Origin of the sequence: Micromonospora sp. NBC_00389, assembly GCF_036059255.1 — a bacterium.
Lineage (GTDB): Bacteria > Actinomycetota > Actinomycetes > Mycobacteriales > Micromonosporaceae > Micromonospora.
On record NZ_CP107947.1, the window covers coordinates 4,616,721 to 4,732,063 of the forward strand.

The 115,343-nt window shown below is 69.9% G+C and carries 95 protein-coding genes, 8 pseudogenes and 1 riboswitch (2 of these 104 cut by a window edge); of the genes and pseudogenes, 44 read left to right on the top strand and 59 right to left on the bottom strand.

Annotated features, from left to right (window positions below):
* The 5 genes from OG470_RS22045 to OG470_RS22065 form a co-directional block, all read right to left on the bottom strand.
* Positions 1–197, bottom strand: the start of a protein-coding gene (locus OG470_RS22045; protein ID WP_328415019.1) for a hypothetical protein. It extends 436 nt beyond the left edge of the window; 197 of the gene's 633 nt are visible here — the first part of the coding sequence; its start codon is at positions 195–197; the stop codon falls past the left edge of the window.
* A riboswitch (SAM riboswitch) is annotated at positions 195–315 on the bottom strand. It overlaps the preceding gene by 3 nt.
* Positions 316–410: 95 nt before the next feature.
* The gene (locus OG470_RS22050) at positions 411–713 is read right to left on the bottom strand and encodes a hypothetical protein (protein ID WP_328415021.1); all 303 of its coding nucleotides are present in this window, start codon (positions 711–713) and stop codon (positions 411–413) included.
* 84 nt (positions 714–797) lie between these two features.
* Positions 798–1,487, bottom strand: a complete 690-nt coding sequence (locus OG470_RS22055; protein ID WP_328426540.1) for an IS6 family transposase — start codon at positions 1,485–1,487, stop codon at positions 798–800.
* A 93-nt stretch (positions 1,488–1,580) separates the two neighbouring features.
* On the bottom strand, positions 1,581–3,515 hold the full coding sequence (locus tag OG470_RS22060) for a hypothetical protein (RefSeq protein WP_328415023.1): 1,935 nt from the start codon (positions 3,513–3,515) through the stop codon (positions 1,581–1,583).
* 101 nt (positions 3,516–3,616) lie between these two features.
* Positions 3,617–5,548 (bottom strand): hypothetical protein, encoded by a 1,932-nt coding sequence (locus tag OG470_RS22065; RefSeq protein WP_328415025.1) that lies wholly within the window; start codon positions 5,546–5,548, stop codon positions 3,617–3,619.
* 339 nt (positions 5,549–5,887) lie between these two features.
* Here OG470_RS22065 and OG470_RS22070 point away from each other — a divergent pair, with 339 nt between their 5' ends.
* On the top strand, positions 5,888–7,939 hold the full coding sequence (locus OG470_RS22070) for a hypothetical protein (protein ID WP_328415026.1): 2,052 nt from the start codon (positions 5,888–5,890) through the stop codon (positions 7,937–7,939).
* Positions 7,940–8,038: 99 nt separating this feature from the next.
* Here the strand turns inward: OG470_RS22070 and OG470_RS22075 are convergent, their stop codons facing one another.
* Complete coding sequence (locus OG470_RS22075; RefSeq protein WP_328415028.1) at positions 8,039–9,991, bottom strand: hypothetical protein; 1,953 nt, start codon at positions 9,989–9,991, stop codon at positions 8,039–8,041.
* 180 nt (positions 9,992–10,171) lie between these two features.
* On the opposite strand from OG470_RS22075, the gene OG470_RS22080 reads away from it, so the two are divergent.
* Entirely contained in the window at positions 10,172–12,439 is a 2,268-nt protein-coding gene (locus OG470_RS22080; RefSeq protein ID WP_328415029.1) for an outer membrane protein assembly factor BamB family protein, read from the top strand.
* Between the two features lie 132 nt (positions 12,440–12,571).
* Here the strand turns inward: OG470_RS22080 and OG470_RS22085 are convergent, their stop codons facing one another.
* Both OG470_RS22085 and OG470_RS22090 read right to left on the bottom strand, forming a co-directional pair.
* The gene (locus OG470_RS22085) at positions 12,572–14,542 is read right to left on the bottom strand and encodes a hypothetical protein (protein WP_328415031.1); all 1,971 of its coding nucleotides are present in this window, start codon (positions 14,540–14,542) and stop codon (positions 12,572–12,574) included.
* A 39-nt stretch (positions 14,543–14,581) separates the two neighbouring features.
* Positions 14,582–15,895 (bottom strand): Gfo/Idh/MocA family protein, encoded by a 1,314-nt coding sequence (locus OG470_RS22090; RefSeq protein WP_328415033.1) that lies wholly within the window; start codon positions 15,893–15,895, stop codon positions 14,582–14,584.
* 149 nt (positions 15,896–16,044) lie between these two features.
* On the opposite strand from OG470_RS22090, the gene OG470_RS22095 reads away from it, so the two are divergent.
* The 7 genes from OG470_RS22095 (at position 16,045) to OG470_RS22125 (ending at position 23,385) form a co-directional block, all read left to right on the top strand.
* On the top strand, positions 16,045–17,286 hold the full coding sequence (locus OG470_RS22095; protein ID WP_328415035.1) for an ABC transporter substrate-binding protein: 1,242 nt from the start codon (positions 16,045–16,047) through the stop codon (positions 17,284–17,286).
* Positions 17,287–17,348: 62 nt separating this feature from the next.
* On the top strand, positions 17,349–18,278 hold the full coding sequence (locus OG470_RS22100; RefSeq protein ID WP_328415037.1) for a carbohydrate ABC transporter permease: 930 nt from the start codon (positions 17,349–17,351) through the stop codon (positions 18,276–18,278).
* Positions 18,275–19,174, top strand: coding sequence for a carbohydrate ABC transporter permease (locus OG470_RS22105; RefSeq protein ID WP_328415039.1), 900 nt, complete (start codon positions 18,275–18,277; stop codon positions 19,172–19,174). Before OG470_RS22100 ends, OG470_RS22105 begins: the two co-directional genes overlap by 4 nt.
* A complete protein-coding gene (locus OG470_RS22110; RefSeq protein ID WP_328415041.1) occupies positions 19,171–20,175 on the top strand; it encodes a hydroxyacid dehydrogenase in 1,005 nt (334 codons plus the stop codon). The genes OG470_RS22105 and OG470_RS22110 overlap by 4 nt, the downstream gene beginning before the upstream one ends.
* A gap of 55 nt (positions 20,176–20,230) precedes the next feature.
* Complete coding sequence (locus OG470_RS22115; RefSeq protein WP_328415043.1) at positions 20,231–21,112, top strand: Gfo/Idh/MocA family protein; 882 nt, start codon at positions 20,231–20,233, stop codon at positions 21,110–21,112.
* A gap of 192 nt (positions 21,113–21,304) precedes the next feature.
* Positions 21,305–22,321, top strand: coding sequence for an NAD-dependent epimerase/dehydratase family protein (locus OG470_RS22120; RefSeq protein WP_328415045.1), 1,017 nt, complete (start codon positions 21,305–21,307; stop codon positions 22,319–22,321).
* Positions 22,322–22,329: 8 nt separating this feature from the next.
* Entirely contained in the window at positions 22,330–23,385 is a 1,056-nt protein-coding gene (locus tag OG470_RS22125; RefSeq protein WP_328415047.1) for a dihydrodipicolinate synthase family protein, read from the top strand.
* A 52-nt stretch (positions 23,386–23,437) separates the two neighbouring features.
* Here the strand turns inward: OG470_RS22125 and OG470_RS22130 are convergent, their stop codons facing one another.
* Entirely contained in the window at positions 23,438–24,658 is a 1,221-nt protein-coding gene (locus OG470_RS22130; RefSeq protein WP_328415048.1) for a hypothetical protein, read from the bottom strand.
* Between the two features lie 81 nt (positions 24,659–24,739).
* Here OG470_RS22130 and OG470_RS22135 point away from each other — a divergent pair, with 81 nt between their 5' ends.
* The 4 genes from OG470_RS22135 to OG470_RS22150 are packed head-to-tail and all read left to right on the top strand — an operon-like array spanning position 24,740 to position 28,300.
* On the top strand, positions 24,740–25,915 hold the full coding sequence (locus tag OG470_RS22135) for a DegT/DnrJ/EryC1/StrS family aminotransferase (RefSeq protein ID WP_208869757.1): 1,176 nt from the start codon (positions 24,740–24,742) through the stop codon (positions 25,913–25,915).
* Entirely contained in the window at positions 25,912–26,808 is an 897-nt protein-coding gene (locus OG470_RS22140) for a dihydrodipicolinate synthase family protein (RefSeq protein ID WP_328415052.1), read from the top strand. Before OG470_RS22135 ends, OG470_RS22140 begins: the two co-directional genes overlap by 4 nt.
* The gene (locus tag OG470_RS22145; protein ID WP_328415054.1) at positions 26,805–27,545 is read left to right on the top strand and encodes an amidohydrolase family protein; all 741 of its coding nucleotides are present in this window, start codon (positions 26,805–26,807) and stop codon (positions 27,543–27,545) included. Before OG470_RS22140 ends, OG470_RS22145 begins: the two co-directional genes overlap by 4 nt.
* Complete coding sequence (locus OG470_RS22150; RefSeq protein ID WP_328415056.1) at positions 27,542–28,300, top strand: amidohydrolase family protein; 759 nt, start codon at positions 27,542–27,544, stop codon at positions 28,298–28,300. Before OG470_RS22145 ends, OG470_RS22150 begins: the two co-directional genes overlap by 4 nt.
* 36 nt (positions 28,301–28,336) lie before the next feature.
* On the opposite strand, the gene OG470_RS22155 is transcribed toward OG470_RS22150, so the two are convergent.
* Positions 28,337–31,456, bottom strand: a complete 3,120-nt coding sequence (locus tag OG470_RS22155) for a TIM-barrel domain-containing protein (RefSeq protein WP_328415057.1) — start codon at positions 31,454–31,456, stop codon at positions 28,337–28,339.
* Here OG470_RS22155 and OG470_RS22160 point away from each other — a divergent pair.
* Positions 31,416–31,739 carry a hypothetical protein gene (locus OG470_RS22160; RefSeq protein WP_328415059.1) on the top strand — a complete coding sequence of 108 codons (324 nt, stop codon included), beginning with the start codon at positions 31,416–31,418 and terminating at the stop codon, positions 31,737–31,739. The two genes, OG470_RS22155 and OG470_RS22160, sit on opposite strands and share 41 nt — an antisense overlap.
* On the opposite strand, the gene OG470_RS22165 is transcribed toward OG470_RS22160, so the two are convergent.
* Positions 31,740–32,264, bottom strand: a complete 525-nt coding sequence (locus tag OG470_RS22165) for a hypothetical protein (protein ID WP_328415061.1) — start codon at positions 32,262–32,264, stop codon at positions 31,740–31,742.
* Between the two features lie 53 nt (positions 32,265–32,317).
* Here OG470_RS22165 and OG470_RS22170 point away from each other — a divergent pair, with 53 nt between their 5' ends.
* The 4 genes from OG470_RS22170 to OG470_RS22185 all read left to right on the top strand — a co-directional run bounded on the left by OG470_RS22170 (position 32,318) and on the right by OG470_RS22185 (position 36,281).
* Complete coding sequence (locus tag OG470_RS22170) at positions 32,318–32,443, top strand: hypothetical protein (RefSeq protein ID WP_328415063.1); 126 nt, start codon at positions 32,318–32,320, stop codon at positions 32,441–32,443.
* Between the two features lie 185 nt (positions 32,444–32,628).
* Entirely contained in the window at positions 32,629–34,749 is a 2,121-nt protein-coding gene (locus OG470_RS22175; RefSeq protein ID WP_328426542.1) for a hypothetical protein, read from the top strand.
* A gap of 93 nt (positions 34,750–34,842) precedes the next feature.
* Positions 34,843–35,607, top strand: coding sequence for an IS110 family transposase (locus OG470_RS22180; protein ID WP_328415065.1), 765 nt, complete (start codon positions 34,843–34,845; stop codon positions 35,605–35,607).
* An 80-nt stretch (positions 35,608–35,687) separates the two neighbouring features.
* Positions 35,688–36,281 (top strand): flavoprotein, encoded by a 594-nt coding sequence (locus OG470_RS22185; RefSeq protein ID WP_328415068.1) that lies wholly within the window; start codon positions 35,688–35,690, stop codon positions 36,279–36,281.
* Between the two features lie 7 nt (positions 36,282–36,288).
* Here the strand turns inward: OG470_RS22185 and OG470_RS37330 are convergent, their stop codons facing one another.
* Both OG470_RS37330 and OG470_RS22195 read right to left on the bottom strand, forming a co-directional pair.
* Positions 36,289–37,122, bottom strand: coding sequence for a hypothetical protein (locus OG470_RS37330; protein ID WP_442931205.1), 834 nt, complete (start codon positions 37,120–37,122; stop codon positions 36,289–36,291).
* A 1,197-nt stretch (positions 37,123–38,319) separates the two neighbouring features.
* A complete protein-coding gene (locus OG470_RS22195) occupies positions 38,320–38,904 on the bottom strand; it encodes a hypothetical protein (RefSeq protein WP_328415070.1) in 585 nt (194 codons plus the stop codon).
* A gap of 396 nt (positions 38,905–39,300) precedes the next feature.
* On the opposite strand from OG470_RS22195, the gene OG470_RS22200 reads away from it, so the two are divergent.
* Positions 39,301–39,630: an ATP-dependent DNA ligase gene (locus OG470_RS22200; RefSeq protein WP_328415072.1), complete on the top strand. Its 330-nt coding sequence runs from the start codon at positions 39,301–39,303 to the stop codon at positions 39,628–39,630.
* A gap of 102 nt (positions 39,631–39,732) precedes the next feature.
* On the opposite strand, the gene OG470_RS22205 is transcribed toward OG470_RS22200, so the two are convergent.
* A complete protein-coding gene (locus OG470_RS22205) occupies positions 39,733–39,921 on the bottom strand; it encodes a hypothetical protein (protein ID WP_328415073.1) in 189 nt (62 codons plus the stop codon).
* Between the two features lie 76 nt (positions 39,922–39,997).
* On the opposite strand from OG470_RS22205, the gene OG470_RS22210 reads away from it, so the two are divergent.
* A complete protein-coding gene (locus tag OG470_RS22210) occupies positions 39,998–40,534 on the top strand; it encodes a hypothetical protein (RefSeq protein ID WP_328415075.1) in 537 nt (178 codons plus the stop codon).
* A 328-nt stretch (positions 40,535–40,862) separates the two neighbouring features.
* Positions 40,863–41,583, top strand: a pseudogene (locus tag OG470_RS22215) (IS6 family transposase).
* A 62-nt stretch (positions 41,584–41,645) separates the two neighbouring features.
* Here the strand turns inward: OG470_RS22215 and OG470_RS22220 are convergent.
* From OG470_RS22220 to OG470_RS22235, 4 genes are all read right to left on the bottom strand, one after another.
* A complete protein-coding gene (locus OG470_RS22220) occupies positions 41,646–42,254 on the bottom strand; it encodes a class I SAM-dependent methyltransferase (RefSeq protein WP_328415077.1) in 609 nt (202 codons plus the stop codon).
* 53 nt (positions 42,255–42,307) lie between these two features.
* Positions 42,308–42,940: a TetR/AcrR family transcriptional regulator gene (locus tag OG470_RS22225; RefSeq protein ID WP_328415079.1), complete on the bottom strand. Its 633-nt coding sequence runs from the start codon at positions 42,938–42,940 to the stop codon at positions 42,308–42,310.
* Between the two features lie 482 nt (positions 42,941–43,422).
* On the bottom strand, positions 43,423–45,033 hold the full coding sequence (locus OG470_RS22230) for a M28 family peptidase (protein ID WP_328415081.1): 1,611 nt from the start codon (positions 45,031–45,033) through the stop codon (positions 43,423–43,425).
* Between the two features lie 304 nt (positions 45,034–45,337).
* Positions 45,338–45,841: a hypothetical protein gene (locus tag OG470_RS22235; protein WP_328415083.1), complete on the bottom strand. Its 504-nt coding sequence runs from the start codon at positions 45,839–45,841 to the stop codon at positions 45,338–45,340.
* Between the two features lie 638 nt (positions 45,842–46,479).
* On the opposite strand from OG470_RS22235, the gene OG470_RS22240 reads away from it, so the two are divergent.
* Positions 46,480–47,052: a hypothetical protein gene (locus tag OG470_RS22240; RefSeq protein WP_328415085.1), complete on the top strand. Its 573-nt coding sequence runs from the start codon at positions 46,480–46,482 to the stop codon at positions 47,050–47,052.
* A 297-nt stretch (positions 47,053–47,349) separates the two neighbouring features.
* On the opposite strand, the gene OG470_RS22245 is transcribed toward OG470_RS22240, so the two are convergent.
* On the bottom strand, positions 47,350–47,766 hold the full coding sequence (locus OG470_RS22245) for an FAD-dependent monooxygenase (RefSeq protein ID WP_328415086.1): 417 nt from the start codon (positions 47,764–47,766) through the stop codon (positions 47,350–47,352).
* Between the two features lie 176 nt (positions 47,767–47,942).
* On the opposite strand from OG470_RS22245, the pseudogene OG470_RS22250 reads away from it, so the two are divergent.
* The 3 genes and pseudogenes from OG470_RS22250 to OG470_RS22260 all read left to right on the top strand — a co-directional run.
* Positions 47,943–48,536: pseudogene (locus tag OG470_RS22250) on the top strand (proton-conducting transporter transmembrane domain-containing protein); the annotation flags it as partial.
* 353 nt (positions 48,537–48,889) lie between these two features.
* Entirely contained in the window at positions 48,890–49,780 is an 891-nt protein-coding gene (locus OG470_RS22255; protein WP_328415087.1) for a peptidase M23, read from the top strand.
* Positions 49,781–49,902: 122 nt separating this feature from the next.
* Positions 49,903–50,406, top strand: a pseudogene (locus tag OG470_RS22260) (IS6 family transposase); the annotation flags it as partial.
* 70 nt (positions 50,407–50,476) lie between these two features.
* On the opposite strand, the gene OG470_RS22265 reads toward OG470_RS22260, so the two are convergent.
* From OG470_RS22265 to OG470_RS22310, 11 genes and pseudogenes are all read right to left on the bottom strand, one after another.
* The gene (locus tag OG470_RS22265) at positions 50,477–50,884 is read right to left on the bottom strand and encodes a DUF2267 domain-containing protein (protein ID WP_328415089.1); all 408 of its coding nucleotides are present in this window, start codon (positions 50,882–50,884) and stop codon (positions 50,477–50,479) included.
* 69 nt (positions 50,885–50,953) lie between these two features.
* A complete protein-coding gene (locus tag OG470_RS22270) occupies positions 50,954–52,825 on the bottom strand; it encodes a transketolase (protein WP_328426546.1) in 1,872 nt (623 codons plus the stop codon).
* A 326-nt stretch (positions 52,826–53,151) separates the two neighbouring features.
* Positions 53,152–53,850 (bottom strand): hypothetical protein, encoded by a 699-nt coding sequence (locus OG470_RS22275; RefSeq protein ID WP_328415090.1) that lies wholly within the window; start codon positions 53,848–53,850, stop codon positions 53,152–53,154.
* 299 nt (positions 53,851–54,149) lie between these two features.
* Positions 54,150–54,371 (bottom strand): annotated as a pseudogene (locus tag OG470_RS37335) (IS1096 element passenger TnpR family protein); the annotation flags it as partial.
* Entirely contained in the window at positions 54,334–54,651 is a 318-nt protein-coding gene (locus tag OG470_RS22280) for a hypothetical protein (protein ID WP_328415092.1), read from the bottom strand. The gene OG470_RS22280 and the pseudogene OG470_RS37335, both read right to left, overlap by 38 nt.
* A gap of 129 nt (positions 54,652–54,780) precedes the next feature.
* Positions 54,781–56,664, bottom strand: a complete 1,884-nt coding sequence (locus OG470_RS22285; protein WP_328415093.1) for a hypothetical protein — start codon at positions 56,662–56,664, stop codon at positions 54,781–54,783.
* Positions 56,665–56,701: 37 nt separating this feature from the next.
* Positions 56,702–61,636 carry a hypothetical protein gene (locus OG470_RS22290; RefSeq protein ID WP_328415096.1) on the bottom strand — a complete coding sequence of 1,645 codons (4,935 nt, stop codon included), beginning with the start codon at positions 61,634–61,636 and terminating at the stop codon, positions 56,702–56,704.
* Entirely contained in the window at positions 61,633–64,800 is a 3,168-nt protein-coding gene (locus OG470_RS22295; protein WP_328415097.1) for a hypothetical protein, read from the bottom strand. Before OG470_RS22295 ends, OG470_RS22290 begins: the two co-directional genes overlap by 4 nt.
* A complete protein-coding gene (locus tag OG470_RS22300; RefSeq protein WP_328415099.1) occupies positions 64,797–68,240 on the bottom strand; it encodes a DUF6603 domain-containing protein in 3,444 nt (1,147 codons plus the stop codon). Before OG470_RS22300 ends, OG470_RS22295 begins: the two co-directional genes overlap by 4 nt.
* A complete protein-coding gene (locus tag OG470_RS22305) occupies positions 68,237–70,702 on the bottom strand; it encodes a hypothetical protein (protein WP_328415101.1) in 2,466 nt (821 codons plus the stop codon). Before OG470_RS22305 ends, OG470_RS22300 begins: the two co-directional genes overlap by 4 nt.
* A 108-nt stretch (positions 70,703–70,810) precedes the next feature.
* Positions 70,811–71,026 carry a hypothetical protein gene (locus OG470_RS22310; RefSeq protein WP_328415102.1) on the bottom strand — a complete coding sequence of 72 codons (216 nt, stop codon included), beginning with the start codon at positions 71,024–71,026 and terminating at the stop codon, positions 70,811–70,813.
* On the opposite strand from OG470_RS22310, the gene OG470_RS37340 reads away from it, so the two are divergent.
* Both OG470_RS37340 and OG470_RS22315 read left to right on the top strand, forming a co-directional pair.
* On the top strand, positions 70,959–71,717 hold the full coding sequence (locus OG470_RS37340) for a hypothetical protein (protein ID WP_442931206.1): 759 nt from the start codon (positions 70,959–70,961) through the stop codon (positions 71,715–71,717). The two genes, OG470_RS22310 and OG470_RS37340, sit on opposite strands and share 68 nt — an antisense overlap.
* Positions 71,611–73,701 (top strand): MMPL family transporter, encoded by a 2,091-nt coding sequence (locus tag OG470_RS22315; RefSeq protein WP_442930941.1) that lies wholly within the window; start codon positions 71,611–71,613, stop codon positions 73,699–73,701. The genes OG470_RS37340 and OG470_RS22315 overlap by 107 nt, the downstream gene beginning before the upstream one ends.
* A 432-nt stretch (positions 73,702–74,133) precedes the next feature.
* Here OG470_RS22315 and OG470_RS22320 read toward each other — a convergent pair whose 3' ends face one another.
* Entirely contained in the window at positions 74,134–74,853 is a 720-nt protein-coding gene (locus tag OG470_RS22320; protein ID WP_328415104.1) for an IS6 family transposase, read from the bottom strand.
* 160 nt (positions 74,854–75,013) lie between these two features.
* Positions 75,014–76,417, bottom strand: coding sequence for an alkaline phosphatase PhoX (locus OG470_RS22325; RefSeq protein WP_328415106.1), 1,404 nt, complete (start codon positions 76,415–76,417; stop codon positions 75,014–75,016).
* Positions 76,418–77,335: 918 nt separating this feature from the next.
* Here OG470_RS22325 and OG470_RS22330 point away from each other — a divergent pair.
* Positions 77,336–78,484, top strand: coding sequence for an IS3 family transposase (locus OG470_RS22330; protein ID WP_328415108.1), 1,149 nt, complete (start codon positions 77,336–77,338; stop codon positions 78,482–78,484).
* On the opposite strand, the gene OG470_RS22335 is transcribed toward OG470_RS22330, so the two are convergent.
* Together OG470_RS22335 and OG470_RS22340 are read right to left on the bottom strand one after the other, a co-directional pair.
* Positions 78,468–79,580: a S8 family peptidase gene (locus tag OG470_RS22335; RefSeq protein WP_328415110.1), complete on the bottom strand. Its 1,113-nt coding sequence runs from the start codon at positions 79,578–79,580 to the stop codon at positions 78,468–78,470. The genes OG470_RS22330 and OG470_RS22335 overlap by 17 nt on opposite strands.
* A gap of 160 nt (positions 79,581–79,740) precedes the next feature.
* Positions 79,741–80,484 carry an MBL fold metallo-hydrolase gene (locus OG470_RS22340; RefSeq protein ID WP_328415112.1) on the bottom strand — a complete coding sequence of 248 codons (744 nt, stop codon included), beginning with the start codon at positions 80,482–80,484 and terminating at the stop codon, positions 79,741–79,743.
* A gap of 380 nt (positions 80,485–80,864) precedes the next feature.
* On the opposite strand from OG470_RS22340, the gene OG470_RS22345 reads away from it, so the two are divergent.
* Positions 80,865–81,005, top strand: a complete 141-nt coding sequence (locus OG470_RS22345) for a hypothetical protein (RefSeq protein WP_328415114.1) — start codon at positions 80,865–80,867, stop codon at positions 81,003–81,005.
* Between the two features lie 632 nt (positions 81,006–81,637).
* On the opposite strand, the gene OG470_RS22350 is transcribed toward OG470_RS22345, so the two are convergent.
* The 3 genes and pseudogenes from OG470_RS22350 to OG470_RS22360 form a co-directional block, all read right to left on the bottom strand.
* The gene (locus OG470_RS22350; RefSeq protein WP_328415116.1) at positions 81,638–82,066 is read right to left on the bottom strand and encodes a hypothetical protein; all 429 of its coding nucleotides are present in this window, start codon (positions 82,064–82,066) and stop codon (positions 81,638–81,640) included.
* Positions 82,024–82,185, bottom strand: a pseudogene (locus OG470_RS22355) (nucleotidyl transferase AbiEii/AbiGii toxin family protein); the annotation flags it as partial. The gene OG470_RS22350 and the pseudogene OG470_RS22355, both read right to left, overlap by 43 nt.
* Positions 82,186–82,591: 406 nt before the next feature.
* Entirely contained in the window at positions 82,592–82,753 is a 162-nt protein-coding gene (locus OG470_RS22360) for a hypothetical protein (protein ID WP_328415118.1), read from the bottom strand.
* 760 nt (positions 82,754–83,513) lie between these two features.
* Between OG470_RS22360 and OG470_RS22365 the strand changes: the two are divergent.
* From OG470_RS22365 to OG470_RS22380, 4 genes and pseudogenes are all read left to right on the top strand, one after another.
* Positions 83,514–83,803 (top strand): annotated as a pseudogene (locus OG470_RS22365) (hypothetical protein); the annotation flags it as partial.
* A gap of 184 nt (positions 83,804–83,987) precedes the next feature.
* Positions 83,988–84,173, top strand: a complete 186-nt coding sequence (locus OG470_RS22370) for a hypothetical protein (protein ID WP_328415120.1) — start codon at positions 83,988–83,990, stop codon at positions 84,171–84,173.
* Positions 84,174–84,191: 18 nt separating this feature from the next.
* Entirely contained in the window at positions 84,192–84,341 is a 150-nt protein-coding gene (locus OG470_RS22375; protein ID WP_328415122.1) for a hypothetical protein, read from the top strand.
* Between the two features lie 259 nt (positions 84,342–84,600).
* Positions 84,601–85,269 carry a hypothetical protein gene (locus OG470_RS22380; RefSeq protein ID WP_328415123.1) on the top strand — a complete coding sequence of 223 codons (669 nt, stop codon included), beginning with the start codon at positions 84,601–84,603 and terminating at the stop codon, positions 85,267–85,269.
* A gap of 82 nt (positions 85,270–85,351) precedes the next feature.
* On the opposite strand, the gene OG470_RS22385 is transcribed toward OG470_RS22380, so the two are convergent.
* On the bottom strand, positions 85,352–85,531 hold the full coding sequence (locus OG470_RS22385) for a hypothetical protein (protein WP_328415124.1): 180 nt from the start codon (positions 85,529–85,531) through the stop codon (positions 85,352–85,354).
* On the opposite strand from OG470_RS22385, the gene OG470_RS22390 reads away from it, so the two are divergent.
* Complete coding sequence (locus tag OG470_RS22390) at positions 85,530–86,441, top strand: hypothetical protein (RefSeq protein WP_328415126.1); 912 nt, start codon at positions 85,530–85,532, stop codon at positions 86,439–86,441. The two genes, OG470_RS22385 and OG470_RS22390, sit on opposite strands and share 2 nt — an antisense overlap.
* Before the next feature lie 141 nt (positions 86,442–86,582).
* On the opposite strand, the gene OG470_RS22395 is transcribed toward OG470_RS22390, so the two are convergent.
* From OG470_RS22395 to OG470_RS22490, 20 genes and pseudogenes are all read right to left on the bottom strand, one after another.
* Positions 86,583–87,458 carry an HpcH/HpaI aldolase/citrate lyase family protein gene (locus OG470_RS22395; RefSeq protein WP_328415127.1) on the bottom strand — a complete coding sequence of 292 codons (876 nt, stop codon included), beginning with the start codon at positions 87,456–87,458 and terminating at the stop codon, positions 86,583–86,585.
* Between the two features lie 5 nt (positions 87,459–87,463).
* Complete coding sequence (locus OG470_RS22400; RefSeq protein WP_328415129.1) at positions 87,464–88,924, bottom strand: dihydroorotase; 1,461 nt, start codon at positions 88,922–88,924, stop codon at positions 87,464–87,466.
* On the bottom strand, positions 88,921–90,354 hold the full coding sequence (locus OG470_RS22405; RefSeq protein WP_328415131.1) for an MmgE/PrpD family protein: 1,434 nt from the start codon (positions 90,352–90,354) through the stop codon (positions 88,921–88,923). The genes OG470_RS22400 and OG470_RS22405 overlap by 4 nt, the downstream gene beginning before the upstream one ends.
* Positions 90,347–91,189: a cyclase family protein gene (locus OG470_RS22410; protein WP_328415133.1), complete on the bottom strand. Its 843-nt coding sequence runs from the start codon at positions 91,187–91,189 to the stop codon at positions 90,347–90,349. The genes OG470_RS22405 and OG470_RS22410 overlap by 8 nt, the downstream gene beginning before the upstream one ends.
* A gap of 94 nt (positions 91,190–91,283) precedes the next feature.
* Positions 91,284–92,489, bottom strand: coding sequence for a CaiB/BaiF CoA transferase family protein (locus tag OG470_RS22415; protein WP_328415135.1), 1,206 nt, complete (start codon positions 92,487–92,489; stop codon positions 91,284–91,286).
* A gap of 81 nt (positions 92,490–92,570) precedes the next feature.
* On the bottom strand, positions 92,571–93,431 hold the full coding sequence (locus OG470_RS22420; RefSeq protein ID WP_328415137.1) for an IclR family transcriptional regulator: 861 nt from the start codon (positions 93,429–93,431) through the stop codon (positions 92,571–92,573).
* Positions 93,432–93,477: 46 nt separating this feature from the next.
* Positions 93,478–94,461, bottom strand: coding sequence for an EamA family transporter (locus OG470_RS22425; protein ID WP_328415139.1), 984 nt, complete (start codon positions 94,459–94,461; stop codon positions 93,478–93,480).
* Positions 94,448–94,909 (bottom strand): Ohr family peroxiredoxin, encoded by a 462-nt coding sequence (locus OG470_RS22430; RefSeq protein WP_328415141.1) that lies wholly within the window; start codon positions 94,907–94,909, stop codon positions 94,448–94,450. Before OG470_RS22430 ends, OG470_RS22425 begins: the two co-directional genes overlap by 14 nt.
* Before the next feature lie 22 nt (positions 94,910–94,931).
* Positions 94,932–95,744, bottom strand: coding sequence for an alpha/beta fold hydrolase (locus tag OG470_RS22435; protein ID WP_328415143.1), 813 nt, complete (start codon positions 95,742–95,744; stop codon positions 94,932–94,934).
* Complete coding sequence (locus OG470_RS22440; RefSeq protein WP_328415144.1) at positions 95,741–97,123, bottom strand: M20/M25/M40 family metallo-hydrolase; 1,383 nt, start codon at positions 97,121–97,123, stop codon at positions 95,741–95,743. Before OG470_RS22440 ends, OG470_RS22435 begins: the two co-directional genes overlap by 4 nt.
* Before the next feature lie 28 nt (positions 97,124–97,151).
* The gene (locus tag OG470_RS22445; RefSeq protein WP_328415146.1) at positions 97,152–97,910 is read right to left on the bottom strand and encodes an SDR family NAD(P)-dependent oxidoreductase; all 759 of its coding nucleotides are present in this window, start codon (positions 97,908–97,910) and stop codon (positions 97,152–97,154) included.
* Positions 97,907–98,770, bottom strand: coding sequence for an ABC transporter permease (locus tag OG470_RS22450; RefSeq protein WP_328415148.1), 864 nt, complete (start codon positions 98,768–98,770; stop codon positions 97,907–97,909). Before OG470_RS22450 ends, OG470_RS22445 begins: the two co-directional genes overlap by 4 nt.
* Positions 98,771–98,781: 11 nt before the next feature.
* Positions 98,782–99,606 (bottom strand): ABC transporter ATP-binding protein, encoded by an 825-nt coding sequence (locus tag OG470_RS22455; protein ID WP_328415150.1) that lies wholly within the window; start codon positions 99,604–99,606, stop codon positions 98,782–98,784.
* Between the two features lie 27 nt (positions 99,607–99,633).
* Positions 99,634–100,740: an ABC transporter substrate-binding protein gene (locus OG470_RS22460; RefSeq protein ID WP_328415152.1), complete on the bottom strand. Its 1,107-nt coding sequence runs from the start codon at positions 100,738–100,740 to the stop codon at positions 99,634–99,636.
* Positions 100,741–100,767: 27 nt separating this feature from the next.
* Complete coding sequence (locus OG470_RS22465; protein WP_328415154.1) at positions 100,768–101,160, bottom strand: hypothetical protein; 393 nt, start codon at positions 101,158–101,160, stop codon at positions 100,768–100,770.
* Positions 101,160–101,471, bottom strand: a complete 312-nt coding sequence (locus OG470_RS22470) for a hypothetical protein (RefSeq protein WP_328415156.1) — start codon at positions 101,469–101,471, stop codon at positions 101,160–101,162. The genes OG470_RS22465 and OG470_RS22470 overlap by 1 nt, the downstream gene beginning before the upstream one ends.
* Positions 101,471–102,544 (bottom strand): class I SAM-dependent methyltransferase, encoded by a 1,074-nt coding sequence (locus tag OG470_RS22475; protein ID WP_328415158.1) that lies wholly within the window; start codon positions 102,542–102,544, stop codon positions 101,471–101,473. The genes OG470_RS22470 and OG470_RS22475 overlap by 1 nt, the downstream gene beginning before the upstream one ends.
* Before the next feature lie 56 nt (positions 102,545–102,600).
* Complete coding sequence (locus tag OG470_RS22480) at positions 102,601–104,619, bottom strand: oxidoreductase (protein WP_328415160.1); 2,019 nt, start codon at positions 104,617–104,619, stop codon at positions 102,601–102,603.
* 314 nt (positions 104,620–104,933) lie between these two features.
* Positions 104,934–106,227: pseudogene (gene qcrB / locus OG470_RS22485) on the bottom strand (cytochrome bc1 complex cytochrome b subunit); the annotation flags it as partial.
* A 247-nt stretch (positions 106,228–106,474) separates the two neighbouring features.
* The gene (locus OG470_RS22490) at positions 106,475–106,729 is read right to left on the bottom strand and encodes a hypothetical protein (protein WP_328415162.1); all 255 of its coding nucleotides are present in this window, start codon (positions 106,727–106,729) and stop codon (positions 106,475–106,477) included.
* Positions 106,730–107,042: 313 nt separating this feature from the next.
* Between OG470_RS22490 and OG470_RS22495 the strand changes: the two genes are divergently transcribed.
* From OG470_RS22495 to OG470_RS22520, 6 genes and pseudogenes are all read left to right on the top strand, one after another.
* Complete coding sequence (locus OG470_RS22495) at positions 107,043–107,525, top strand: hypothetical protein (RefSeq protein ID WP_328415164.1); 483 nt, start codon at positions 107,043–107,045, stop codon at positions 107,523–107,525.
* Positions 107,526–107,783: 258 nt separating this feature from the next.
* Complete coding sequence (locus OG470_RS22500; protein ID WP_328415166.1) at positions 107,784–108,572, top strand: DinB family protein; 789 nt, start codon at positions 107,784–107,786, stop codon at positions 108,570–108,572.
* Between the two features lie 146 nt (positions 108,573–108,718).
* Positions 108,719–109,102, top strand: coding sequence for a DUF2750 domain-containing protein (locus tag OG470_RS22505; protein ID WP_328415168.1), 384 nt, complete (start codon positions 108,719–108,721; stop codon positions 109,100–109,102).
* Positions 109,103–109,250: 148 nt separating this feature from the next.
* Positions 109,251–109,558, top strand: a pseudogene (locus OG470_RS22510) (ATP-binding domain-containing protein); the annotation flags it as partial.
* 94 nt (positions 109,559–109,652) lie between these two features.
* The gene (locus tag OG470_RS22515; RefSeq protein WP_328415170.1) at positions 109,653–109,850 is read left to right on the top strand and encodes a hypothetical protein; all 198 of its coding nucleotides are present in this window, start codon (positions 109,653–109,655) and stop codon (positions 109,848–109,850) included.
* A gap of 381 nt (positions 109,851–110,231) precedes the next feature.
* Positions 110,232–110,801 (top strand): DUF1349 domain-containing protein, encoded by a 570-nt coding sequence (locus OG470_RS22520; RefSeq protein ID WP_328414838.1) that lies wholly within the window; start codon positions 110,232–110,234, stop codon positions 110,799–110,801.
* A 223-nt stretch (positions 110,802–111,024) separates the two neighbouring features.
* Here the strand turns inward: OG470_RS22520 and OG470_RS22525 are convergent, their stop codons facing one another.
* Positions 111,025–111,309, bottom strand: a complete 285-nt coding sequence (locus OG470_RS22525; RefSeq protein WP_328415172.1) for a hypothetical protein — start codon at positions 111,307–111,309, stop codon at positions 111,025–111,027.
* 176 nt (positions 111,310–111,485) lie between these two features.
* Between OG470_RS22525 and OG470_RS22530 the strand changes: the two genes are divergently transcribed.
* The 4 genes from OG470_RS22530 to OG470_RS22545 all read left to right on the top strand — a co-directional run.
* The gene (locus OG470_RS22530) at positions 111,486–111,938 is read left to right on the top strand and encodes an adenylyltransferase/cytidyltransferase family protein (protein ID WP_328415174.1); all 453 of its coding nucleotides are present in this window, start codon (positions 111,486–111,488) and stop codon (positions 111,936–111,938) included.
* A 108-nt stretch (positions 111,939–112,046) separates the two neighbouring features.
* The gene (locus tag OG470_RS22535) at positions 112,047–112,622 is read left to right on the top strand and encodes an Imm21 family immunity protein (RefSeq protein ID WP_328415176.1); all 576 of its coding nucleotides are present in this window, start codon (positions 112,047–112,049) and stop codon (positions 112,620–112,622) included.
* A 136-nt stretch (positions 112,623–112,758) separates the two neighbouring features.
* A complete protein-coding gene (locus tag OG470_RS22540; protein ID WP_328415178.1) occupies positions 112,759–113,160 on the top strand; it encodes a hypothetical protein in 402 nt (133 codons plus the stop codon).
* A 1,229-nt stretch (positions 113,161–114,389) separates the two neighbouring features.
* On the top strand, positions 114,390–115,343 hold the 5' portion of the coding sequence (locus OG470_RS22545) for an AfsR/SARP family transcriptional regulator (protein WP_328415180.1). Its footprint extends 792 nt past the window's final position; 954 of the gene's 1,746 nt are visible here — the first part of the coding sequence; its start codon is at positions 114,390–114,392; its stop codon lies off the right edge, out of view.

The following is a 115,343-nucleotide window of genomic DNA, read 5'->3' on the forward strand; positions in this document are numbered from 1 at the left end:
ACACACAGGTCGAGGTCACCGGGGATGTCCTGGCCCTGCCACTGCTGCTCCCACTCCGGCGTACGGGGCTGGCAGCGGCACCGCTGCTCGCGCGGGGCACCGTCGCGGAGGTGCCCGCAGGTCAGGCAGACCGCGAAAGCGGCCAGGTCCAGCTCCTCGAATGGCACGGTGAACTCGCTCTCCGGTGCCCGAGGCACCCGCTCTTGCCGTACCGCAACTTGCGGTCGGCCTGGTCTTCCCCCGGAGGCACCGTGCGCGGGTGGCGCGGTTGCCGGGTCAGCAAGCCGGGAGGCTTGACGCTGACCACTCTTGACGCCCAGGAAGCATAGAGATCACCGATGTCGAGAGCAACCCCGGGCAACACGCGGGAAAGACCTGCGCCGACGGCGACGGCGGTGGCGGTGGCGGAACTATCCGTCGGCGGCGAGTCGGAGCCGGGCAAGCAGATCGGCGACTTCCCGGGTCAGTTCATGTTCCGGGCCATAGACGACGCAGAGGTCGTCGTGCAGCGGTTGCAGCTCGTCCGCGGCCTCGGCGGCCTTGTCTTCGGAGACCAGCAGTATGCCGATGTTGAAACGTAGGTCGAGAGCCGTGGGGGAGACGTCGCCGGAGGCGGCGCGTACGTGCGTCAGTACCTGCCGGAACTGGCGCAGGGCTGTGGTGGCCTGGCCGAGTTCAGCCCGGCAATGGGCTGCCTGCCGGAGGCATTCCAATGCGTCCTCGCTGGTGGGGCCGGCGGTGGGCGCCGTTGCGTTATCGGATCGGCGGAAGTGTTGAATCGGGTGTCGGGTCCGCGGTCAGATCGCTTGGGCGAGTTCGGTGAACGCCGCGGCGACCCGCAGAGGGGGCGGGGCGTCGACGGCGAGTTCGTAGTGGCCGCGGCGGAGGTTCTGCATGAAGGCGTGGCCGGCGATGATCACCTGTGTTGTCTCGTCCGTTCGTAGCCCGCGCATCGGTCTCAACCGGTGTTTGAGCTGGCCGTGATCAGCCTCGATCGGATTGTTCGCGTACTGCTCGACGTGGTGCCATGCGGACGGGATCAGCTCATCCAGCACGCCGGGGTAGACCGCGGCGGCGTCGGTGACCACCTCCGCGGGTGTCACCTTCAACGTCGACAGCGCCCGGCGGAAGAACCGCCGAGCCGCGCCGGCGTCGCGGCGGGCCGAGACCAGCACGTCGATGACCTGCCCGTACTGGTCGACCGCCCGGTACACGTACCGCCACACCCCGTTGACCTTGACGTACGTCTCATCAACGTGCCACCTGTCGCCTGGTGAGTGCCGGCAGAAGCGGGCGGCATCGGCCAGCAGCGGGGTGAACCGCTGCACCCAGCGGTAGACGGTGACGTGGTCGACCTCCACGCCACGTTCGACCAGCAGCTCCTCCACATCGCGATAGGAGAGGTTGAACCGCAGATACCAGCGCACCGCGACGACGATCACCTCCGGCGGGAACCGGAACCCGGCGAACGCCGACCTCGGTGGCAGCCACGGGTCAGGCTGGCTCGATGACCTCACTGCTCAAGTCTGCCTCGATCTTGCCTACGCTCAACGCAACGGAGCCACACCCTCCGCGGCCCGTCAGGAGGGCAGTTCGATTAGGGCGAGGTTCCGATCTACCGCCGCCCATGCCTTGCGAGCCCCGAGGACAGGCTCGATCCGAGGAACCGTGTACCAGTTGGTGCCGATGCCGGTGTGCAGCCGCACCGCCGACCCCAGCCCGGGGCCAAGCTCGTAGATGTTGTCGCCGAAGTTCGCCCCGGCGTAGATGCGGCCGCGGTGGGCGACGATCTCCCCGTAGCCGCTGAGCTTGCCGGACCGCAGAACGGTGCGGGTGGCGAGGTCGTACGCGAGCCAGTTGCCGCTCGTACGCTTGTAGAGCGCGTAGAGCACCCCGTTGAGCACCTCGACGTGTTGCATGCTGGGCTGGTTGGGCAGCGGCGCGAACCGGTCGACCACCTCGCGCCGGCTGATGTCGAACACCGCCACCTGGGCGGTCGGCTCGGTGGGCGGGATACCGTTGCCGCCCCAGGTGTCCCCGGCGATGTAGGCCAAATCCCCGTCCAACGCGATGGCGTTCAGCGCCTGGTTCGGCAGGATGTCGAGGCGTACCTCCATCTTCCCGGTCGCTGGGTCCAGGAGCGTGAGGGCGCCCTGCAGGCTGCCGTAACGCGGGGCCGACGCGATCAGGACGAGGCCCGACGGCTTGTGGTGCACTACGTCCCAGGGCCGCTGCTGATTGTTGTCGATCCTGCCGAAGCTGCGCACCCGACCGGTCCGTGGGTCCAGGTCGATGACCTCCCCGCTCGGGTACAGGGCACTGATCATCCGGTTCCGCCACGCGGCGATGTCCTTGGCCTCGCCGGCGACGGGATACCGGCGGCTGATGCCGCGAGCGGGTTCGTGCACGGTGATTGCGAAGTGCCCGCCCACATACACCGAGCCGTCGGGCGCCGCGCACATCGACTGGAGAAGTTCGGGTCCGGCGGCCCGCGCGTCGTTGGTCAGATCGTCCTGCTCCACCGTGTCCCGACCGGGCGCGAGGATGGACACCCGACCGCTGCCGTTGGCGGCGAAGACGGTGCCGTCGGGGAGCAGCGCCACGCCGCGTCCCTCGTCGCCTTCCGGGCCCTGGGCGATCCTGGCCAACCGGTCGCCTTCCCGGCGGAGAATCGATCCGGTCAGCCGTCCGAGGGCGAGCAGCCCACCGTCGTCCGTGACGGTCAGCGAGTCGACAAGGTACTCCTCGTCGGCGCGCACCTCGACGTAGCCGGAGCCGTCGCGGGCGATGTCGTGGACCCCGAAGGAGGATGCGGCGTAGACCCGGTCGCCACCCGCGGCCAGTGCGCCTAGACCCGAATCGAGCGGAGTGCCGACGGGCATGATGTCGACCTTCGCCCCGGTGCTGCGGTCGATCCGGACGATGTGGGCGGGGATCGTGCCCGCGTAGACGTAGGTCTCGTCCGCGGCGAGCAGGCGGGCGTACTGGGATCCGGGGAAGGCGCGCCCGAGGTTGGTCAGCGTTCCGGTCTCCGGCTGCAGGGACCACACTTCACCACGGGGATAGGTGCCGAAGTAGACGACGCCGTCCGGCGCGGTGGTGGCGGCGAACACGATCGTGCCCGACGGGCCGATGGTGCCGAGTCGCCGGGCGACCCTGGTCGCCGGGTCGTACTCGATGATGTCGCCGAACGAGTACGTGCCGATGTAGACCTTGCCGCCGGAGACGGTGCAGGCCCACCCGCCGTCGCCCCGCTCGAGCGAGACCACGTCGGTCACGGTGCGGGACACGATGTCGTATGTGACCACCTTCGGCGGCGTCTGCCCCCGGGTGACGAAGTACCCGGTGGTGCCGTCCACGGCCATGCCGACGATGGCCGCGCTCAGCGACGCCGGGCCGAACTGCCCCGGCTGACGTAGTCCGTCGGCTGCGGCCGGCAGTTCGCCGAGCACGCTGCCGCCCAGCGCGGACAGTGCCGTTAGTTGGATCACGTTACGTCGGTTGAGATGCGTCATGCGCCTGCTCCTCTTCCATGAGAGATGTCTCGAAGTCGGGCCCTATCCGCGGCCCGTGGGAGTCCGGCTGGCACTGGCGGGTTGCGGGCGGTCACCCGTTGTCAGTGGCCGGCGATCGTGATGCGGACCAGGTTGCGTTCCTTGAGGCCGAACAGGGCGCGCCGGGACGGGTCCAGGGCGAGTTTGGGTTCGGCGCCGAACCACTCTCCGGCCAGTCCGTCGACGATGGTGGTGACCGTGAACGTCACCAGGTCGATCTTGTGGACGGCGTTGCCGTCGGTGGTGTAGGCGACCCGGCGGACGACGTGCAGGTCCGCACCGCGCGCGCCGACCTTCGTGGTTCGGGTGACCTGGCGTCGCAGCAGGTCGTACTCGAAGAGCACCCCGCTGTCGGTGATGCCGTAGACGGCGAGTGCGGTGTGCGCGAGGCCGGGGATGACCTTCGCCCCGGGCACCGGTTCGACCTGCCAGCACAACCGGCGGCTGCGCAGGTCGAAGGCGGCGAGCCGGGCGGTGGTGGTGACCGGCGGCAGGCCGAGCCCTTCCTGGATGTTCGTGCCGAGGTAGGCGACGCCGGCGCGGCAGGTTACGGCGTAGAGGCTCTGCCGCTCGACGACGGGCCGGTAGGTGTCGAACCGGCCGGTCCGCGGGGCGTAGAGCGCCAGCGTCCCGTTGAGGTGTCCCGGCTCCGGCTGCGTGGTCATGGCGATCAGCCCGGTCGCGTCGTCGTACGCCAGGTCCCGCGGGCGGTCCTGCTGGTTGCCGGTCCTGGCCAGCAGGGTGGCCTCGGGCTCGCCCGCGCGGTGGCGGTAGAGCAGGGCCTGGGTGTACACGCCGAGGTACGTGGCGTCGCGGACGGTCAGCGCCGTCTTGGGTTCGCCTGGTATGCCCACGCGGGTACGCGTGCCGGTGGCGAGGTCGTGGATGTCCGCGCCGCCCTTACCGCCGACGTAGACGCGCCTCCCGTCGCTGTGTACCGACATGGGCTCCTCGGGCGCGGCCCGGAAGCCGCGCTGCACGAGGTTGACGTAGCGCAGCGAACGGTCGGCGGGGTCGAAGACGACGATCGCGCCGTCCTGCACGCCGTAGACGAGGCCGTCGCGGATGAGGAGCCGGTGGGTGGCGGCTTCGGGCTGGGCCACGCCCAGGGTCTCGACGGCCCCGCCGTCGATCGCGCAGCGGTAGAGCATCCCCGACGGCCGTCCGGCGTAGTAGACGTAGCCGTCGTGGATGAGCACCGAGGTCACGTACTTCTCGCCAGTGGCCAGTACCCGGTGATCGGCCGGGTCGGCCTTGTTGAGCACGAGCACCTCGCCGTTGGAGGAGATGCCGCCGGCCAGGTGGGTGTCGGACAGCGTCAGGCTCGCCACGAAGTCCCGGCCCGCGAGCACGGCGGGAAGGATGTCGCGCTTGGCTCCGGTCGCCCGGTCGATCGCGATCAGGTGGGCGTGCGCGCCGACGCCCGCGTAGACGGTGGTCTCGTCCGCGGCGATGCTGCGCACGTACGCCTCACCGTCGACCGTCACGCCCAGGTCGCGGCTCTCTCCCGTCGCCGGGTCGTACTCGACGACCCGGCCGGGCTCGGAGATCGCGAGGTAGACCTTGCCGTCCGGTGCGGAGGCGAGGTTCCAGATGAAGTGGTACGGGTAGGCGCCCACCCTGTCGAGGACACCCGTCACAGTGTCGAGCCGGTAGAGGTCGGAGCGGCTGTGGGTGCCGACGTAGACGTCGGTGCCCACCCGGCACATCGCCCACACGCCGATTCCGCTGGGAATGTCGGTGTGGGAGGTGACGGCGTCGGCGGTGAGGTTGTAGCCGCCCACGAGGTTGGGCGAGAGGCCGCGGGTGCCGGCGTAGAGCACCGAACCGACGAACTCGCCGTTCCCCAGCGGGGTGGTGACGCTGGCCGGGCCGAGATCGGCGACGGTGCCCTCGGGTTCGGCGGCAGCCTGGGCGTGGGCAGGGGCTGACGGGAGGAGTGCCGCTCCGCCGGTGAGCGCGGCGGCCTGCAGGAGATGACGACGGGCGACCATGGGCACTGCCTTTCGGCCGGGACCGGAATTGCGGAGAGTCTAGTACGGCTGCCTGCCGCCGGGACATGGTCGCAGGGGAATTCGTTGATGAATTGAGGGTGACACCTACCGGGACCACAGCCGCCGGCAGGTGACCGCGAGGCGTTGACGCCGACGAAGAACGCGGCCTAGGGTCATTGCGGCCCCGCCCGATATGAGTCGCGAGGGGTCGCACCAGCAACAGCTCACCGACGCCCGGGATGGATCGCTTATCCCGGCCCTCATCGAGATTCCGGTATCTGACCGTCACGGCTCGGCCGCCGGCTCCCCGGTGGCCGCTGGAAGAGAGGCAGGCGTCCCATGACGAACCGCCGTACCTTGCTCCGCTCCGCCGTCGCCCTCACCGCGGTGCCGGCCCTGCCCGTCGCCTGGACCGCGGGCCCCGCAACCGCCGGCGTCACGACCGGGGAGTCCGCCGCCGGGGTGACCGTGGACCCCTTCGGCATCCCCCTGCGCGACGTACTGCTGATCGGTGGCACCGTCGCCCCCGGCCCGACCGGGACGCCGGTGCTCTGGTCCGCGGTGTCCGGGGAGCCCGCCCGGCTGGTCGCGATCGACCCGGCGACCGGGCGGACCGTCTCCGCCCAGGACCTCACCGGCGCCCCCGGCTCGTACGCGGTGGCCGCCGCACCCGACGGCACCGTCTACGTCGGCGCGTACAACACCGGCGACCTGTATCGCCGCCAGCCCGGCCCGGACAGCCCGATCGAGAACCTCGGCCGTCCACTGCCGTCCGAGACGTACATCTGGCGGATCGCCGTGGACGACGCGGGCATCGTCTATGGCGGCACCTTCCCCGGCGCGCGGGTCTTCGCCCACGACCCGACCACCGGGACGACCCGCGACTACGGCCAGGTGCTGCCCGGCGCCCAGTACGTCCGCAGCCTCGCGGTCACCGCCGACACGATCTACGCCGGCACCCAGCCGGACGCCCACCTGTTCGAGATTGACAAGCTGACCGGCGAGCGGCGCGAACTCCCGCTGCCCGACGGCCTCGGCGACGGCACCGGCCAGACGGTGTACGACCTCAACGCCCACGACGGCCGCGTGTACGCGCGGTTCGGCTCGGCCACCACCGGCCGGCTCGGCGTGTACGACATCGCCCGGCGGCGGTGGACCGACCTGATCGACGACGTCGCCGGCCTGGACGTCTCCGCACCCGGGCCCGGCGGCCTGGTCTACCTGACCCGCGCCGGGCGGCTCATCGGCTACCACCCCGGCAAGCGGACGTTCACCGACACCCCGCTGGTCTTCCCGGGCCGGGTGGTCAACAACCGGGGCATCGGCTGGGTGAACCTCCGCGACCGGGACTGGCCGGGTCGCACGCTGGTCGGGCTGCTCTGGCGCGGCGACATGTTCCGCTGGAACCCGCTCACCGGGCGGGCCGATGTGGTGCCGACCGACGTGCCCGGCGCGCCGATCCCCATCGCGGCGCTGCACGTCGGCCCGACCGGCACAGTCTGGGTCGGTGGCTACCTCAACGGCGGCCTGGCCCGGGTGGACCCGGACACGGGCGTGTCGACCTTCCAGCGGTTCGCCCAGGTGGAGAGCGTGCTGGAGACCGGCGACCGGATCTGGCTCGGGGCGTACCCGGACTCCCGGCTGTACCGGTACGACCCGGCCGCGCCGTGGCACAGCCCCGAGTACTCGCCCGGCCTGCCCGGCAGCGCCGACAACCCGGCGAAGCTGCTCGACCTGAAGGCCGCCGACCAGGTGCGGGTACGGGCGCTGACCGACGCCGGCGACAAGGTCGCGTACGGCACCATGCCCAACACCACCCTCGGTGGCGTGCTGGCCATCGTGGACAAGGCCAGCGCTGCATCGCGCGTGCACCGGCCGGTGGTCACCGACCAGTCGATCGTCAGCCTCATCCACGTCAACGGCCTGCTCGTAGGCGGCACCTCCATCTCCGGTGGGTACAGCGTGCCCCCGCCGACCCAGAACGAGGCGATGCTGTTCGGCTGGGACGTCGCCGGCGACGCCAAGACGTTCGAGTTCGTGCCGGTACCGGGCGCGACGGCGATCCCCGCGCTGGCGGTGGACCGCACCGGGCTGCTCTGGGGCCTGGCCGGCGGCCAGCTCTTCGCCGTCGACCTGGCCACCCGCTCGGTCGTCCAGCGCCTCCAGCTCCCCCCGGGTGTCGCCGACAGCCGCGGCAAGCTCGGCTACGACGCCCCGCGTCACCTGCTGTACGCGCTGGTCCGCAGCGAGCAGGTGGTGCAGGTTGACCTGGCCACCGGCGCCACGCGGCAGCTGCTGGAGCAGCCGGCGGAGTTCCTCGCCGTGCATCCGGACGGCCGGCTCTTCCTCGGCGCCGGCGAGCACCTGTACCGGGTCACCGTGACCGGCTGACCGCCGCCCGTTCGGCCGCGCACAGCGCAGAGACGGAGACGGGCCGGCGATCCCCCCTCGGGGTCGCCGGCCCGCGTCCTGCGCACCGGAATGCGGGGTCTACAGCTGGATGCGGACCAGGTTGCGACCGCGCAGGGCGTACAGCGCCGAGCCGTCCGGGGTGGCGGTGAGCAGCGCCCCGCCCCCGTACCACTCGGCGTTCAGGCCGGTGACGAACGGGGTGACCGTCATCGTCGCCGGGTCCAGCGTCCAGACGTCCCTCCCGTTGGTGCCGTAGATCGCCGGGCCGACCTGCACCAGAGTGTTCTGCCCGGACGCGACAGTGGTGGTGGCCACCACCTGGCGGGTCCGCTGGTCGACGGCGAAGAGCACGCCGGTCTCGGTGAGGCCGAGGATCCGGTCGCCGGTGGCGACCAGTTCGACGATCTGCTTCGCGCCGGGTACCGGGCTGATCTCCCAGGTCTTCGTCCGGGTGGCCAGGTCGAAGCCGGCGAGCCGGGCCTCGGTGGCCCGGGGCGTGGTGCCCAGTCCACCGTTGATGCTGCTGCCGAGGAACGCGGTGCCGTGCTTGACCGCCACCGAACGGATCGACTGGTCCGGGATAACGTCGCGGTGCACGTCCAGCGCGCCGGACCGGGGGTCGTAGAACGAGACCGCGCCGCCGTGGCGGCCGTACTCCGGTTCGGTGCCGACGACGAGCAGCTTGTCGGCGGGGGACCAGGTCGCGTCGAGCGGCCGAGTCTGCTCGTGGCCGATCGTTGTCACCCGGCGCGGGTCGCCGTCGGGTGCCATCCGGAACAGGTACGCCAGCGTGTAGACCGACATCCAGATCTCACCGGCGACCGGGGTCATCGCCTTGGCCTCGCCGGGCAGGAACCGGCGGGTGGAGGTGCCGGCGACCAGGTCGTGCACCTGCACACCGGCCTTGCCGGAGACGTACACCCGGGGGCCGTCGGTGGCGATCGCCATGGCCAGTTCCGGTGCCGGCGGCATGCCGGCCTCGGTGAGGTCGACGCCGGTCAACTCGCCGGTGGTCAGGTCGTAGGTGACGACGGTGTTGGTGACCACGCCGCGCAGCTGGTCGTCCGTGACGAATAGTCGGCCGAAGGAGGCGCCGTCGTAGGGCACGGCCAGGGTGCTGAGCTGCCGGGTGTCCCGGTCGTACCGGCGCAGCGTGCCCGAGGGCCGGGTGCCCACGTAGACGTCGTTGCGGCCGGGGTCTATGGCGATCGCGGTGATGTAGCTGTCCGGCGTCTGCACGACCTCGTAGCGCGACGGGTCCGCGGTGTCGATCAGCAGCATGGTGCCGGTGGGGGAGAGGGCGGCGGCGAGGAGACCGTCCTCCAGGGCGAGGGTGCCGACGAAGGTACGGTCGGCGAACTCCGGTGGCAGGATCTCCCGCTTCGCGCCGGTGGCCCGGTCGATGGCGATCAGGTGGGCGTGCGCGCCGACGCCGGCGTAGATGGTGGTCGCGTCGACGGCGATGCTGCGCACGTACTGCTCGCCGGGGACGGCGACGCCGTAGTCGCGGGTGGCGCCGGTGGCCGGGTCGTAGGAGAAGACCCGGCCGTTGGGATAGGTGCCGCCGTAGAGGACGCCGTCGGGCGCGGTGGCCAGGGCCCAGATGAATTGGTCGGGGGAGACGTCGGCGACCTTGGTGACCGCGGTGCCGGTGGTGTCCACCCGGTACAGGTCCCCCGGGTCATAGGTGCCGACGTACAGGTCGGTGCCGACCGCCGCGGTGGCCCAGGCGCCACCGCCGGTGGGCAGTTCGTAGCGCCGGTTCACCCGCTGCTCGGCCAGGTCGTAGCCGCCCACCACGATCGGCGTCACACCACCGGTGGCCGTGTAGATCGTGCCGTCGATCAGCTCGGCGCCGTTGACGGAGGTGACCTCGGACGCGGGTCCGAGGTCGGTGACGGTGCCGGGCGGTGCTCCGGCGTGGACGGTTGCCGCCGCGGCCAGCGGCTCGGCGTGGGCGGTTGCCGCCGGGACCGCCAGCGCGGCGGCGGCGAGGGCAAGGGCCGCGGTCAGCGCGATACGTCGCAACACGACCTCCAGGGATTCAGGGTTTCGGTCAGGGCTGTAACTGCTACAGCGCACCATGCCCGGCGCATCGTGTCGAGGCTCCACCCGCAAGTTCGCCACCGATAGCATGCATCGACCAGCGGCTCTGGAATTCCGGACGCCACCGTAATAGGGTGCCGGCATCGTCGAACGTGGAGGTCGCCCGTGTCGTCGTTCCGCCGTACCCTCGTGCCCGTCGCCGTCCTGGCGCTCGTCGCCGCCCTGTTCCCGGCCGCCGCTGCCGCCTCGGCGGTTCCGGCCGGCGCGACGCCCGGCACCGTCACCGACTTCGGTGTCCAGCAGACCGCCCTCACCGTCTTCGAGGCCCACTACGGCACCGGCGCCGAGAACCGGCCGGTCGTCTACGGGGTCCAGATGGGATCACCGGGGGTGCTCAGCGTGACCGACCCGGTGACCCGCGAGCTGCTGGACACCGCCTACCTGCCCGACTCCTCCGGCGCCTGGGGGATCACCCAGACGGCCGACGGCACCGTGTACGCCGGCAGCTACCCAAACGCCCATCTCTATTCGTACGACCCGCAGACCCGGACCACCGTGGACCTCGGCGCCCCGGTCGCCGGGCAGACCGTCCTCTACGGCCTGCGGCCCGGCGCGGACGGCCGGGTTTACGGCGGCACCTACCCCGGCGCGCACGTCTTCTCCTACGCCCCGGGCGAGGGCTTCCGCGATCACGGCCGGATGTACGCCGGCGAGCAGTACGTCGTCGATGTCGCGGTGGACCCCTCGCGCGACGTGCTCTGGGCGGCGGTCGGCACCGCCGGCCACCTGGTCCGCCTCGACCTGGGCACCGGGGAGAAGCGCGACATCTGGCCGGAGGCGCTGCGCGGCGACGCGAACTACCCGTACGACATCAACCTGGTCGGCGGGAAGCTCTTCGTCAAACGCAACAAGCTCCAGGGGCTGGTGCTCGACCCGGACACCGGCGCGGTCCTGGCCGACGGGTTCACCATGGGCTCGCGCGGTACCTCGCCGCTCGCCCCCGACGGCCGGTCGGTCTACTTCACCTCCGGCACCGAACTCTGGCGCTACGACCTGCCGACCGACACCGTCGGGCCGGTGCGCGACGCCGCCGGCGCGCCGGTGCGCAGCGACGGCGCCGGCATCGGGTTCGGCTTCCTCGACGGCCGGCTGTACGCCGTGATCGGCAACTACGGCGGGCAGGCGCTGCGCTACGACCCGGCCACCGGGGCTAGCGAGCGGTACCGGCTGCCGTTCCCGCCGCAGGCCCTGGACATCAACACCATCACCGCCGGCCCGGACGGCCGGATCTGGACCAACCTCTACATCAACGGGAACCTCGCCGTCCTCGACCCGGCCACGGGCACGGCGATCAACGTCGGCCGGCTCGGGCAGGCGGACGGCTTCGGCTGGCACGAGGGCAGGATGTACCAGGGCGTGTACCCGTACGGCGGGGTGCTGGTCTACGACCCGGCCCGGCCGTACCAGCTCGGCACCAACCCGCGCGAGCTGTTCCGCCTCCAGCCCGACGGGCAGAACCGGCCGCTCGCCTTTGCCTCGTCGGGAAGCCGGATCTACGTCGGCAGCACCCCCGACTACGGCCTGTGGGGCGGCGCGCTGACGGTCTACGACACGGCGACCGGCGCGCGTACCACCCGCCGGAACATCGTCGCCGACCAGGGCGTGATCAGCCTTGCCGTGGTCGGCGACCAGCTGTGGGCGGGCACCACGATCAGTGGCGGCGGGGGCACCGTGCCGCGCGCCGCCGAGGCGGAGGTGTTCACGGCCGACCTGGCGACCGGCGAGAAGACCGCCGAGTACACCCCGGTGCCCGGCGCCGACTCGATCACCTCGCTGGTCGCCGGCCCGGATGGGATGATCTGGGGCCTCGCCGACGGCGAGGTGTTCGTCCTCGACCCGGCGACCGGCGCGGTGACGCACCGCCTCGACGTGCCGGGCCGCTCCTCCGGGGTGGCCGACGAACTCGTCGTCAGCGCCGCCGACGAGCACGTCTACGCCGCGCTCGACGGGTACCTGCACAGGATCGATCCACTGTCGAAGGCCGTGCGGACCATCCGGGACACGCAGACCTACCGGGTGACCCAGGACGGCGAGGGCAACCTCTGGTTCCGCAACGGGGTCAAGGCGGCCAACGGGGCGGTCCAGTACGGCTCGCACCTGTTGCGGTATGTGCCGGAGCCGGACGACTGCCCCCGCTCCGACCTGCGGGCCCAGGTGCACGCGGGCGGCGGGTCCGGCGTGCCGAACCGGTACGCCGAGCGTGGGTGCACGGTCAACGACCTGATCCGCGACGAGGCGCACTGGACTAGCCACGGCGCGTTCGTCGCACACGTCGCCTCAGTCACCGGCGATTTGGTCGAGGCCGGCCTGCTCAGCGGCGGCGAGAAGGACGCGATCGTGGCGGCGGGCGCGCGGTCCGGCATCGGCCGGTAGCCGCCGCGCCGGCGGCTTCTCGCCCTGAGCGGGTCATCCCCGGCGTGTCGAGCCACCGCCGGGTGGCGGCGATCAGACGGACCAGCCCCGCTCTCCTCTCGGGGGGAGAGCGGGGCTGGTCGGCGTCGGGGCTCAGCGCGTGAGCTGGTAGAGCTGGCCCCCTCGGGCGTAGTACATCGTGCCGGTGGTGTCCATGGTCCAGACGTCGTCGATCCCCGTCGCCAGCCTCTTGACAGCGAGGGTGGCCGGGTCCACGCACGCCACGGTGGTGCGGAAGTTGCCGCACAGGTCGCCGTTCGGCGCGAAGGCCAGATTTTCGCTGCGCCACACGTGGTCGACGTTCCAGTCGAACGGCTCCACCTCGACGGTCCTGAGCACCTTCCTGTCCACCGGGTCGAACTCGAACAGCGTCCCGGCGGTGGCGCCCCACACGTGACCGTCCGCGCCGACGATCAACCGGGTGATCGCCTTCGCGCCGGGAACGGGTACGCCCTCCCAGACCTTCGTCGAGGTCGCCGGATCCCACAGGAAGAGCTTCGCCTCGGTCTGCGTCGGTACCGCGCCGAGCCCACCCCAGACGCCGGAGCCGCCCAGCACCAACTCTCCGACCGTGGCCAGGGCGGTGACGCTCTGGTCGGGTACGACGTCGCGGTGCACCTGCTGCGCGCCGGTGTCCGGGTCGGCGATCGCGAGCGCGCCACCGAGCTGTCCGTACTCCGGGATCGTCCCGAACGCGATTCGGTCACCGAGGCCGGTGATGGCGAAGGGGCGGTCCTGGTGGGCCGAGCTGAGCGACCCGAACTGGCGCGGGTTGCTGCCCCGGACGACGGGCCTGGCCGGGTCGAGCTCGAACAGGTTCGCGCCCGGGTAGACGCCGGCGTAGATCAGGCCGCGGTACGAGTGCAGCCCTTCGGCCTGGCCCAGTGCGGTGGGATTCTCGGTGAAGGTGCCGGTGGCGGGGTCGTACGAGGTGATCCCGCCACTGGGGTAGGCGCTTGACCAGATCTTGCCGTCGGGGCCGGCTACCACGGTCTGCAACTGGGCGGGCAGGCCCTGCACGCCGGAGGAGACGACCTTGTGCGCCCCGGTCTGCGGGTTGAAGTAGGAGAGCATCCCGCCCAGGCTGATCGTCACCAGCGTCCGGCCGGGCCAACCGTCGGCGTCGAGGTGGGTCCAGCCGAAGCCGCGAGCGGTGCCGAATCCGGTGAAGCCGGTCGGGGTGACGGTGCGGTTGTTCCGGTTGTAGGCCATGAGGCGGCCACCGGTCGATCCGAAGTAGACGTTCTTCTTGGCGTCCGGCGGCGAGACGTTCAACCCGGGGCTGGTGCCCAGGTCGGCGACCCACTCGCCGGTCCTGAGATCGTGGACCAGCAGCCGATTGCTGTTGGTCAGCCGCGCGAAGAGGGTCTGCTGGTGGACGTCGAGGTCGTAGACGAACTGCTCGGCCCGGTACTGCTCCGGCAGCGGGATCTCGCGGCGGTCGCCGGATTCGACGTCCACCTCCACGATCCGGGCGACGGTGCCCAGGCCCGCGTAGACCTTTCCGTTCGCCACGCCGAGGCTGCGCACGTACTGTTCGCCGGGCCAGACCTGGCCGTAGTCGCGTACCGTCCCGCTGCGGTGGTCGACCGAGTAGATCTTTCCGTTGGGGAAGGTGCCGACGAACACGCGCCGGCCGTCGTTCGCCAGGCGCCACGTGGCGGTCTCGCCCGGTGCGGGCGAGCCCAGGTCCTCCACTTGGTCGGCCCCGGGCCGGTAGCGGAAGAGCTTGCTGTCGGCACCGATGTAGGCGGTGCCGTCGGGCATGACCGTGCCGCCCCAGGATCCTCCGGCGCCGGGTAACGGCATTGTCCGGATCACCTCCGCCGTGCGGGTGTCCACCACGCTCAGCTCGCCGGTGGTGCCGCGGGCGACGGCGTACGCGTAGTCGCCGGCGGCGGTCGACCCGAACGTCGCGCCGTAGATCGCGACGTTGTGGTGAGGGGTTCCCACCAGCACTTCTGTCACCGGTGCAGCGCGCGCGGGGACGCCGACGGCGGTGGCGGCGAGCAGGGTCACGAGGGCGGCGAGCGGCGCGGCGCGCCGTGGTCGATCGAGGGCCATGAACCATCCCTTCGTCCATTTTGGCCCTCACCGTAATCATCAAGGCATCGAAGAATCAACATCGGCCCGGGGCGCCGCCGGGCTCGGTCGGCCCCTGTCGGGCGCGGCGAGCGCGACGGGGATGCCGCCCGCGAGCCGGCTGCGTTCCGCCGCGAACGCCATCCGGTGACTGTCCAGGGACTCCCGTGGCCCCGACCGCACCGCGGACCGATCACCGGTCGCCACGGCCTCGACGAAGGCCGCCATCAACCGCATGTCCCCGCCGCCGTGGCCGGTTCCGGCGTCCGCCCCGCCGCCCCGCGTGTCGGTGGTGACGGTGGCGCCGGTAACGAAGTCGGTGACGGTGACCTGCTCGCCGTCGCCCTCCAGGTAGCCGTGCGTGCCCATGATGCGGGTGCGCCGGTGACCGCCGGGGGTGAAGGCGCTCATGGTCAGGGTGGCGGTCGCCCCGCCGGCGAAGGAGATCGTCACGCTCTGGTGGTCGGCGACGTCGTTGCCGCCGGTGAAGACACACCGCCCGTACGGGCCATTCCGCAGCGCCTCGGTCACCCCGGCAGGGGTCAGGTCGCGGGTCAGCACCGACAGGGGCCACACCCGACGGTCGGGATCGGCGAGACAGTCGTGGTAGAAGCGGGCGGCCGAGTACGGGCAGCGCGGCTCGACGCGACAGTCGAGGCAGCTGTCGGCGGCACCGACCGGCCGGTTGCCGGGGTGGAAATGGTGCAGCCCGCCGACGCTGCTGACCCGTACCGGGGTGTCGTCCACGACGTGGCGGAGCCAGTCGAGGTCGTGGCAGCACTTGGTGAGCAGGCTGCTGGACGAGGTGTCGGCGCGGCGCCAATTGCCGCGCACGTAGGAGTGGGCGAAGTGCCACCAGCCGACCGGCTCCAGGTGTTCCACGCCGACGATGCGGCCGAGCGTGCCCGCCTCGACGTACCGCTTCACCGCCTCGGTGTAGCGGGTGTAGCGCAGGACGTGGCAGACGGCGAGCAGGACGCCGGCGCGTTCCGCCGCCGCGGTGACCGCCTCGCACTCGGCCTCGGTCGGTGCGATGGGCTTCTCCAGCAGGACGTGGTAGCCGAGTGCGGCGAAGCGGGCGGCCGGTTCGGCGTGCTCGCGGTCGGGGGTGGCCAGCACGACCGCGTCGGCCAGCCGTGGCCGGGCGGCCAGGGCCTGCCACGAGTCGAACCGGGCGGACGGCGGCACCCGGTGTGCGTCGGCGAGCGTGGTGCGGTGCGCGTCCCGGGGTTCCGCGACGGCGACGACCCGCGCCTCGTCGGGGGAACGCAGCGTGTAGCCGGCGTAGGTGGTACCGCGGTCGCCCGCGCCGACGATGGCCAGGGAGACGGTCATCGGGTTCCTTCACTATTACGGGGTTGGATCGATCCGGCGCGACGCTCGTACGAACAGTAACGGTGTGACCTCGATACTCTTCGGCTCTAGTATCGGCCTGGACCGTAAGTTAATGTACGGCGAACCTGACTCCCCCGGAAGGATGCGAGATGAGTGTTCGCAAGAGCCTGTCGGCCGTCGCGGTGGCGCTCGTCGCCGCACTCGCGGCCACGGGTTGTGGCGGTTCCGGCTCCGGTGACTCCGGCAAGACCACCGTGACGATGTGGATATATCCGGTGATCGTCGACGAGGCGAAGCACCGCGCGCACTGGGACGAGACCGTCAAGGCGTTCCAGTCCGCCAACCCGAACATCGAGGTCAAGACCGAGATCTTCCCCTGGGCCAACCGGGACCAGGCGCTGGCCACCGCCATCGCCGGCAACAAGGGGCCCGACGTCGTCTACCTGATCCCCGACCAGCTGCCCAAGTACGCCCGCAACATCGAGCCGGTCGACAAGTACCTCGAGGACGCGGCCAAGAGCGACTACCACGAGAACGTGACGAAGTCGGTGAGCATCGACGGCAAGATGATGGGCGCGCCGATCCTCACCAGCGCCGCCACCCCGATCTGCAACAAGAAGGTCTTCGCCGCCGTCGGCGAGACGACCTACCCCACCAGCTGGAACGACCTGCTCACCCTGGCGCCGAAGTTCAAGGCCAAGGGCTACGACATCGCGGCGTACCCCGGTGACTCCAAGCAGACCCTGAACCAGACCTTCTACCCGCTGATGTGGTCGGCCGGCGGTGACGTGTTCAGCCCGGACGGCACGTCGGTCGCCTTCAACAGCGACGCCGCAAAGAAGGCGCTGACCTTCGTGAAGCAACTCGTCGACGGCGGCTACGTCGACAAGAGCCTGATCACCAACGTCCCGTCGATCGAGCAGACCCGCATCGGCCAGAACAAGGTCGGCTGCGTCTGGCACGTGCCGGTGGCGGAGGTCGAAAAGCTGTGGGGCAAGGAGAACATCCAGGCCGTCCCGCACTTCACCGACGTCAAGCAGATCGGCTACGGCACCGTTGGCTCCCTGTCGATGCTGAAGGGCGCCAAGAACAAGGAGGCGGCCGGCAAGTGGATCGCCTTCGCGACCAACGCCGAGAACACCAAGAAGTACGACCTGGCCTCCAACTTCTTCTCCCCGCGGAAGTCCACCGGCACGCTCTACGCCGGTGACCCTGTCCTCAGTGTGCAGGAGCAGCAGGTAGCCACCAGCACCGTCGGCCCGCTGCACGAGAAGGCCCGGGACGTCCAGGGCGTCCTCTTCCCGGAGATCCAGGCCGCCCTGCTCGGCAAGAAGTCGGTGGAGCAGGCGCTCGACGACGCCGCGAAGGCCGCCGCTCCGCTGCTTCGCTGATCCTGGCGCGGCTCGCGGTGGGCGTACCCTGCCCACCGCGAGCCGCCGAGAAAGGTTGTCAGATGGTTGCACTACCGGAGAGCCAGGTCCGGCGGCCACGCCGGCCGGGGAGCGAGGTTCGGCGCCTCCGCCGGCCGTCGGCCCGTGAGGCCGGCACGGCCCTGCTGTTCGTCCTGCCGTTCCTGCTGCTCTTCGCCATCTTCCGGTTCGGGCCGGCGATCGCCGGGGTGATCCTCGGCTTCACCGACTACACCATCGGCGGTGACACGAGCTGGGCCGGCCTGGAGAACTTCCGCCGACTCGTCGACGACCCGACCTTCTGGTCGGCGCTGCGCGTCACGGTCGTCTTCACCGCGCTGTCCGTACCCCTGTCGATGCTGGCCTCCCTCGGCATGGCACTGCTGACCCGCCGCGCCTTTCGCGGCGCGAAGCTCTTCCGGTCCATCTTCTTCCTGCCCGTGGTGACCAGCCTGGTCCTCGCCGGGGTGGTCTTCACCTGGGTCTTCGCCGACGGTGGGCCGTGGTCGCGGGCGATGGGCGCGCTGGGCCTGCCGGCCGGCTCCTGGCTCGCCGACAGCGCGCTGGTGGTGCCGGCCCTGGTGCTGGTATCGGTCTGGTCCCGCTTCGGCTACGGCATGCTCATCCTGCTCGCCCGGCTCCAGGACATCCCGGCGGAGCTGGAGGAGGCGGCGCTGACCGACGGCGCCTCGGCCTGGCAGCGCTTCCGGTACGTCACGCTGCCACAGCTGCGGCCCGCGCTGTTCTTCGTCGCCATCATCGAGACCACCGTGTCGTTCCAGGTCTTCGACATGATCTACGTGATGACCGGCGGCGGGCCGGTCCGCTCCAGCTACAGCCTCGTCTACCTGCTCTACGACCAGGGGTTCAAGTACTTCGACCTGGGCTACGCCAGCGCGGTCGGGGTCGCCCTGTTCGTGATGACGATCGTCGTGGCGCTGATACAGCGGCTGACCCTGGGGAGGGAAGAATGACCGACACCATCACGCCCCCGGCCACCGCCGCGCCGGCCACCGAACGGCCCCGGCGCGCCCGGCGTCCCTACCTCGCGGACCGGGCCGGCCGGGGCTGGGTGATCGGGCGTACCGCGCTGCTGCTGGCTGGTGCCGTGCTCACCCTCTTCCCCTTCTACGCGATGGTCGTGTTGTCGCTCAAGCCGACCGGGCCGGTCACCTTCCCGGACAGTCTGCTGCCCTGGCCGTTCTCCACCGAGGCGTACGACCAGGTCATCGGTGCCAAGAGCGTGCTGCGCTGGATGGGGAACACGCTCGTCTACTCGGTGGTGTCGGTCGTCGGCGTGCTGCTGTTCGCCTCGATGGCCGGCTACGCCTTCGCCAAGAAGCGATTCCCGGGCAAGGAGACGATGTTCTGGTCGTTCCTGGCGATGCTGATGGTGCCGTACCACGTCACAATGATCCCGACCTTCATCATCATCTCCGAGCTGAACGGCGTGGACACCTACTGGGGCATGATCGTGCCGACGCTGGCCAACGCCCAGGCGGTCTTCCTCATGCGCCAGTTCATCGCGTCGCTGCCCGACTCGCTGTTCGAGGCGGCCCGTTTGGACGGCTGCTCCGAGTGGCGGGTGTACGTCTCGATCGTGCTGCCGCTGATCAAGCCGATCCTGGCCACGCTGGGCGTCTTCGTCTTCCTCTGGCACTGGAACGACTTCCTGTGGCCGCTCATCGTCGGGCAGAGCCTCGACATGCGGACCCTCACCACCGGCATCGCCTCGCTGCAACAGGAGAACGTGCCGTTGAACATGCTGCTCGCCGGATCGGTGGTGGCGTTCGTGCCCATCTTCATGGCCTACCTGATTGGCCAGCGGTACTTCCAGGAGGGCGTCTCCACCACGGGCATCAAGGGGTGAGCGTCATCGCCGTGGCGGCGACGCCGTACGTCCGCGAGCTGTTCCTCGACCCCGACACCTGGGCCGCGCTGCAGCGCCTCGGCGAGGTGCGGCTGCCCGCCGACCGCGCCGACGTGGGCGACGAGGCCGTGCTCGCGGGACTGCTCGCCGACGCCGACGTCGTCGTCACCGGCTGGGGAACCGCACCGCTGACGGCCGCGGCGCTCGCCGCCGCGCCACGGCTGCGGCTGCTCGCGCACACCGGGGCCAGCGTGAAACCGTTCGTCACCCCGGAGAGCTTCGCCCGCGGGGTACGCGTCACCCAGGCCGGCGACGCGATGGCGTACGCAGTGGGGGAGCAGGCCCTCGCGTTGACCCTCGCGCTGCTGCACCGGCTGCACCGGTTCGACCACGCGCTGCGCACCGGCGCCGACTGGGCGAGCGCGAAGGGCGCCCCGCCCCGCCGGGAGCTGCGCGGCGCGACGGTCGGGGTGGTCGGCGCGTCCCGGACCGGCCGGGCGTACCTCGGCCTGGTGCGGGCGCTCGGAGCGCGGATGCTCGTGGCCGACCCCTACCTGTCCGGCGCGGAGGCCGTGACGCTGGGCGTCGAGCGGGTCGGCCTCGACGAGCTGCTCGCCCGCAGCCTGGTGGTCTCCCTGCATGCTCCGGTGCTGCCGGAGACCGCCGGGATGATCGGGAAACGCGAGCTCGCCCTGCTGCCGGACGGGGCGCTGCTGGTCAACACCGCCCGCTCGGCGCTGGTGGACGAGGCCGCGCTGCTGGCCGCGCTGCGCACCGGCCGGATCGACGCCGCGCTGGACGTCTTCGACGCCGAGCCGCTGCCGGTCGACCATCCGCTCCGCGGGCTGCCGAACGTGCTGCTGACGCCGCACGAGGCGGCCGGGACGGTGGAGTCGCGGCGGCGGGCCGGCGCGATCGTGGTGGCCGAGATCGACCGGTTCCTCCGCGGGCGGCCGCTGGCCCACGAGGTGCGGCCGGAGCAGCTCGACCGGACGGGCTGACCCGGGCTGACCTGCGCTGGCGCAGCCGGAGACCGGAGAAGTAGCCTCTGCGCTCATGCGCATCGCTCTGGCCGGACTCGCCACCAGTCACCCCTACACCGACGCCCGCGCGCTGCGTGACCACGCGGAGCTGGTGGTGTGGGAGCCCGATCCGCAGCGGCTGGCCCGGTTCCGAGCCGAGCAGCCGGACGTCGCCGTGGCGCCGGACCTGGCCGCGCTGCTGGCGACCGGCCCGGACGGTGTGGTGCTCACCGTCCCGACCCCCGACGTGCCGGACGCGCTGGCCCGGGTGCTGGCCCGCGAGCTGCCCTGCTTCGTCAACAAGCCGGCCGCCGCGACCCTCGGGCAGCTCGACCGGTTGGAACGCGTCGTGCAGCGAGCGCCCGAGCTCGTGTTCACCTCCTCGGTGCTGCGCTTCGCGCCGGACTTCGTGGCGTTCGACCTGCCGCGCGACGAGGTGCTGTCGGTCCGGGCCACGGTGCGGCACGATGTCGGCCTCTGGGCCACCGGCTACAACCCGTGGCAGGACGACCCGGCGGTGGGTGGCGGCACGCTGGTGATGATGGGACTGCACGGCGTGGAGCTGCTGGTCGCGCTGCTCGGGCCGGCGGTACGGCTGGTCGGGGCCGCGGGCACCGTACGCCGGCACCGGGGACTGCGCTCCGAGGACACCGGGCTGCTGGCGCTGCAGTGGGAGGACGGGGTGCCCGGCGCGGTCGAGGTGCTCGGGGTCAGCGAGGGCGAGGCGTACGAGGTGACCGTCCACACCGGCGGTGGGGAGCAGCGGGTGGTGCTGCGCGGCGGCCCGGACCAGCTCGGCTACCGGGCCACCATCGACGCGTTCCTGGGCATGGTCCGGGGTGGGCCGAGCCCGGTGCCGTGGGCGCAGACCCGGGCCGTGCTGGGCCTTCTCGCCGCGGCGCGCGCCACGGCCTGACACCGCGCAGCCCGTCCGGCCGCCCCGGCATGACACCGCGCAGCCGGCCGCTTGCCCCTGAGGTGCGAACCGGACGGCCGGTTCGCCGTGCCCGTCGAGCCCGCGCCGGTCGACCCACCTCCCCGGACACCTTGACGCTCCCGTGGCCGGAAGTTACGGTCATGACCGTTACTTCGGAAGGGGTGTGGTGGCATGCGTACCGTGGCGGACCTGGAGGAGCGGCTCTCCCGCCCGCGGGACGTCCTGGTGGACGACCTGCGCAAGCTCGACGGCGACATCCTGGTCCTCGGCGCGGGCGGCAAGCTGGGGCCCAGCCTGGTGCGGCTGGCGCTGCGGGGGGTCGCGGCGGCGGGCACCGGCGCGCGGGTCGTCGCCGTGTCACGCTTCTCCGAGGCCGGCTTGGCCGACGCGCTGCGCGATGAGGGCGCCGAGGTGGTCGAGGCGGACGTCGCCGACGACGCCATGCTGGCCGCGCTGCCCGACGCGGCGAACGTCGTCTTCCTGGTCGGTGCCAAGTTCGGCACCTCCGGCCGGGAGCACGCCACCTGGGCCACCAACACCTACCTGCCGGGCCGGGTCGCGCAGCGCTTCGCCGGGTCGCGCCTGGTGGCGCTGAGCACCGGCAACGTCTACCCGCTCGTGCCGGTGACCGCCGGCGGCTGCGTCGAGCAGACCCCGGTCCAGCCGGTCGGCGAGTACGCGATGTCCTGCCTGGGCCGCGAGCGCATCCTCACCAACTTCGCGCTGCGCGACGACACCCCGCTGGCCCTGATCCGCCTCAACTACGCCGTCGAGATGCGCTACGGCGTGCTCGTGGACATCGCCCGCGCCGTGCACGCCGGCCAGGCGGTGGACCTCACCATGGGACACGCCAACGTCGTCTGGCAGGGCTACGCCAACGAGGTCGTCCTGCGCTCCCTGCACCACACAGCCACACCGCCGTTCGTGCTGAACCTGACCGGGCCGGAGCTGGTCTCGGTCCGCCAGGTAGCCGCCGCGGTCGCCGCGCGGCTGGGCCGCGAGCCGATCCTCACCGGCACCGAGGCGCCGACCGCGCTGCTGTCCAACGCCCAGCTTTGCCACGGCCTGTTCGGCTACCCCGACGTACCCCTCGCCGAGCTGATCGAGCTGACGGCGGACTGGGTCGCCGACGGCCAGCCCCTGCTCGACAAGCCGACCGGCTTCCAGCGCCGCGACGGCAAGTTCTAGGAGAGACCGTGTTGACCGCATCGAGCACCCGACAGGCCGCCGCGCTGGCCCGGTTCCGGCACGGGTGCGTCATCCCCGCCCATCCGCTCGCCCTGGACGCCGACCGCAAGCTCGACGAGCGCCGGCAGCGGGCGTTGACCCGCTACTACCTCGCCTCCGGCGCTGGCGGCATCGCCGTCGGCGTGCACACCACCCAGTTCGCCATCCACGACCCGGAGGTGGGCCTGCTCGCCCCGGTGCTGGAACTGGCCGCCGAGACCGCGGCCGGCTCGGACGCGATCCTGGTCGCCGGGGCCTGCGGGGACACCGCGCAGGCCGTCGCCGAGGCGGAGCTGGCGGCCTCGCTCGGCTACCACATGGTGCTGCTGTCGCCGTACGGGCCGCTGGACGAGGACGCTCTCGTCGAACGGGCCCGGGCGGTCGGCGAGGTGCTGCCGGTGATCGGCTTCTACCTGCAGCCGGCCGTCGGCGGCCGGGTGCTGTCCCGGCACTTCTGGGCCCGGCTGGCCGCCCTCGATTCGGTGGTCGGGATCAAGGTGGCGCCGTTCGACCGCTACCGCACGCTCGACGTGCTGCACGGCGTCTGCGCGGCCGGCCGCAACGGCGACCTCGCCCTCTACACCGGCAACGACGACCACATCCTGGCCGACCTGGTGGCGCCGCACCGGGTCGTCGTCGACAGGCGGGCGGTGGAGGTCGAGTTCGTCGGCGGCCTGCTCGGCCAGTGGGCGGTCTGGGCGCGCACCGCGGTGACCCTGCTGGACGAGGCCCGGCGGGCCCGGGCCGGTGACGACACCGCGCTGCGCCGGCTGCTCACCCTGGACGGTCACCTGACCGACGCCAACGCGGCCATCTTCGACGCCGCCAACGGCTACCACGGCTGCATTCCCGGCATCCACGAGGTGCTGCGCCGGCAGGGCCTGCTGGCCGGCCGGTGGTGCCTGGACCCGGACGAGGAGCTCTCGCCGGGACAGCTCGCCGAACTCGACCGGGTGCACCGGGCCTACCAGCACCTGCGCGACGACGACTTCGTCGCCGAGCACCTGGACGAGTGGCTGTCCTGACGCGTGCCGAGAGGATCCGGTCCACGTCGACGGGGGCGTGGACCGGATCGTCTCAGAGGGTCAGCCGGTAGAGCGTCAGCGGGCGGCCGCTGGTGCCGGAGGCGAGGTTGCCGGTCCGCTCGGCCAGGCCGGCCAGCTCCAGCCGGTGCAGCATCCGCCGGGCGGTGCGTTGCTGCACGCGCAGCTGGTCGGCCACCTCCCGGCTGGTCAGCGGCTCGTCGCCGACCGTCGTGCGCACCTCCCGCAGCCGCAGCAGGGTGGGCACCGACAGGCCGACCCGCTGGGCGATGACGGCCAGGTTCACCTCCGACGGCGGCGGGGCCGGCGTGGTCGACTCGAGCACGATGTCGGTCTCGCCGCGCAGCGACAGCACCGCCGTGGTCGGGCCGACCCGGCGCGCCCGGCTCAGCGCCCGCCGCGCCAGGTTCTCCGCCTCCGCGGCGCTGCGTCCCAGGCCGAAGCCGATCTGCACGGTCTCGTGCCGGTCGGCGAGGCGGCGCAGCATCGGCAGCGCGGTGAACCCGCCGGTCGCGTCGTGCAGCGGGCCACGGGTGGTGACTATGAGGTACGTGTCCGGGGCGAACCGCGCGAGCGTGCCCCCGAGCCCGGCGACCTCCTTGAGCAGCCCGTCGTCGCCGTCGGAGAGGTTGGCCAGGCCGAGCGCGATCTGGGCGTCCTCCTGGGCCTGGCTGCCCACCTGCAGCAGCAGCTGGCGCAGCGCCGTGCGGACCGAGTGGTTCGACGGGGCTAGGCGGAACGCCGGCATCTCGTGGCGCAGCACCTCGTACACCGAGCTGATGCAGGTGACCGCGACGTCCGCGCCGGCCTTGCGCTGCCGCTGGTGGAATGCCACCACGTCCTCCGAGCTGAGGCCGCTGCGGTACGGCAGCGACCGGACCCGGTCCATCGGCAGGACCGCCTCGCCGAAGGTGGTCGCGACGTCGGCGCCGGTGACGGTGTCGATCGACATCCGGGTGACGTCGTGCCCGGCGCGCAACAACCGCACGGCGGCCTGGAGCAGCGTCGCTCCGGTGTAGTCGACGAAGACCGCCGGACGGTTGAGCGAGTTCGCCTCCCGGGCGAGGGTGTAGGGCACCACGCCGGTGAACAGCCACGCGTCCACCTGGCCGGCGTGCGCCTCGACGATCGCCGGGGCCTGCGACTCGTGGTCGTAGTGCAGCCGGCGGGCGGTGACGCCGGGCTGCTCCTCGCAGGTCGCGGCCACGTCGTCGACTAGGTCGTGCGGACCGATGACCCCGATCTCGATGGTCACCGCTGCCTCCTGTCGGGGGTTGCATTGTTCGCAGCACAAGATTACGGTCAGGCCCGGTATTACTGTAGCCCGGGAGGGTACGTGTCGTCGTTTCCCAGCATGGCCGACGCCAGCGGCCGGACGATCGGCGCGGAGGAGTTGGCCGCGGTCAGCCGGGTGCTCGAGTCGGGCATGCTCAGCTCGGTCTGGGGCACGGAGGTCCGCGCCCTGGAACGCGAGATGGCCGACCGCCATGGAGTGTCGCACGCCGTCGCCGCCAGTTCGGGAACCGCGGCCCTGCACCTGGCCGTCGCCGCCGTCGCGCCGGATCCGGGCGACGAGATCATCACCTCTCCGATCAGCGATTTCGGCACGGTCGCGCCCATTCTCGCGCAGAACGCGGTGCCGGTGTTCGCCGACGTCGATCCGTATACCGGCAACCTGGATCCGGCGGCGGTCGCCGCTGCGATCGGGCCGCGCACGCGGGCGATCCTCGCGGTGCACCTGTTCGGCGCCGCCGCCGACCTGCGCGCGGTCGCCGACGCCGCCGGCGTGCCGCTGATCGAGGACTGCGCCCAGGCGTGGCTCACCCGCTACCCGGACGGCACCCTCGCCGGCACGGCCGGCGCGATCGGGTGCTTCAGCCTCCAGCAGTGGAAGCACATCACCTGTGGCGACGGCGGTCTGGCCGTCACCGACGACTCGGTGCTGGCCCGCCGGATGCGGCTCTTCGCCGACAAGGGCTGGCCGCGCGACGAGTCCCGCCGGCACGTCGGCCTCGGCCTGAACTACCGGATGACCGAACTCGCCGGAGCCGTCGCCCGGGCCCAGTTGGCGAAACTGCCGGGGGTGCTCGCCGACCGGCGACGCACCGCCCGGCGGCTGGTCGACGCGCTGGCCGACCTGCCCGGCGTGCACCTGCCGGCGGACGTGGACGCGCACGCCTGGTGGCTGTTCCCGATCGTGCTTGACCCGCCGCTGACCAACCACGGGGTGGCCGGGAAACTAGCCGCCGCCGGGATCCCCGCCCGCGCCGGCTACCTGGAACAGCCGCTGCACTGCGCCCCGGCGCTGACCGAGGCCCCCGTCTACGGCGACTCCCGCTTCCCGCTGACCGTGCCACCGGCGGACCGGTTGCCGGCCTACGGACCCGGGTCGTTCCCGATCGCCGAGCGGATGATCGAGCGGACCCTACTGGTGGTCGACTGGAACGAGCGGTACACCGACGCCCACGTCGACGAGATCGCCCGGGCCGTCCGCGCCGCGGTGACCTCGTGATCGCTCCGATCACCGCCGCGCTGCGCGACCGGCTGCGCTGGCGGCTGATCGCCGCGACCGCCACCCCGGTGGACGCGACCGGCGCCGTCGACCCGGACGTGCTCGGCCGCTATCTGCGAGGGCTGGTCACCGACGGGGCGGACGCCCTGGCGGTGCTTGCGCACACCGGACGCGGCCCGTACCACGACGAGTCCACCCGCGCTCTGGTCATCCGCCGCGCCGTCGACACTGGGGCGCCGGTGATCGTCGGCGTCGGCGGCCGGCCGGGGGAGCGGACCGACGAGGTGGTTGCGCAGGCGGCGCGGGCGGCCGCCCTCGGTGCGGCCGGCCTGCTGGTCTTCCCGGTGGACGACGATCCCGTTGCCCACCACGACGCGCTCTGGCACGCCGCCGGCCTGCCGATGCTCGCCTTCGACCTCTACCTGCGGCCGTACGCCGAGCCCACGCTGGCCGAGCTGCTGCGACACCCCGGTGTCGCCGGGGTGAAGGTGGCCCGCCTGCACGACGCCCTCGCCTGCCAGGCAGCCCTGGCCGCCGCGCACCGCGCCGACCGGCTGGCGGTCACCGGCGAGGACCGGATGTTCGGCCCGTCGCTCATGTGGGGCGCCGAGGCGGCCCTGGTCGGCCTGGCCGCCGCCGCGGTCCCGGTCACCGCCCGGGTGCTGCGGGCCTACGCCGACAAGCGCTACGACGAGTTCGTCACCGCCTCCGCCGACCTCGACCGGCAGGCCGAGGTCACTTTCACCGAACCGATGGAAGGGTACGTGCAGCGCATGCTCTGGATTGCCGCCGAGGAAGGGCGGATCCCGGTGGGCCACGCGGGCGACCCGCACGCACCGGCGCTTCCCGACGGCGACCGGGACCGGGTGCTGCGGGTGGCAGGGCGCTGGTGACCGGCAACCCATTCGTGGCCGGCGACCTGCCGCCGGTCACCCTCGACATCGACGTGCTCGTCGGCCGGTACGCCGACCGGGCCGGCCCCACCGGCGAGCCCGCGGCGGTCGCCGAGACGCTGGCCGCCAACGGCGTCGAGCGGGCAGCCGTCGCGAGCCTCCGCGCCGCCCTGTTCGACGTTGCCAGCGGCAACGACGAGGTGGCCGCCCTCGCCGGCCCCGGCGTGCTGCCGGTCGGCGGGCTGGACCTGCGCGACCCGCTCGGCGCCGAACGGGAGGTCGTCCGGCTCGCCGAGTGCGGCTTCCGGGCCGTTCGGCTGTTCCCCGACGAGCAGCGCGTCGAGGCGGACTACCCGTCCGTACGGCACGTCGCCCGCCGGGCCGCCGAGGCGGGCCTGGTCGTGCTCACCGGCGGGGACGTCCGCCGGTTCTGGCGGCCGCTGCGCGGCGCGACCGTGGTCTTCCTCGACACGCACTTCTACCACCTGGGCGACTTCGTGGTGGTGGCCCGCGACGAGCCGGGCTTCCACACCTCCACCCGGCTGCTCAACTCGCCGGACGCGCTGGAGACCGTCGCCGGGCACCTCGGCGTCGAGCGCCTGCTCTACGGCTCCCGCACCCCGTTCTACGAGCCCGTCGTGCCGCGGCTGCGGCTGGCCCGGACCGGGATCGGCCCGTCCGCGGTCGCGGCGGTGACCGGGGGGAACGCCCGCCGGATCCTGGGGCTGGCCCGATGATCATCGACGTGCACGCCCACTGGGGGCCGTGGTTCTTCAGCATGGAGGTCGGCGCGGTCGCGACCAACCTCGCGGTGATGGACCGGTACGGCATCGACTTGGCCGTGGTCTCCGCCACCGAGGCGGTGATCTACGACGTGGCCGCCGGCAACCGGGCGATGGCCCGCGTGCTGGAGGGCAACGACCGGCTGCTCGGCTACCTGACGATCAACCCGCGCCGGCTGGACGACGCCGAACGGGACCTGCGCGACCTGCTGCCCACCGGCCGGTTCGTCGGCGTGAAGATCCACACCGACTACACCGGCTCGCCGGCGAACTCCGCGCCGACCCGGGCGGCCCTGGAACTGGCCGCCGCGCACGGCCTGCCCGCCCTCGTGCACACCTGGGACACAACGCCGCTCGACCTGGCCCAGGCGGTGGCGGACATCCCCGGGGTGCGGGCCATCGCCGGGCACATGGGCGCGAACGGGTGGCGGCACGCTATCGAGGCGGCCAACGGGGTGGATCGGCTCTGGCTGGAGCCCTGCTTCTCGCACACGGAGGCGGGTCGCTTCGCCGCGGTGGCGGCGGCCGTGAACCCGCGGCGGTTGCTCTTCGGCACCGACGCCACGCTGATCGACCCGGCCGCCGCGTACGGGGCGGTGCTCGCCGCCGACCTGCCGCCCGAACTGGCCGAACGCGTCGCCTGGCGAAACGCCGCCGAACTGTTCCGGCTCGACCTGTCCGCCCACACGGTCTCCCGAGCCAGCGGATGAGGCAGCGGGCCGCCGCCCGGCAGCGCCCGCGAGGCGTCACCGAGCGGCGGCCCCGCAACGATCGGCAGCAGCGTCTACCGGTTCATCGAGGCCGCGCTGCGGGACGGGGCGTCCGCCGCCGTCGCCGAGTGGCTGCGGAGCGGCGAGCTGCCCGGCTTCGGGCGGGAAGCGGGCGAGGTCCATGCCGAGCATCCCCCAGGTCGACCTGCCGTCCGGGGTGAAGTTGAAGGCCGGGTTGTTGTACCAGCCGCGCGACACATTGTCGTACAGCGTGGTCACCTCGCGATCCGGGACGGCCGGCAGCTCGGAGATGTCCATGCACATGCCGCTACTGGCGTTCTTGACGGTGTAGCTGCCGTCATCGAGCCGGGCCAGCAACCACTTCTGGCTGGCGCTGCTCGACGGAGCGGCGGTGAGTAGCTGCGCGCCGCTGGTCCCAGGCGCCTCCACGGCGAGCTGGGAACCGACGTTGGTCAGCGCGTACTGGCCGTCGGCGATCGGCGGTGGCACGATCTCCTCGGTCCCGACCGCCACCGCGAAGACGTGCACCGCCGCGTTGGCGGGCAGGGTGACCGCGACCACCTCCTTGGCCGAATCGACGCGCAGTGTCGCGGTGTAGAGCCGGTACGCCGTGGTCGGGTAGGCCGGTCCCGTCGGGGTGTTCTTCCCGTTGGTCGTCACCGCGATCTTGGCTCCGTAGGTGTCCGTCGCCAGACAGCACCAGTTCGGAAAGCCGAGCGTGCCGGTCGCCGTCGAGCCGTCGGAGTAGTGCACGGTGGCACTGCCCCCTGCGGAGCCGCTGGTGCCGGTACCGAGGAAGGCCAGCGCGTTGCCGCTGCCGGAGACGCGGATGGTCTCGCCGCCGGCGGCTACGTTGTCACGGGTGCCGGGCTGGGAGGACGGCCAGGTGAACTCGAACCCGTTCGCGGACACCTGCGCTCCTGGTACCACGCCCTTCTCCGCGAGGCGCTCGGCCAGGAAGCTGGAGCCGCCACCGTCGATGTCGCCCGGGGCCGGGTCGGTCGAGGCAGTCACCGCGACGTTGTTGAATGCCGCGCTCAGACTGCCGTAGGCGAGTGTCGTCTCGGTCCGGTCGGTGATGGTGTACGAGGTGTTGCGAGGCCGGTAGACCGCGTTCGCGGAGAGCTCGCGGGCGCCGGGTTCGACGTTCGCCGGTGGCGTTACCGTGAACTTGGCGGTGAACGTCTCTCCGTCCTTAGGGTGTCCTCCCTTGGAGGTGCCGACCGGGGTCACCTTCCACCCTGCCGGCGCGGTCAGGGCCAGGGAGGTTACCCGCACCGGCTTACCGGTGTTGTTCGTGAACGCGGCCGTCACCGTGGCCGGCTCGTTGGCCGCCGCGACCTGCGGTGCGACCACGTCGAGCGAGACGTTGCGGTCTTCTGGGTGCGAGCCGCCGATGGCTCCGGCACCGGTGATGCGCACTGTAGCGGCGGTTCCGGTGGACAAGGAATCGGTAGCGATGTGGAGGATGCCGGTGGCGGTGTCGAAGAAGTAGCCAGAGCCGGCCGCGTCCAGGGCGGCGACGGAAACCTGACGTGCCAGCTTGCGTTTGTCGACCGTGACGTTGCCCGGGGCAGCGTCGGTGTGGACAGTTAGCCGGTAGTCGCGGGCGCTCGGCATGCCCTCATACGAGCCGGTGAGCGACCCGATGCGGACCTCTACCGGGCCGCGTCCCCGGTCCGGGGCGGTGACGTCGAATCGCTGGGTGGCGGCAGCGCCGGTGCGGTATGCCTGGGACCGTCCGTCGTCTTCGTAGTTCAGGAAGGTGGACGTGCCCTGGGGGTAGATGTCCAGGTCCAACTGCCCGGCCTTTTTGCCCTGCGTCCAGTCGAGCGTACCGGTGGGGAACATGGGCACGATTGCGCCGGCTCGTACGAACAGGGGAAGTGTGTCCAGTGGCGCCTTGTACCCGTTCAGGGTCTGCTTGCCGCTGTAGAGGCGCCCGCTCCAGTAGTCGATCCAGTTGCCTTCGGGCAGGTAGATGCCGTCGCGCACGGAGGTGTCCGAGTAGATCGGGGCGACGAGGAGGTCGTCTCCGGCGAGGAATTGGTACTTGACCTTGTCGCCCCAGGTGTTGGGGTCGTCCGGGTAGTTCAGATAGAGGGGGCGGGTCGCCCCGAGCCCGGTCCGGTTGGCGTTGGCCGTGTGCGTGTAGAAGTACGGGAGCAGACGCTCGTGCAGCTGGAGGTATTTGCGGTTGATGTCGGTGTACGGCTGCCCGTACCGCCACGGCTGCTTGTCGCTGGCCGCCCAACCGCTCATGGGGTAGGTGCCGGGCAGAAGCATCTTCCACTGCAGGTCCCGCACGTACGTCTCCGCGCTGCCGCCGAAGATGCCGTCGACGTCGCCGGTCGCCGCATGCTGTCCGGACAGGGTTGCGCCGGCATAGGTGGGAATCTGCCAGCGGATGTAGTCCCAGGAGCCGGACTGGTCCCCGCTCCAGGTGACAGCGCACCGCTGCGTGCCGGCCCAGCCTTCGATGGTCAGGACGGTGGCGCGGTCATTGCTGTTCTGCTCGATGCCGTCGCGCGACTTCTCGCAGGCATCAAGCGCGAAGCGGTACCCCGGCCCGACCCAGGCCACGTCGGTCTTGCGGACCCTGACCCCGCTTTGAACCTCGTATGCATGGTTGGTCAGATCCGACTCGGTCCACAGGCCCAGCTCGGACCCGTGGCCCGCGAGCATTCCGCCGGTCTCGGGAAGGTCCTCGTAGCCGCAGCCGTAGCCGTCGTTGACCAGCATCCACCCCAGAGGCATTTCGTGGTCGGTGTAGCCCTGTGCGATCGCGGTAGCGTCACGGAGCGTTTCGCGCTCTCCGCGATTGGCGTTGTGCAGGTAGCAGTCCGCGTCGCCAAATTCCAGGGCGTACATCGGCAGCATCGCCGGGCGGCCGGTCAGCTCGGTGTAGCCGTCGATGACCTCACGGGCATCTCCAACGAAGTAGTAGGCGTCGAACCGCTGCTCCTCGTGGGTGGTGCGCACCGGGATGGCGAAGGTGTAGTCACCAGACGCGAAAGTGTTCCGTAGCACCCCGTAACCGTTGCTGGACAGGTAGAACGGTGCGGCATTCGGGTTGCCGCCCTCGTTCCAGTCGATGATCGTCCAGGCGGCGCAGCAAACCTCCGCGGTCCTCATTTGCGCGGACGCCGACCTCGGCGGCGTCCGCATCACCGCCCGCATCCACGACAAACTGCCGCCGGACACCACCATCCACGTCGTGGACGTCGGCACCGTGCCGCACGACGAAGGCCGGCCCTTCAACACCCACAGCCGCAGCCACCTGCAGCAGCTCGCACAACGCACGGATCAGGTCGGCGCCTTCGCGCAACGCTGCCTGCACCGGGGCTACGCGATCGAGCAGGAAGCCACTGCACGGGCCGCCCTTCAGGCTGTCTTGAATAACCACCCACCTGCGTAACTATTCGACCAGATATGCCTCCGCGTCGGCCGCGGAGTGGAGATGGCGAACTCCACCGGAGCAGGTGCCGAAGGTGTCCTTGAAGGAACCGATGCGCGGAATCCACCGCCGCCACCCGTACGAGCGGAGGGTGCGGCTGCGCCGGTTGTCGTCGCGCTGCACCCACTTGCGGACTCGCCGCGGCACCAGTTCCATGAGCGCGGGGCCGAGGATCGACATCAGGGGGAAGAACCACCAGGCGTCATCCGGGGCGCCCACCCGGGTGCCGTGCCGGTAGTTGGCGAAGGCGCTGGTCCCGGCGATTACCCAGACGAACAGGCCAAACGCGCCGGCAGGCTCGCCTCGGACGGCGCAGTAGACCATCAGCAGGACGCACACCGCGGCGGCGGCGTCGAGGGCGATGAAGACCACCGTGGCCCAGAAGCGGTCCAGGCCGAGGCCGGTGGGCGAAGCCGCCCAGTCAATGAGGTCCTGGGCGGACAGCGCGACCGGCGCGGCGACGACCACGACCATCAGCACGGCCACCACGAACAGGCCGACGCGCGCCCCGTTGCTCAGCTGCGTCGGGGGAGCGGTCCTTGCGGCGGGCGTGGCCGGTGATCGGTGGCGTCGTCGGCCTGTGCCTGCTGCTCGCGCTCGCGGTGAGCGTCGCGCCGACCTGGCGGCTGCTGCGCCGCCGGGCGGTCACCGAACCCGCCGGATGACTCATCTTCGTGACGCAGCTGTGACCTGAGGAGCCTGCGCAGTCACCGTCCGAAGTGGTCTGCTGAGCCCATATTCCCTGGCCAGGCGCGGTTTTGAGGCAGCGTCGCAGGGCTCAAAAGTGTTACATCGACGACTGGGCGGCCCGATCCGCCCAGCCTCACCCGCAGGAGGCAGCCGCGTGCGAATGAAACGAGCGAGCCGGATCGCGGCCGCGGTGGTGGGCGTGACCGCGCTCGCCTTCACGGTCTCGGCCCCCGCACAGGCGGACGACCACTTGAACCTTCCCGGAGAGCCGACCATCGCATTGCCGATCAACGACAGCGCGGCGGGTGGGACGTACAACCAGGACTTCACCCGGGTGTACGCCAACACCACCCCCGACGGCACCCCGGTCTACATCTACGTCCCGGAGGGCACCCCGCTGGACGGCTCCGCGCCGGCCGGGGTGGCCAGCCTGGACCCGCAGTTCGACCACAACCCGGCCGACGGGTTCACCCCCTGCGCCACCGCCACGGCGGCCCAGTTCGCCCTCACCCAGGGGCAGATCGACTACGTCGGCGACAAGCTCGCCGGCCAGATCGTCGCCGTGGACGAGGAGCACTTCGGCCTGATGGACGCGGCCGACCCTGACGAGCCGGCCAGCGACTCGCTGGTGATGGTCCTCTACAACATCCAGGACGAGGCGTACTACGACTGCGCGCAGACGTCCTACACGGCGGGCTACTTCGCCCCGGACTTCATCGACAGCAACGGGATGAACGTCATCGTGGTCGACGCCCTCGACTGGGCCAACCGGGTCGGGCCGAACGACGCGCCGTGGCGCGACGCCGACCCGGCCAACGACCGGCCCGAGCTGTACGAGGGCACCGTCGCCCACGAACTGGAGCACCTGCTGCACAACTACAGCGACCCGGGCGAGCTCTCCTGGGTCGACGAGGGGCTGGCCGACTTCGCCATCTTCCTCAACGGGCTCGACGCCGGCGGCTCGCACCTGACCAACCACCAGGTCTTCTACGAGGAGACCTCGCTGACCCGGTGGGGCGGCACGCTGGCCAACTACGGCGCCGCGTTCACCTACTTCCAGTACCTCTGGGAGCAGGCCGGCGGCAACGGCGACGGCACCTACACCCCGGACAAGCAGTACGACGCCGCCGGCGGTGACCTGCTCATCAAGACCATCTTCGAAGAGCAGGCCGACGGCATGGCCGGCGTGCAGAACGCCATCAACACCTTAAACGCGGCGACGGGTGCCAACCTGCGCAGCGCCGAGGCGCTGTTCCGGGACTGGTCGGTGGCGGTCTACCTGGACGACGAGGACTCGCCGGTCTACGACATCAAGGCATTCAACTTCGGCGACCCGGCCGACACGTCGTGGACCATCGACATCGCCGACGGTTCCTTCTGGGCGGGCCGGGGCAGCTACCAGGGAGCCACCCCGGAGGCGAAGTGGGCCCGGCTGAAGAACCGGCCAGACACCACCGCCGTGCCGTTCGGCATGTCGGTCGAGCGGTTCCGCAACCCGGGCCCGACCGTCGCGCTCGCCTTCGACGGCGAGGATGAGACGACCATCGCCCCGCACACCGGCACCACCCACTGGTACGCCGGCTACGAGAGCCAGTCCGACAACATCCTCGACGTCGACACCGCCGGCCCGGTTACCTCGCTGGACTTCTGGAGCTGGAACTTCATCGAGGAGGGCTGGGACTACGGCTTCGTCGAGGCCCTGGTCGGCGGCGAGTGGGTCACCGCGCCGCTGCGGAATGACGCGGGGCAGGTCGTCACCACCGACGACAACCCGCACGGCAACAACACCGAGGGCAACGGCCTCACCGGCACCTCCGGCGGCGCGTACTTCGTGGACGACCCGGTCTACGTGCACCTCACCGCCGCCGTGCCGGCGGGCGCCACCGACGTCCGGTTCCGCTACTCCACCGACGCCGCCTACCTGGACACCGGCTGGTTCGTCGACGACGTGCGGGTCAACGGCGCCGACGCCGCCCTCTCCTCGGCGACCGGTGACTGGTTCACCACCACCGGCACGCAGGACAACAACTGGACCGTCCAGGTGGTCGCGCACTGTGACCTCACGCCCGGCACCACCACGGCGGGGGAGACCACCGACGGCGCGGGCAACTGGGTCTACCGATCCACCGGGGACCAGTTCACCGCCAGCAACCTGAAGACCAGGTGCGCCAACGGCAACCAGGACGACTTCGCCGTCCTGGTCTCCAACCTGCCGACCGGCGACCTGACCTTCCTCGACGCGGACTACACGTTCCGGGTCAGCAACACCGGAAACAAGTAGTCGCCACGGCGGCCGACGGCGGGCCCGTACCGGATCACCGGTGCGGGCCCGCCCGCCGTATCCGCTCCCGCCACCGGCCGGTCGCGACGGCCCGTGGCGGTTGGCCTCGGCGCCGCGGCCGGTTCCCGGCGCGTACACCACCAGCCGAGGGGTGGCTCGCCCACCTGCTTGCCGGCCAGCAGTGGGTCAGCATGGTTGCCCGGGTCGCTGTGCTCCGGCTGGGATGCGCGACCCTGCCCTCCTCCCACTGATGCCACCGGCCGGCAGTTGACGGTCAGACGCGTGGCGGTCAACGCCGGCACCTACAAGACGTTGATGGGGTGGGCCGCCCGCTGGCCGCAGCGGCGGTCTGCCGTGGAAGGCGTCGCCGGTCTTGGCCGCGGCATCGCCCAGCTGCTCGTCGGTGGCGGCGAAGACGTCGTCGACGTGCCGGCCACGCTCGCCGCTCGCGCCCGGCTGCTGGACATCGGCGGTGCCCGCAATAGCGGTCCCGCCGACGCCGCCAGCGTCGCGCACGCCGCGATGCGCCACAAGCGGTTGCGCGCGGTGGTCGCCGAGGACCACACCACACACCTGCGGCTCCTGGCCGAACGCCGTGACGACCTGGCCGGTGAACGCATTCGCGTCCTCAACCGCCTGCACGCCCTGGTCCGCGACCTGATTCCCGGCGGCGCGCCGCCGAATCCTCCACTTAAGGACGCCCGGCCGACCGCTCGGTCAGCTCCTCGGATGGAGCGGCGCCACATCCATCCAGCCAGTTCACTGGATAACGGCTCGCGTTCGCAGCCGGCTCGATACTCTCGGCTTCGGGATCCACACGGACATCCGGAGCCACTCGATCGGCGAGATCGCCGGTGACGCGGGCGATCGACGTCCCGGCGCGCAGCCGGCTCTCGCCACGACTGGCGCCGGGGACCTCTCAGGCCGATAGGAGCGCCATGCCCGGGAAGTTACGATCGCCTGTCCTGCACCTCGTCGTTTGCCACGCCGAGCCCGCTGTCGAGCTCGGACCGTTCATCACGGCCTGCCAGGAGTTGAGGTGGGAGGTCCACCTCATCGCCACCCCGGACGCGGTCGACTCGATCGACCGGGACGGGCTCGCCGATCTCACCCACCATCCGGTACGCGAGGACGACCAGCCGGAGACGCTCCATCCCCTGCCGCCGGCCGACGCCTTCGCCGTCGTGCCGGCCAGCTTCGACCTGGTGAACAAGTGGGCGTACGGCCTCAACGACAACCTGGGCCTGCGGCTGCTCAACGAGGCGATCGCCGTCGGCCTGCCGGTCGTCGCCGTGCCGGCCACGGATCCGGCGCTCGCCCGGCACCCCGCCTTCATGGAGAGCCTGGAGCGGCTGCGGCACTGGGGCGTGACGGTGACCCGGCCCGCCGAGCCCTCCGAGGTCGCCGACCCGGTTCCGTGGCACGCCGCCGTACAGGTGATCTCCGCCTGGACGCGGTTCGCCCGGGTCCCCGGACAGCCCACCGGAGAGCGACAGCGCACCGCCGACAACTTGGCGCGGCAGTCCGGCTAGCGCCTCATCATGCAGCCTTGAACGGGTAGTCCGGGTGGCGGATCTTGGAGTTGATGGCGAATCCGGATTTCGGTTGGGCGCGGTAGTTGCGCCAACGGATGTACGCGCCGATGGCGGTGTCCTGCTCGGCGTGGGTGCGGTGGTCGGTGCCGTTGAGCGCGAAGTATCGGACGGCGGCGAACTCGGCTTCGATCCAGTTCAGCCAGGACGCGTAGGTCGTTAGGAACACCAGGTCGACCTGGTTGGCTGCGCACCAGGTGCGGACCTCGGGGAAGAAGTCGCACGCCAGCGTCGTTGCGGCCTGTGTGCGCAGGCATTGACGCCAGGTGGTGCGGTCCTGACGGACCGGCGCTGCGGGGATGCCCGCACGGGCAAGGATCCGGCGGATCGTGGAGGCGCCGAGGCGGTGGCCGAGGCCGCGCAATTCGCCTCGGATTCTTTGGTAGCCCCAGCCTGGATTGTCCCTGGCAAGGTGCTCCACCAGTGCTACGACCGTCGGGTCGGTCGGCGGTCGACCGGCCCGTTGCGGGTAGGTCCAGTGGCGGGCCACAAGCCGGCGATGCCAGGCCAGAACCGTGGCCGGAGTGACGAGCCGGTGCGCCCGCAACACCCGGGGCAGGTGCCGGATCAAGGCCGCGAGGACAGCTCGATCCGCCCAGTTCAGTCGTGGCTTCGGATGCTGCCGTCGCAGGACCGCTTTCTCGTGGCGCAGGACAAGGATCTCCACCTCCTTGGCCGACGGTGTCCGGGTGAACAGGATCAGCCAACCCGCGACCCGGCAGACTACGAGATACAGCAGACGAAACCCACGATCACGATCATCGCCCACGACGCCGGGCATCGCGTTCACCCAGTTCAGCGACCTTGGCCGAGTTTTGGTACCCCACACCCAGGTCTGCGACGATGACGGACTATTGAAACCCCACAGGCCGCGTCGATCCATCGAGCGAATGTTGTCGGAGAGCGACCTACTTCCGGGGAAGACCACCCCCCCCGTTAGCCGATCAATGGCGCTGTATGGAATGCCTTGGCCCCGGTCATGCCCATCCTCGGCGCCGCCGGTCACCGGCCTCGACCCCGAGCCCGGCGATGATCGACGAGTCGAGAATTTGTGCGCCATTCGCTGGCGACTATCGCTGGACGACGGTCTGGCCGCACACTATTCGTATGGCTACCGCTACAGCTGGGTCCGTACGGTAACGGGGGCTGCCGTGCTCACCGCCCTGGTCCTGGTTATCGCCTTCGGCAACCCGGCCTACAGCGACTGGGCGAAGGACCGTACGCGCTAGCTTCGACGAGTTCGCCGAGTGCCGACCGACGTTCACGCACAGCGTCCTCTGAGTTCATGGCTGACATGACAGACATCTGTCCTGCTAGGAGAGGGCCGACCAGACTGAGGTCGGAAAAAGATGGCGGCCGACCGTGCCTTCGCAGCGTCCGGTCCCGAAGCCGCTAGTCGCCCGATGTCGCAAGTCCGCCAACGGGTAGAAAGCGTCAAATTGCCCTATGAAGATGCGTCGGCCCTGAAAAAACGGCTCAGCGCTTCGCGTTCCGCGCCACCCAGAACACGATGAGCGCCGCGATGACGACGATCAGAAAGACGCATGCTATCCCCCCGATGATGCCCATATCGCGAAATTACCGTGTTGTGCACAGCGGGGGACTCGGTTTCGAGGATGGGGTCCGACTTCGAGGCGACACCCGCCCGCGCTCGTCCAGCCTCGGCCGCCACCGTTGAGGTCAACGACTGATGTCAAGTCGCCGCCGCTGTCGGGCTCCCTGCGCGCTGAGGGTGACCCCCGTCGGGGGAGCCGGGCACTCCTTGTCCACCCTTGGCAGCCGGTGTCGCGCTGTGCCTCTGCGCAGGTGCCCCTAATCATTTCGTGGCTTGCGGTGTCGGCTTCGATCGACCCGTCTGCTGCCTTCTCGCTGCCTCGCTGCGGGCGGATGCCTCGCTTACAAGCGCTGTCCGTCCGGAGACGTGCGGCTGCGTCGGTCACCTCGGATCATCGGCCGGGAGCGGTCGCGTTGTCTGTTCTCATCTCGGCACGTTGCCGTCAATTGCCGCTGCTTCGTCACGCCTCCACAACCGGTACCCCACGATCACATTGCCGACGCCGAGCAGTGCCAGGACGCCAACCGTCAGCCAGAACCCGACGGCCGGTACGGCGGACATGGCCTCGTCGAAGGGTGGCGGATCAAAGCGACGCAGTACGCCCCGCAGGCCGAGCGCAAGCGCCACCGCCGCGACGAACGCCGCTACCGCCGACACCACCAGGCGGGAACTGACACTGGCCAGGATCCGGGCAAGCACGCCGGCCGCGACACCCAGCGCGGCGACCATGAAGAGCGGTTGCCCCGGCAGGTAAATGGGCTCTTCGGGACCGATCTGCGGCGCCTCGTTCGGCACCTCCTGCATGACGTACTGACCAAGATTGCCATCCCAGAGCAGCGTCTCCAGGTGAACCTGACCCCCGCCACCGACGGTCAATCCCCAACCAGTCCAGGTCACCGCCACACGCCACTCCTCGGCCTCACCCTTCAGCTCCGCGAACGGCAGGGCGAACAGGAGAGCGGCAGCAGCGAACGCCAGCGGACTCAAATTCGTTCGGATCCAGTCCATGGCCACCTCCTCGACTGATCGACAACGGCAGGATGGGGCACGCGCATCACCCCCCGATCGCGCTCAGATCTCGGTTGCCTTCGCACCCGTTCTCGCGCTCGGTTCGGCCGGACCGGTACCCGATGATCTTTAGATAACAATCCTGGCCCCTTGCGCCCGAACCGGGTGCGGACCGACCAGCGCACCTCCGACCCCTCGCGCCAGTTCACAAGTCGCGCGCCGGCAAGAAACCGACCCCGTACCTCCCGGACATCACCCGGGCGATCCGCCAGACCCTCCCGCAGGGGGTTATCCCCGACGGGAAGCTAACCGTGTGGGAGCGGGGGCGGACCAGCTTCGCCCGGCTGCAGCGCCGGATCACCGCCGGATCACCGCCGGCCCGGAGCCTGCTGATGTATGGCGCGGGAACACCCGGCGCAGTACATCCTATGGAATCTGCTCGCCGACGTTGGCGGCCAGGTCGTGGTCAACGCGCCGCTGTTCGAGCGACGGGCCCGGCTCGCGGAGCTGTTCGAGGATGCGCCCGCGCAGCTGACCCTCAGACCGCAGACCACCGACATGGACGAGGTCGGGGAGTGGCTGACCACCTACACCGCGGCCGGGATCGGGGGTGTGGTCGTTAAGCGGCTGGACGGCCGGTACGAGCCCGGCCGGCCCGGCTGGCGGAAGTTCCGGGTGCGCGCGGGCGACCGAGGCGATCATCGGCGGCCATCGGTTGCTGGATAGGGCTGCCAATAGGACACCTTTTATCCCGATCCTGTAGACCGAGTTGTGGGCCCCAAGCTCGATCTTGCAGAAAGTCTTGCGACAAGTGATCTTGACGATCCCTTAACGCAACAGCGCCCCGGTCAGCACGGCGTCGGCCGACTGGAGGCGGATCTGGCTGACCTCGGCGACCGCCAGCCGGAGCTGGTATCCGTAAGTTCCGGTGCGGTTGGTGACCTGGCAGGTGCCGATCGGGTGCATGGCGCCGGCACGGTCGACGGCGAAGGCTGCGTAGGGGCCGTCGGCGGGCACCCGCGCCTTCCTCCGGGAGTCGCTGCGCTACGACCACGGCGATCTGAGGTGGTTCGCCCGCTGGCCGGGCGCACTCATGACCGGCCGGTTCGCCCGGCACGAGGGCCACTTCGACCCGGGACAACGGGTCGCGAACCTGCTGATGGTCGGGCTGTTCGTGGCCCTGATCGGCAGCGGCATCGGGTTGGTCCTGGTCACCGGTGGCCCCTGGTTCGTCTGGCTGCAGCGGGTGCACCGCTGGGCCACGTACCTCATCACACCGGTCCTCATCGGACACATCGTCATCGCTGCCGGCCTCCCGCCCGGCTACCGCGGCGTGGCCCGAGCCATGCACCTCGGTGGCCGCCTGCCGCTACAGGTCGCCCAGCGGCTCTGGCCGGGCTGGCTCGATCGGCAACGCGAGCCCACCATGACAGCTGAGCCGCCGTGCCCGTTCACGACCTCGGTCGCCTCGCTGCTCATCGGCGCCCTCGGCCCGCTCGAACGGCACGAATTCGAAACCCACCTGCGGCAGTGCCCGATGTGCCTGGAGGAACTCATCCTCCTCGCGCCGCTGCCCGGCTTGCTGCACCGAGCAACGCCGCCTGAGTTGTGCCCCCGATGGGAGCCCTGATCGACGGGATGGCAACGAGCGTCAGGGTCGGGCTCGCGGTGGGTGTCCGCGTCGGCAGCTCGGCCGGCTGCTGCGCCAGTTTCGCACCGAGGCCGGCATGACCCTGGGCGCCGCCGCCGAGGCCCTCTAATACAGCCGGCAGAGGATCTGGCGCATCGAGCGCGCCTCACGCAACCAGCGACCGGCCCCGTGGAGCGGAGTGACCTACCGCTCCACCGCGCACACCAGCCTGCTGCCCTGGCAGATGCGCGAGCGCCGCTTCAAGCTGGTCGGGCTCGGACGGGTCTGTTGCGTTGCCCGTGTCGAGGGATCGAGGCAGGCTTGACGGGTGCAGCGGTCGAGTCGTCATCGTCCCTGGTCGCCTCCGAAGTCGGCGTTCACCGGGTTCCGGTTCCCCGCAAAGGTGATCGTCGTCGCGGTCCGCTGGTACCTGCGGTACAACCACTCCTACGGGGACGTGGAGGAACTCCTGGCTGAGCGCGGTGTCGAGGTCGACCACGTCACCGTGTTCCGGTGGGTGCAACGGTTCACCCCGCTGTTGGCCGACGCCGCCCGGTTCGCTCGCCACTCCCCGGGTGATCGGTGGTTCGTCAACGAGACGTATGTGAAGGTCAACGGGGTGTGGCGGTACGTCTACCGGGCGGTCGACCAACACGGGCAGGTCATCGACGTGCTCGTCTCGGCCCGCCGTGATGCCGCCGCGGCCCGGCGGTTCTTTCCAGAAGGCCCTGCGGGTGCTGAAGGTGACACCTACCGAGGTGGTCACCGACGCCGCGCCGGTCTACCCCGCCGTCTTCGACGACCTGATCCCCTCGGCCTGGCACCATGTCGAGCAGCACGCGAACAATCCGATCGAGGCCGATCACAGTCAGCTCAAGCACCGGTTACGACCGATGCGCGGGCTCCAAACCGACCAGTCCGCACGACTGATCATCGCCGGCCACGCACTCATCCAGTACCTCTGCCGTGGACACTACGAACTCGGGCTCGACAGTCAGCCCAAGCTCCGAGTCGCTTCGGCGTTCAGTGAATTGGCCCGAGCTATCTGACGCGAACCCGACCCGGGCGTAACGCGCCTCCCCATCAGATAGTGCAACGGCGCCCGGGTGGCTCATGCGTCTGTCTCGCGTGCGGCCGGTTTGCGGGCGAGGATGCGCTCGACGGTGCCGGCCTTGAGCCGTTCGGTCTCGGCGATTTGGAATCCGGCGATTTGGACCAGGGGCAGTTGACGGCGGGTGAAGTGCTCCCCGGCCGCACGGATCGTCATGCGTTCGAGCAGCCACTGAGCTGCCCGGATCGGCTGCCAGCTGCTGGCGATGTGGTCCACCAGCAGCAGCGTGCCGCCTGGTACCAGGACCCGGTACATCTCGGCGATCGCGGCAGCGGGGTCGGGGATGGTGCACAGCGACAGCGCACACACCACCGTGTCGAACGACGCGTCGTCGAAGGGCAGGTGCTCGGCGTCGCCTTCACGTAGCTCGACCGGACGGTCGAGATCGGCGGCGCGCTCTCGGGCGAGGGCCAGCATCGCCGGGCTCAGCTCGATGCCGGTGAGGGACGTGTCGGACGGGTAATGGGGCAGGTTGCGGCCGGTGCCGATCGCGACCTCGAGGACGCGGCCGTGAGCACGTCGGCCAAGCCACTCGCGTCCACCGGCGAACCAGAACTTCTCGAAAAGGGCGATCTGCTTGTCATAGCCGGGTGCCGTCTTGTCCCACACCCGCTTCTGCCGGGCGGTCGGGGTTTCGCCCGTCTGGGGTGCTGCCGAACTGGTCATGAGATTCCTTCCATTCGTGCGGGGTGGGGGAGGGAACAGTCGACGTCGGAGGCGACAGCCGCGCCGATGACACCCACGACCGCCTGGCGTACCCGGGCGGCCGCCTTTGCCGGTTCGGGTTGTCCCGCGTCGAGCCAGGCGATGATCGCCTCGATCGCCACCACCGGCGCCAGCTGTGCCGCCCACCGGGCGAGAGCTCGGTCCGGGACGACCGCGGCGATCTGCAGGTACGCGGCGGCGGCGATGTCGGCACGGAACTTCTCGATGCGTTCCTTGAACTCCGGCTCTCGTAGCGCGTGCTGGAACAGCAGCCGGAACCCCGCTGGCGACTCGATCGCGGCTGCGAGCAGGCCGTCGACGCTGGCATCGGTGAACCCGCCGACAGGCTCTTCGACGTTGGCATCCAAGCGCGCGCACATCCGGTCCAGGACCGCCTGATACAGGTCGGTCTTGGAGTCGAAGTGCCGGTAAAGGATCACGCGTGTGATCCCCGCTTCGGCGGCGATGTCATCCAGGCCCGTCGCCGCGAAACCGCTATGGGCGAACGCCTCCGTCGCGGCGGCCAGGATCTGGTCGCGACGCTGCGCGCGGGGCAGGCGCTGTACCGGCTGCGGCTTCTCGTCAACCACGATGGACCTCCGGAGCGACTTGTCGACTTCAGAATGTACCTAAGTCTATGTCGACTTTCAAGTACACAACATGGAGGCGTCGATGAACGACCCGATCATCATCTACGGGCTGCTCGGCCCGAACGGCGCGGGCAAACCACCCTGATCCGCATCCTGGCCACGCTGCTTCTCCCGGTGCGACGTCGGACTCGGTCTGGGCTGGTCGGACGAGGATTAGCAAATGTCGGTGAAAGCGGGCATCGACGGGCCAGCAGGCGGGACTTCCTCGCCGTATTTCCGCACCCTCCGCCACGACTACGTCGCGGAGCATCGCGAGTTCTACCAGGTCCCACCGACGCGGATGGAGCCGAAGCCCGTGCAGCGACCCCACCCGCCATCCTTCTCAGCGGCCACCCTCCCGACGCGCCAAAGGGCAGAGCGGCTACGGCCGGGACAGCGACGAGCCCGGGCCAACGCAAACTGGCCCGGGCTCGTCGTTGCTGTTAGCGGAGGGCGTTGCCGTGGGCGTCCTTGCTCTTGCCCGCGCCGTGCGACTTGCCCGGGGAGCGGGGCATCTCGTTCACGGCCGAGGTGTCGTACGCGAATGTGATCACCGCGGTGGCGGCGGCGTCGGCGTTGACGTCGATCGCGAACGTGTTGACGTTGCCGTAGAGGTCGTACATCCCGTCGAGTTGGGCGTAGAGGGCGGCGTTGCCGCCGTCTGTGACCGGATCGAGGCTGTCGCACGGCTCGTGGTAGCAGGGGTCGTACTGGACACCTTGTACCCCGCCGTACTTGGCCACGTCCTCGGCGGTCTTGAGCCCTTCGGCGCCGGTGAACAGTCCACCGGCCGGGATGCCGACGGCGATGAACGGACCGTAGTCAGAGCGGCCGGTGAAGTCGGCCGCGTTGGTGGGCAGCCCGCGGCTGGCGAAGAACGCCTCGAACACGTCCTCCACCTGGGCGGAGCCGGCCGGGCCGGGACCGGAGCCGGACTGCGCCGAATCGTCACCGTCGTAGACGCCGAACACGTAGTTCGGCGAGCCGACCATGTCGAAGTTGAGGTAGAGCGCGAGGTCCGCGATCTGCTCCTCGCTGAGGCTGTTGACGTAGAACGTCGACCCGACCAGGTTGGACTCCTCGGCGCCCCACCACGCGAACCGGACCTGGTTGTTGGGCTTGACCTTCGCCATCTGCAGCGCGACCTCGAGGAGCGCGGCACTGCCGCTGCCGTTGTCGTTGATGCCCGCGGTGTCCGGCTCGGAGTCCAGGTGCGCGCCGGCCATCACCACGTTGTCGCCGCGCCCGTGCCTGGTCTCGGCGATGATGTTCTCCGTCGAACGAACCTCGGAGGTCGTGTCGGCGGTGATCCGCACGGTGAGGCCCGGCGTGGTGGCGAACTGCTCGCCGAGGACGTAGGAGACCGACACCGCGGGAATGCCCACCGGCTCGCCGAGCGTGCCGCCGAACAATGCGTAGCGGTCGGCGTTGACGACCGGGTCGCCGTTGCCCTGGTTCATGACGATCGCGCCGATCGCGCCAGCGGCCTCGGCGTTGGCCACCTTCTGCCCGAACGGGCAGGTGCCGCGCTGCACGAGCGCTATCTTGCCGACCACGGGCGCCGGGAAGTCCCCCGCCTCGCATCCCGACGTGGACGCACGCGGCGGGGTGAGGGCGAGGTCAACCGGCACGACAAGACCGGCGACGTCACCGGCACCGGAGAAGTCCATCAGGTCATAGTCGGTGCCGTCCACGAAATTGGTCGCCGGCGGCGGAGCCGACCGGCTGAAGGTCGACCCGAACTCCTCGAAGAAGTTGAAATCGAACGGCTGGCGGGTCACGTCGTAGCCGGCGCCTTCCAGCAGCCCGGCCACGTAGTCGGCGCTCGCGTCGTACCCCGGCAGGCCGGAGCCGCGGTTGCCGCCGTTGGCATCGGCGATCGACTGGAACGCGTCGAGGTGGCGGAGCACCCCCTGCAGGGTCACCGCCTTCGTGAGCTTCTTCGCCGAATTGTTGTTGGGATCGGCTTGAGCCGGGTTGGCCAACGTCAACGATCCCACCAGGGTCGCCGCCGCCGTTGCGGCCAGCGCCCGTCTGACTCTGCGAGACACCACGGTGTGTCACTCTCCTCACCGCTGCGGCGCCCAGCCCACGCGCCCCCGTGCTGGACGGACCTCGACCATCACATAGACGGCAGATGATCGCGACGGTCGTTCAGCCGTAGACTCACGTCAAACGGAAGTCGGCGCAGCCCAAGGCGGACACGACGAGCCACCAATCGGGCGTGAAACGCAATCGACAGATCAAACGTCGAACGATCGGCTGCAGCAGTCGGTCGACGAGTTGAACCGGTCCTTGCACTCAGCGGCGCCCGGTGCTGCGGCCGCACCTGGCCGACGACCGGCGGGCAGCAGGCGGTCAGCCTTCACGGTAGGCGGGCAGCCCGAGCGCGGTGCGAACTCTGCCGGCCTCCCTGGCTCCGCTGTGCGCCGCTGCTGCGCGGATCTCCCGCATCAGCGCGTCGGCGTCCGCCGCCTCGCCGGCTCGCCGCCAATGCCGTAACGCGACGTCGTTCTCTTTGAGGAGTGCGCCCATCGGCGCCCGGACCTCTGCCGGCCAGACCGTCTCGCGCAGCTCAACCGCGTGAGCCGCGTTCGTCCGGGCCACGTCGGCGGCCAGCGTACGGACCGTTCGCCACGGCTTCCCGGCGTTGACCGCGTCCTCCAGCTCTTCCAACACAGTGTTATACGGCGCCACGATCGCCAGGTAGCGGCTCTTCGCCTCAGCAGGCGTCAGCGCGGCCGGGGTGGCCGGCGCGGCGCTCTGCCAAACCGGCGCTGGAGCTTGCGGGTCGACCTGTTCGCCTCCACCGCACCCGGCGAGCAGCACGATCAGGGTCAGGACGGCCGTCCAGCGACGCACGGAAACTTCCCATCTGTCGAGTTCCGAGACACCGGGAGTCTAGGGGCGCACCTGCCTGGGCGACTACCCAGCGGCGGCGGCGCCGCCGGTGGGAAGTTGAACGCGGATCCGTTCACCGGCAACCGGTACGCCTTCGGCGTCGGTAGCCCGATCAGCAACGTCGAGGTGGATGGCCACTTCTTCAACATCACGGAGGCCGGGGTAGGTGCCTCGCCGGTGGGGGCCTCAGCCAGCGTTGCGAGGAGGTCGAGGGTTTCGGTGGGATTGAGGATGGCGACCTGGCCGACCGGCGGGATCCCGATCTGCATCCGGCGGAGATCGCCGCGCGAACCGGCCGATCCGAACGCACCGTACGTCGACACTGGCCGCCGCCCACAGACATCGCCATGCCGCCCGTCAACGGCCCGCACGCTCGCCACATCGCTGACCCTGGGCCGCTGACGCCCCGGTCTGGCAACCTATCGGCCCTTCCAACGCGAAAAAGATCGACTTTGACGTCTCGCGGCCACTCCGGCCACATTTCCGTTTAGTTCTGACCACCCATACGGCCGCTAGTTCTTGCTCCAGCGTCGTTCTAGATTGCTGTCCACATGCCTGCCTCAAGAGGTGGTTAGGCATCGACATCCAGAGGAATTTTAGTGGCGCAGTCTTCCCCGCCCGTACCGCCGTCGCTCAACCAGCCGCCGTCCGATGACCAACCCGCCGAGGCGCCGGCTGCGACTGCGCCCACCGCCGCACGACCAATCCGTGAATGGACCGTGCTGGGAGCAGGTATCGCGGCCGTCATCGGCTCATTCATGCCATGGGGCAAAGTGAGCGCACCGATTCTTGGCACGGTCACCGTGTCGGGTGTAGACGGATCGGACGGTTGGATCACGGCAGGTCTCGGGCTGGTGCTGGTCGTCTACGCCGGCATGAGCTTGCGCGGCCAGCGCACCCACATTGCCGTGCCCGTCCTTGCTGTCCTTGCTGCCCTCGGGCTGCTGGGTGTCGGCGCATGGAAGATCGCTGACCTGCAGGCGGCTGAGGCGGAAATGCGAGCGAAAATGTCCGGGGAGGACGACGTCCTGGGCATTGGAAAGGCGATGAGCGCAGCTGTGCAGGTGAGCGTCGGCTCCGGGCTCTGGTTGCTGACGTTCGCTGGGTTGGCGGGCTCCATCACCATGGTTGTCATCATCGTCAGCCGCTATCGCGGCCGCGACAGCAGCTGATGTCGCTCGCGCCGAAAGCGAGTTCGGCAGCACTGCCTTGTCAGCTCGCCTGACCGAAACGGCCCGGGCCGGAGCATTTGCTTCGACCCGGCCTGTTTGCTGTGGGAGTTGTCGCGGCTGCCGGATCAGCGCGGTGCGTTTGGTGAGGAATTCGCTGGTGCGGTCGCCTTGGGCCCGCGAGGACAAGAAGGCTACGTCGCCCACCGTCTCTTCGTCCGCCCAGCCCCAGGCGGTCAGGTAGGCCGCAGTCGAGGGGTCTTCCCGTTGCCTGCGTCGCACAGCCCCACCTGAGGCGTCCTACTGGTCGGGGCCGTAGAGGCCGAAATGCAGCGCTGGGTCAGCCGGATCCCAGGTGTTCGTGAACTGCGACCGTGCACCCATCTCGGCAACTCGACTGAGAAGGTTGTTGCCCAACGCCAGCCGGGCCGGCTCCCAGGCGGCCAGCGCGCGCGGAATGTCGGGCTCAGCAGAGAGCGCATCTGCGAGCGCCCAGGCGTCGGCGGCCGCCTTGGCGGTGCCGGCCGCTGCGTGGGGTCGCGCGGCGAACGCAGCGTCGCCGATTAAGGCCACGCGTCCGAAGGCCATCTTGCGTACCGCGATGTCGAGAACGATCTGGATGTACGGCTGCGCGCTCCGGGTCACCAGCTCGGCTGCCGCGGGTGGCAGCAGTTCCAAGGCGTCGGAACGCATCCGGTCGACGTACCGCTGCTGCACCGAGCACCGCCCGCATCAGGGCCGCCAGCAACGGCCACCCAACCTGGACGCGCTGCCGGCACCGGTCGCCGACCTCGCTGCGGCGCGGGTCCGCCGCATCAAGATCGCCAACGGGTTGATCAGTGAATACTCCCAGGCGGCGTAGCCGAAACCCAGTTTCTGAGCGCTACACCCCGGGCAACCTCGCCGCCTACTGGCAGTCCGACCCCCGCCGGCTGCTCGGCTGGTCGACCGTCAGCCAGGTGGGCTTCGTCCTCGTCCCCGTCGTGGCCGTCGACCGCAGTGATCTCGCGCTGCCCTCACTGCTGCTGTACCTCGTCGGCTACACGGTGACCAACATCGCCGCGTTCGCGGTCAGCGTGGCCCTGCCGCAGCATCGCGACCTCACCGACTACCGCGGCCTGGCCGCCCGGCGCGGCGGCCTCGCCGCGGCACTGCTGGTGGCGCTGCTCGGTCTCGTCGGCACCCCGCCCACCGCGGTGTTCGTCGGCAAGCTCACCACCGCGACCGCCGCCTGGGACGGCGGGTACGCCTGGCTTGCCGTCGTGGTGTTCGTCAACATCGTGATCAGTCACTTCTACTACCTGCGCTGGATCGTCCCGGCCTACCGCGACCCCGCGCCAGCGTCATCCGGCAGCGATCACTCCGCTCCGCCGCCCGAGCAACCAATGAGGCAGTGGTCGGCGAGGCTAGCGGCGACAGCTGCCGCGCTCAGCCTCGTGGTGGGTGTCACCGCAGGCCTGCTCTGGAATGTGGCGGCGGGCATCTGAGCATCGAACGTCGGTCCGGTGAACAGCAGGGGAACCGGGGATGATCATAAACCAGGAAGCCATGATCAGATACAGGCGAATCCCCTGATCTGGCGCTGGTCCGTCGCAACTGGTGGAGTCCGGCATCGCCCGAACGGACGAGTTAGTGGATCACCTGGCGAGGGACGTCCGCGCGCGCCGTTCGTACCCTGCGCTGTCGGGTGACAGCGGGAGGGGCGGTACGCCCGGATGGCGAGGATCCCTACCGGCGCCGCCGGACTGGGGTGGAGGATCCCGTTGCGCAGGGGTGAAGTGTGAGCACCGCCACCTGATCACCCTGGGTGACCATGGTTTCTCCTGCCTAGCCTCGGCGGATGCGTAACGACGGCAATCCCGACCACCCGCGCGGCCTCGGCGGCCCGGCTGGCCGTTCGGACGATACCCCCTCCATCGAGCAGCCAGTCGGCACGTCCCAACCCCGACTCTCCACCGGTTGGCTGCGTACCCGCCTCGGCGGCCTCGGTAACCCCTTCGCCGCCCGACCCGGCCGGACCCGCATGGCGGTGGCCACCGGCGCCGTGTGCTGCCTCGGTCTCGTGGGCGTCACCTTCATCGGCGCCGACCCCGCCGGCGAGTCACTCACCCCCGACCAGCGCGCCGAGATTGCCCAGCGGGCCGAGGCCGACGCGGCCTCCCGCGGGCAGGCCCGCCAGCCCGCCGCCCCGGTCACCGAAACCCCCACCCCGGAGAGCTCCCCGTCGACGACAACGCCCGCGCCCAAGCCCAAGGCGACGTCGAAACCAAAGCCCAAGCCCAAGCCCAAGCGGATCGTCCCGGTCGCCGGGCTGGACCAGGCGCAGATGGACAACGCCAAGGCGATCGTGCGTACCGGCCGGGACATGGGTGTGCCGCGCCGGGGGCTGGTGATCGCGGTGGCCACCGCGATGCAGGAGAGCAACCTCTACAACTACGCCAGTGGCGTGCTGCCGGAATCGCAGGACTACCCGCACCAGGCGATCGGCTGGGACCACGACTCAGTCGGGCTCTTCCAGCAGCGGCCCAGCACCGGCTGGGGGAGCGTGCGGGACCTGATGAAGCCGGAGTTCGCGACCCGTCAGTTCCTCACCGCCCTGGAGGCGATCCCCGGCTGGCAGGACCTCCCGCTGACCGCCGCGGCCCAGGCGGTGCAGGTGTCGGCGTTCGGTTGGCTGTACGCCCAGCACGAGTGGCGGGCCACCGAGGTCGTGAACGCCATCCTCGCCTGACCGCGGGCAACTGGCGCCGCGTTTCCTCTGCTGCCGCTCGAGCGCGGCGTCGGCCTGCTGTATGTGGCCGGTCGGTAGGGCTTCGTCGTGTTTCTCCCCCTTGCCTGGCTGACTCACAGTTTGCCGACGCCGCCCGCTTCTGCCGGCACTCACCTGGCGACAGGTGGTTCGTTGATGAGACGTATGTCAAGGAACGGTGTGTGGCGGTACGTGTCCGGGCGGTCGGCCAGGACGGGCAGGTCATCGATGTGCTGGTTTCGGCCCGCCGGGACGCCGGCGCGGCTCGGCTGTTCTTCCGCCGGGCGCTGTCGACGTTGAAGGTGACACCCGGCGAGGTCGTCACCGACGCCGCGCCGGTCTACCCCGGCGTGCTCGACGAGCTGATCCCATCCGCGTGGCACCACGTCGAGCAGTACGCGAACAAACCGATCGAGGCTGATCACAGCCAGCTCAAACAGCGGTGGAGACCGATGCGCGGGCTACGAACGGACAAGACAGCACAGGTAATCATCGCCGGCCACGCGTTCATGCAGAACCTCCGACGCGGCCACTACGGACTCGCCGTCGACGCCCCGCCCGCTACGCGGGTCGCCGCCGCGTTCACCGAACTCACCCAAGCGATCTGATGTGAACCGCGGGGCCCGGACCCGGGTTCAACACGTCCGCCGATCCGATAATGCAACGGCGCCGCCGGGCCTACGTGCCAATCCGCCGGGGTTCGAGCCGGGTGGCCGCCGGCCCCGTCAGCTGCCAGAACTCCTTCGGCAACTGGGCGATGGAGTCCTCGTACTCCTTCGCGCTGACCGCGTCCCGCAGCGTGTCCAGCACGGCGCGCACCCCGTCGGTCGCCGTCTGGAACTCCACCGCGGCGCGTTGCTGCACCCGCTCGAAGAACTCGGGAAGCTCGAACGGTTCGGCCTGTTCGTCGGGCTTGCGTAGGTCTCCCCGCAGCTCCTCCGGGAGCTGCACGGCGAGATCCCGTGCCTGGCCGCCGCTGAGCCGCTCCGCCAACGTCGCGAGCGTGGCACGGGTGATCGGCTCGGCCAGCGTCGGTGACATCTTCGATCGCGTCGACACCGACTGGATGAACTCCGCGTACTTCACCTCGAACCCCCTCCTGCCGCGAATGCTGCGTCTACCCGCGCGTCCAAGGGTGAAACGGCGCCCGCCGCGTCATTGGCCGGGGGCCTCCGCGGCGCGTGCCGCCGCAACGATGGCGCTCACCCCGATCCCGGCCTGGTCCATCAGCTGGGTCGGGGTACCGGAGGTGGGGAGGCCCCGTACCGCCAGGTGCTTCACCCGCACCGGCTCGGCGAGGTCGGCCAGGGACTCGAGGACCGCCGACCCCACGCCACCCTCCGGGTAGTGATCCTCGACCACCAGCAGCCGACCGCCGGTGGCCCGGACGGCGTCGAGCAACCGGTCCCGGTCCAGCGGCTTGACCGAATACAGGTCGATGACCCGGGCCTTGATCCCCTCGCGCGCCAGCTCGTCGGCGGCGGCGAGGCAGTTGTGCACCGTCACCCCGGCGCCGATCAGCGCGACGTCGTCGTCGTCGCCGCCGCGGAGCAGTTTGCTGCCGCCGACCGGGAAGGCGTCCTCGTTGTCGTAGAGCACCGGGTACTTGCCTCGGGTGGTGCGCAGGTAGTTGACGCCCTTGCGGTCGACCATCTGCGCGACGAGGGCCGCGCAGGACACGGCGTCGCTGGGATACAGCACCGTCGACCCCTGCACGGCGCGCATGGCCGCCAGGTCCTCCAGCCCCATCTGCGAGGGACCGTCCTCCCCGATCTCCACCCCGCAGTGCGACCCGGACAGGGCGATGTCGGCCCGGGAGATGCCGGCCATCCGCACGAAGTCGTAGGCGCGGGAGAAGAACGCCGCGAAGGTCGCGGCGAAGGGCCGATAGCCGCGTACCTGCAGCCCGACCGCAGCGGCGACCAGTTGCTGTTCGGAGATGAACATCTCGAAGAACCGGTCGGGATACGCCTCGCCGAACTTGTCGGCGCGGGTGGAGTCGCTGACCTCACCGTCTAGGGCGACCACGTCCGGCCGCGAGCCCAGCGCGCGCAGCGCGTCACCGTACGCGTTCCGGGTGGCCACCTTCGCCCCCTTGTCGTACCGCGGCAGCGTGGGCGGCTCGCCGACGGGGGCACCACCGGGCGGGGCGGACTCGGGTTGCGGCCCGGTGACGCGGATCTGGCGTACCCCGCCGAGAGCCTCCACGGCCCGCTCGGCCATGTCGGGTTTCAGCGGCTTGCCGTGCCACCCGGGCTGGTTCTCGACCTCCGGCACCCCCTTGCCCTTGACCGTCCGGGCGAGCACCACGGTCGGACCCGTCGCCTGCCGCGCCCGGCCGAACGCCTCGTCGATCGCGGCCAGGTCGTGGCCGTCGATGACGAGCGCCTGGCAGCCGAACGCCTCGACCCGGCGGCGGTAGGTGTCCAGGTCCCATTCCAACTCGGTCGGACCCCGCTGCCCGAGCCGGTTGATGTCGACGATCGCGGTGAGGTTGCGCAGTCCGTAGTGGCCGGCCTTGTCCAGCGCCTCCCAGATGGAGCCCTCGGCCATCTCGCTGTCGCCGCACAGCGCCCACACGTGGAACGGCAGGTGGTCGAGGTACCGGCCGGCGAGCGCGATCCCGACCCCGACGGGCAGTCCCTGACCGAGCGACCCGGTGGCCACGTCGACCCAGGGCAGGGCCGGCGTGGGGTGTCCCTGCAGGCGCGACCCGAACTGGCGGTAGGTCTCGATCAACTCCTGATCGGTGATCGCGCCCACCGCCTTGAAGACCGCATACAGCAGCGGCGAGGCGTGGCCCTTGGAGAAGATCAGGTGGTCGTTGGTCCGACCGCGCGGGTCCGTCCACTGGTAACGCAGGTGCCGGGAGATCAGCACCGCGAGCAGGTCCGCGGCGGACAGACTCGAGGTCGGATGCCCCGATCCCGCCCTGGTGCTGCACCGGATCGCGTCCACCCGGAGCTGGGCGGCGAGCTCACCCAGTCGGGTGAGCTCCTCCGCGCGTAGGGTGCGCTCTGCTTCCATCGTCACCGGCATCGCCTCCGCAGATACCGTAGTCAGGAAAGACCCGCATTACCCGGTAACCGCCGATTTGCCAGGGGCAGAGAGGGCCGGCCACGACGACGCTGTTGCATTAAGCCATCGCGCCGTCTCGGCGCCGCAGATCTTCCCGTCACGAGGTTCCAGACGGGCGGAAGGGCGGCCATCGGTTGCTGGACAGGCTGCCAGTAGGACACCTTTTGTCCCGATCCTGTAGACCGAGTTGTGGGCCCCAAGCTCGATCTTGCAGGAAGTCTTGCGACAAGTGATCTTGACGATCCCTAACGCAACAGCGCCCGCGGGCTTCCCGGTCAGCTCGGGTAGCCCGTCCCCCGCGGCGGGGACTGCCAGCGCGTCGCGTCTGACTGCCAGGGCTCGTTCGTGGAATGGCTGCGCGGCGAATCGGTCCAGCGTGAACCGCCGGCCATCGCCGGCGCCGGATCGTCGGACTTACCCGGCTTCGTCGGATCCTCACCCTGCTTCGTCGAGCCGAGCCCGTCCGCGCCGAGCGGGCGGTCCCGTTCCGATACCGGCGGAATCATCGTGTCCGGGACAACGATCGTCGGCTCATCGGCGTCCGACTGCGGCCAGCGCCGCCACCGCTGGACACTGGCGACCCCGACCAGGAGCAGCGAGCCCAGCAGCAGCGTCGTCCCGGTCCGTACGGGGGTGAGCAAGTCAATCTGGTAACCCGCCACGCTCAGCTTGTGACTGAGTAGGTCCAGCAGCCGTGCCGGGCTGAACAACAGGCCTGCGTAGCTGACCGTGTACGCAAGTCCGGTCAGCACCGAGCCGATCGGGGAGATCCGGACGGTGGCGATGAGCCCGAGGAGAAGGCCAGCAGCCGCCAGTACCAGCAACGGCTTCAGCAGAGCGTCAGGGTCGAGCGCATCACCACTGTCCTGCGCATCCGCGAACACCCGCAGGGACCGGCCTTGTCCAGCGGCGAGCAGGACCCAGGCCAGCGGACCCACGATGAGCGCGGCGATTACGGTCTTGGTGTGTCGCATTCAGGCAAGGTACCGAGCTTCCCTCGTAGATCGACAACCCGATAAGGAAAACTTAACTTGCCGTCAGGCAACGTCTTCCGGCTAGCTGACGTGTCGAAGGTGGGCTGTCAGCGTGCGTAGCGCTCGGTGAGTTCCGCGCCGATCCGGGCGAGTTCCCGGCGACTGCTGGCGGGTAGCCGCTGGGCGTGCGCGACGAGTGCCACCACGATCCCCTCCACGCCCAGGTCCGCGGGCGGGTTACCAGCGCGTCCAGGAATTCGCCGAGTGCCGCGCGGTGTCGACTGGTGCTCACGGCTGCCCTATCCGGCCGTTGCGCGGTGGTAACGGGCGGGATCGAAGCCCGCGCCGAGCGTCTCAACAGCGTCGTCGCGGTCTGGGCTGGCCGGGTCGGCCAGAGCGGCGAGCAGGTGTTGACACCAGGCAGCGCCGCCGACCTCTTCCGGCGGGCAGGCCCCACCGCCGTCGAGGATGGTGAACGCGTTGTCAGGGCCACCGGGCCGGATGTCGTCGACGGTGACGGTGTGCGGCCACTCGTCGCCGAAGTCGTAGACGTAGGTGAATCGGGCGCCGCGGTCGGTGGCGAGGGTCGGCGCACTCGATCAACCGGACCACGCCCAGGTTACGCAGCCTCCCGGTCCGCGCCTCGACGTCGGCGAGCAGCGTGGTTACCGGGTTGGGCAGCTCATGGGTGGCGCGGTCGGCGAGAAACTGGCGCAGCTGGTCGAGGCTGCGTCCGGCGTCCAAATCGGTCAGCAGCGTCGCGTCGCGCAGGGTCCAGACCCGGTCCGCGGTCTGCGCCACGTACGCGTCCAGTATCAGCCTGTCGGCCGGCGGCAGCTCCCCATTGACCAGGCCTCATATCAGTTGCAGTTCTTCATGGAGGACGATCATGTAGTGGGGAAGACTGACCTGCCTCGACCCTGCCAACACTCAATGCAGCGGTGCCGTTTGATCTCCTGCTGATGTTGACGTTGTGGTGGTCGGCTCGATCCGGTCCCAGGCGAGGCCGCTCGAGCCCTGACCCAGGCCGACCTGCTTGCGGCGGCCGAGCCAGGTGACGACCTGACCATCACTCCACCGGGTGCGCTGGTAGGTGCGGGTGAGGACCACGCCGGCCTTGGGCACTTCCTCCTCGTGGACGAAGTAGGGCCGGCGCGCGGTCTCGTCCAGCCCGGGGCGAAGGAACGGGCCGCGCGGCTCCACAGGCGCCTCCAGCGCGCCCGGGATCAGGCGCGGCATGGCCGCCCGCTGCAGGCGCACGTCCCGACTCGAGCCGGGGTTGTGGACCGGGATGAAGGGAATCCAGTTCTCCGGGACGCCGCGGCCGAGTTTGTACTGAATCAGCGCGCCGGTGTCGAGCCGGGGTGGCTCGACGTGGGGCAGCCCAAGCGAGACCAGATACCGCTCCAGGGCCTTGGCGGCCTCGAAGCCGTTCGCGCCTCCGCCGGCCAGCGCCGGGATGGTCTGCTCGACGCCCCAGACCATGTTGGCCATCTCATCCCGCGCCAGGATGACTTTTTCGAGCGGCGCGCTCTCCTGCAGTTTCCCCACCGCGGGAGGCAGGAACAGTCGCTCCAACACCCGGCCCTCACGGTGCAGGCTCAGGTCGTACATTCCCCAGCGCGTCCGCTCCGCGCCGTCAGGCTGCCCGGCCGCGCGGACCAGGGTCCTCGCCCCAAAGACGTCTTTGACGACTACCCCAAACACCTCGCTGAGCGTGCCGATCGGGAGCACATAGGGCACGAGGCTCCAGTCGTTGCCGAACACCAGTCCAAACTCCGCCAGCACCAGCGTCGCCAGGTCGGTGGTGCTGGGCTTCAAATCACCCAAATCGGTCCTGCGATCCTCGAACTCCCACCAGCGCGCGGCCGGCATTCCCCCGAAGACGATCGGGCTGGGGACGAAGCTCAGCGGCGGCTGGACCTCCACGACCGCAGGCGGGATCTCCGCCCCATTCGCGTCGGAGAGGCCGACCGACTGAGCGTCCACGTCGAAGGCATACCAGTCCAGATGCCCCTGGGCGTACTGCTCGGCCACCAGCACGGTCTGGCCCTCGCCAGCCACGGCGGCGGGGGCGGAGCAGGCGAACTGATACTCCAGATAGCCGGGCGACCATGTGACCGGGTCGCCGGTCTCGGACTGGCTGTAGGTCCGCCTGAACCAGTCCACGAACCTCTGGCCCGCGTCGCCCAGCGCCTGGCGCCTGTCCGGGTCCGGCACGGCGGCTGCCAGCCATGCGGCGTGCTCGTCGGGGACGGCCTTGATGGCCTCATACAGCTTTCCGCCATCTGGCATGCGCCTTTGCAGGGCGTGCAGGGTCGACCAGGACTGCGGGTCACTGCGCAGGTGCGCCTCGGCCTCGCTACCGGCGGGCGGGTCGTCGAACGGGTATTGCCCTAGATAGAGGGCCTTGAAGTCGCCGAGCGCGGCGATGAGTTTGAGCCAGTGGCGGCCCAACTGGGCGCGCGTCATCAGGTCGAGGGGGATGGGCTCGCGCTCGACCTGGGCCTCCAGCGGTAGGCGCTCGTCGTAGGCGATGGCGGGCCCATCGAGCCCGGCGAAGCGGTTCACCCGGGCGGTCGCAAGCTGGACCTTGGCTTCCACCGCCGAGCCTGCGTCTTCCCCGTCGAACTCGCCGAACTGCCACTGACGGCAGATCATCCACAGCGGGTCGCGCACCTCCGCTCGCAGGCTGCGGTCGAAGTCGTGGCCGCGCGGCCGGCCCTCCAGCCTGTTCCAGGTGGTGATGCTGGGGAAGAAGACCTCGGAGAGAAACAGTGCCTTGGTGGCGCGCGGAATCGGAATCTGTGGCACAGGCCCTCCTTCGCGTGTCTGCGCCAGATGTGCCCGGCTATTCCCGGATCGCCGTCTGGTGGATCAGATCGGTGGAGATGGTGGCGAAGCGGCGGGTGGTGACGGCCGAGAGCACCGCCGGCAACAGGTGGCCAAGCGCAGTGCTCCCGAGCTGGTCCGGCTCGACGGCCCGCTGTCTCACGCGCTCCAGGGTGTCGTTGAGGATTCCCTCCAGCTTGCCCCACGTCCACTGTCCGGTGATCTGTGGCGTGACGGCAAGCAGCAGGACCTGCGGCGGCTCGGAGCTGGGCTGGTTGTAATGCACGGCGATGCCGGTGGTCTCGACCTTGCCGGGTATCACCTCGCTCCATTCGTCGACGAGAAGGCCGCTCTGCTGGGCGGCCGGGTCGAAGCCGCTCGCCGGCAGGCACTGCACGAGCGACACGAACTCGCCTTGCGGGTAGAACACCCCTGGCTGGCCGATCTGCTCCGGCCGGACGGGAGGAAACTCGACCGCCACCCAATGGTCTCCGGCGCGGAAGGGAAGCTGCAGCGGCTTGAGGATGCCGCCCGGGGTTGCGAACAGCTCGCTGAGGATGAGGACCTGCTCGAGGTCGCCCATGCTCTGGCGGGCCCGGGCCACCCCTTGTAGCCACTCGTCGACGAGCAGGGGGTTCTCGTGATGGAACCGGGTCAGGCCTTGGTCGGGCGGCGCATCGCGGAAGGCGGCGGCGGCCTGGACCTCGCTCAGCGCGCTGAGCGAGAAGCGCGGCACAAGGTTGAACGACGGCCCGAAGAGCTCCTGTGCGGCCTGGCGGCAGTCGGCGAGGCGTTCGCTGGCCGGCCGGCTGGCGTCGGCCGCGGAGGTCCGCGCCGCAGTCGCCAGCACCAGCCTCGCATGGCCGATCTTCAGCAGACGCAGTCCCTGGTCGCCCAGGGTCTGGCGGGCGCGGTCCGAGTCGCCCGCCGCGCTGAGCGGTACGGCGTCGGGCAGGCCGAAACGTGCCAGAGCCAGGATGAAGCCTCGCACGGTATCCGCGACGATGGCGCCCACCACCGGGTCCCCGTTGCCGTCCACGGGGATGGCGGCGGCCAGGTCTGCCAAGGCCGTGTCGAACCGACCGATGGCCGTCTGCAGACGGCCATCGAGCTCGTCCAGGTCGTAGCCCTGAGGGTTGAGGTTCTCCGCCGGGTTGGTGTTCGCTTCGGAGGGCAGGCGGAAATCGAGGGCCGAGAGCGGGCGGGCGGTGGTGACCAGATTCCGCAGGCGGCGCAGCAGCGGCAGAAGTTGGAACAGGTTGGCGCTTGCCGGATCGGCAGGCTCGGCCATGAACTCGAACGTGACCTGCAGGTCGTCGTCGTGCTGGTCCACGCGGATGGCGGAGGCCAGGCGCTTCTCCAGTTCCGTCTCCTGGCTCAAAATCTCATCCCCCGCCAGCAGGACCAGGTCGATGGGCTGAAGCCCCAAGCCGGCCAAGCTCTGCTCGTGCGGAGGGTGTCCCTCCCAACTCACCTTAACGACGATGCGGTCGGGCGCGGGGAGGTGCTCGCCCAGCCAGCGGTTCAGGCCCGGTTCGACCCGCGCCCGCTCGGTTGGTGCCCCCGGCCAGGACCCAGGTCCCGTTTCGCCCGGCAGGTGCAGCGCTACGCGCTGGGTGATAGCGAGGCCGCTGCGCGGGGTTCGAGCGATCTCGGGTTCGGGCGGCAGCCCGCCCTCGGCGAGAGTCTTGATCGAGGCCGCGGCCCGCTCGAAGTTGCCCTCGGTCACCTGGAAGACGCCTTCCGCCAGGAGGAGGTCGGCGATGGCGTCGAGGCTGTCGGCCAGGCGGGCGACCTCGGCCTGGACGGCGACCGCGTGTGGCGAGGCTGGGTCGGCGGGCAGGCCCTCGACGCCGAATGGATAGGCCACCGGGGCGGCCCGTAGGAAGGCGGCTTCGACCAGGGCGTAACCGTCCAGCACATTGCGAGATTCCTTGGTCTCGATGGGGCTGCCGCTCTCGTCAGGCGTGATCTTGTCGGCCAGCAGCGGGTACTGAGCCCGGAAGAGGGGGAGGTACTGGTTGAGGGACGGGTCCTCATACCGATCATGCAGGCCGCGCTCGAACTGGTAGCCCAGCAGCGCGCCAAGCTCCTGGCCGTTGCGGACCCCTTCGATGAAGGACAGCGCGGTCCGCACCCGATCCGAAGACAGGTTGACCGCCATCGTCTCCGGGCGGGCCGGGTCGAAATGGGTGAGGTAGGCGCCGCGCAGTACCGCCGCCGCCACGGCGTGGTTGAGCGACGGCGCGTGGATGAAGCCGCCATTGTCGGGCTGCTCGAACAGGTCGCCGTCGCTCGTCGGGTCGTAAAGGGTGACCGGGATTCCGGTGGTGTCGGCCTTCTGCTGAGACGGGCCCGGGCGCAGGTCCTCCAGCCAGCCGAAGGCGCCCAGATAGAGACCCGTGCGGCGCAGCGAATCGGGCGGGGCTTCGCCGTCGCCGGGGCCCTCGTTCCCCGAAACGAAGCGCTGCAACTCCAGACGGCGGGCGAAGAAGCCCATCTGCCAGGCGTCCAGCCGGTACGAGCACAGGTCCAGGTGCTCGACGAGGATTCGCTCCAGGCGCGCGGTCGGCAGGTCCACCAGATCCGCGAGCGCGGCGCGCACGGCCTCGATGGTGAGGGCTTCGGGCTGACCGTGACCGTCGGGGGTCAACAGCCAGGCGCCCACCGGCAGGTTGGCCTGCGACAGGGCAGGCAGGACATGGCCGACCTCGGCGTCCAACAGCTCCCACCGGGTGACCGTCCGGTCCTGCGTGACGTTCGCGATCTCGACCTCCCGGCGGGCGGTGAGGGGAAGCACGTCGAACCGGGCGTACAGGCGCGTCGCCGCATCGTGGACCGAGAGCAGCAGCGCAGAGCGCAGCAGGCGGTAGAGCAGAGGGCGGGGCACCGGCTGGTCTTCGCCGGACAGGTGTCGAAGGCGCTGCTGCTTCAGGTCGTCATAGGCGCTGTGGGCAAGCCAGCCCAGGTAACTGCTTTCGGTGAAGCCATCCGGGTTCGCGGGGTCGGGGATGCGATAAGCCTTCTTGAGCAGCTTCGTCTCCGACAGCGTCTCGGTCTCGTCCGCGGCGACGTCGTCCACCAGCGGGTCGAGGATCTGGTCGTGGTCCACGAAGAAGGCCAGGTCGAACAGTCGCGGCGGCGGGTCGAGGGGCAGCCCCAGCTCCTGCAGCAGCGCCAGGGCCTGGCGGCGGATGTTCTCCATGAGGGCCGGGCCGTAGAACCTGCCAGGGGTGAAGGCGTAGAAGTTCCAGATCGTCTCTTTCCCGGTCGCGTGCCGGCGATAGAACTCGATCGAGGCCGCGTTCAGGCCCAGGGCGCGCAGGAAGTCCTGATCCGGGTCGGCGGTTGCGCCGATTCGGGAAGCGCTCGCGGCTAGCTGCCGCCAGGTCTCCTGCAAGCGGCGGATCACCCCGAGCATCCCGTTCAGGAATCCAGGCTGGCGGCCCAACTCGCGCTCGGACCACTGCCAGGCGGAAAAATCGGAGCTCAGGAGCACCCCGTAGGGCTGGCGACCCACCCGCACCGCCGGCAGCGGGCCGCGCCCGGTGACGTAGCCGGTGAAGAAGTCCCGTACGCGGGCGATGAGGCCCAGGTCCAAGTCCAGCATCTCCTCTAGGTAATAGCCAAGCGTGGCGGGGAAGAGGGCGGTGTTGAACCGCCGGGCCTCGCGCAGGTCGCGCCCCCCGGCGCCGTCCAGCCGCTGCAAGGGGGCGTAGCCGATGCCGAGCGCCTCGGCCAGCCGCTGGGCGTCCGTCTTCTCGTGTGGCTGACCGGTCGGCTCGAAAGCGGGCGGGCCGACCTCGAGGGCGAAGCTCTCGGCCGGGTCGGGGCCCGCGCTCGAAAAGCCGGAACCGTTCCCGTCGGCGTTGTTGGTGGGCGTCCCCTGCGGCAGCAGGCTCATTCCGTCGGCGGCGTAGTGGTGGTTGTCGAACAGCTCCTCCAGCAGGTCTTGGCCGGCGACCGCGTCGGACGACAGCCGTAGGCCGAGCACGAGCAGGCGGTCCAACCCGCGCTCTGCGGCGGTCGCATCAAGCGGGATTCGCAGGCCCATGCCCTTCGCGACCGCCTGATCGAAATCGCCGACCCAGGCAAAGTCCGCGCCCGTCTGGAGCTCGCCGCCCGTCTGCCGATATTCGGCCTCCAACCGGAGCGGGTCGGGACCGAGGACGAGCGGGTCGGGCACCGGCGCGCCGGCCTGCCGGAAGACTCGCTCGCCCCCGATGTAACCCATCACCACGAATCGGTCGGGCATGACGGTTGAGCACGGCGCCCGGCTCCAGCTCTCCGACTTGAGGCTCTGCGGGTCGACGGCCGGGAAGCTCAGGTCGTCGGCCGAGGATACGTCCAGCGTGGCGGGACGGGTCTGGGCCGCGATCCAGGCCGCCCGACGGCTGTCCGACGAGCGGGCCAGCTTCGCCCATGCTCCCTGCTCGAGCGCCTGCCGGGTAGGTTGGTCCGTCTCACGCGAGGCCGTCCACATCTCGCGCCAGAAGGCATGGCCGTCGCTCACCTCCGCGGCGGTCAGCTCCTTCTCGTGGGTGTGCACCGCGATGTCGTCGGGGAAGATGCGCACCCACAGTTCCCTGCCCGCCGCGCCCGGCATGAAGCGCGCCTCGACCCGCACCGGCAGGAGCAGGAACGGCAGGTCGTCGGGGAGCTGCTCGACCAGGTCCCAGGGGGACTCGGGGATCGACTGCCAGAGGCGATGGAATTCCTCCTTCGCCGCTGCGGCGGCCCGCTCGCCGTCAGCCCGGGCGGCTTGCAGCCGCTCGAGCTCGGCCTGAATGGCTCGCGCCTCCTGCTCGCCGGCTTGGCCCCGACGCAGGACGTGCTCGAGCCGGTTCTGCCCGCCGCGCAGCCGTCGGCGCAGTTCGGCCAGGTTCTCTTCGGCGCTGGCCAGCGCCTGCCGGGCGGCCGCGGCGCCCTGTCGAAGCTCGCCGAGATCAGTCATACCAGCATCCGCTCCGCGTGCACGGCCACCATCACCGGCACCTGGTAGAGGATGTACGCCATGTCGGCCGCGTTGACGCCCCACCGGATGGCGTCGTCGGGGACGGTCGTGATGTTGGTGGTCGGGACGGTGGTCAGATCGATGAGGCCGATCTGCGCGGGGTCACCCAGGTGGTTCCAGGACAGGTCCGTCCATCGGGTCGGGGCAGGCGGCGTCGTGTCGTGGATATCGAGCCCGAAGCGCGGCTCGCCGGGCCGCTCCTGGATCACGAAGAACCAGCCGGGGTCGCCGCCTTCCGGCTCGATCGACCCCTTGGCCTGCGAGGCCGTTAGGTCGAACCCGATGAAGCGCAGGTCGGGCAGGACCTCGGCCTTGAAGATCGGCTCCAGGAGGTTCACATCGGGGTCGCTCTCGTCCAACACCCGGATCATCCGCCGGGGCAGGACGGGATCGTCGGGGTCTTCGACCCACTTCGCCTTCTGGGCGTAAAGGATGGCGCTCGGATAGCGCTTGAGCAGGTCGCCGCGGATCACCAGCACCAAGCGCGACTCGCCCGGCTCGCTCCCGGTGGGCAGCGGCTTGTTCTCGTGCGTTCCCAGGTCGGTGGATGGTCCCCACTCGTGCAGTGGCTTGAAGTCGCGCAACTGCCGGGCGCGGGTCGCGGGATCCACCCGCCTGTCGCGGCTGGCCCTTTCGGCCGGCTCCCAGAACAGCAGGAAGCTGCTCGGGCGCAGGTCGGTCGGATACTCGCGCCACAGCAGCTCGCGGGCGAACTCGTGGTTCAAGCCAACGACGTACGCCTCGATGAAGCGCGGGTTGGTCTCCAGCAGCGTGATGGTGTTGTTGGGGATCAGGTGCAGGTTCGGGATGAGCAGCTCGCTGGAGAGATCGCGCAGCGGCCGGTACATCGGCTCGTTGAGCACCGGGTGAGCCATGACCGGCACGAGGGTGCCGGTCGGCTTGAGATACGTGAAGGTCGGCGGGATGGCAATCAGGCTCAAGGCCCGGCGCGGGATCGCCGTGACCGGATTGAGGGCCTGCTCCACGACGGCCGCCGCGCGGTCGAAGTCGAGCGGCGGGCCGATGGTCTTGACCGGCAGCGGGCTCTCGAATCGCGCGTTCACGTCGACCAGCGCCTGGCGGAAGCGAGCGGCTTCGGGGCTGTCGGACGAGCCGCTGCGGCCGATGCCCGGAGGCAACCGGTTGCCCGGTTCGGTGAGCACGAACCCGGGCCGGGGTGGGATCGTCTGCACGGCCGCGACCGTGCGGTTCTGGTTGCCGAGGCGCGTGGCGGCTTCCAGGCGGCCGCGCACATACTCGATCACGCCGAGCGCTGCGAGTCCCAGCAGGGTTACCGGCAGCCCGAGCCCGAGGGTGACGACAGAGAACAGGAGCAGCAGCACAGCCGCCGTCACCATCGCCGCGCGCAGCGGTTTCCACAGCAACACCGCGCGAAGCCAGCCGGGCAGCGGGAACGGCAGCAGGGATCGGGCTACGCCCTCGAGCAGGATCTCCTTCTCCGGCGCCCGCTTGGGCGGGGCCGCGGTGATTCCGCCGGGGGTGTTCATGCGCGAAAGCATGGCGCCCGGCCTGCCACGCTGCCGGGGAAAGGCCTTGCGCATCAGTGCGCCGCGCGGCCGCGTCATCCGGCGAAAGGCAGGGTCGAGGGAGGCGGCCGGCAGGCGGCTCTCTTCCACCTGATGGGCGACGGTCGTCGGGCTTCCCAGAACCCGGCGGTGGACCTGGGCGGTCACCGCCAGCTTCTGGTCCCGACCAAGGGGCTTCAAGAAGCGTTCGAGTACGCTGGCGCCCGCCGTTATCGAGACCTGGAACTGGCGGATCTTCTGGTTGGCGGCCAGCACGTCGCCGAGCTGCTGCCAGGCCTTCTGCATGTAGTCTTCCTGGTTGGCCTGGATCACCTGGGTGCCGAGGCCGGCCGGAACGCGCAGGCGCGGATCCCGGTTGAGTTCGTTGGCCCAGCCGGGGTCATCGACGTGCAGGTGGCTCTGCAGGGCGTGCCAGCGCCCGTACAGCGGCGGGCTGATGACCGGGTCGGGGTGCTCTCCGCCATCGGCCGGGGGCTGGAGCGCGTCTTCCTGCAGGTTCACCCTGGCGGCCAACTCAGCCAGGAAAGCGGGGTGGGGTGCAGGCGGCCACTCGGTCGGGCGGGTTCGGGCCTGCGGGCTCTTCAGCGCGCCTTCAAGCCCCATGACGGCCGAATCGCCCGGCGCGTCTCGCATGCCGGGCACGCCGAAGCCCGGGGCCTGCATATCCATATCCCGGATGCCCACCCGCTCGTCCACGCGGCGCGGCTCGAGCAGGTTGACGAGGTACTCGAAGTCGCCGCGCCTGGCGGTGCGGAAGAACCAGCGGTAGTAGACCGGATACTCGGTCTGCCCGTTCCCCCATGAAGGGGCAAGGGCATCCTGCCCGACGGTGGGCAGCGCCAAGCCGGCCAGCCGCCCGATCTCGAAGGCCGGGATCACGAAGGCGTGGTAGGCCGTATCCTCCTTGAGCTTGCGCGGGCAGACCATCCGCGACAGGGCGGAATCGGGGTTGGTGTGCACCAGGCTCTTGAGAGCGACGACGGTCTGCTGCGGGGTGTTGGCCCCCGCATTGGTGATGTCGCGGGAGACGTGGACGTGCGCCCATGCCCAGGCCTGGTCCGCCGGAGGGAACACCGCGTTCGGGTCGCCGGTTAGTGTGATGCCCGCCAGCGGCGCGCCTGGCGGCCGACCTTCGGTGAATTCGGTCTCATCCAAGGCGAGCAGGAAGATCCACGGGCGCAGCTTGCTCTGGCCGTTGTCGGTCACCGGGCCACCGGCCGCGTCGACTCGCACTGCACTGGCCGGGGTGTACCGCCAGGGGAAGTCCTCGTCGTAGAAGTCGATGGCGGCCAGGTAGTTCGGCTCGTAATCGGTGACCCAGTTGCGCGGCTCTGTCCGGACCACTGCCTGTGGGTGGATTCCGATCACGTCGCCGGGGCCGAGAAGGAGAACGTCGTTGGTGGCGAAATCGGCCTGGTTGTTGACGTTGAGGGAGATGCGCACCTCGGCGCGTTCGGCGGGCCCGCCAGGACCCAGCGTATCGGGCTGTCGAATCTGCGCGGCGATTCCCTGGCGCAGCCAGGGTAGGAACGTGTAGGCGGCGATCGGGTCGCTCATGACCGGTTCACCTCGAAGGCGGGGACGACCAGGATCTCGTTGGCCAGGCCCGGCTGCTGGCGCAGCATCTGCTCCAGCAGGGCATTCGCCGCGGCCTCGGAAGCGTGGAAAGCTGCGGTGGGCACCGGGCTCAGGTCACGCGCGAAGACCACCGCGAACTCTTCCTGCCGGAGATTGACTTCGCCGGGGGCGTCGGCGGGCTTGGCCTTCCTGGCATGCGAGAGGGGCGACCTGGCCACGGCGCCACCCACCGACCAGGCCTCGAATGACAGCGGTTCGACCTGGAACAGGTCGAACCACGGCGCCAGGGCGCGCTGGTCGTCCTTGTAGAACAGCTCGTACTCCACCAGTCGGAGCGCCGCGTAGTCCGATTTCAGTTCCTCAGAGGCCTGGATGCGGACCCCGGCGTCGTATTTCTCGAACGACTTGCCGGTCAGCTTCTGGGTATCCGAACGCTCGAAGAACTGAGCCGGGGCAAAGTCTTCTCTGGCCGCCGCCGTCCCCAGCGACGCCGCGTCGCCCGCCGGTCCGACGGTCACTTCCTGGATGCGGAAGCGGGTGGCGTCGGCTGGCGTCTGTGCCCCGAACTTCTGGACCTCGACGTTGAGGGGGACGACCTTCTGCGAGATCGTCAGCACGCCGGCTGGCGAGACCACCGGGGGGCCGCCCGGATCGATCTGCTTGAGGGTCACCATCAGGTTCTTGTCGGGCGCCAGCGACGCCTGCCAGTTGCCCGGGTCGGACAGGGCGGCCCGCAGCAGTGGCAATACGGCGATGGCGTCGAGCCGCGTGTCGCGCTGTTCGCCCCAGGTGCGGTCGAAGCGCACCGTGATGGAGAGGAACCAACAGATCTTCAGGGTCGCCTTGCCGTGGGCGTGCCAAGGGGTGGGCCCTTCCAGGGTGAACGCGAGCGAGATGGAGGCGATGGTGGAGGAGCCCGCCCGCAGCGCCAGCATGGCGCCGATGTCGGCGATGAAGTAGAAGGGGTTGAACTGGAACAGGACGTCGAACGACAGGAAGCCGTAGATGCTGAACGAGCCAGCCGCGGCGTACAACTCCAGCCGGGCACCGAACTGGACGGTGTTCGAGGTCAGGGCGAAATACGTCTCCAGGGTGAGGCGCGGGTTGTCGGCGTCAAGCAGCTGCAGGGTGATGCGCCGAATCTGGGGCAGGTCGAGGGGCGGGGGCTGATAGAGCGGGTGGAAGCCGCCCACCGTGAGCAGGAAGTTGGCGTCCCCGAACCACTTCAGGCGCACCGCCATGTCGCCGGACAGGGGGAAGGTCAGCAGGCGTGAATCGAAGATCGACGCGTCGAAGGCGAGTGTCCCGGCCTCGAAGTCGATCACGCCCAGGAAGTTGACCTGCAGCTGGAGGATGCGGGCCTTCTCGTCGGGGAGGACCATGCGCACGATGCCGAGGATCAGCAAACGGACCGGGTTGGGCAGCTCGACGATCAGCCCCAGGTCGATCGTGATCAGGGTGGGCGTGCCCCACTCGATGCGCGCCATCGGGCCGAGGACGAACCGGCCGGGCGTGGGGGGGAAGACCTGCCGCATGTCCGACAGGATGCGGTTGGCGTTGGCGACCACGTCCTCGGGGAACAGGATCGAGTCGAGGGTGCCGTCCCGCAACCCGCTGCGGAGGCGCTCGACCATTACTGAGCGGTTGAACCCCAGCAGCCCGCCCACTCCCGTCAGCGTGAACCCGAAGCCGAGCTGGACGGGTGGGAACTCGGCCGTGATGATGACAATGAGCGAGAAGCCGGGCTGGCCGCCAGGCAGGATGGTGTTCAGCAGGCCGACTGCCTTGAGCGCCAGGGTGCCCTGGAATTCCAGCTCGAGCAGCCCGGAGTACTCGCCCTTCTCGACGTCGAACCGGAGGAAGCCGCCGCCGGTGAACCCGCCGCCGCTGATCGCCAGCCCCACTCCGTCGGGCGATTGGAGGCCGACCCCCACGTCAAATGGGCCGGCGTTACCGTCCTCAAAGAGCAGTTCCAACTGGATGCCGATGCCCTGGACGGTGGCAGTCAGCGGCCCGAGCTGGCCGGTCAGGTTGGCGCCGAGCCGGGTCCGCAGGCGCGGCCCGGCGTCGGGCGGAAGGTAGAGCCGGATCTGCACGGCTTCGACCAGGATCGGGCCGAGCTCCAGGTGAGAGGGAAGCTCGACCTCGAATCCGCCCCCGCCCTTGAAGCGGAGGCCGCGGGTGCTCGACCACTCCACGCCGAGCGGGATGTCCACCCGCTTCTCGCCGTCCCCCAGCAGGTCGCGTACGAAGCTGTCCCCTTCGCCGGCCGCCAGCACCAGCGCCAGGCCGCGTACGTCTGCTGCCATGATCAGCTCAAGCTGACCCGAGAGGTAGTTCGCCTGCAGGCCCGCCTCCGCGCCCGACACCTCGAGGCGGGTGGCGCCCGCCGAGCCCAGCAGGAGAACGCTGCTCGGAGGGTGGAAATCGAAGGAGAGGCCGAAGCCGGCGCGCGGAAGCTCCTGCCCCGGCATGAAGGGGTACTTGACGCTGATCCCGTCCGGGCGGACCAGGATGCCAAAGCGGGAGGCGATGTCGCTGCCGGCGCGGATCTTCAGGTCCAGGTCCTGGGCCAGCCGCAGGGTCAGCGGCAGCTCGGAGGGCACGTCCGGCTCGATCACCAGGCCCGGCAGGCTGGCCCCCGCGGCCGGAAGCTCCCGCATGACGAAGGCAAATTCCCGGCGGGTCCCGGCGATTGTGAGGTAGTAGAAGGGGAGCCGCAACACGACGTTCGTCCCATGGAGCGGGTCGTCGAAGATGCCGCTGTACTCGCGGGTCAGCTCCTCCTCGGCATTGCGCAGAGCGGCCGGCAGGCGGAAGGCGACCAGCAACTCGGCCGAGTGCTCGAGGATGCGGATGTAGTTCAAGTCGGAGGCGCCCCAGCCGTAGACGCCCTTGATCAGCGAGAGCGGATCGGCGGCGATCTGCGGGATCCGGTCCCATCTGAAATGGGCCCGCATGAAGGCCGAACGGCCCGAGCCCGAGGGGACGCTTTCAAGCTGGATCACGTCCATGGCCTGGAACAGGTTGTAAGCCGCAGGGAGGCTGGCGGCCAGGTACTCCGTCCACAGCAACTCGAACAGTCGCTCGCCGATCTCGGCCAGGAACGTCGCGGCGTCGACCCCGGCCGGCGCGACCGAGAGGGACTGGATCGCGTCGTACACATCTTTGACCTGGCCCAACAGCGCCAGCACCTCCTCGGGGGAGGGCTCGTCGGCCAGGGCCTCCAGGGTCTGCAGGGCCGCTTCGACCCGCGCGCCCAGGGCGGTGTATTCGGGCGGCAGGGACGTGACCCCCCAGCCCAGCCGCAGCATGAACTGCTTGAAGGCGTCGGGGCCGGAGACCGCCTGCTGAAGCGGCCTGAGCGCCAGGGTCAGGTGGCGGGCGATCAGCTCGAGGGTGCTGGCGTTGCCGCTCATCGCAGCGGGTAGAAGTCGTCGTACTGGAGGTCGATCTGGAAGTGTTTGAAGGGATCGATGATCTCCACCAGGACATAGCGGCAGACGGCGCAGAACTCTAGGCTGTCTAACGCCGTGCCGTGCATCATGCAGGTGCCAGCCGGATGGAAGATGCCGCAGGACTTGGTGCCTCCCCCGTGGTACAGGCCGACGATGCGGGGCTTCTCGCTGAAGCAGATGGGCAGGTTGACCCCGTTCAGGATCGGGTCCTGCACCGCTTTCATGGCCTCGGCCGGGTCGCACGGGTCGGGGGTGAGCGGCCTATGGTTGGCGGTGATGAAATCTTTGATGTTCTTGGCCACGAGTCCCGCAAACGGATAGGTCTCTGAGCGGACCGAGTCGGGCGCGAGCGCCGGCATGTAGAGCACGTCGCCCTCGAGGAACGTCAGGTCCGGGTTGATCGCGCCGACCACGGTCACCTCGTCGGCCGAGCGCGGCTCGTCGATCTCTAGGACGGTGGTCCGGCCGTCCGGCGCCCTCAAGACGGTCTCGATAGGGTTCTTCCTGAGCGGATTGGGGTAGTCGCGCTTGCGCAGGACGACCTTGTCGCCAACGGCGAACTGTGCGCCCTGCCCGGGCTGGAGCTTCACATTCCAGCGGTTCGCGCCGGTCGACGTGACCAGGTCGCGCACCAGGGCCCCCTTGCGGGCCCGAAGCCAGTTCCACTTGATCTGTTCGCCGTCGAGCTGGCCGCCGGTCTGGGCGTCGGTCTCCACCTGAAGGTTGCCGTACCTGTCCAGGTCGGCTGCCGAGCCGGTGAAAGCGTCCTCCGCGAGGGCATATTCATCGCCCAGCCCATAGGAGTGGGCGATCTCATGCAACGCCCGGCCACTGCGCAGGCTGCTGACGGAGTTCGGGATGCTGGGCGGGTCCCAGTGGTAGGCACCCGTTCCGCTGACAATGGACAGGCCGCGCAGCTCTGCGGAGTCCTCGACATTCATGGCGATATAGCCGTCGTGGTTTATGCCGCGATCCCATTTGCAGCTTGAGAGGACAAAGACGTAGTCGTAGTTGGTGGGCCGGTTGCCGTCCTGGCTGGCGGCCCACAGAGCCGTCAGGTCGTGGCCCTGGTCGCCGCGCAGGGTTGTGAGGAAGCGATCCAGCCGGTCGCGGTCCAGGCGGTAGGGGTGGAAGGCGATGAACTCGTCGTCGCTCTCGCTGTTGACGCGCGGCGGGTTCCCGTACGCCATGCCCAGGGTTGTGTCCTTCTCCTCCACCAGGCTGCGGTTGCCCAGCTGGCGCCAGCGGTTGATCAGTGAGTCGGTGGCGTGCGGAGCGGGATCGGGGTGATACAAGGCGGTCCAGTCGGTCTTGATGTCCGCGTTGGTCCGGGCCGTGTTGGAGGGTAGGTCGGTCGAGACCGGCAGACCGGCCGCGTAGATGAGGTGCTCCAGGCGCCATTCCCCGGCGTCGGGCGGTCTCTCCGGGTTGGGGACCATGAAGCCTCGCCGCTTCTCGTCCACGCCCGTCGTGTACACCTCGCAGCGAATCGAGATGCCGCGCACGCTGGAGGGTACGAAGACCTGCCAGAAATTCATCGAGGTCGCGAGCAGGTCGAACGGGGTGGTTAGGTGGCTGGTCTTGAAGCGGTGAACGAGAGAGACGGCAAGTTGCTCGAAGGTGCCGGAATCAGCGGGGGTGAAGCCGTCGCCAATGAACAGGAAGTTCGGGACGACGGCGGGGTTGATAAAGCCCGGCCAGCCCCCGCCCGGCACGATGCTGGCGAAGTTGGTGCTGTTCCAGGGCTCAACCAGATGGACGTCTCCGCTCGCCGAGCCGCCGCCCAAAGCGGCCGGCAGGGTGGCGGTGAGGGTGATCGTATCCGGAGGGGAATCGAAGAGGGTGAGGAAGATCCGCCCGGTGCCCGCGTGGACGTTGGCATCCGGTCCCCAGGTGACACCGTGGCTTTCGGTCAGGTCGCCCACCACCCCGTCGTCGAACCGGGCCCGAACCGAAAACTTGTAGTCGGTCTCGTCCGGACGGTTCGTACCGTCAGGGCGGATGGTCAGGCTGGGCGGGGTCAGCCAGACCTGGGCGACCGACTCGTGAATGTGGAAGCGGATGGGCAGGTGATACTGCGTGCCGTCGGCGTTGTTGGTGACGTCGGCCACCACGATGAAGTTGCGCAGGTGGAGCGGAGGCAGGAGGTCTTCGACCCGGACGACGCCGGTGATCCTGTTGACCCGGACTCCGGCGCCGCGGAAGCTGTCGCCCGTCAGCACGCCCTGGATCAACGGCCTGAACGTCAGGCTCACATCGTGGGCGTTCGTCGGATCAACCAGGTATTGCCGGGCCCAGACGATAGTGTCGTCCATCCTCCTGAAGGCCAGGTGGCTGGCGCTCAGGTCCGGCCCCGTCTGGCCCCTCAGCACATGCAGGTCCAGATCTTTTGTGCGTGACCAGGAAGCGAATTTGATCGGCACGCGCGACGCCTCCTTAACACAGGCGGCCCCGCCACAAGTCCGACGGTTCAGTCTGATTGTCGGTCGATTGGCGTGGCGGCGCCAGCAGGTCTTGTCCGAGTGTGCTCATCACGCGGGGGTGATCTTCCACAGCGACAGGGGCCGCGAGTACACCTCGGCTGACTTCGCCCGGGCCTGCGCCCGTTGGAAGGTGCGCCAGTCGATGGGCCGCGTCGGATGCTTCGACAACGCCGTCGCCGAGGCGACCTTCTCCACCATCAAGGTCGAGTACGTCCACCGCCGCCAGTTCCGTAGCCGTACCGAGGCGCGCCTGAAAATCGCCACCTGGATCACCGACTTCTACAACCGGCGCCGCAGGCACTCCGTCTGCGACTGGCGATCACCCATCGACGACGAACGACCAACGACCGGCGCACTGGAGGCCCCCGACCTCTACGCCGAACCGCACGAAGACACAATCGCGCTCGCACCATGGGGTCACCCTCGTTCCCGCCGGCCGGATCACCGCCGCGTGCGCGGGGAGCAGACGACGAACCCGCTCATGCCACGGGACAGCGTGGGATCACCCCCGCGTGCGCGGAGAGCAGAGGAGGCCGCCGGACCATCCGCCCACCGGCTGAGGATCACCCCCCCGTGCGCGGGGAGCGCGGGGAGCAGGTCGGCGCCGCCGGCGGCCTGGACGCGAGCGTCGGATCACCCCTGCGTGCGCGGGGAGCAGACGTTCACCGAATCCGACAGGTGGCACCTCGGTTCGGGAGCGGCCGGAGGATGTCGGCCCCTAGGGGTTTTGGGCAGTGGTGTCGGTGCGTACTGCCGATGTCGGGACGCTTGGGTAGACGGGAACATAACCTGGTCCATCGGGGATTGGACGTCCAAACGGGGGGATCATGGCCAGGTCGGTCGCGAGCTTGATCACAGGACGCAAGACGAAGTACCTCATCATCGTGTTCTGGCTGGCTCTCGTCGCGGTGGCTGGGCCGCTTGCCGGCAAGCTCACCAGCGTCGAGGACAATGAGGCCAAGTCCTGGCTGCCGGGTAGCGCGGAGTCGACTCAAGTGCTTGACCGGCAGGCGGCGTTCGCGTCGGCCGACACGATCCCGGCCGTTGTCGTCTACCAGCGGTCTTCCGGACTGACCGAGACCGACCGCGCGCAGACAGTGTCCGATGCGCACAGGTTCGGCCAGATGGCCGAAGTCGACGGTCAGGTCGGCGGCCCGATCTTCTCCAGCGACGGTCAGGCGGCGCAGATCATCGTCCCGCTCAATCTCGGCCCTCAGGGGTGGGACAAGGCGGGCGATATTGTCACCTCGATGAAGGACGTCGCGAAGGCCGGCGCCAGCGGGCTGTCGGTGCACGTCACGGGGCCCGCTGGCAGCGCGGCGGACTCCAGCGAGGCCTTCGCTGGCATTGACGGCAGGCTGCTGTTCGCCACGATCGGTGTGGTCGTGGTGATCCTGTTGCTCACCTACCGCAGTCCCGGGCTGTGGCTGCTGCCCGTCGTCTCCGCCGGCGTCGCGCTGACGGCCGCCCAGGCGGTCATCTACCTGCTGGCGAAGAACGCCGGCCTCACCGTCAACGCGCAGAGTGCGGGCATCCTGACCGTGCTCGTGTTCGGCGCGGGCACGGACTACGCGCTGCTGCTCGTGGCGCGGTACCGCGAGGAGCTGCGGCGCCACTCAGACCGGCATGAGGCCATGGCGGTGGCGCTGCACCGCGCCGGCCCGGCGATCATCGCGAGCGCCGGCACCGTCGTGATCGGCATGCTATGCCTGCTCTTCGCTGAGACCAACTCCACCAAGGGCCTCGGCCCGGTCGCCGCGATCGGTGTCCTGGTTGGGCTCGCGGTCATGCTGACCCTGCTCCCGGCCATGCTGATGACGGTCGGCCGCTGGATCTTCTGGCCGGTGCGGCCCCGGTTCGGCTCCGCGGAGCCCACCACCACCGGGTTGTGGGCCAACATCGGCAAGCGGATAGCCAACCGCCCCCGAATCACCTGGGTCGCCACCGGCCTGGCACTGGCCGTCATGGCGATCGGCCTCGTCCAGCTCGATGCTACCGGGCTGACCCAGAAGGAATCGTTCCGTGGCAACCCGGACTCGATCGTGGGCGAGGAAGTGCTCGCCCGGCACTTCCCGGCCGGTGCGGGCAACCCGGTCGTCGTAATCAGCAAGGCGGAGCAAGGCCCCGCGGTGAAGGCGGCGCTCGCGTCGACTGAGGGCATCGACCCGGCGTCGGTCAGCGAACCCGTCGCCAAGGGTGGCCTCGCCTATGTCGTGGGCACCCTCAACGCCGCGGCCGACAGCCCGGCGGCCTACGACACGGTCGACCGGGTACGCGACCGCGTGCACGCCGTGCCCGGCGCGGACGCTCAGGTCGGCGGCAACACCGCGATCAACCTCGACCTGCAGCGGGCAGCCCGATACGACCGCAACCTCATCATCCCGATCGTGCTCGTCGTGGTCCTCGTCATCCTGGCGCTGCTGCTGCGAGCCGTCGTCGCGCCGTTGGTGCTGGTAGCGACGGTAGTGCTGTCGTTCGGTGCCGCCCTGGGCGCGAGCGCGCTGGTCTTCCGGCACATTTTCGGCTTCGGCGGCGCCGACACGTCGTTGCCACTGTTCGTGTTCGTGTTCCTCGTCGCACTGGGCATCGACTACAACATCTTCCTGATGACCCGGGTACGCGAGGAAACCGCGAGGTACGGCACCCGGCGCGCCGCACTCATCGGCCTCGCCGCGACCGGTGGCGTGATCACGTCCGCGGGTCTCGTCCTCGCCGGCACCTTCGCGGTGCTGGCCACCCTCCCGCTGACCGCCTTCGCCGAGATCGGCTTTGCGGTGGCGTTCGGCGTCCTGCTTGACACGATCATCGTCCGGGCGGTCCTGGTCACCGCGCTGAACCTCGACATCGGACGGCACATGTGGTGGCCCAGCCGGCTGGGCAAGATCGCCGACGTGGAGCCCGCCGAGGCGGCCCAGCAACCAAGCGAGGTCCCCGCCTGACGGATTTCGGCGGGTCAATGGAAGTCACGGAACGCGGGGCTGACCGGCGCTGTCAGCGCCTCGAGCCGGTCGGCCCTCAGATTGATCACGCCGCCATGCGTTTCCAGTCGCCCGCACACGTCTCGGCGTGCTGGTCCGGGCCATCGCCGGCACCCGTTGAGCAGGGCTTCATGCTCGGTGACCTCTTCGGCGGACCCGAAGAGGTCGCCGGGCAGCTATACCTGTGTGAGCGTCAAAGTCTTGCCGATCGTCACCAGCGGTGGGGCATTGGTTCGTGTGGCCCCTCGGACACGAACCATTACCCACGGTGCGCGCTGAGATCCACTTCAGCGCGCACCGTTTGCGTTCCCGGCTGGTAGGTGAGCCGGAGGCCGAGTGGTGCCGTTGCATTATCTGATCGGGAGACGCGTTACGCCCGGGTCGGGTCCGCGGTCAGATCACCCAGGCGAGCTCACTGAAAGCCGAAGCGACTCGAAGCTTGGGCTGACTGTCGAGCAGGAGTTCGTAGTGCCCGCGGCGGAGGTTCTGGATGAACGCGTGTCCGGCGATGATCACTTGTGCGGTTGGGCCGGTCCGGAGCCCACGCATGGGTCGTAATCGGTGCTTGAGCTGGCTGTGATCGGCCTCGATCGGATTGTTCGCGTGCTGCTCGACGTGGTGCCAAGCCGAGGGGATCAGGTCGTCGAGCACCGCGGGGTAGACCGGTGCGGCGTCGGTGACGACCTCGCTGGGCGTCACCTTCAGCATCCGCAGTGCACGCCGGAAGAACCGCCGGGCCGCGGCGGCATCGCGGCGGGCCGAGACGAGCACGTCAATGACCTGCCCGTGCTGGTCGACCGCGCGGTAGACGTAGCGCCACACGCCGTTGACCCTGACGTAGGTCTCGTCGACGAACCACCGGTCACCTGGTGAGTCGCGAGCGAACCGGGCGGCGTCGGCCAGCAGCGGGGTGAACCGTTGCACCCAGCGGAACACGGTGACGTGGTCAACCTCGGCACCGCGCTCAGCCAGGAGTTCCTCCACGTCCCGGTAGGACAGGTTGTAGCGCAGGTACCAGCGGACCGCGAGGACGATCACCTCCGCGGGAAACCGGAACCCGGCGAACGCTGACTTCGGCCGAGACCAGGGACGACGACGACTCGACCGCTTCACCCGTCAAGCCTGCCTCGGTCCCCGGACACGGGCAACGCAACGGACCCGCCGACGGCGATTTCTGACCCGCCGGTACGTGTGGGTTGATCTCAGGCCCGCCGGCTGGCGCAGTGCCGCCCCGGTCTGCCGAGCGGGGCGGCACCATGCTGTCATGCGGTGATCACTGCTCGGCGTTGCTCGGCCGACCCCACGGCCCGGTGATGGCGAACACGTAGCCAGGGGTCTGGATGTTGGCGTAGAGGATCTTGCCGTCCTCGCTGAACGTCGGGCCGGTGAACTCGCTCGTGTTGAGCTCGTTGCGGCCGATCGGGTAGGCCTTGCCCTCGTCGGTGACGCCGACCAGGTGCGAGAGACCCTCGCCGTCCTCGGCCAAGATCACCCCACCGTACGGGGAGACGGTGATGTTGTCCGGACCATCGTAGTTGGTGTCCTGGTCCGGGTCCGGGTTCACGCCGAAGATGGTCTTCAGCGTGATCGTCTCCGACTTCGGGTCGTAGAACCACACCTGCCCGTCGTGCTCGTTCACGCTGCCGTCGTCGTGCCGGGCGAAGCTGGCGACGAAGTAGGCCCCACCGTCAGACCACCAGGCGCCCTCAAGCTTGTGGCTCCGGGTGACCTGGTCGTCGGTGAACTGCTTGCGCACCGAAACGGCTGTCCCGTTGCGGTCGGGCACCTCGACCCACGTCACGTTGTACCGGGTGCCCGGCTGGGTAGCCTCGGCCAGATCGGCGATGTGCTTGCTGCCCTTGAAGCAGTTCATCGCCTGCAATGTACCGGCGGTGTCGCCGCCCAGGCTGAGCGCGAGCGCCCGCAGCGCGCCCTTGCCACCGCGGAAGCCGGCCGGCGGGGTCCAGCGGAAGTACAGCCCGTTCGGGCCGCCCGCGTCCTCGGTCTCGTAGATCGCGTGGGTGCCCGGGTCGACCGCGACGGCCTCGTGCGCGAACCGGCCGAGGAACTTCAGCGGCACCGGGTTCTTGTTGGCCTCGCGATCGAACGCGTCGACCTCGAAGACGTACCCGTGGTCCTTCTGGAACGCCCCGCCGGCACGCTGCTCGGTCTCCTCGCAGGTCAGCCAGGTGCCCCAGGGGGTAATACCACCGGCGCAGTTCTGCACCGTGCCAGCCACGCTGACGTACTCGCGGACCCGGTTGCCGTCGGAGTCCACCTCGATGTTGGTGGTGCCGCCGCGCGCACCCGGGTCGTAGGTCAGGCCCGGCAGGGCTGGCACGCCGTAGGGCTCGTCGCCGCCGATCTCGTGGTTGTTGACCAGGACGCCGCCGTTCTGGCTGCGGAAGAAGCCGGTGCCGTCGGCGTCGCTCGGGGTCGGCTCGCCCGATTCGAGCAGCGTCACCCCGGCCTGGGCGACGATTTTGTAGGAGAAGCCGGGCGGGAGGGAGAGCAGCTTGGCCGCGTCCGGAACGAGGGCGCCGTAGCCGACCGACCCGCGGGCGGCCTCGGCGGCACCGGAACCGGCGATCGCCTCGATACTGCCGGCGAAGACGATGCCGAGGCCACCCGCCGCGCCGGAGCGCAGCAGGTTGCGACGGGAGATGGAGGAGGTCAAGGGAGAACGTCCTTCCGCTGAAGATCCATACGTACGACCCGACCCAAGTCCTCCAGTGCGAATGCCTCGCAGGTGGCGATATACATTTGCGCGAACACGCGGCAAACTCCCGGGTCGGATGCCGCGTCGCGGCTCCACGCGGAAGGCATCGTGGCCTCCTCTCGGCGACGCGGCATTCACGATGCTGATGAGGGCGAGGGCCGTCAGGCGGCGGGTACTGCCGCCTACGCGGCGAGGCGGACATCGACATTCGGTGGGTCCGCAGCCATGTCGACGTTCCCGACCCTACAAGCGGGCGGCGGCTGTTCAGCCGCGCCGTGCTGTCCGCGCTGACGCGGTTGCTGCCCCGCGCACTGCGTGCGCACCGGATCGTCACCCCGGCCACGCTGCTGGCCTGGCACCGCCGCCTGCTAAAGCGGCACTGGACGTATCCGAACCGGCCGGGCCGTCCGCCGGTCAGCGACGAGGTTCGGGATCTCGTCGTGCGGCTGGCTCGGGAGAATCCGGGCTGGGGGCACCGTCGCATTCAGGGTGAACTGGTGGGGCTCGGCCACCGAGTGGCGCGGGAACGATCCGGCGGATCCTCGCCCGGGCCAGGATCGGCCCGGCCCCGCGTGTCGACACCTCCTGGCGGACCTTCCTCCGTGTTCAGGCGCGCGGACTGCTCGCGACCTACTTCTTCCACATCGACACGATCGATCTGCGGCGGCTGTACGTGCTGTTCGTGATGGAGGAAGCCACCCGCCGGCTGCACATCCTCGGCGTCGCCGCCCACCCGACCGCCACCTGGACCACCCAGCAAGCCCGCAACCTAGGGCATTGAATCGCCCCGGGTTTGGTAGCGGCTGATGTGCCCTGGGTTTGGTGGAGTTGGTTTGGTTGACTTCTCGCGCTGCAAGATCGCTGAGGAGGCCATCCATGCCGAAGCCGTATCCGGCCGAGTTCCGCCGCAGAGTCCTTGATCTCGTCCGAGCCGGGCGCACGGTCACGGCCGTGGCGACCGATCTGGGGATCAGTGATCAGACCATCTATAACTGGCGCCGGCAGGAGCGTATCGACTCCGGCCTGCTTCCCGGGGTGACGTCCACGGACCACGCTGAGCTGGTTGCCGCGCGCAAGCGGATCGCCGCGCTGGAGGTCGAGCTGGCCGTGCACCGGCGGGCGGCGGAGTTGTTGAAGGAGGCGGTGCCCCCAAAAGCACGGTTCGCGGCCATCGCCACGATGACCGCTGAAGGCCTACCCGCTCAGATCGCCTGCCGTGTCCTGGACGTCTCCGACGCAGGCTTCTACGCCTGGCGCAACCGCCCGCTCTCGGCACGCTCGCTGCGTCACAGCTGGCTCAGCGAGCAGATCCGCCAGGTTCACACGGACTCGCGCGGAACCTACGGCTTCCGACGAGTGCACGCCGAACTGGTCCTCGGCCGCGGCATCACCGTCGGGCACAACGCAGTCGAAATGCTGATGCGCCGCATCGGCCTGAAAGGCCTACCAGGCCACAAAAACCGGCGACCACGCCCCGACACGCCCTGCGCCGCAGACCTCGTCGACCGCGCTTTCACCCGCCACGGACCGAACCAGCTGTGGGTCACCGACATCACCGAACACCCCACCCGCGAAGGCAAGGTCTACTGCGCCGTCGTCCTCGACGTCTACTCACGCCGAGTCGTGGGCTGGTCCATCGACGCATCACAGACCGCGAACCTGGTCACCAACGCCCTGTCCATGGCCATCGGCAACCGCCGGCCCACCGGCACGATCATCCACTCCGACCACGGCACCCAGTACACGTCCTGGGCCTTCACCCGCCGCGCCCGCGAATCCGGACTCGTCGCCTCCATGGGATCCGTGGGCGACTGCTACGACAACGCGGTCATCGAGTCGTTCTGGGGCCGCATGCAAACCGAACTGCTCAACCGCAAGAAATGGAAGACCCGCATCGAACTCGCCAGTGCGATCTTCGACTACCTCGAGATCTTCCACAACCGGCAACGCCGCCACAGTTCACTCGGCATGCTCACCCCGATCGAGTATGAAAGGCTCCACCCGTTCATCACGTCCGCAGCCTGAGTCCATTAACACGACTCCACGGAACCCGGGGCACATCATAGCCGCTACCAAACCCGGGGCGGTTCATATTCGGGTGCGCCGAAAGCGCGAGCGCCGCGACACCGGCCGCGTGCGGGCCGGACATCGACGTGCCCTGCTTGTAGCCCCAGCCGTTGGTCTTCGTCACGGTGTTGAAGGTGGTTGACAGGATGGCGTCGGACAGCGTCGAGGGCGAACCGCCGGTGCGGAATCGGGTATCCCCACCGGGAGCGGTCACCTCCACGACTCCCTGCCCGTAGGAGGAGTAGTAGCTCTTCTGCTGCGTCGGGCCAACCGCTGACACGGTCACTACGCCCGGCGCCTCAGCCGGCAGGTCGACGCAGGCACCCGTGATGGTGCGGTCCTCGACCGGGAAGCTGCCGTCGTTGGGGCTTCCGCTGTCGATGAACTTGTGCTGCAGGTTGACGTTGGAGTTGCCCGCGGAGGCGATGTTCAGCACGCCCTTGTTCTGCGAGTAGCGGATCGCCCGCTGCACGGCCTGCCACACCGGGCGCTGGCGCGCGTCGTTGCGGCAGTTGAACTCCCAGGGGTCGATGAAGTAGCTGTTGTTGGTGATCTGCATGCCGTGCTCGGCGGCCCAGATGAAGCCGCACACCGCCGCCTCGGGGTAGATGAAGCCGTCGTCGTTAACGACCTTCACCGAGGCGACCTTCACGCCGGGCGCCACGCCGGCGACGCCGACACCGTTGATCGCGGCGGCGATCGTGCCGGCGACGTGGGTGCCATGGTCCGATGTGGTGGGATTCCAGGCGGCCTCAGCCGTGTCGATCATGCCGCCGAGGCAGGAAGTGCTCTTGTCCTTCGCAATCTGTGTGGCCAGATCAGGGTGGGTGCTGGAGATGCCGCTGTCGAGCACGCCCACGACCACGTTGGGGCTTCCGGTGGTCACTGCGTGCACCTCGGGCAGGTGGATCTGCGGCATGTCCCATTGCAGGCCCCACAGGGGCTCGCCGGTCGGGTTGCCCGTCGCCGCCTGGGCCGTCGCGTCCACTGTCTCGAGAGTGCCGCCGTCGTCGAGCTGGGTGCCGAGGCCGGTGGTGGAGGCGACGGACTCCACGCCTGCAAGGATTTCCACTTCCTCGCGGAGGCCCTCGGCCAGAAGATGCCCCGGCTCCGGCCGTGGGACGAACTCACCGAGGGCCTCTTCACCGCGGCCAACGGCTTGGCCGCAGGTCAGGTAGACCTGCGCCGGTGCAGGGAGGCCCGGATGCCCAGGTCTAGGGAAGATCCACAATCATGTCCGCGGTAGCGACAGCGACCTCACCGTCGTACTCGTCGCGGGCCGCGGCTCGGGCGGTGGCATGGTCCGTACCCGGCCGCAGATGCGTCAGGAGCAGGCGTCCGGCGCCGGCCGCCGCAGCCTGCCGACCCGCGTGAAGCGCGCTCGACTGGTAACCCTTCGAGTCCTCCGGCACCTCGTGCACGTAGGTTGCCTCGGCCACGAGCAGGTCAGCGCCGCGGGCCAGGTCGACCACGTCGGAACTCGGGCCGCTGTCACCGGTGTACGTGAGCACTCGGCCGCCGGCGGCCAGCCGCACGCCGGCGTTTGGCACCCAGTGCGGCAGCAGCCGGGTCTGGGCGCGGAACGGGCCGATCTCGAGTTCGCTGCCGGCGGTGAACTCGTGCAGCACGTAGCCGTCGTCCAGCATGCCGGGACGGTCCAGCGCCAACACCGCGTCCAGCGCACGCGGCAGCGCGTACACGGGTAGCGGTGGGGGACGCGCGTCGCGCAGCGTACGTGCCCGCAGCAGGGGATTGAGATCTGCGCAGTGATCGGGATGGCCGTGGCTGATGAACGCCGCGTCGACCTGGTCGACGCTGAGGTGTTCCAGCAGCCGCGGCATCGTCGCGTAGCCGACGTCGACGAGCAGCCGGAAGTCGTCATGTTCCACGACGTAGCCGCTGCATGCCTGGCCCGCCTCGGGCCAGACACCACAGCCGCCGAGAACGGTGAGCCGCATCCTGGAGACTGTACCGACCGGCCTGTCACAGCCGAACCACTTTGTGCCACTGCGTCTATCTGAGGGCCCACCCGGAGGTACATCGCGGTGCCGGCCGACTGCCGCATCGGTGTCCGCGGTTGCGCTCAGCGTCGTCTGGCAGCCGCAGGCCGAGCCACCGGCCGTGCGGGTGGAGCCGGACGAAGCGCCGGACAGCCGGCCGGTCCCGTCCGGACCGCCCGCCCGCCCGCTGGCCGAGTTCCTGGTACCAGCGCAACTCGTCCCGGGTACGAGGCGGTCGTCGCCCTCGCCACCGCCGCCCGCGCATTGGACCGGCTGGTCAGCGCCCGGCCCGACGCGGCCGACCCGCGGTCGAACCGGCGCTCATCCAGGGCGCGCCGATGGTGGCCGAGGCGCTCTCCGGCATCCGCGACGCCCCGGTACGGCCGTCGGCGGACCGGTACGTATGGCTGTTCGCCGGCCTCGACCCGGAGTACCTGGCCGCCGCGCGAGAGGCCTGCTGGCGGATCCTCGAGGCCTGAGCTGGCCGTCAGCGTACGGCGAGGATCGTCACCAGCGTGGCGGCAAGCGGGAGGTGTAACAGCCTGGAGGTCGTCGTGATGATCGTCAAACTCGACGAAGACCGCGAATAATATGTGCCAAGACGCGTGTTCGAGGACATTGTCGAATCGGCGCCTGCCGGGGGGCTCAAGGACAGCGGCACCTGGAACCTTCCCGTAACCGCGCGTTGCATATTCGGCCGTCGGCGCGGGTAGAAGGACGTGACTGCGCCGGAGCGGGTAGGGGTGCCCTGTCTGGCCGTAGTCAGGTGAGCGGGAGCCTGTTCCCGGGTTCAGCTCGATCGGTGCTGGGGACCAGGGCAGGATCCGCGGTCGTGGCGGGCGTGAAGCCGGTACGGCGCAAGGCGTACGCCGCGAATCGGATCCGCTGAAACGCCGGCGGCTGACGTTTGGACGGAAGGGCCGGGGTCGTTGCCCTTGGCGGTCGACTGCCTCGAGCGGCTCGGGAGCGGCGGTCCTTCGGACCCCGACCTTCCGCGCGGTGAAGAGTATCGGTGCCCACTGACCCTCGGGCGCCGCTTATGGCGGATTTAATCCGCAAATAAGCCGTCGATTAGCCATACGCACTTGCTCACGGAGGGGGTGCGGGTCGGTCAGTTCGCCGACGCCGATGCCGCCGGGGTCGAGGGCAGCGGGGTGGCGGGCAGGTTGTTCGGCCGGCCGAGGAAGCCGTTGATGAACGACAGCTTGCGCAGCTCGGCGAACGCCGTGTCCTCCTTGTTGTCACCGGTCCGCCGAGTCACCGAGCTGCGCTCGGTGTCGGCACCGGTCCGGTGGAAGACGTCCTCGCAGGTCGGCTCCGTCGGCAGCGTGATTCCGGAGTCCTCCAACGCCTGGCGTGCCTTCTCGCCCTGGCGGTCGACCGCGCCGATGGCGTCGAGCCGGTCCTGGTTCTGGTCCTGGTCGAGGATGTCGTCGAGTCCGCCGCTGGAGAGCACGGCGCCGCCGAGCAGCAGCACCAGGCAGACAGCGGCGGCGTGACGGCGTCCACTGCTGCGGCGAACTCGCCACGTCGCTCCCACGCCGTGAACAGGTCAACGTCCTCGCTCGGGCGGTCCAGGATGCCGTGGGCCTGCACGGCGTACCCGCCGGCCAACGCGAACCCGTAGCGGGCAGCGACCCGCAGCCCGATCTCCGCCAGGCGGAGGTGAACCGGCCAGCGCCTGGGGCGGCGTGGTCAGCTCAGGGAAGCGTGCCTGCCATAACGCCCGCAGCCGGGCCGGGAGCCACAAGCTTGGCCACAAGCGCTGCAGCGTCGGACCGTGCAGCCACCGGCACAGGTCCGTGGCCGAATTAGCCTGGTTCAGCACCGTCTGGTATATCAGCTGCAGATCGCCGGCCCGGAGTACCCGTGGGGTGAGAAGGAGTTGGCGCCGGGCCGGTGCGTTCGTGGCTGGATCACCTTCCCGGTACCCGCGAAGAAGCGGCCGGTCTTTGTGGAGTACGCGGCAGACGAGACTGTGCCGCCGCGCTGGCGGGTGAAGTAGCCCGAACAGCAGGAAGCGCCCCCACCGGAGCCAGCGGGGGCGCTTCGTCTTGCGGGGAGATCAGGGGCGGCCGAGGTCCGGCCGAGCGGTGTGCTTCGCCCAGTAGCCGGCCACGATCGCGCAGACGCCGGTCACGACCAGGCCGACGACACCGACCAGCGGCAGCGGCACGTCCGGCGCGGCGCCGCTGTTGAACCACAGCCCGTCGATCGCCCACAGCACGGCCGGGGTGATGACGGCCGCGCTGCCGCCGGCGCCACCGTCGCGGCCTTCACCTTCGACTCGATCGGTCGGGGCGACGGCGCCGGCGCGGGGTTGAGCTCGGACATGTGTGCCTCCCTGGAGGGTTTGCGGATGATCGCCGCGCCGAGGGTGTAACGGCGCGCAAACGGGCAGCGCCTGTAGTGCTGGAAGGCCGAGGTGCGCGACCTTTCGACCGGGCGGGACTGCTCGACCCCTTCAGTCCCGCCCGGATGACAGCCGAACAGCCCACCACCACGCGCCAGCGGAGGCATTGCACGATGGCTGACTCGACATCGCACAACCCCCCGCGGCGCTGGCCCGGCCGAAACGGGGTGGCGGCACCTCCGGCATGGAACCTGCCCGACCCAGCCTCTTCGGCCGCAGCCGCAGCGCTCCGGTGAGCGGTGGCCGTACGTCATGTTCGGCGGAGTCACCCTGCTGCTCGGTGCCCTTGCCACGCTGGTTGTTGTCCTGGCCAGATGAACCCGTCCGGGGGTGAGCACCTAGCCACGGAAGGGTTGGCCCTGGCTGCATCCCGGGTAGGTGTAGCCCATGGATTCGCGTATGGAGAACTGGCTGGCAATCGCTGGCAGGCATCGTCAATGCGATGACGATGCTCGGCGGTGCCGCGACTGTCAGGCGTACTGGCCATGCGTGTACCGGCTGCGCGCCGATCACGAGCTGAGCGGCGCGCCGGGGCTCGCCACCTCGGCTCCGGCAGGCTAGGTACGGTCGTCGGATGGTGCATGTGCCGTCACTGCCCGCCCGGGACCGGCTGGTGCTCGCGGAGCTGTCCGGCGTCGCCGGCCGGTGGTCACGGCACCGACCGGGGGAAGCCCCGCGCTGACGCCATCGCCGCAGTGCACGCGGTCACTCGCGACCCCAGGCTGCTCGGCATCCAGGCGGGCGTCGCGATGGCTGATCCGCAGGGCATCGGCGGACCGACCGTGGAGCTGCTGCGCGCGGCCGGCGCCGACATGGAGATCGCCGAGAAACCACGCTGCTGAGGTCCGGGCGCGGATGGAGCGCTAGGGCACCCGGTACGACTAGCGCCACGACATGCCTGGTTCTCGGGCAAACGTGGTCAGCGCCGCTCGACTCAGCCGGGCGTTCGTTCGAGAAACACGGATGGCTGCCTCCACCGATGGCATCACCACACCTCAGCGACGGGCGCCAGTCCACCGCGACGAGCGGCACAGAGCACGCCCTGATCATGGCGCTGATGATCATCGCAGTGATCTCCATCGGCGCGTTGCTCTGGATCGTGCTGGCGAGCGGCTCGGAGAGGGGCAACACCGCCTCACTAGCGATCCCGGCGATCGCCACGATCGCGAGTAGCTCGATCGGGGGGATCGTGTTCGTGCTGCGGAGGCGGCCGGGGAGGTCACGCCGCAACTAGCGGGCTGACGGGGATCGGGTGCCGTCTCGGCCCGGTCCCCCGCCTCGCCGCGCCGGTTCGGCTGCTGCCGAGCTGCTGCGCTCGGCCAGCGTCGACATGGAGATTGCCGCCGAGCACGCCGTGGAGGTGCGGGCGCGGATGGAGCGCCACGGCGCCCGGTACGCCTGATCTGGTTCGCCGGTGTTGGATGAGGCCCCGCAAAACGGCAGTACCTGCCGGGCCTCCGCCGCGGAGATTACGCCTTGGCGTCGACGTCCGACCGCGGCCCGGCCCGGTGCCGACCCGGACACCTTCGACTACCTGCCGGCCTGACGTAACGCGGCGAGGCGCGGCGACGCCGGTGGACTGGGGCCCCGGGCGGGCCCGGTCCACCTACGGAAGGAAACGCCCCGCGATGCGTCGCCCTGTTGTGCCGATCATTCTGTCGATGCTGGTCGTAGGCGGGCTCGCAGCCTGTGGCGCTGCGGAGCCGGCCGGGGAGCGGTGGCAGGCGGCGGCGGCCCCCGCTTCGCCGACGGCCAAGCCGGCGCCGCCACCGCCTCGACCCGCGCCGAAGAACAAGGAGGAGGCGGGCCGGCAGGCGCGGCTCGCGCTCGCCGACCTGTCGACGTTTCGCCAGGAGACGGCGGAGCACACCAGCGAGAACTCCGACGATTGGCGGCTGCGTTCGCTCTGTCGCGACATCCTGCCCTCGGATCGACTCGCCTCCGCTGGTCGCGAACGCCGCTGGGTGAAGCCGCCGATCTGGATCCGCCAGCACGTCGTCGGCTACCTGACCGTGCCCGGCCGCAAGCTGATCGGCGAGCTGCGAACGGTGTTGAAGACGTGCCGGTCGTATCGGACGGGCGACGGCAGGACCTCAACTATCGTGCCCTGGACCCCAGCTGGGGTGCCGGCGAATCCGGACGTGGTGACCTTCTGCGAGACCCAGCAGACGGACGACGGCCAGCTCAGCCAGTGCACGATCATGATGGCGCGCGGTTCCTACGTGCTCAACCTGGACGCCTCCGACGGCGACGGGAACCTCAAGAAGTCCCAGGCGATGGTCGCCAAGCTCTATCCCCTCGTCACCGAGGCGTTCGTCAAGGCCACCTGACCGGGCATCCCGCGGCTGTTTCGGTGAGCCAAGCCGTGACGTGTCGCCACCGGGCGGTCGAGGCCACCGCCACGCCACATGGTCACGCCTCCCGCCGTAGCTCGGTCTTCGGAGCGGCGGCCAGCGGCGGGAACACCTGCTGGAAGAACGCGTTGACGGACGGCACCGCCAGCACGCGGGTGATCGCGCCGGCGACGGCGAGGATCGCCGCTAACCACGCCACCCGCTCGACGCCGGCGGCCTTCGCCGCCTCGGGCAGCATGATCGCGACCGGCCCGACTCCCAGCGGCCCTTCCATCCTGCAGGCCGAGTTCTCCCTGACCCAGATGCTCGACCGCCCGGTGTCCGGGCGGATCTTCTTCGAGCAGGTCATCCCTGACAACCTCGACATCGGCCGCCCCGACCAGGTCGGCTTGGTCTTCAACCGGCCCATCATCACCACCGGCCGTAACAAAACTTCCAGCCGGTTCCGTACCCGGATCCTCACCACCGGTGTGATCCCGAGCCTGCACGTGGACTACAAACACTGCAAGATCAAGCAGTACCACAAGGAAGGACGGGCGCTGCGCACTGAAACCACCATTAACGACACCCGCGACTTCGGCATCAACAAAGGGCTGAACAACCTACCCGCGCTGCGGGAGGTCGGCTTCTTCGCCAACCGACGCCTGCTCGGCGTCCAACGCATCAGCCACGACCCGATCACCGGAGCCGACGCGTTCACCGCGGTCAACAACCCCATCGACGTAGGCGGCCAACACGCCGCCGGCCTGCGCTTCGGCGACCCCCGCGCCCAAGCCCTCCTGTCAACCCTGCTCACCTTCCGGCTACACCCAGGCGGATTCACCAACGCCGACCTACGCACCCACCTCGCCGGGCTGCTGGGCACCGACCCCGACACCCGGCCCGCCGGCCGCGCCACCTACGACCTGCGCCGACTGCGCCTGCACGGACTCATCACCCGCATCCCCGGCACCCACCGCTACCAGGTCACCGACACCGGCCTGGACCACGCCATGCTGCTGACCCGGCTGCACGACCGACTCATCCGTCCCGCCACCGCGCAACTGACCGGCCCCGACCCGCCAACCCGATCACCACTCCACGCGGCGGCCCGCGCCTACAACACCGCCCTCGACCGCCTCACCAGGCAGGCAGGACTGGCGACCTGAAACACAACACCCACACCAAATCCAGCACGCCGATCAACAAACTTGACTGGATCATGCCGGCTTCGCCGGCTTTAGCTCCGTATCGGCGCTGAACCTTAACGGGGTGAAGATCCTCTACCCCGTCTGACCGACAGTTCGGAACTACGACGGCGGGCCGGGATGGTCACCCATCCCGGCCGCCCGGTCGAGTACCTCGGCGGCGGCGCGAACCACGGCGCGGTCGAGCATCTGGCCGTTCGCCTGGGTGGCGATGCCGGTGCCCTGGCGTTCCGCCTCGGCCAGGGCGGCCAGCACCCCCCGGGCCGCCTCGATCTCGGCGGCGCTCGGGGTGAACACCTCGTTGATGGTGGCGAGCTGGTCGGGGTGTACGGCGGTCCGGGCCCGGAAGCCCTGCCGCAGCAGAGCCCGGGTGCTCGCCGCGAGCCGGACCGCGTCGCCGAGTACGGTCTCGACCGGGCCGACCGGGGCGGTGATCCCGGCCGCGGCCGAGGCGACGACCACCTGGGACCGGATCGGTGCGAGTTCCGCCCCGTCCGGACCGGGCTGCAGGCCGAGTTCGCCGGCCAGGTCGGCCTCGCCGAGCCCGAGTCGCAGGACCCGGGGAGAGGTCGCCACCCGGGCCACGTCGAGCACCCCGCGCGCGGTCTCGATCAGGGCGATCACCTGGAACGTCCGGTCGGGCAGCCCGAGTCGCCGCTCCGCCGCGCCCAGCGCTACGTCGACGGCGGCGAGCAGTTCCGGTTCGGCCTTCGGCACCCAGACACCGGCCAGCGCCGGGCTGGCCACCGCGGCGATGTCCTCGGCCGCCCGGTCGCTGTTGACCCGTACCCAGAGTTGGCCGGGCCGCGGGTCGGCCAGGTGGGCGGCGGCCGACGTACGGGCGACCTCCTTGTTCGCCGGGGTGACCGCGTCCTCGAGGTCGAGGATGAGGGCGTCGGCGCCGCGCAGGTGCGCCTTGGCGAGCAGCTTCTCCCGGTCGGCCGGGACGTACAGATAGCTGCGGGCGATCGGGGCCATCGCGGCTACCGGTCCGACCGGGAGACGTACCGGCCGACGGGGTCGCCGACGACCTTGCCGGCGGCGAGCACCTGCTGACCGCGCAGGAACGTGTCGGTGACCCGGGCGGTCATCTTGAAGCCCTCGAACGGGGTGTATTCCTGGGTCGACTCGGAGTCCTGCGCCCGGACCGTCCACGGGCTGCCCTCGTCGACCAGGCAGAGGTCCGCGTCGTAGCCCTCGGCGAGCGCGCCCTTGCGGGTCAGGCCGAACCGCTGGGCCGGGTTCCACGAGGTGAGCTGGGCGACCCGCTGGTGCGACAGACCGCGCTGGGCGGCTTCGGTGAGCAGGCCGGGCAGCAGGTATTCGGCGCCGCCGAAGCCGGACTTGGCGATGAAGATGTCGTCGCGTGGGGTGCCGAACTTCTGCTCGTCGCGGCAGCAGGCATGGTCGCTGACCACCCAGTCGATCTCGCCGTTCAGCACGTGTGTCCACAGTGCCTCGACGTCCTCGCGGGGACGCAGCGGCGGGTTGACCTTGCCGCCGAGGCCGTGTGCGGTGGTGATGTCGGCGACCAGGTGGCCGATGGTGACCTCGCGCCGGAAGTTGATGTGCGGGAACGCCTTCGCCATCCGCAGGGCGGCGTCGACGGCCTTGGCCGACGACAGGTGCAGCAGGTTGATGTTGGGCAGCCCGGTCTCGTGCGCCAGGTAGGCGGCGATCGACACGGCCAGTCCCTCGGAGTGCGGCGGCCGGGAGGCGTGGTACGCGGCCAGCCCGGTCAGGGTCCCGTCCTCCTCGACCATCTTTGTGTACGCGCTCATGATCTCGGCGGTCTCGCAGTGCAGCGACAGCGAGATCTGGTCGGCGAGGTCGGGGAACCGTTCGCGGACCGCCTGCACACCGCGCATGACGAACTCGAAGTGCGCGTAGTCGTACCGCTCGCCCTCGGGGATCATCAGGAACGAGTTCTGGTCGGTCGAGCGGCCGTGCAGGCCGTGGCTGCCGTAGAACATGAAGATCTTGAACGAGGTGACACCGGACTCGACCAGGTCGGGGAGTTCGGTGATGTGCTGGCGGGACATCGGCGCCAGGTGGAAGCCGTAGTCGACGTACGCCCGGCCGGCCGACGCGGCCAGCACCTCGGGAAAGAAGTCCGAGTACGCCCCACCCCGGTTCAGGTAGTACTGCCCGGTGCGCATGTAGTTCAGCGCGGTGGTCACCCCGCCCTGCACCGACGCGCGGCTCTCCGACGCGGTGTCCTCCGACAGTGGGTTGTAGATGCCCCAGTGCTGGTGGGCATCGACCACGCCGGGGAAGGCGAGCTTGCCGCCACCGTCCACAACGGACTTCGCGGTGGCCGGGTCGATGCCGGCGGCGATCCGCTCGATCCGGCCGTCGACCACGCCGATGTCGGTCAGCTCGGTCTCGGCGCTGTCGTGCCGGACCACCCGTACATTGCGCAGCAACAGGTCCAGGGCCGTCATGATGTCTCCTCCTTATCGTTGCCCGGGCCTGCGGCCAGAGCCATCAGTACGTCGATTCCGGTCGCCTGGTCGAGCCGGGCGACCTCCGCTTCGATTCCGGCGATGGTCGCCGCGGGTAGCCGGCCGGTGACGTTGTCCCGGAACTTGGTCGCCAGTTCCGCGTCCGACAGCGGCCGGTCCGGTCCCCCTCGGTTGGTCAGGATCTCCTCGGTCCAGTCCGTGCCCTGCCGGGTCCGGATCCGCAGCACGGCCGGGAACTGGTTCGGGAAGATCGCGTCGCAGCGTTCGTCGGCGACCACCTCGACCTTGGCCATCAGGGCCCGGCGGTACGGGTCGCGGGCCAGTTCGTCGGTGAAGTCGGCGAGCCCGACCCCGAGTCCGCCGCCACCGAGCAGCCCGGCGACGACCGTGTACGGACCGCTGAACTGTGCCTGGTAGCCGGTCTCCGGCGCCCGCTTGACCTCGATCGGCTGCCCGATGGTGCGGATGACCGCGGTCGGCACGCCGAGCGTGATCGTCTCGATGTCGTCGACGTCCAGCCCCCGGGCGCGCAGCGCGCCGGCCGCGTCGATGCCGGCATGGGTGAAGTGGTTCGCCGGATAGGGCTTGAAGAAGATCCCGGGTACGGCCCACTGCGTGCCCAGCCCACGGCTGATCGCGGTAGCGTCGTACTCGCCGCGCAGGAACGCCTCGAAGAAGCCGAACCGGCCCTCCAGTACGGTCGGCGGTCCGGTGATGCCGCGCCTGGCCAACAGTGCGGCGCTGACCGCGGAATGTGCCGACCATCCACAGTGGATGCGCTTGACGGTGCCGCCGGTGCGGTTCGCCTCGATCAGGCCCGACGCCATCGAGGCGGCGATGCCGAGCGAGTCGAGGATGCCGGCCGCGTCGAGCCCGAGCAGCCGGGCCGCCGCGGCCGCGCCGCCGAGCGCCCCGCAGATCGAGGTGGCGTGTTGGCCGTGCTCGAAGAACACCGAGTTGCCGGCCTCGAGGTCGTAGCCGGCCATACCGAGCCGGACGCAGACCTCCAGGCCCACCGCGATCGCGGCGACGGTGTCCTGACCGGACGCGCCGGCGAGTTCGGCGGCGGCCAGCGCGGCCGGTACGACCGCCGCGCTCGGGTGCAGCACCGACGGCAGGTGGGTGTCGTCGTAGTCCAGCGAGTGCGCCAGCACCCCGTTGCCGAACGCGGCCAGCGGCGCCGGCACCGCCTCGGCCAGGCCGATGACCCGGGCCTGCCCGCGCCCGCCCTGCTCGGCGACGTACGCCAGGGCGGCCTGGCTGGTCGGCAGTGGTCCGGCCGCGACGCACAGCCCGAGGATGTCCAGGATCCGTTTCCGGACGCTGTCGACGACCGGGGCCGGCAGCGAGTCGTATCCGGTGCCGGCGGCGAACTCGGCGAGTTGGCGGGCCAGCGTCGGCTCAGCCATGGGAGACCACCGCGAGCGGCCGGACCGGCGAACCAGTGGCCCCGAACAGGGGCAACGGCGCCATGATGAAGGTGAACTCGTGCACCCCGGCGGCGGCGATCGGTTCCAGGTCCATCGCCTCGATGAGATAGATGCCGTGTTCGACCAGCAGGATCCGGTGCGCCGGCAGGGAGCTGTGCCCGGCGCCGGGGGCGAGCCGCTCGAAGGCGATGGTGTCCGCGCCGGCCGCGTGCACCTCCCGGTCGGCGAGCCAGCGGGCCCCGGCCGCGCTCACCCCGGGTACGCCGGAGTCGTGCCCGATGTACCGGGTCCGGTCCGGGTCGTCGAAGTGCCGGCCCCAGCCGGTCCGGATCAGCACCACGTCGCCGGCACCGACCGGGCTGCCCTGCCGGGCCACCGTGGCGTCGAGGTCGTCGGGCGTGATCTCGTACCCGTCGGGGCTGACGTCCTGGCCCAGCGCGGCCGGCACGTCGAGCAGTACGCCCCGGCGGACCATCGGCTCGATCGTGTGCGCCCCCAGTTCGACGTACCGGCCGCCGGTACCGGCCGCCGCCGCGTCCGCGCCGCCGTACAGCCGGCCATCCTGCGAGACGTGGGCGAGGGCGTCGACGTGCGTACCGACGTGGGTGCCCATCACCAGCAGGTCGTTGGCCGCCGAGCCGCCGTCGGCGCGTACCGAGTCCCCGTGCCGGCGCGGCAGGGTCAGCAGGAACGCCGGGTGGTTCGGCGACTGCGGCATGCCGAAGAACAGTCGCCGGCCGAGGTCGTAGACCTCGACCCCCTCCTGCACGGCGGCGAGCAGGCGATCGGTGGTGGTGGAGCTGGTGGCGGTCACGGGTTCCTCGCGTTCCTTGTCGCCGGGGCGACGGTCTGGTTCCTGTCGCCGGTGGCGACCATCGGGTTCCTGTCGCGGTCGGCGACGGTTGCGGTCAGGCGACGATCTGGCGGCTGCGTAGGTCGGCGATCTCGGCCGGGTCGCAGCCGAGTTCGTCGACCAGCAGGGCTTCGGTGTCGGCGCCTGGACTCCGGCCGGTGAACCTGATCCGGCCCGGGGTGTCCGACATCCGCCACATGACGTTGTGCATCCGCATCGGCCCGAGGTCCGGATCGTCCACCGTGGTGATCATCTCGGTGGCCTGGACGTGCGGGTCCTCGACGATGTCCCGGGCGGTGTAGACCGGGGCTACGGCCGCACCGGCCGCCGCGAAGGCGTCGGACACCTCGTCGCGGGTCCGTTCGCCGATCCAGGCCCCGACGTACGCGTCGAGTTCGTCGGCGTGCGCGGCCCGTCCGCTGCCGGTCCGGAACCACGGCTCGTCGATCACCTCGGGGTGGCCGACCAGTTCGAGCACCCGTTCGGCGATGGTCTGCGCGCTGGTCGACACGGCGACCCAGGCGCCGTCCTTGGTCCGGTACGTGTTGCGGGGCGCGTTGTTGCTCGACCGGTTGCCGTTGCGCTGGCCGATGATGCCGAGCTGGTCGTACACGGTCGGGCCCGGTCCCACGGCGGTCATGATCGGTTCGAGCAGGTTCATGTCGATGACCTGCCCGCCGCCGGCCCCGCCGGGGCGGTCGCGGCGCCAGAGCGCCATCATCACCGCGGACGAGGCGGCGATCCCGCAGATGCTGTCGGCCAGCCCGAACGCCGGCAGGGTCGGCGGTCCGTCGGGCGCGCCGGTCAGGTGCGCGAAGCCGCTCATCGCCTCGGCCAAGGTGCCGAAGCCGGCCCGGGCGGCGTACGGCCCGGTCTGCCCGAACCCGGTGATCCGGACGATCACCAGGCGCGGGTTGACCCGGTGCAGCTCGGTCGGCCCGATGCCCCAGCGTTCCAGCGTGCCGGGCCGGAAGTTCTCCACCAGCACGTCGGCCTGTTCGGCCAGGCGCAGCAGCAGATCCGCGCCGGCCGGCGCCGAGAGCTTGAGGCCGATCGTGCGCTTGTTGCGGGAGATCTCCTTCCACCACAGTGGATGGCCGTCCTTGGCGCTGCCGTGCCCGCGCATGCTGTCGCCGGCCTGCGGGTGCTCGACCTTGACCACCTCGGCGCCGAAGTCGCCCAGGATCTGGCAGCACAGGGGGCCGGCCAGGATCGTCGAGATGTCGAGCACCCGGAGTCCTTCGAGCGGTCCGTCACCCACGGGTACCTCCCACACAATCGGTCTGTTCGGCTGAGGGAAACGCCGGTCCGCTGAACAGAATCGTCGTCATCCTAACCACGCTCACAACCGCAGGACCAGCGGCTGTGAGCCAGTGGTCGTGTGATCACGGGTACCGGCCTGGCGCGATACCGGACGGAAGCCGATCTCGGCCGAGATCTCGCCGGCCGCCTCCGCGACCAGGGCACCGTGCGCCGCACACGCCCGCGCGTCGAAGCGGTCCTGCGGCCCGCACAACGACAGCGAGCCGAACACCTGACCGGTCGAATAGAGCACCGCGGCCGCCACACTGCCCGCACCCGACTGCCGCTCGCCGAGGCTGACCGCGTACCCCTGCTGCCGGATGTGGGCGATCTCCGCCCGCAACCGGTCCACCGAGGTGATCGTCGCCGCCGTCACCTGCTCCAGCCGGTGGTTGTCGAGATAGTCCTCGACCTCGGTGTCCGGCAGGGCCGCCAGGATCGCCTTCGACGACGAACCCGAGTGCAGCGAATGGCTGGTGCCCAACGACACCGACATCCGCACCTCGTGCGGCGACAGCACCTGGTCGACGTACACCCGGGACCAGCCCTGCCGCATCGACAGCGTCGCCGTCTCGCCGGTGGCCCGGACCAGCCGCACCATGTAGCGGCGGGCGATGTCCGGCACGTTCAGGGCCCGCAACGCGGCCAACCCCACCGCCAGCGCGCCGGGGCCGAGCCGGTACTGCTTGGTCTCCTCGTCGAAGCTCAGGAAACCGTCGCCGACCAGCTCCTTGAGGATCCGGTGCGCCACCGCCTTGGGCAGCTCCAGTTCACGCGCGATCGTCGACACGCCCAGGGTCTGCGGCGAGCGCTCGGCGATCACGTTGATCACCGAGAGCGCCCGGCCCAGGCCAGACCTGGTACGGCTGTCCTCGCTGTCGACGGCAGGTGTGATGGTCATCGTGGTCCTCGCTGTCTGTCCGATGTGCTGTGCGGGCAACCGGAGCCTAGGTGGGCGTGGCCGGTGCGGCGGGCGACGACGGTCCGCGTTGCCGGGGGCGTTCCACCGCGACCACGAGCGCCACCGAGGCGAGCACGAACACCCCGGCCAGCACCTGGCGGCCGGTCAACCGCTCGTCGAGCACCATCATCCCCAAACCGACCGCGACGACCGGGTTCACATAGGCGTAGGTGGCCACGAGTTGCAGCGGCGCCCGCCGCAACAGCCAGGAGTAGACGGTGTAGCCGACGATCGTGCAGACCACGAGCAGATATCCCCAGGCGATGCAGGAACGGCCGGACACCTCGGCCGGCCGCAGCCCGCCCAGCTCACCGGTCAGTGCGCTGGCCACGGCGACCGCCAGCCCGCCGATCAGCATCTGCCAGGCGATGCCGACCAGCGGATCGGCCGGCTGCGCCATCCGCTGCGACAGCCACGAACCGACCGCCCACACCCCGCTGGACGCGAGCACCGTCAACGTGCCGGCCAGGTGCAGTTGGGTGCCCGGCGCGAGCAGTAGCAGGGCCAGCCCGGCCACCCCGCCGAACACCCCGGCCACGACCAGCGCCGACGGTCGCTGTCCGGTGCAGACCCGCAGCGCCAACACCCACAGCGGTACGGCGGCGACCACGAGCGAGGCCAGGCCGGAGTCGACGTACTGCTGCCCGACCGCCAGCAGGGTGCTGCCTACCCCGATCAGCAGGATGCCGGTGACCGCGACGCCGGGGAACTGCGCCCGGGTCGGCACCAACTGGGGCGACCGCCGCAACCCGGCGATCACCAGCAGTACCACCGCGGCGAGCAGGAACCGGCCGGCGGTGGTGACCATCGGCGGCAGGCTCTCCAGGGCGATCCGGTTGCCCAGGTAGGTCGAACCCCACAGGGTGTAGATCAGGGCGAGGCCGACCACCAGCGCCGTCCGGCCGCCGCCACTGTCCGGACCACCGCCGGTGGCGGTGGTCCGGGCAGGCGCGGACTCAGTGTCGACCATCGACCCGGATCGTCACCGGTGTGTTGCCCCGGATGGCGTTCGAGTACGGGCACATCCGGTGTGCCGCGTGGACGGCCCGTTCCAGGTCGGCCTGCGGACACTCCGGAGCGCTCACCTCCAGCAGTACGGCGATCGCGTACCCGCCGCCGTCGGTGGTGCCGAGCGAGACCGAGGCGGTGACCCGGGTCGCCCCGAGGCTGATCCGCTCCTGCCGGCCGACCGCCGTCAGCGCACTGTCGAAGCAGGCCGCGTAGCCGGCGGCGAACAACTCCTCCGGGTCGGTGCCCGGGGCGTCGGGGCCGCGCTGTGCCGGGCGGGTCAGGGTGGCCCGGAACGAGCCGGTCAGCGACTCCGCCCGCCCGCCCCGGCCACCCGAGACCTGTACGGTCGCGGTGTAGACGACGTTGTCCGGCACCACGCTCGCGGGCCCGGCCGGAATCTCGGTCACGACGCCACCTCGCTGCGCTCGCTCACGACGCCTGCCCGACGACCTGGGCGGCGACCGCGTCGGCGAACGCCTCGGGCTGCTCGTCGGCGACGAAGTCCGTGCCGCCCGGGATGGTGACCAGCGGCGCGTGCGGCAGGGCAGCCGTCACCACCGGCGTCATCCGGTCCACCAGGTCGTCGCCGCCGTGCAGCAGCACCGTCGGGATCGCGGCCAGCGCCGCGGTGTCCAACCGGTGCGCGAAGACCGCCCGGTACGCGGTCGCGTAGTCCGGCCCGGTCATCAGGTATTCGGCCACCTGCCGGTTCGCCTCGTCCGGGGTCAGCCGCGGGTACAGGCCGTACACCCGGTCCCAGATCACCCGCAGGTGGCTGCCGTCGCGGTCCGGGACGTACCCGGGGGCGTACGACTCCACCTTGGCCTTGCGCTCGGCGTCGTCGTAGAGCGGCAGGCCCTGCAGGATCAGCCGGTGCACCCGGGCCGGGGCGAGCAGTGCCGCCTCGGCGCCGATCGTCGCCCCGGTGTGCTGCCCGAGCAGGTGTACGGCGCCCAGCCCCAGCGCGTCCGCGACCTGCCACACCGCGTCGGCGTACTCGGGAATCGACCACGGCCGTGGCGGTGCGTCGGACATCCCGAACCCGGGGGTGTCGACGACGATCGTCCGCACGCCACGCTCGGCCAGCGGCGCGATCACGGCGTCGTACGTCGCCGACGACAGCGGCGACTGGTGCAGCACCAGCAGCACCGGCTGGTCGGCCGTACCGCCGTGCCGGTAGTGCACCTGCCCCCAGGGCAGGTCGACGTATCCACGCTGGGCAGTGCCCCGGATCCTGCTCACGCCGTCACCTCGCTTCGCTCGGCACTGGCGGCCATCGCTGCCATTACCTCGATGACGTGCCTGATGCCGGTGCGGTAGTCGTCCAGCCGGATCTGTTCGTTCGGACCGTCCACACCGGAGTCGGCCCGGGACACCCCGATGCCGACGATCGGCCGGCCGGGCAGCACGCCCTGGTTGCCGATCCACTGGGTGTACGGCTCGATCACCGGCTCGTTGCCGTACGCCCGGCGGGCCGCGTCGGCGACCAGGGTGACGAACGGGTCCCGGTGGTCGGTGATGTTCGGCCGGCTGGTCGCCATCACCTCGATGTCGACGTCGCCGAAGCCGCTTTCGGCCAGGTGCCTGCGCAGCGCGTCCAGGACCCGCTCCGGGGCCTGGCCGGCGATCAGCCGGATCTCCACCTTGGCCCGGGCCAGCGACGGGATGCCCAGGGTCACGTCGTCGCGCATGTCGCCGCCGTCGAAGCCGGCCACGGTGAGCGTGGGCACGGTACGGATCGCCACCGCGGCCGCCCGGTCGTCCAGCCCGCCGAGGAACCCGTCGACGCCGGCGCGGGCGCGCAGGAAGTCACCGTCGAAGGCGACCTGGGCCAGCAGTTCGCGTTCCGCGTCGGTCACCGGGCGGGCGCCGGCTGCGAAGCCGGGGACCAGCACCGTGCCGTCCGGGTCCTGTAGCGCGGCCAGCGCGGCGGCGAGCCGGATCGTGGCCGATGCGAGCAGGGCGGTGTTCTGGCTGGTCAGGTCGCGGGGCAGGGTCCGCAACGACAGGCGCAGGTAGAGCACGCCCTTCTCGCTGAGCTTGAGCAGTGGCCGGCCGTCCGCGTCCAGCCAGGAGTTCTCCCACAGCGTCCCGTCGCTTTCCAGCCGGTCGGCGTGCGCCTCGACGAACGAGCCGAGGCCGGGGCTGTGCAGCCACTGCTTGCCCTCGATCAGGAACCGGCTGGTGACCGGGGGCGCGAGACCGGCCAGCCGCCAGGCCGCGGCGGCGTGGATCCGGGACATCAGCGCGCCCTTGTCGTCGGCGACGCCGCGGGCGTACAGCCTGCCGTCGTGGATCTCCGCTGCGTACGGCGGGCTGATCCAGTCGGCGTCGTCCCCGGCCGGCTCGACCTCGACGTCGTAGTGGTTGAAGTGCAGCAGCGAGCGCGGCCCGCCGGCGAGTTCGCCGAGCACGTACGGGTGCGAGTCGGCCCAGGGGACGACGTCGGCGGTGCCGCCCCAGCGGCGTACCGAACCGGCGAGGAACTCGGCGGTGGCCGCCATCTGGTCCGGCTCCTGCCGGCGGCTGCGGATCCGGCACAGCTGTTGCAGTTCCTCGACGAAGGTGTCGAAGTGCTCGTCGACCGCGTCGAGGACCGCCTTGATATCCGGCGATGACATGGTGGTAGCTCCTCTTGGGAGGTCGGGCTCAGTGGATGGTGACGCCGCCGTCGACGAAGATCGTCTGACCGGTGGTCATGGCCGCGGCGTCGCTGAGCAGGTAGGCGACCGCGTTCGCGACGTCCTGCTCGCCGGCCATCCGGCCCAGCGGGATGGTGGCCAGCTTGGCGGCCAGGTAGTCCGGGTCGCCGCGCAGGTCGCTGGTCATGTCGGTGGGCACGATGGTCGGGCCGACCGCGTTGACCCGGATCTGGTCGGGCGCCCATTCCAGCGCCAGCACCCGGGCCATGTGCATCACCCCGGCCTTGCTGACGCAGTAGCCGAGCGTGTCCAGCACCGCGATGTGCCCGTTGGTGGAGCCGATGTTGACCACGGCTCCACCCGCCCGGCGGAGGGCCGGGTACGCGGCCTGGCACATCCGGAACGTGCCGGTCAGGTTGATGTCGAGGACGTCAGTGAAGTCCTGTTCGGACATAGTGGCCGCCGGTCCGCGCCGGACCACGCCGGCGTTGTTGACCAGCAGGTCGAGCCGGCCGTGCCGGTCCAGTACGGCCGCCGCCAGGTCGGTGCAGGAGGCGGCCGACCGGACGTCGACGTGGTGCCGGCTGTGCGCGCCGGCCAGCTCGGCCGCCGCCCACCCGTCGGGCTCGACGACGTCGGCCTGGGCGACGGTCGCGCCGCGTTCGGCCAGGGTCGCCGCGATCCGCGCCCCGATGCCCCGGGCCGCGCCGGTGACCAGCGCGACCCGCCCGTCGAAGCGATTTGGGTCGGCCCCCGGCCGGCTCACGCGCCGATGACTTTCGTGTCCTCGGCCCAGAACGCGACCTTGCGCTGGATGAGCCGGATCACGAAGTGGGCCAGCAGGCCCATTACCGACAGCACCACCAGCACGGCGAACATGCCGGCGATGTCGAAGTTGTAGTTGGTCTGTAGGAGCAGGTAACCCAGCCCCTCCTTGGCGCCGATGAACTCACCGACCACGGCGCCGAGGATGGCGAAGACGATGCCGATGTCCAGCCCGGCGAAGATGAACGGCAGGGCACTGGGCAGCCGGACCATCCTGAAGATCTGCATCTTGTTGGCGCCGAACACGGTCAGCATCTGGATCTTGTCGGCGTCGGCGGCCCGCAGCCCCTCGATCACGTTGACCAGCATCGGGAAGAAGGAGATCACCGCGGCCATCACGATCTTGCTGGTCAGGCCGAAGCCGAACCAGACCACGAACAGCGGGGCCAGCGCGACCTTCGGCACCGTCTGGAAGGCCACGATGTACGGCATCAGGGTGGCTTCGACGATCTTGATCTGGGAGATGAACGTGCCCAGCAGGACCGCCGCACCCACCCCGATCGCGAAGCCGACCAGCGACTCCTGGGTGGTCACCCACAGGTGCCCCCAGAACAGGTCGTCGTTGAGTTGCAGCCAGAGCGCGTCGACGATCTGCGTCGGGCGCGGCAGCACGTACTCGTCCACGCCGAACACCTGTACGCCGTACTCCCAGGCCAGGACGACCACGACGAAGACCGTCGGGACCAGCCAGAGCTGGGGGCGGTCCCGCAGGTCCAGCTTTGGCCAGGCGGGTTTCGGCGCGGGCGCGGGCGACCCGGTACGCGGGCGGACCGGATCCTTTACCGGATTGGTGGTAGCCATGACGAACCCCGTCAGTCGATAACGCCGGCGGCGTTGAAGTGTCGGCGGATGCGTTCCACGTAGACGCCGGCGCGGTCCGAGGACATTACGCCGAGCTCCCGTGGCCGCTCCAGGTCGATGGAGATGATCTCGGCGATCCGGCCGGGCCGCGGGCTGAGCACGACCACCCGGTCGGACAGGAAGACCGCCTCCGGGATCGAGTGGGTGACCAGAACCGCCGTCTGCCCGCTCTCCCGCCAGATCCGCAGCAGTTCGACGTTCATGTACTCGCGGGTCATCGCGTCCAGCGCGCCGAACGGCTCGTCCATCAGCAGTACGGCCGGGTCGTGCACCAGTGCCCGGCAGATCCCGGCGCGCTGCTGCATGCCGCCGCTGAGCTCGTGCGGGTACTTCTGCTCGAAGCCGTCGAGACCGACCATCTCCAGCAGTTCCTGGGCCCGCTTTCGGTGCCGGGCCGGGTCCAGCTTCTGGACCTCGGCCGGCACCATCACGTTCTCGAAGATGGTTCGCCAGGGCAGCAGCGTCGGGGCCTGGAAGACCATCCCGACCTGGGGGAGCGGCTTGGTCACCTCCTGGCCGGCGATCCTCACCACGCCCTGCGACTTCGGGCTCAGCCCGGCCAGGATCTTCAGCAGGGTGGTCTTGCCGCACCCGGAGGGCCCGACGACCGAAATGAACTCGCCCCGCCGTACGGAGAAGCTGACGTCGCTCAGGGCCAGCGTCGGATCGGACTTCTTGGGTTGATAGAGCTTGTGCAGGCCATCAACCTCGATCCAGGTGCTTTCCTCGACCACTGTGGGCGTCGGTAGTTGGCGGGCCGTTGTTCGGTAGGCCATCGGGTATCCCTCCGCGTGTCCGGTCGGCTACTTCGCGGTGTAACTGGTGGCCTGCTGCAGGACAGCGGCCTTGTCGAACTCGTTGGCGCCGGCGAGCAGGCTCGGGTCCCACACCTTGCTCAGCTCGACCTCGCCGGTGATCTGGCCGGCTTCCTTGGTGTACGCCTGGGTCTTGGCCCACTCCTGGTCGCTGATCGCGCCCCAGGCCGGGAAGTCCTCCGGCGTACCGGTGGCCGGGGTGGCCGTCTTCAGCCAGGCCTGCAGGCTCGCGGTATCCGCCGCCAGCCGCGACTCGACCGACTGGCCGGCGAGGATCTGCGGGAAGACCTTGTAGCCGATCCGCATGGCCGCCTCGGGGTTCTTCGCCGAGAAGAGCATCGCCTTGTACGACGCCCGCAGGAACCGGGTGTTGACGTCGCTGTTCTCGTTGCGCGAGCTGACCGCCCACGACAGCGACCGGATGCCGGTCAGCGAGTCGGGGTTGGGCAGGTACTTCAGTGTGGTGCCGGCGTTCTCGATGACCGTGTACGCCTGGGTGTAGAGCGCCAGCATGTCGACCTGGCCGCCGTTGAGCGCGGCCGCCGCCGGCGCACCCACACCGACCGGGAGCAGTTCGACGTCCTTCTCCGGGTCGAGCCCGGCCGCGCGGACGAAGGCCCGGGCGTACGGCGCGGAGCCCGACGCAAGGCTGATCACGCCGATCTTCTTGCCCTTCAGGTCGGCCCCGCCGGTGATCGTGCTGTCCGGCTTGACGGCGATCACCCAGGGCCAGTTCTGCACCAGCCCGCCAACCGCCTTGACCGGCACGTTCTTCTCCACCGCGCCGAGGATCGAGCCGCTGTCGGCGGCGGTGACGCTGCCGCTGCCGCTGGCGACCGCCTGCAGCGCGGCGACCGAGCCGTCGGTGTTGATGGTCTCGACGGTCAGCTTCTCCTCGGCGTAGTAGCCGAGTTCCTTGGCGACCGCGAACGCGGCCACCTCCTCCTTCGGCCCGATCACCGCGGAGGCGATGGCGAAGGTCAGCTTGGCCGGCTCACCAACGGCGCCGTCGCCGCCGGAGTCGCCGCTGTTGCAACCGGTCAGTACCAGCGTGGCGGCCATGGCCCCCACGAGCACCCGTAGTCCATGTCTCATCTCGAAATACCTCGTCACAAGTCGGGATCAGATGCGGCTGGTCGGAAGGTCGACCGCCAGGTCGTTGTAGACGTGTTGCTCGGTGATCAGCCCGTCCTGTAGCAGGAACACGTCCGCGTAGCGGATCCGGTCGAAGGGCGACCCGTCGTTGTCCTCGCCGTAGAGCGTGCCGAGCGAGGTCACCGAGGTCCGGTCGCCGCCGGCCTCGGTCCCGACCAGGTAGCGGTCCCGGTGCTTGCGTACCCAGCGGTACCGCCCGGTGGCCGCCGCGGCCATCTCGGTGAGCGAGCCGAAGACCCGACCACCCGGAAAGACGATCAGTACGCCGGGGGCGAGCAGCCGGCTCGCCTCGGCCAACTGCCGGTCCTCGCACAACTGCAGGTAGCGGTCGATCAGGCCGGCCGGATCTTCGGTGCCCATCAGCGGCTGCGCGTCTCGATGGCCGCTTCCCACTGGTTGCGCAGCGGGTGCTCGGCGGGGCCGTCCTCGGTGAGGATCCGGAGCAGGCGGGCCTGCAACCCGTCCCGGTCGGCGTTGAACGCCGGCTGCTCGGCGGGCGTCGCGGTGAACCCGTCGACGGCGTCGCCGTCGAGATGCCCGCCGCGGACCAGCAGGGCCTCGACCGCCCGCAGCCGCTGCCGGGTCACGTGCAGGTCGGTGGCGAGCTGCAGGACCAGGTCGAACAGCTTGCTGGACTTCGCGTCGCCCAGGTAGTCGAATTCGGTGCTCATCATGCCTCCGGCTTGGTGGCGGACAGGACCGCCCACGGGAAGTGCCACTCGAACCGGTCGCCCCAGCCCTCCGGCCGTACGCCGTGCATGCGCTCGTCGAACGGGGTCCAGGAGGCCTCGGTGAGGCCGGCCTCGGCGCAGATCTGCAGCAGGTCGCTGCCGAACAGCGCGTGGAAGAAGGGTTCGTTGTTGCGTTCGGCGTGCTCGTAGACGGTCGCGTCGCGCAGCGGGTCGCCGGTGAGCTGAAACTCCAGGAACCGCAGCGCACCGCCGGGCTTGAGCAGCCGGGCCGCCTCGACGATGGTTTCCCTGATCGCCTCGGCCGGCATCTCGTGCAGCACCATCGTTCCGGTGACCACGTCGCAGGAGTCCGCGTCGATGCCGGTGTCCCGGCCGTCGGCCTGCCGGAAGTCGATGGCCAGTTCGGCCGCCTCGGCCTCGACGTGCGCCAGCCGCAGCCCGGGGGCGGCGAAGTCGACGCCGATCACCTCCGCGTCCGGGTACTTGCCGACCAACGGGCGGGTGCTCTTGCCGAACCCGCAGCCGATGTCGACCACCCGGGTCGCCGCGGGCACCTCCGGCAGGGCGGTGCTGGTGAACAGCGAGTGGAACTTGTATCCGTCGTTGTCGCGCAGCATCACGATGCGGGCGCCGAACTCGTACACATAGGCCGACATGTCGTCGGAGAAGAATCCGCCGGGCTGGATGTGGATGTCGTAGTCGGTGTACCAGCCGGGCAGGTCCAGGTCGGCGTCCAGCTTGAGCGCGCCCTTCGGCCGCGCCGGCTGGGCCAACTGGTCCACCAGCTCCGTACGGCGGCTCAGCACCGCGTCGCCGGCCAGCTTCCACAGCATCTTCTGCTGCACCCGCTCCAGGTGGCTGAACCACGGATAGAGCGGCAGCTCGCGCAGCCGGGTCTCGGCGTCGGCGATGGTCGTCGCCGGTTCCCCGACGGCGTTGAACTCCTGGCGCAGCGCCGGGTAGACCGTGTCGGCCCACCGCTTGCGCAGATTGAGTACGAAGTCGACGGCGGAACGCTCGTCCAGGGTGAGCCGTTCCTCGACATCGAACATGTCGGTCTCCCTTGGTTGATCGATCGGTTTGGTCGTCCGGCCAGGTGGAAGACGAGCTAGTGGGCGAGCAGCACCCGGCGGGCCGGCTCGGTGTCGTACTGGCCGAGGAACGCGCCGGCGAGGCGTCCCTCGTAGATGGCTTCGAAAGCGGTGCGGGGTGCGTTGGCGTCGCCGACCAGGTGTGTCCGGGGGCCGTCCGGTCGGGCCTCCAGCGCGCGGTAGAGCTCGTCGTCGGCGATCGCCGAGCCGGCGTCGACGACGGCGCTGACCCCGTCCACGCGTACGGCGTCGCCGCTGAGCACGTCGACGAACTCCACCGTCGACCCGTCGACGCCACGGACCGTGCGCATCGGCTGGGCCCGTACGCCCAGCTCGGCGAACCGGCGCAGCAGGGCGAGCTTGGAGTAGGTGGTGATCCGGGCGCAGACGCTCGCGGTCGGCGAGACCAGGTGCACCCTGGCCCCGAGCCGGGCCAGCTGCTCGGCGACCGACGCCGCCGCCCAGGTGCCGTCGTCGTCGAGCACCACGACGGTGCCGGTGACCGGCCCGGCCGGCTCGATCAGGTTCGCCACCGCGTCGGCCAGGTCGAGCACCGGCGGGCCGCCGGGCAGTTCGCGGCGGGCCGGCCGGGCACCGGTCGCCACGATCACGTCCTGGAAGTCGCCGGTCATTACCGTCGCGGCGTCCACCCGTTCGCCGAGCCGTACCTCGATCCCGGCCGCGGTAACGTCCCGGACCAGGTCGTCGGTGAGCAGCCCGAGGCGTTCCCGGCCGGGTACGCGGGCGGCCAGTTCGACCTGACCGCCGAGCCGGTCGGCGGCCTCGACCAGGGTCACCCGGTGGCCGGCCCGGTTCGCGCCGAGCGCCGCCGAAAGCCCCGCCGGACCGCCACCGATCACCAGTACCCGCCGTACGGCGGGCCGGTCCGACCAGGCCGCGGCCCACTCGCGTTCCGCGCCCACCTCGGGGTTGACCACGCAGGAGATCGGCAGCCCGGTCTCCAGCCGCCCGATGCAGCCCTGGTTGCAGGCCAGGCAGGAGCGCACCTCGTGCTGCCGGCCGGTCATCGCCTTGCGGACCAGGTGCGGGTCGGCGATGTGCGGGCGGGCCAGGCCGACCAGGTCGGCGTCGCCGGCCGCGACCAGTTCGGCCGCCTCGGGCAGGCTGTCCAGCCGGCAGACGGCCAGTACGGGCAGGTCGGCGAACTCCCGCTTGAACAGGGCGGCGTGGTGGCGGAACGGGGCGTGCCCGAAGCTCATGTCGGCCATCTGCGTGGCCAGCGAGTAGCTGCCGTGGTAGGCGGAGTGGCTGACGTGCACGAAGGCGAGCGGGAACTCGGCGCGGAGCTGGGCGACGATCTCCACCACGGCCCGCGGGTCGAGGCCGCCGGGCAGGAACTCGTCGGCGCTGACCCGCAACCCGACCGGCAGGTCGCCGGCGGTGGCGAACACCGCGGCCAACACCTCGCGGGTCAGCCGCAGCCGGTTGGCCGGGCTGCCGCCGTACCGGTCGTCGCGCAGGTTGGTGCTGGGGGAGAGGAACTGCTGGAGCAGGTGGCCGTGTCCGGCGTGGACCTCCAGCCCGTCGTAGCCGGCCGCGCGCATCCGGCGGGCGGCGGCGGCGAACGCCTCGACGACCACCGCGATGTCGTCGTGGCCCATCGCGTGCGGCACGTGCGCGCCGGCGGCCCACGGCAGCGGCGACGCGGACCAGGCCGCGGTCCGGGTCGCGTCCCCGTTGGCCTGCCGGCCGGCGTGCATGATCTGGGCGAAGATCGCCGCCCCGTGCTCGTGTACGGCCGTCGCCACCGCCGCGTAGGCGGGGATCGAGGCGTCGTCGAAGCTGCCGAGGCTGATGTGCCGGCCGGCGCTGGTCGGGTGCACCCGGACGGCCTCGGTGATGATCAGGCCGACGCCGCCGCGGGCCCGCTCGGCGTGGTACGCGACATGGCGGTCGGTGGGCTGGTTGGCCCGCCCGAAGTTGGTGGTGTGTCCGGGCACGAAGACCCGGTTGCGCAGCGCGACCTGGCCGAGTTGGACCGGCGCGAATAGACGGTGTAGATCATCGATGGCCACGACCGGACCTCCTGTCCAGGCTGTCCCACTCGACCGAACGGATCCGACACTGTTCCGATGTGCCGTACGCCGTTCGATTGAGGGGAACGCTAGAGGCAGGCTTGCCGGGTAGTCAACAGTCCGTAGTTCATTAACTTTGTGTGAGCGGGTGGTAGCCGGATTCTGGCCCGGGTTCATGAGTCAGCAAGGTTTCGCCCTGGTCAAGGGCAGGATCCCGGCAGTTGACCCGGGATGGAGGCGGGCACGTACGGCAACGGAAACGACCGTGGCGCCCGCCGATTCCGGCGGGCGCCACGGTCGTGTGTTGCGGGCGGTCAGCGCTTTCCGCTGATCTCCTTCTCCTTCGGAGGGGCCGAGACCGGCGGGTGGCCGGGGGAGACCGGCGCCTCGGCCAGCTTCTCGATCGGCACGAAGAAGCCCTTGATGGCCGGGCCGAGCGCGCCGAGCCGGTTCATCTTCTTCGGTACGACCCAACCGGCGTACTCCAACTCGCCGTGGCCGTGCTCGTCGGTCGCGCCGAGGGGCTGGTGCACCTCGATGAACCGACCGTCCGGCAGCCGCCGGATGATGCCGGTCTCCACGCCGTGGGCCAGCACCTCCCGGTCGTGCTGCTGCAGGCCGTGGCAGATCCGGTAGGTGACGTAGTAGGCCAGCGGCGGGAGCAGGATCAGCCCGATCCGGCCCGCCCAGGTCATCGCGTTCAGGCTGATGTGGAAATTGTCGGCGATCACGTCGTTACCGCCGGACAGGGTCAGCACCACGTAGAACGAGATGGCCATCGCGCCCAGGGCGGTGCGGTTCGGGACGTCGCGCGGCCGCTGGAGCAGGTTGTGCAGCTCGTTGTCCTTGTTGCGCCGCGCCTCGATGAACGGATAGAAGATCGGCAACATCGTCAGGACGCCGGGTAGCGCCACCGTGGGCCAGAACAACGGCGGGATGACGTACCCGTTGCCGATCGGGATGGTGATCTCCCACGCTGGCATGAGGCGGGTCGAGCCGTCGAGGAACATGACGTACCAGTCGGGCTGGCTGGCGGCCGAGACCACCCACGCCTCGTACGGGCCGAACAGCCAGATCGGGTTGATCTGGAACAGGCCGCCCATCAGCGCGATGACGCCGAAGACGACCATGAAGAAGCCGCCCTGCTTGATCGCGTACCGGGGGAACATCCGTTCGCCGACCACGTTGCTGTTGGTCCGGCCGGGCCCGGGCCACTGGGTGTGCTTCTGCTTGAAGACCAGGCCCAGGTGGGCGGCTGATCAGCGCGAGCAGGAGACCGGGGATGAGCAGCACGTGGGCGATGAAGAAGCGGCCCATGATGACCTCACCCGGGAACTCCCCGCCGAAGATCGACGAGGTGACCCACGAGCCGATCACCGGGATCGACAGCATGATGGCGGAGGCGATCCGCAGACCGGTGCCGGACAGACCGTCGTCGGGCAGCGAGTAGCCGGTGAAGCCGGCCAGGAAGCCGACCCAGAACAGCAGGCTGCCGATGATCCAGTTGAGCTCACGCGGCTTGCGGAACGCGCCGCTGAAGAACACCCGCATCATGTGCACCACGATCGCGGCCATGAACAGCAGCGCTGCCCAGTGGTGCATCTGCCGTGCGGGGCGACGCGCCCGATCAGACCTGGGATGACCTGATCATGCGCTGCGTCGGAGGTACCTTCCCGGTGATCACTAAGCTTGTCGTTTAAGTGCGCCACGACCGGGCGAGGATCGCAACACGCGCCGAACGTGACCACGGTACCGGCCGCCCTCGGCACCGACATCGCGGCTGCTGAGACCGGAGAAGGGCGCCCTGCCGGCGTTGACAACCTCACCACCCTTCGCTGTAACCGTCCGCGGCCGATCAGGCGGCGGTCTCCTCGTCCGCGAGCTGGTAGCGGTAGCGTCGATCGGGGGTCGTAAAGGCGTGGAAGATACGCCCTTGGTGCTGGCGGCGTTCCACCAGCGTCGCGTTGCTGAGCCAGACCACCATCGTGCCCAGGTTGACCCGCTGCCCGCCGACCGGGACGGTTAGGGGCAGCTTGATCCCGAGCGTTCGGTCGTCTCGTCGCTCGTACCCCTCGGCCATTCGGTGGTGTCGACGGTATGAGCGGGTCATGTCGCGAAGGAGGCTGTGCGGGCTAACAGCACCTCACACGACCTGACACGACCTCACAACCGCAGGTCACTGGCCTCCATGCCACGGCGAGTGCGGTGCCCGCGTCTGGAGGCAGCGGAGGCGGTGGTGATCGCGGGCCGTGGCCGACGGCCTTCGTGCAACGGCACTGGCGTTCGCGGCGCTGATCCAGTAGCGGGGAAACGCCGACCGTCCCAGCGCGGATGGTCGGGCCGGCTACAGCCGGCGGTCACCGCGACGTGATGGATCAACACGGAGGCGTGCCGGTGACGGCCAGCCTGGACTGGGGGCGCTCGTGGCCGATCTGTCGAAGCTGGCACGGGAGCGGGCGACGCTGGCGACCGTCGCTGACGCGATCGTCGCGGCCGCGGTCGGCAAGGAACTGCACGTGGATGTGGCCTGCCCCGATTCGCAGGCCGCCTTCGCCGGCCACCTGACGCGCGCTCTGCACGCCCGTGGCCGTGCCTGCCGCTGCCTAGCAGCCAACCCCAGCCCCTCAACTCCTACGGGACTCTGTTCAGCTCGTTACGAGGCAGGCGACCAGACCGTCATGGTGATCACCAGCGGGACGCACGCGTTGAGCGATGCCGAGGTGTGCCGCGTCAGTATTCACGTGACCACGGAAAACTCCACGACCACCGCGACCTCGCGATCCGACACCAGCGGTGGGCCGATGGAGGATCACCACGGACCGGACATCGTCATTGACTATCACGATCCATGCGGGCCGAAGATCCGCCACATGCTGCCGCGGCTGGCGTCGCCAGCCAAGGGGTAACGAGTACGAATGCGCCTGCCCCAGCCAGCCGGCATCAACGACCCCGTCGCGCCGCATTCGCCGCCCCCGGCCAGTCCTGACTCGCGACGCACGCATCCTGGCCGACCGTACGTCGAGCGTCGGCAAGGTCTGTCACTGAACGTAACGCGCGGATCGCGGCATGTCCGGATGTCAACGGGACGGCGTAGAGAGTGAAACTCGTCTGGGCCGCGCTCGCGACGACGGCGGCCTGTCGCAGGGCGCGGCTAAAGTCCGGCCATGGCTGACTTCACGGGGGACAACCTGAGCGGCTCGCGTTTCGCGCGTGTCGACCTGGCCGATGCCGAGTTCCGTGCCGTCGACCTCTCCCGCGCCCGGTTCCGCGGCGTCGACTTGAGCGGGGTGGTGATGCGCGGCGTCGAGCTGGTCGACGTCCGGATCGACGGTGAGATCCAGAACCTTGTGGTCAACGGGGTCGACGTCGCGACTCTGGTCAATGCGGAGCTCGACCGGCGCGACCCCGTCCGAGCCAGGATGCGCCCCACCGACCCCGGCGGCTTCCGGGAAGCGTGGGGCATCGTCGAGCGGCTCTGGGACGGCACCGTCGAGCGGGCTCGCGGCCTGGACCCCGGGCTACTGCACGACTCGGTGGACGGCGAGTGGTCGTTCATCGAGACCCTGCGCCACCTGGTGTTCGCCACCGACGCGTGGGTGCGGCGGGCCATCCTCGGCGACCCCTCGCCGTGGGACCCGCTCGACCTGCCGTGGGACGAGATGCCGGACACCCCGGGGATCCCGCGGGACCGCGAGGCCCGCCCCTCGCTCGAGGAGGTCCTGGCGCTGCGCCGCGACCGGATGGCGACCGTGCGCACGGTGGTCGACGGCCTGACCGACGAGTCCCTGGCCAGCCGCACCGAGCCCATCGAGGGGACCGGCTGGCCGCCGCCAGAAAGCTTCCCGGTACGCGAGTGCCTGCTGATCGTCCTGAACGAGGAGTGGCACCACCGGCAGTTCGCCGAACGGGACCTCGACGCCCTGCAGACAGGCGCGGCACGGAAGGCGACCTGATCGACGTCGGACCGACTGCCCGGTCCTCGGCATGTTGGCCGCGCACCATCAGCGGCAGATCAGTGCAAGTGCGTGTAGATCCGACGCGTAGGCAGGATGAGGATCAGGTCATCCCAGTCGATCTCGGTGCTGCTAGCGTCCCGCGCATGAGTCAAAGTGCAAGCCAGGCGGCGGCGTTCTTCCGGGAGGTAGCACGTCACCGGATTGTCTGGTATGTGCGGGACGATGACGGAAGCCCCGCGCCGAAAACTTCCAGCGGAGAGCGAGCCTTCCCGTATTGGTCCTCGCAGGCTCGAGCTGAGCGAGCGGCTGAAATCTGGGGCGGCGGCCTGCGCGCCGCCTCCCTCCCCTTCGAGGCTTGGAGAAGCGGAGAGCTGCCCGAACTCAGCGATGAGGGCTATCGGATTGGGATCAACTGGACCGGACCGCGACTGGTTGGCTGGGATTTCACCGTCCCCGAGGTTCTCAATCGCCTTGCCCATGCCCTGCGTGAAGGCCCGTATTCCGATGAGAGCGCTCCTGGCAGCTAGGTCGGCGGTCTGGGCGTTCGAGCCGGCGGAGTTGGCACGCTGTTCTCGGCAAGACCGAGCGCCGTCTTGGTCGTCCAACGGTAACGCTGCGTGACGCGCGGTCAGCGGCAAATGAGGATGCCGCTAACCCGCCTGTCATCTGACGAGGCAGACCCTGACCGTGCGTACCGACGAGGACGAGAGCATCGACTACGACTTCGACGAACTCGACGAACTCACCCACGCCTACGCCATGACCATCACCGCTCCCAGGGCTCCGAATACCCGGCAGTGGTCATCCCGCTGACCACCAGTGCGTGGATGATGCTGCAACGCAGCCTGCTCTACACCGCCGTCACCGGCGCCAAGAAACTCGTCGTCCTCGTCGGCTCCCACCGGGCCCTCGCCGCCGCCATCCGCACCGTCAGTGCCGGCCGCCGCCACACCGCCCTCGACCACCGACTCACCCGCATGTGACACGGCCGTTGACATCGGTGCCGATGGGGTACCGCTTGGGTCGGAGACTCGTACGCCACGTCCCGGCGCTGATGGGTTGCGTACGGTCGAGGACGTGGACGTGCTGCTACGCGGCGGACCGGGGGACGGCCAGGTCGTGTCCGGCGGCGGGGAGACCGTCGTCTGGCAGGCCTGCCTTTACGAGATCACGCCCGAGTACGGCCGCCGGCACGGACGCGACCTGCGCGTGTACCGGCACCGCCCCGACTGCTGCGAGCCGTACGGCCGAGGCGCCGAGGACCGCTGCGAGTGACCTGCCGGTCCGGATGCGCGCAGCAGCGCGTCCACCCACCCCGGGCCTATAGAACATGCGTACGATCGCCTCGTAGAGGAGGTGGCCCGGCGGTGGTGGATCGGGTGCGACTGGGCACGTTGATAGCCGTTGGGCAGCGCAGTTGGCCGCATGATCATTTGTGGTGGCTCCGTCCGACTGGCAGGCGCCGTTGATCCAGTAGTCGGAATTCCCCTCATCAACGCCGTCAGGACGACGCTCTGTCACGGGCGGAGACCTGTGCCGCCCGCGCCGAGCATCCGCATCTGCCGATGACCGGATGTGCCGTGCTGAGCGTCCTTCGAGATTGGACGGCGTCGTAAGGGTCTGCGCGGGGGCCGCCTGGCGATTACGCTCTCCGCCGTGCTGAAGAACATGTCGTGGTTGAACGAGCCGCGTGACTGGTCACTGGAGGACGGCGTCCTCCGCGCAGTCACGGAACTGAGGACCGATTTCTGGCGCGAGACGTTCTACGGCTGGACCACCGACAACGGGCACTTCTTCTACCAGCCGACGACTGGTGACTTCACTGCCGAGGTCATCGTGTCTGCCACGCATACGACACGGTTCGACCAGGCCGGCATGATGATCCGAGCCGACGAGCGCAACTGGCTGAAGGCCGGCTTGGAGGTCACGTCGGACGCTGTGCAGATCAGCACGGTCTTCACACGTGATTTCTCAGACGTGTCGATGGCGCCGATCGCGGGGGTTCCCAGCGAGGTCTCGATGCGAGTCACCCGCTTCGGCGCCGCAGTGACCGTGCACTGCCGCAGCGGCGACGGTCCCTGGCAGTTGTTGCGCCTTGGTTATCTCGACCTTCCCGCCACTGTGGACGTCGGCATCATGTGCTGCTCGCCGGAGCGTGCCGGTCTGCGAGCTACATTCCGGGACCTTCGGATCGGGCCGCCGATCTCACGGGAAAACCTCGAGTAGTTCGGGCACGCTCGTGACGCGAGAAGCGAGATGGGCTTGTGCCCGTCGTCAACGTGGCCTCACGCCATACCCGTGAGCCAGCTTGCTACGGACGGTGGCCCTTGACCCGCAGCTGAGCATCCGCTCATGCCGCCCTGTGTGCGCGCCAGTCGTCGGTGCGTTGCCACGGTCGGTGACCCCAGATGCCGCGGCACACGCCTGGGCCGATGGCGATCGCCGACTCCTACTCGCCGGCCGAGTGCCAGGCACATTCGAACTCGTCTCGGCCGATCATGTGCGCGCTCCAGTCCTCCTCCGGGTCATCAAGACTGACCTGACCCAGACCTCCATACTGGTCTTCCTCACGGTCGGGCCCGTAGCGGAGTACAGCGCCAGCGTCGTAGGCCTCCACTTGGCGGACAGGCCAGCCGCCGTCGTCGACCTCGAAGTACCAGACGGAGTGTCCCCAACCGTCGAACTCGTCGCCTCGCGAGTCATCCCAACGACGGCGAAGGTAACGGCTCGGCATGACGAAAGCGTACGGCGGCTCCGGCACGCTGATCTGGCGTGAAGCGCTCGTCACGCAAGGTACTCAGCTCACGGGTGCATGCATCCGGACGTGCCGATGTCCGCGCCTCGGCGGTCTCGTCCGGTAGAACGGTGAGCGACCGCGACTGGTGTGGGCGAAGGAGCAGGTGAGTTGTTGTGGAGAACCCAGACGTGGGTGCGGCTGCCATATCGCGGGTTTACGTCGACATGGTTGGAGACCTGTTCCACGCGGGCCACGTGTCGCTCCTCCGGGAGGCGCGCCGCCATGGTGACTGGCTGGTCGTCGGCGTGCTGTCCGACGACACCGCAGCCTCCTACAAGCGTCGTCCCATCATGACCCTCGCCGAGCGTGTCGCCGTGATCGAGTCGTGCAGGTACGTCGACGAGGTGATTGAGGGCGCCCCGCTCCAAGTGACCGAAGAGTTTCTTGCCGAGCACGGCATCACCGCCGTGGTGCACGGCGACGACTTGTCGCCCGAGGGGGCCGAGTTCGTATACGGGCCCGCTGCAGCAGCCGGGAAACTCACTTACGTTCGGCGTACGGGAGGAATCTCAACCACCCAGTTGATCCAGCGGGTGCTCGACGCGGCCGCCTCGCGAAATGAATGACGGGATCTGCCGCACTGCGCGCGCTCATGCCGAGTTGCGTGCGCGGATTCCCGGTCTCCTGCGGAGGTCGGCGCGGCATCGTGAACGACCGAGAAGGAGACTTGGGCCATGTATACCGCCTCGTCCACCTCAGCCAGCTCAGCGCCGCCTTCCCCCATCTGGATCGAGTCGATGGGCGGTCCTCTGATCGTGGTGCCGGTTTCGGCATTGGAAGAGTGGTGCGGCAGCACTGGGGTAGGGCTTGTCGTCGGCGCCGGGGATGTTCCGGACGACTATGACCGTGCATGCGAGGTGGACGGCCTGGCAGGGGTGATTGCCATTGGTGAGAAGGGTCGGCAAGGACTTGTTCTGGCGGACGAACCGGCCACAACCTGCTATCTACCGGAGCACCGGGCCTTCGTCCGCTGGCTCGGAGCCGACTCCGCCGCTGCATTGATCGAGGCCGCCATGGTCGTTCTCCGCGACCCTGCTGCCGATTGGGAGGAATGCGGCTTCTGGGAGACGGACGGCCAAGCGGTACTCATGGACTCTGTCAGTGCGGGGAGCGAGTTGCACATTGCGTACCCCGACGGGGAGATGCCCGCGCACGCACCCATCCCGATACCAGCGACCCGCTGGAAGGTGCGCGCCGTCCACACCTGCGTGAACGAGACCTCGGTGGGTGTGGTGCACCTCTTGCCGTAGCCACAGACCTGATCAACACGCCAACTTGCCGCTGGTGGCTCACTGGTCAAAGCCGGATGCACGCTTCTGCCGCTGACAGCGCGGGTGGCCGCCTGGCTCGCCATCTGTGTTCCGTGCCGCATGTGATGATCGGTTCGTGAGCCTTCGTGAGTGGCAGCGCCTGACGCATATCGAGCGGGCTTTCTTCATCAACTCGTTCGAGATGGACCTCCTGCCCGGCGTGTTCGGTGACCTGGACCCCGCCCAGCCGGAGCCGTCGTTGTCCGAGCTGGCCTCCGTCCTGCTGAACTTGGTGGACCGCGGCTGGATGGAAATGCGCCGCTACGTGCGGCGGGTTGCCAATGACGGCCGGGAGGGCTTGGCGCACGGCGATCCTGTGCCGAGGGACCAGCTGCCGGTGCTGCTGGCAGACCCCGCCAGTTGGGAGTACCCGGATGATCCGAGTTGGATTGGTGCGCTGACGCTGGTGGAGACCGAAGCCGGCAGGACGATCAGCCGGATGTCCGCCGACGAGATTGCCACACGCGACAACGTATAGGCGAGCGGCTCGAAGTCCTGTAACCGCATCCGCATCTGCCGCCGAGCGTGCGTCACGTTCCGTACGGATGTCGGTGCTGAAGAACCTCGGCGGGCCGTCCTTCCTCAGAAACCTTTCCCTTGCCGGATGACCGCGACGCCGCTTACCTCCGCGCACTGCCACAGATCGAGTTGATACCGGAAGTGCGGACCCTCCTCCAACGCCTTCACCGGCACTGGTGGCGGGCCGCACGGCACGTGCGAGACCCGGATCCGGTACTGCCCGGCAGGGATCTCAACTCGGTGCTCAGGCCCGGGAAGTTCCATGCAGCCGAAGACGTGGACCACGCCACTCGGCACTTGACCGACGCGGGCCCAGCGAGGGGCCCGCTAGCAGGCCGGTACCCGCGCATAGTGTCTCTTTCGGGCGACCGTGGTGAGCTGCCGGATCGCGCTCTGGCGGTGGCCCCGCAGGTCAGTTGATCCCTGTCGCTCTGCTCGGAATCTGCTCGGTGAGTCGTGGGCACTCCCGGGCAGTCTTGGTCAGCGCTAGGCAGTGACGGGCACGGAACCCGGGCGGTCGACGATCGCATGCTCCATGTGTGCTCCGCCGGTCGGCAAAACGGCAGCCCACACCGGTGGGCACGGGAGCGCACTCCTGGATACTCGTAGGTATCTGCTGGCAGGTAAGCTATCCCCTCGCGCCCTCGTAGCTCAGGGGATAGAGCATCGGTTTCCTAAACTGATGCTGGTCGATCGAATTAAGCCGCGTGACCTGCTGATCCGTCTTCTTCCGTGCCACTTGACGGGTCGCATCCGCGATGACTCTGCTCGGTCGGTCGGTTTGCGGTCTGAGGACCGCCGAGAGTGCTGCCGTTGGATCGACCGGGTTTTAGGTGCGGGCGCAGCGGGTCCGCACACGGCGGAATCAGCGGACCGGTTGACGTCAGCGGCTGCCACGTCGCGTGACGGACAACCGGGAGCGCTTCCGGTAGCAGTTCCGTTACGTCGACACGCCGCTCCGTTGCATTGATGTTCATCACCCTTGTTCGCCGTCGAGATGTCTTGTTGTGTCGTGAAGGGCCCGTTTAGCCTGGGCGCGCGCTCGAAGGTCAACGGGGGGCGGCATATGCAACTGGGGATTCGGCTTCTGGCAGTGTAGAGCTGAGCGTCGACGGTCAGGTCGTCACGCCGGGCGCGGGGAACCGACGGGCGGTGCTCGCCGGGCTTGCACTGGCGGCGAATCGGTCCGTGTCGTTGAGTCGGCTGGCCGAGATGGTCTGGGCCGACGACGCACCGGCGTCCGCCGTGGCAAATCTTCGTTCGCACGCCGCCGGGCTTCGCCGGGTGCTGGGCGACCGGTTGGTCGCCCGCCCGAACGCGTACGAGTTGCGGCTGGCGCCGCACGAGCTGGACGTCATCGAGTTCCAACGGCTGGCGGAAGAAGGTCGCAGCAGGCTGGCCACTGAGGATCCGATGGGCGCCATTCCGACGCTCACCACAGCACTAGCGCATTGGCGCGGCGCGGCCGGCGACGGCCTGCCGCGCGGCACCGCGCTGGACAACCGCTGGGCGAGCCTGGACGAGCAGCGGCTCCAGGTCTTCGAGGAGTTGGCCGAGGCGCGGCTGGCTGCCGGGAAACACGGCGACCTGCTCTCCGAGCTGCGCGGACACCTGGCTGTCCACCCGCTGCGGGAGCGGGCGTGGGGGCAACTGATGCTTGCGCTCTACCGCTGCGGGGACGTCCCGGCCGCGCTGACCGTCTATCGAGACGCGCGTGCAACATTGGACGAGCAGCTTGGCATCGAGCCCGGCGATGAACTGGCAGCCCTGCACCGGGCGATTCTCGACCGGGCACCCGAAGTCTCGTACACCCCGCCGACCGCCGTGATCGCCACGGCGCAGGCGCCACCGCCGGCCGCCGAGGCGAAGCCCGCCGGCGTTGTCGGCTGGACGGTGCCGCGCGAGCTGCCGGCGGACCTGGTCACCTTCATTGGGCGTACCGCGGAGACCGCGGACGTCGTGGCGACGGTGACCGCCGCTACCCCGGCCGTCATGGTCGTCACCGGCCCGGCCGGCAGCGGCAAGACGGCGGTCACCGTGCGCGCCGCCCACGTGGCGGCCACCGACTTCCCCGACGGGCAGGTATTCATTGACCTCGGGTACCGGGCCTCGGTGACGCCGGGCGAGGTGCTGGCCCGGGTG

Coding starts and splice junctions, on each gene's coding strand:
- OG470_RS22270 (WP_328426546.1), bottom strand. CDS start 52,825: ATGGAAGCAGAGCGCACCCTACGCGCGGAGGAGCTCACCCGACTGGGT.
- OG470_RS22405 (WP_328415131.1), bottom strand. CDS start 90,354: ATGGCTGAGCCGACGCTGGCCCGCCAACTCGCCGAGTTCGCCGCCGGC.
- OG470_RS22275 (WP_328415090.1), bottom strand. CDS start 53,850: ATGCGACACACCAAGACCGTAATCGCCGCGCTCATCGTGGGTCCGCTG.
- OG470_RS22155 (WP_328415057.1), bottom strand. CDS start 31,456: ATGAGGACCGCGGAGGTTTGCTGCGCCGCCTGGACGATCATCGACTGG.
- OG470_RS22160 (WP_328415059.1), top strand. CDS start 31,416: ATGATCGTCCAGGCGGCGCAGCAAACCTCCGCGGTCCTCATTTGCGCG.
- OG470_RS22195 (WP_328415070.1), bottom strand. CDS start 38,904: ATGGACTGGATCCGAACGAATTTGAGTCCGCTGGCGTTCGCTGCTGCC.
- OG470_RS22390 (WP_328415126.1), top strand. CDS start 85,530: ATGATCGCGACCGGCCCGACTCCCAGCGGCCCTTCCATCCTGCAGGCC.
- OG470_RS22340 (WP_328415112.1), bottom strand. CDS start 80,484: ATGCGGCTCACCGTTCTCGGCGGCTGTGGTGTCTGGCCCGAGGCGGGC.
- OG470_RS22420 (WP_328415137.1), bottom strand. CDS start 93,431: ATGACCATCACACCTGCCGTCGACAGCGAGGACAGCCGTACCAGGTCT.
- OG470_RS22210 (WP_328415075.1), top strand. CDS start 39,998: ATGACCGGCCGGTTCGCCCGGCACGAGGGCCACTTCGACCCGGGACAA.
- OG470_RS22385 (WP_328415124.1), bottom strand. CDS start 85,531: ATGCTGCCCGAGGCGGCGAAGGCCGCCGGCGTCGAGCGGGTGGCGTGG.
- OG470_RS22455 (WP_328415150.1), bottom strand. CDS start 99,606: ATGGCCTACCGAACAACGGCCCGCCAACTACCGACGCCCACAGTGGTC.
- OG470_RS22370 (WP_328415120.1), top strand. CDS start 83,988: ATGGCGCTGATGATCATCGCAGTGATCTCCATCGGCGCGTTGCTCTGG.
- OG470_RS22475 (WP_328415158.1), bottom strand. CDS start 102,544: ATGTTCGATGTCGAGGAACGGCTCACCCTGGACGAGCGTTCCGCCGTC.
- OG470_RS22330 (WP_328415108.1), top strand. CDS start 77,336: ATGCCGAAGCCGTATCCGGCCGAGTTCCGCCGCAGAGTCCTTGATCTC.
- OG470_RS22095 (WP_328415035.1), top strand. CDS start 16,045: ATGAGTGTTCGCAAGAGCCTGTCGGCCGTCGCGGTGGCGCTCGTCGCC.
- OG470_RS22105 (WP_328415039.1), top strand. CDS start 18,275: ATGACCGACACCATCACGCCCCCGGCCACCGCCGCGCCGGCCACCGAA.
- OG470_RS22500 (WP_328415166.1), top strand. CDS start 107,784: ATGGCTGACTTCACGGGGGACAACCTGAGCGGCTCGCGTTTCGCGCGT.
- OG470_RS22345 (WP_328415114.1), top strand. CDS start 80,865: ATGGTGGCCGAGGCGCTCTCCGGCATCCGCGACGCCCCGGTACGGCCG.
- OG470_RS22460 (WP_328415152.1), bottom strand. CDS start 100,740: ATGAGACATGGACTACGGGTGCTCGTGGGGGCCATGGCCGCCACGCTG.
- OG470_RS22535 (WP_328415176.1), top strand. CDS start 112,047: ATGTATACCGCCTCGTCCACCTCAGCCAGCTCAGCGCCGCCTTCCCCC.
- OG470_RS22490 (WP_328415162.1), bottom strand. CDS start 106,729: ATGACCCGCTCATACCGTCGACACCACCGAATGGCCGAGGGGTACGAG.
- OG470_RS22470 (WP_328415156.1), bottom strand. CDS start 101,471: ATGAGCACCGAATTCGACTACCTGGGCGACGCGAAGTCCAGCAAGCTG.
- OG470_RS22525 (WP_328415172.1), bottom strand. CDS start 111,309: ATGCCGAGCCGTTACCTTCGCCGTCGTTGGGATGACTCGCGAGGCGAC.
- OG470_RS22085 (WP_328415031.1), bottom strand. CDS start 14,542: ATGGCCCTCGATCGACCACGGCGCGCCGCGCCGCTCGCCGCCCTCGTG.
- OG470_RS22090 (WP_328415033.1), bottom strand. CDS start 15,895: ATGACCGTCTCCCTGGCCATCGTCGGCGCGGGCGACCGCGGTACCACC.
- OG470_RS22255 (WP_328415087.1), top strand. CDS start 48,890: ATGCGTAACGACGGCAATCCCGACCACCCGCGCGGCCTCGGCGGCCCG.
- OG470_RS22115 (WP_328415043.1), top strand. CDS start 20,231: ATGCGCATCGCTCTGGCCGGACTCGCCACCAGTCACCCCTACACCGAC.
- OG470_RS22150 (WP_328415056.1), top strand. CDS start 27,542: ATGATCATCGACGTGCACGCCCACTGGGGGCCGTGGTTCTTCAGCATG.
- OG470_RS22380 (WP_328415123.1), top strand. CDS start 84,601: ATGCTGGTCGTAGGCGGGCTCGCAGCCTGTGGCGCTGCGGAGCCGGCC.
- OG470_RS22175 (WP_328426542.1), top strand. CDS start 32,629: ATGAAACGAGCGAGCCGGATCGCGGCCGCGGTGGTGGGCGTGACCGCG.
- OG470_RS22505 (WP_328415168.1), top strand. CDS start 108,719: ATGAGTCAAAGTGCAAGCCAGGCGGCGGCGTTCTTCCGGGAGGTAGCA.
- OG470_RS22425 (WP_328415139.1), bottom strand. CDS start 94,461: ATGGTCGACACTGAGTCCGCGCCTGCCCGGACCACCGCCACCGGCGGT.
- OG470_RS37330 (WP_442931205.1), bottom strand. CDS start 37,122: ATGCCCGGCGTCGTGGGCGATGATCGTGATCGTGGGTTTCGTCTGCTG.
- OG470_RS22450 (WP_328415148.1), bottom strand. CDS start 98,770: ATGGCTACCACCAATCCGGTAAAGGATCCGGTCCGCCCGCGTACCGGG.
- OG470_RS22060 (WP_328415023.1), bottom strand. CDS start 3,515: ATGACGCATCTCAACCGACGTAACGTGATCCAACTAACGGCACTGTCC.
- OG470_RS22100 (WP_328415037.1), top strand. CDS start 17,349: ATGGTTGCACTACCGGAGAGCCAGGTCCGGCGGCCACGCCGGCCGGGG.
- OG470_RS22185 (WP_328415068.1), top strand. CDS start 35,688: ATGCCCGGGAAGTTACGATCGCCTGTCCTGCACCTCGTCGTTTGCCAC.
- OG470_RS22070 (WP_328415026.1), top strand. CDS start 5,888: ATGACGAACCGCCGTACCTTGCTCCGCTCCGCCGTCGCCCTCACCGCG.
- OG470_RS22295 (WP_328415097.1), bottom strand. CDS start 64,800: ATGAGCGACCCGATCGCCGCCTACACGTTCCTACCCTGGCTGCGCCAG.
- OG470_RS22440 (WP_328415144.1), bottom strand. CDS start 97,123: ATGTCATCGCCGGATATCAAGGCGGTCCTCGACGCGGTCGACGAGCAC.
- OG470_RS22395 (WP_328415127.1), bottom strand. CDS start 87,458: ATGGCCCCGATCGCCCGCAGCTATCTGTACGTCCCGGCCGACCGGGAG.
- OG470_RS22065 (WP_328415025.1), bottom strand. CDS start 5,548: ATGGTCGCCCGTCGTCATCTCCTGCAGGCCGCCGCGCTCACCGGCGGA.
- OG470_RS22120 (WP_328415045.1), top strand. CDS start 21,305: ATGCGTACCGTGGCGGACCTGGAGGAGCGGCTCTCCCGCCCGCGGGAC.
- OG470_RS22465 (WP_328415154.1), bottom strand. CDS start 101,160: ATGGGCACCGAAGATCCGGCCGGCCTGATCGACCGCTACCTGCAGTTG.
- OG470_RS22200 (WP_328415072.1), top strand. CDS start 39,301: ATGGCGCGGGAACACCCGGCGCAGTACATCCTATGGAATCTGCTCGCC.
- OG470_RS22290 (WP_328415096.1), bottom strand. CDS start 61,636: ATGACTGATCTCGGCGAGCTTCGACAGGGCGCCGCGGCCGCCCGGCAG.
- OG470_RS22300 (WP_328415099.1), bottom strand. CDS start 68,240: ATGAGCGGCAACGCCAGCACCCTCGAGCTGATCGCCCGCCACCTGACC.
- OG470_RS22400 (WP_328415129.1), bottom strand. CDS start 88,924: ATGACGGCCCTGGACCTGTTGCTGCGCAATGTACGGGTGGTCCGGCAC.